The sequence below is a fragment of the Actinomyces provencensis genome (assembly GCF_900155435.1).
Classification (GTDB): Bacteria; Actinomycetota; Actinomycetes; order Actinomycetales; family Actinomycetaceae; genus Pauljensenia; species Pauljensenia provencensis.
This window is the reverse complement of the sequence record NZ_LT700212.1, coordinates 455296-570638: the sequence shown is the minus strand read 5'-3', so window position 1 is coordinate 570638 and position 115343 is coordinate 455296. Positions and strand designations below refer to the sequence as shown.

At 70.1% G+C, this 115343-nt stretch carries 98 protein-coding genes, 1 tRNA gene, 2 pseudogenes and 2 riboswitches (2 of these 103 only partly in view); of the genes and pseudogenes, 66 read left to right on the top strand and 35 right to left on the bottom strand.

Features of this window, described 5'->3' with window-relative positions; translation table 11 throughout:
• Nucleotides 1-401: the end of a YhgE/Pip domain-containing protein gene (locus BQ9890_RS02450; protein ID WP_078062181.1), read on the top strand. 2542 nt of this gene lie to the left of the window's left edge; the window shows 401 of its 2943 coding nt (coding positions 2543-2943); its start codon lies beyond the left edge, outside the window; its stop codon occupies nt 399-401.
• Nucleotides 402-484: 83 nt separating this feature from the next.
• On the opposite strand, the gene BQ9890_RS02445 is transcribed toward BQ9890_RS02450, so the two are convergent.
• Both BQ9890_RS02445 and BQ9890_RS02440 read right to left on the bottom strand, forming a co-directional pair.
• Nucleotides 485-1159, bottom strand: a complete 675-nt coding sequence (locus BQ9890_RS02445; protein WP_075889089.1) for a response regulator — start codon at nt 1157-1159, stop codon at nt 485-487.
• A gap of 40 nt (nt 1160-1199) precedes the next feature.
• Complete coding sequence (locus BQ9890_RS02440) at nt 1200-2456, bottom strand: sensor histidine kinase (RefSeq protein ID WP_075889087.1); 1257 nt, start codon at nt 2454-2456, stop codon at nt 1200-1202.
• 166 nt (nt 2457-2622) lie between these two features.
• Here BQ9890_RS02440 and BQ9890_RS02435 point away from each other — a divergent pair, with 166 nt between their 5' ends.
• From BQ9890_RS02435 to BQ9890_RS02415, 5 genes are all read left to right on the top strand, one after another.
• Entirely contained in the window at nt 2623-3738 is a 1116-nt protein-coding gene (locus BQ9890_RS02435) for a CPBP family intramembrane glutamic endopeptidase (protein ID WP_143226210.1), read from the top strand.
• Between the two features lie 239 nt (nt 3739-3977).
• Complete coding sequence (locus BQ9890_RS02430; protein WP_075889085.1) at nt 3978-6317, top strand: 6-phosphofructokinase; 2340 nt, start codon at nt 3978-3980, stop codon at nt 6315-6317.
• A gap of 70 nt (nt 6318-6387) precedes the next feature.
• Entirely contained in the window at nt 6388-8082 is a 1695-nt protein-coding gene (gene pgi, locus BQ9890_RS02425; protein WP_075889083.1) for a glucose-6-phosphate isomerase, read from the top strand.
• Between the two features lie 920 nt (nt 8083-9002).
• The gene (locus tag BQ9890_RS02420) at nt 9003-9632 is read left to right on the top strand and encodes a hypothetical protein (RefSeq protein ID WP_075889081.1); all 630 of its coding nucleotides are present in this window, start codon (nt 9003-9005) and stop codon (nt 9630-9632) included.
• A gap of 134 nt (nt 9633-9766) precedes the next feature.
• Nucleotides 9767-11071: an O-acetylhomoserine aminocarboxypropyltransferase/cysteine synthase family protein gene (locus BQ9890_RS02415; protein WP_075889079.1), complete on the top strand. Its 1305-nt coding sequence runs from the start codon at nt 9767-9769 to the stop codon at nt 11069-11071.
• 272 nt (nt 11072-11343) lie between these two features.
• On the opposite strand, the gene BQ9890_RS02410 is transcribed toward BQ9890_RS02415, so the two are convergent.
• Nucleotides 11344-12618 carry a PPK2 family polyphosphate kinase gene (locus BQ9890_RS02410; protein WP_230297783.1) on the bottom strand — a complete coding sequence of 425 codons (1275 nt, stop codon included), beginning with the start codon at nt 12616-12618 and terminating at the stop codon, nt 11344-11346.
• 275 nt (nt 12619-12893) lie between these two features.
• Between BQ9890_RS02410 and BQ9890_RS02405 the strand changes: the two genes are divergently transcribed.
• The 8 genes from BQ9890_RS02405 to BQ9890_RS02370 all read left to right on the top strand — a co-directional run bounded on the left by BQ9890_RS02405 (nt 12894) and on the right by BQ9890_RS02370 (nt 21338).
• On the top strand, nt 12894-13883 hold the full coding sequence (locus tag BQ9890_RS02405) for a malate dehydrogenase (RefSeq protein ID WP_075889077.1): 990 nt from the start codon (nt 12894-12896) through the stop codon (nt 13881-13883).
• 207 nt (nt 13884-14090) lie between these two features.
• On the top strand, nt 14091-14957 hold the full coding sequence (gene purU, locus BQ9890_RS02400; protein WP_075889075.1) for a formyltetrahydrofolate deformylase: 867 nt from the start codon (nt 14091-14093) through the stop codon (nt 14955-14957).
• A 183-nt stretch (nt 14958-15140) separates the two neighbouring features.
• Complete coding sequence (locus tag BQ9890_RS02395) at nt 15141-15635, top strand: FAD synthase family protein (protein WP_075889073.1); 495 nt, start codon at nt 15141-15143, stop codon at nt 15633-15635.
• A complete protein-coding gene (locus tag BQ9890_RS02390) occupies nt 15632-16534 on the top strand; it encodes a CDP-alcohol phosphatidyltransferase family protein (protein WP_075889071.1) in 903 nt (300 codons plus the stop codon). The genes BQ9890_RS02395 and BQ9890_RS02390 overlap by 4 nt, the downstream gene beginning before the upstream one ends.
• A complete protein-coding gene (locus tag BQ9890_RS02385) occupies nt 16527-17453 on the top strand; it encodes a glycosyltransferase family 2 protein (protein WP_075889069.1) in 927 nt (308 codons plus the stop codon). Before BQ9890_RS02390 ends, BQ9890_RS02385 begins: the two co-directional genes overlap by 8 nt.
• Entirely contained in the window at nt 17450-18700 is a 1251-nt protein-coding gene (locus tag BQ9890_RS02380) for a GumC domain-containing protein (RefSeq protein WP_075889067.1), read from the top strand. The genes BQ9890_RS02385 and BQ9890_RS02380 overlap by 4 nt, the downstream gene beginning before the upstream one ends.
• Nucleotides 18697-19956 carry a glycosyltransferase family 2 protein gene (locus tag BQ9890_RS02375; RefSeq protein WP_075889065.1) on the top strand — a complete coding sequence of 420 codons (1260 nt, stop codon included), beginning with the start codon at nt 18697-18699 and terminating at the stop codon, nt 19954-19956. Before BQ9890_RS02380 ends, BQ9890_RS02375 begins: the two co-directional genes overlap by 4 nt.
• Entirely contained in the window at nt 19953-21338 is a 1386-nt protein-coding gene (locus BQ9890_RS02370) for an O-antigen ligase family protein (protein WP_075889063.1), read from the top strand. Before BQ9890_RS02375 ends, BQ9890_RS02370 begins: the two co-directional genes overlap by 4 nt.
• Here BQ9890_RS02370 and BQ9890_RS02365 read toward each other — a convergent pair.
• A complete protein-coding gene (locus BQ9890_RS02365) occupies nt 21259-21912 on the bottom strand; it encodes a lipase chaperone (RefSeq protein ID WP_075889061.1) in 654 nt (217 codons plus the stop codon). The genes BQ9890_RS02370 and BQ9890_RS02365 overlap by 80 nt on opposite strands.
• A 66-nt stretch (nt 21913-21978) precedes the next feature.
• Between BQ9890_RS02365 and BQ9890_RS02360 the strand changes: the two genes are divergently transcribed.
• From BQ9890_RS02360 to BQ9890_RS02350, 3 genes are all read left to right on the top strand, one after another.
• Nucleotides 21979-23475 (top strand): oligosaccharide flippase family protein, encoded by a 1497-nt coding sequence (locus BQ9890_RS02360; protein WP_230297782.1) that lies wholly within the window; start codon nt 21979-21981, stop codon nt 23473-23475.
• 136 nt (nt 23476-23611) lie between these two features.
• The gene (locus BQ9890_RS02355) at nt 23612-27079 is read left to right on the top strand and encodes a fibrinogen-like YCDxxxxGGGW domain-containing protein (protein WP_075889057.1); all 3468 of its coding nucleotides are present in this window, start codon (nt 23612-23614) and stop codon (nt 27077-27079) included.
• 6 nt (nt 27080-27085) lie between these two features.
• Nucleotides 27086-27868: a WecB/TagA/CpsF family glycosyltransferase gene (locus BQ9890_RS02350; RefSeq protein ID WP_075889055.1), complete on the top strand. Its 783-nt coding sequence runs from the start codon at nt 27086-27088 to the stop codon at nt 27866-27868.
• Nucleotides 27869-28064: 196 nt separating this feature from the next.
• Here the strand turns inward: BQ9890_RS02350 and BQ9890_RS02345 are convergent, their stop codons facing one another.
• Nucleotides 28065-29528, bottom strand: a complete 1464-nt coding sequence (locus BQ9890_RS02345) for a sugar transferase (protein WP_075889053.1) — start codon at nt 29526-29528, stop codon at nt 28065-28067.
• Nucleotides 29529-29840: 312 nt separating this feature from the next.
• Nucleotides 29841-29925: riboswitch (ZMP/ZTP riboswitch) on the top strand.
• Nucleotides 29926-29968: 43 nt separating this feature from the next.
• On the opposite strand from BQ9890_RS02345, the gene glyA reads away from it, so the two are divergent.
• Together glyA and BQ9890_RS02335 are read left to right on the top strand one after the other, a co-directional pair.
• The gene (gene glyA, locus BQ9890_RS02340) at nt 29969-31261 is read left to right on the top strand and encodes a serine hydroxymethyltransferase (RefSeq protein WP_075889051.1); all 1293 of its coding nucleotides are present in this window, start codon (nt 29969-29971) and stop codon (nt 31259-31261) included.
• Nucleotides 31258-32151 (top strand): bifunctional methylenetetrahydrofolate dehydrogenase/methenyltetrahydrofolate cyclohydrolase, encoded by an 894-nt coding sequence (locus BQ9890_RS02335; RefSeq protein WP_075889049.1) that lies wholly within the window; start codon nt 31258-31260, stop codon nt 32149-32151. The genes glyA and BQ9890_RS02335 overlap by 4 nt, the downstream gene beginning before the upstream one ends.
• A 260-nt stretch (nt 32152-32411) precedes the next feature.
• Here the strand turns inward: BQ9890_RS02335 and BQ9890_RS02330 are convergent, their stop codons facing one another.
• Both BQ9890_RS02330 and BQ9890_RS02325 read right to left on the bottom strand, forming a co-directional pair.
• A complete protein-coding gene (locus BQ9890_RS02330) occupies nt 32412-32840 on the bottom strand; it encodes a DUF2992 family protein (RefSeq protein WP_075889047.1) in 429 nt (142 codons plus the stop codon).
• Nucleotides 32841-33135: 295 nt separating this feature from the next.
• On the bottom strand, nt 33136-34266 hold the full coding sequence (locus BQ9890_RS02325) for a cation diffusion facilitator family transporter (RefSeq protein WP_078062178.1): 1131 nt from the start codon (nt 34264-34266) through the stop codon (nt 33136-33138).
• Nucleotides 34267-34427: 161 nt separating this feature from the next.
• Here BQ9890_RS02325 and BQ9890_RS02320 point away from each other — a divergent pair, with 161 nt between their 5' ends.
• Nucleotides 34428-35264: an exodeoxyribonuclease III gene (locus BQ9890_RS02320; protein WP_075889045.1), complete on the top strand. Its 837-nt coding sequence runs from the start codon at nt 34428-34430 to the stop codon at nt 35262-35264.
• Here the strand turns inward: BQ9890_RS02320 and BQ9890_RS02315 are convergent.
• From BQ9890_RS02315 to BQ9890_RS02305, 3 genes are all read right to left on the bottom strand, one after another.
• Nucleotides 35252-36151 (bottom strand): alpha/beta fold hydrolase, encoded by a 900-nt coding sequence (locus BQ9890_RS02315; protein WP_075889043.1) that lies wholly within the window; start codon nt 36149-36151, stop codon nt 35252-35254. The genes BQ9890_RS02320 and BQ9890_RS02315 overlap by 13 nt on opposite strands.
• Nucleotides 36152-36220: 69 nt before the next feature.
• A complete protein-coding gene (locus tag BQ9890_RS02310) occupies nt 36221-37351 on the bottom strand; it encodes a YihY/virulence factor BrkB family protein (protein WP_075889041.1) in 1131 nt (376 codons plus the stop codon).
• A gap of 55 nt (nt 37352-37406) precedes the next feature.
• On the bottom strand, nt 37407-37949 hold the full coding sequence (locus tag BQ9890_RS02305; RefSeq protein ID WP_075889038.1) for a 2'-5' RNA ligase family protein: 543 nt from the start codon (nt 37947-37949) through the stop codon (nt 37407-37409).
• A gap of 372 nt (nt 37950-38321) precedes the next feature.
• On the opposite strand from BQ9890_RS02305, the gene galK reads away from it, so the two are divergent.
• The 9 genes from galK (at nt 38322) to eno (ending at nt 49528) form a co-directional block, all read left to right on the top strand.
• Nucleotides 38322-39554 carry a galactokinase gene (gene galK, locus BQ9890_RS02300; protein WP_075889036.1) on the top strand — a complete coding sequence of 411 codons (1233 nt, stop codon included), beginning with the start codon at nt 38322-38324 and terminating at the stop codon, nt 39552-39554.
• Between the two features lie 243 nt (nt 39555-39797).
• A riboswitch (Fluoride riboswitch) is annotated at nt 39798-39871 on the top strand.
• 42 nt (nt 39872-39913) lie between these two features.
• Nucleotides 39914-40462 carry a universal stress protein gene (locus tag BQ9890_RS02295; protein WP_075889034.1) on the top strand — a complete coding sequence of 183 codons (549 nt, stop codon included), beginning with the start codon at nt 39914-39916 and terminating at the stop codon, nt 40460-40462.
• On the top strand, nt 40462-40956 hold the full coding sequence (locus BQ9890_RS02290) for a fluoride efflux transporter FluC (RefSeq protein WP_075889032.1): 495 nt from the start codon (nt 40462-40464) through the stop codon (nt 40954-40956). The genes BQ9890_RS02295 and BQ9890_RS02290 overlap by 1 nt, the downstream gene beginning before the upstream one ends.
• A complete protein-coding gene (locus BQ9890_RS02285) occupies nt 40953-41327 on the top strand; it encodes a fluoride efflux transporter FluC (RefSeq protein ID WP_075889030.1) in 375 nt (124 codons plus the stop codon). Before BQ9890_RS02290 ends, BQ9890_RS02285 begins: the two co-directional genes overlap by 4 nt.
• 567 nt (nt 41328-41894) lie before the next feature.
• Nucleotides 41895-42746: an SGNH/GDSL hydrolase family protein gene (locus BQ9890_RS02280; RefSeq protein WP_075889028.1), complete on the top strand. Its 852-nt coding sequence runs from the start codon at nt 41895-41897 to the stop codon at nt 42744-42746.
• Nucleotides 42743-43354, top strand: a complete 612-nt coding sequence (gene pth, locus BQ9890_RS02275; RefSeq protein WP_075889026.1) for an aminoacyl-tRNA hydrolase — start codon at nt 42743-42745, stop codon at nt 43352-43354. The genes BQ9890_RS02280 and pth overlap by 4 nt, the downstream gene beginning before the upstream one ends.
• Before the next feature lie 90 nt (nt 43355-43444).
• Nucleotides 43445-47245 (top strand): transcription-repair coupling factor, encoded by a 3801-nt coding sequence (gene mfd, locus BQ9890_RS16085; protein WP_230297781.1) that lies wholly within the window; start codon nt 43445-43447, stop codon nt 47243-47245.
• 209 nt (nt 47246-47454) lie between these two features.
• Nucleotides 47455-48027: a hypothetical protein gene (locus BQ9890_RS02265; RefSeq protein ID WP_075889024.1), complete on the top strand. Its 573-nt coding sequence runs from the start codon at nt 47455-47457 to the stop codon at nt 48025-48027.
• A 220-nt stretch (nt 48028-48247) separates the two neighbouring features.
• The gene (gene eno, locus BQ9890_RS02260) at nt 48248-49528 is read left to right on the top strand and encodes a phosphopyruvate hydratase (RefSeq protein WP_078062515.1); all 1281 of its coding nucleotides are present in this window, start codon (nt 48248-48250) and stop codon (nt 49526-49528) included.
• A 68-nt stretch (nt 49529-49596) separates the two neighbouring features.
• On the opposite strand, the gene BQ9890_RS15595 is transcribed toward eno, so the two are convergent.
• Nucleotides 49597-49761: a hypothetical protein gene (locus tag BQ9890_RS15595; RefSeq protein ID WP_154671896.1), complete on the bottom strand. Its 165-nt coding sequence runs from the start codon at nt 49759-49761 to the stop codon at nt 49597-49599.
• Nucleotides 49762-49810: 49 nt separating this feature from the next.
• On the opposite strand from BQ9890_RS15595, the gene BQ9890_RS02255 reads away from it, so the two are divergent.
• The 7 genes from BQ9890_RS02255 (at nt 49811) to BQ9890_RS02225 (ending at nt 55064) form a co-directional block, all read left to right on the top strand.
• Nucleotides 49811-50626 carry an FtsB family cell division protein gene (locus BQ9890_RS02255; RefSeq protein ID WP_078062514.1) on the top strand — a complete coding sequence of 272 codons (816 nt, stop codon included), beginning with the start codon at nt 49811-49813 and terminating at the stop codon, nt 50624-50626.
• 9 nt (nt 50627-50635) lie between these two features.
• On the top strand, nt 50636-51142 hold the full coding sequence (locus BQ9890_RS02250; RefSeq protein WP_075889018.1) for a DUF501 domain-containing protein: 507 nt from the start codon (nt 50636-50638) through the stop codon (nt 51140-51142).
• A gap of 70 nt (nt 51143-51212) precedes the next feature.
• Nucleotides 51213-52178 (top strand): Ppx/GppA phosphatase family protein, encoded by a 966-nt coding sequence (locus tag BQ9890_RS02245; RefSeq protein WP_075889016.1) that lies wholly within the window; start codon nt 51213-51215, stop codon nt 52176-52178.
• A gap of 74 nt (nt 52179-52252) precedes the next feature.
• Nucleotides 52253-52329 (top strand) — tRNA-Leu (locus BQ9890_RS02240).
• A 75-nt stretch (nt 52330-52404) separates the two neighbouring features.
• A complete protein-coding gene (locus BQ9890_RS02235; protein WP_075889014.1) occupies nt 52405-53385 on the top strand; it encodes an arsenic resistance protein in 981 nt (326 codons plus the stop codon).
• Between the two features lie 256 nt (nt 53386-53641).
• A complete protein-coding gene (locus BQ9890_RS02230) occupies nt 53642-54565 on the top strand; it encodes a Bax inhibitor-1/YccA family protein (RefSeq protein WP_075889012.1) in 924 nt (307 codons plus the stop codon).
• A 100-nt stretch (nt 54566-54665) separates the two neighbouring features.
• Nucleotides 54666-55064 (top strand): FKBP-type peptidyl-prolyl cis-trans isomerase, encoded by a 399-nt coding sequence (locus tag BQ9890_RS02225; protein WP_075889010.1) that lies wholly within the window; start codon nt 54666-54668, stop codon nt 55062-55064.
• Between the two features lie 301 nt (nt 55065-55365).
• Here the strand turns inward: BQ9890_RS02225 and msrA are convergent, their stop codons facing one another.
• Nucleotides 55366-55995: a peptide-methionine (S)-S-oxide reductase MsrA gene (msrA, locus tag BQ9890_RS02220; RefSeq protein WP_075889008.1), complete on the bottom strand. Its 630-nt coding sequence runs from the start codon at nt 55993-55995 to the stop codon at nt 55366-55368.
• 152 nt (nt 55996-56147) lie between these two features.
• On the opposite strand from msrA, the gene BQ9890_RS02215 reads away from it, so the two are divergent.
• On the top strand, nt 56148-57620 hold the full coding sequence (locus BQ9890_RS02215) for an AI-2E family transporter (protein WP_075889006.1): 1473 nt from the start codon (nt 56148-56150) through the stop codon (nt 57618-57620).
• Between the two features lie 240 nt (nt 57621-57860).
• Here BQ9890_RS02215 and greA read toward each other — a convergent pair whose 3' ends face one another.
• Both greA and trhA read right to left on the bottom strand, forming a co-directional pair.
• Nucleotides 57861-58340, bottom strand: a complete 480-nt coding sequence (gene greA / locus BQ9890_RS02210; RefSeq protein ID WP_075889004.1) for a transcription elongation factor GreA — start codon at nt 58338-58340, stop codon at nt 57861-57863.
• Between the two features lie 270 nt (nt 58341-58610).
• Nucleotides 58611-59291 (bottom strand): PAQR family membrane homeostasis protein TrhA, encoded by a 681-nt coding sequence (gene trhA / locus BQ9890_RS02205; RefSeq protein WP_075889002.1) that lies wholly within the window; start codon nt 59289-59291, stop codon nt 58611-58613.
• A gap of 319 nt (nt 59292-59610) precedes the next feature.
• Here trhA and BQ9890_RS02200 point away from each other — a divergent pair, with 319 nt between their 5' ends.
• Nucleotides 59611-60372, top strand: a complete 762-nt coding sequence (locus BQ9890_RS02200) for an isoprenyl transferase (protein WP_075889000.1) — start codon at nt 59611-59613, stop codon at nt 60370-60372.
• 105 nt (nt 60373-60477) lie between these two features.
• Here BQ9890_RS02200 and BQ9890_RS02195 read toward each other — a convergent pair whose 3' ends face one another.
• The 3 genes from BQ9890_RS02195 to xseA all read right to left on the bottom strand — a co-directional run bounded on the left by BQ9890_RS02195 (nt 60478) and on the right by xseA (nt 63087).
• A complete protein-coding gene (locus tag BQ9890_RS02195; RefSeq protein ID WP_075888998.1) occupies nt 60478-61422 on the bottom strand; it encodes a PfkB family carbohydrate kinase in 945 nt (314 codons plus the stop codon).
• Nucleotides 61423-61577: 155 nt separating this feature from the next.
• Nucleotides 61578-61826, bottom strand: coding sequence for an exodeoxyribonuclease VII small subunit (locus tag BQ9890_RS02190; RefSeq protein ID WP_075888996.1), 249 nt, complete (start codon nt 61824-61826; stop codon nt 61578-61580).
• Nucleotides 61819-63087: an exodeoxyribonuclease VII large subunit gene (gene xseA, locus BQ9890_RS02185; protein ID WP_230297780.1), complete on the bottom strand. Its 1269-nt coding sequence runs from the start codon at nt 63085-63087 to the stop codon at nt 61819-61821. Before xseA ends, BQ9890_RS02190 begins: the two co-directional genes overlap by 8 nt.
• A gap of 601 nt (nt 63088-63688) precedes the next feature.
• On the opposite strand from xseA, the gene BQ9890_RS02180 reads away from it, so the two are divergent.
• The 8 genes from BQ9890_RS02180 to BQ9890_RS15110 all read left to right on the top strand — a co-directional run bounded on the left by BQ9890_RS02180 (nt 63689) and on the right by BQ9890_RS15110 (nt 73092).
• Nucleotides 63689-64759, top strand: coding sequence for a 4-hydroxy-3-methylbut-2-enyl diphosphate reductase (locus BQ9890_RS02180; RefSeq protein ID WP_075888994.1), 1071 nt, complete (start codon nt 63689-63691; stop codon nt 64757-64759).
• A 419-nt stretch (nt 64760-65178) separates the two neighbouring features.
• The gene (locus tag BQ9890_RS02175) at nt 65179-66681 is read left to right on the top strand and encodes an alpha/beta hydrolase (RefSeq protein ID WP_075888992.1); all 1503 of its coding nucleotides are present in this window, start codon (nt 65179-65181) and stop codon (nt 66679-66681) included.
• 109 nt (nt 66682-66790) lie between these two features.
• Nucleotides 66791-67873 carry a redox-regulated ATPase YchF gene (gene ychF / locus BQ9890_RS02170; RefSeq protein WP_075888990.1) on the top strand — a complete coding sequence of 361 codons (1083 nt, stop codon included), beginning with the start codon at nt 66791-66793 and terminating at the stop codon, nt 67871-67873.
• Nucleotides 67874-67984: 111 nt separating this feature from the next.
• Nucleotides 67985-68359, top strand: coding sequence for an iron chaperone (locus BQ9890_RS02165; RefSeq protein ID WP_075888988.1), 375 nt, complete (start codon nt 67985-67987; stop codon nt 68357-68359).
• A 637-nt stretch (nt 68360-68996) separates the two neighbouring features.
• Nucleotides 68997-70250, top strand: a complete 1254-nt coding sequence (locus tag BQ9890_RS02160; RefSeq protein ID WP_075888986.1) for an ATP-binding protein — start codon at nt 68997-68999, stop codon at nt 70248-70250.
• A 128-nt stretch (nt 70251-70378) separates the two neighbouring features.
• Nucleotides 70379-71047 carry a mismatch-specific DNA-glycosylase gene (locus BQ9890_RS02155; RefSeq protein WP_075888984.1) on the top strand — a complete coding sequence of 223 codons (669 nt, stop codon included), beginning with the start codon at nt 70379-70381 and terminating at the stop codon, nt 71045-71047.
• A gap of 105 nt (nt 71048-71152) precedes the next feature.
• A complete protein-coding gene (locus tag BQ9890_RS15115) occupies nt 71153-72031 on the top strand; it encodes a hypothetical protein (protein ID WP_143226208.1) in 879 nt (292 codons plus the stop codon).
• The gene (locus BQ9890_RS15110; protein WP_075888980.1) at nt 72028-73092 is read left to right on the top strand and encodes a hypothetical protein; all 1065 of its coding nucleotides are present in this window, start codon (nt 72028-72030) and stop codon (nt 73090-73092) included. The genes BQ9890_RS15115 and BQ9890_RS15110 overlap by 4 nt, the downstream gene beginning before the upstream one ends.
• A 96-nt stretch (nt 73093-73188) precedes the next feature.
• Here BQ9890_RS15110 and BQ9890_RS02140 read toward each other — a convergent pair whose 3' ends face one another.
• From BQ9890_RS02140 to BQ9890_RS16080, 3 genes and pseudogenes are all read right to left on the bottom strand, one after another.
• Nucleotides 73189-73818, bottom strand: coding sequence for an HAD family hydrolase (locus BQ9890_RS02140; RefSeq protein WP_230297779.1), 630 nt, complete (start codon nt 73816-73818; stop codon nt 73189-73191).
• Nucleotides 73819-74071: 253 nt separating this feature from the next.
• Nucleotides 74072-74764 (bottom strand): annotated as a pseudogene (locus BQ9890_RS16795) (Na+/H+ antiporter NhaA); the annotation flags it as partial.
• Nucleotides 74715-75170, bottom strand: a complete 456-nt coding sequence (locus BQ9890_RS16080) for a Na+/H+ antiporter NhaA (RefSeq protein ID WP_230297778.1) — start codon at nt 75168-75170, stop codon at nt 74715-74717. The pseudogene BQ9890_RS16795 and the gene BQ9890_RS16080, both read right to left, overlap by 50 nt.
• 205 nt (nt 75171-75375) lie before the next feature.
• Between BQ9890_RS16080 and BQ9890_RS02130 the strand changes: the two genes are divergently transcribed.
• A complete protein-coding gene (locus BQ9890_RS02130) occupies nt 75376-76230 on the top strand; it encodes a GNAT family N-acetyltransferase (RefSeq protein ID WP_075888978.1) in 855 nt (284 codons plus the stop codon).
• Here BQ9890_RS02130 and BQ9890_RS02125 read toward each other — a convergent pair.
• Complete coding sequence (locus BQ9890_RS02125; RefSeq protein ID WP_075888976.1) at nt 76209-76802, bottom strand: short chain dehydrogenase; 594 nt, start codon at nt 76800-76802, stop codon at nt 76209-76211. The genes BQ9890_RS02130 and BQ9890_RS02125 overlap by 22 nt on opposite strands.
• A gap of 176 nt (nt 76803-76978) precedes the next feature.
• Nucleotides 76979-77545 (bottom strand): O-acetyl-ADP-ribose deacetylase, encoded by a 567-nt coding sequence (locus BQ9890_RS02120; RefSeq protein ID WP_075888974.1) that lies wholly within the window; start codon nt 77543-77545, stop codon nt 76979-76981.
• Nucleotides 77546-77656: 111 nt separating this feature from the next.
• Here BQ9890_RS02120 and BQ9890_RS02115 point away from each other — a divergent pair, with 111 nt between their 5' ends.
• The gene (locus BQ9890_RS02115) at nt 77657-78565 is read left to right on the top strand and encodes a siderophore-interacting protein (RefSeq protein WP_078062175.1); all 909 of its coding nucleotides are present in this window, start codon (nt 77657-77659) and stop codon (nt 78563-78565) included.
• A 29-nt stretch (nt 78566-78594) separates the two neighbouring features.
• Here BQ9890_RS02115 and BQ9890_RS02110 read toward each other — a convergent pair whose 3' ends face one another.
• On the bottom strand, nt 78595-79434 hold the full coding sequence (locus tag BQ9890_RS02110) for a D-hexose-6-phosphate mutarotase (RefSeq protein ID WP_075888972.1): 840 nt from the start codon (nt 79432-79434) through the stop codon (nt 78595-78597).
• Between the two features lie 491 nt (nt 79435-79925).
• Between BQ9890_RS02110 and BQ9890_RS02105 the strand changes: the two genes are divergently transcribed.
• From BQ9890_RS02105 to BQ9890_RS02090, 4 genes are all read left to right on the top strand, one after another.
• Nucleotides 79926-80909, top strand: a complete 984-nt coding sequence (locus BQ9890_RS02105; protein WP_075888970.1) for an ABC transporter permease — start codon at nt 79926-79928, stop codon at nt 80907-80909.
• A 70-nt stretch (nt 80910-80979) separates the two neighbouring features.
• On the top strand, nt 80980-81876 hold the full coding sequence (locus tag BQ9890_RS02100; RefSeq protein WP_230297983.1) for an ABC transporter permease: 897 nt from the start codon (nt 80980-80982) through the stop codon (nt 81874-81876).
• A gap of 85 nt (nt 81877-81961) precedes the next feature.
• Nucleotides 81962-84169: an ABC transporter ATP-binding protein gene (locus BQ9890_RS02095; RefSeq protein WP_078062174.1), complete on the top strand. Its 2208-nt coding sequence runs from the start codon at nt 81962-81964 to the stop codon at nt 84167-84169.
• A gap of 201 nt (nt 84170-84370) precedes the next feature.
• On the top strand, nt 84371-86089 hold the full coding sequence (locus BQ9890_RS02090) for an ABC transporter family substrate-binding protein (RefSeq protein WP_075888968.1): 1719 nt from the start codon (nt 84371-84373) through the stop codon (nt 86087-86089).
• 880 nt (nt 86090-86969) lie between these two features.
• Here BQ9890_RS02090 and BQ9890_RS02085 read toward each other — a convergent pair.
• Nucleotides 86970-87629: a PH domain-containing protein gene (locus BQ9890_RS02085; protein ID WP_075888966.1), complete on the bottom strand. Its 660-nt coding sequence runs from the start codon at nt 87627-87629 to the stop codon at nt 86970-86972.
• Nucleotides 87630-88189: 560 nt separating this feature from the next.
• Between BQ9890_RS02085 and typA the strand changes: the two genes are divergently transcribed.
• Entirely contained in the window at nt 88190-90109 is a 1920-nt protein-coding gene (gene typA, locus BQ9890_RS02080) for a translational GTPase TypA (RefSeq protein WP_075888964.1), read from the top strand.
• A gap of 520 nt (nt 90110-90629) precedes the next feature.
• On the opposite strand, the gene BQ9890_RS02075 is transcribed toward typA, so the two are convergent.
• Together BQ9890_RS02075 and BQ9890_RS16075 are read right to left on the bottom strand one after the other, a co-directional pair.
• Nucleotides 90630-91733: an IS110 family RNA-guided transposase gene (locus tag BQ9890_RS02075; protein WP_075888962.1), complete on the bottom strand. Its 1104-nt coding sequence runs from the start codon at nt 91731-91733 to the stop codon at nt 90630-90632.
• Between the two features lie 177 nt (nt 91734-91910).
• On the bottom strand, nt 91911-92303 hold the full coding sequence (locus BQ9890_RS16075) for a putative acetyltransferase (RefSeq protein ID WP_230297777.1): 393 nt from the start codon (nt 92301-92303) through the stop codon (nt 91911-91913).
• A gap of 132 nt (nt 92304-92435) precedes the next feature.
• Between BQ9890_RS16075 and fdxA the strand changes: the two genes are divergently transcribed.
• The 5 genes and pseudogenes from fdxA (at nt 92436) to BQ9890_RS02045 (ending at nt 97627) form a co-directional block, all read left to right on the top strand.
• A complete protein-coding gene (gene fdxA / locus BQ9890_RS02065; protein WP_043536021.1) occupies nt 92436-92780 on the top strand; it encodes a ferredoxin in 345 nt (114 codons plus the stop codon).
• Between the two features lie 189 nt (nt 92781-92969).
• A complete protein-coding gene (gene dapC / locus BQ9890_RS02060) occupies nt 92970-94115 on the top strand; it encodes a succinyldiaminopimelate transaminase (protein ID WP_075888960.1) in 1146 nt (381 codons plus the stop codon).
• An 88-nt stretch (nt 94116-94203) separates the two neighbouring features.
• Nucleotides 94204-94938, top strand: a pseudogene (locus tag BQ9890_RS02055) (citrate/2-methylcitrate synthase); the annotation flags it as partial.
• A gap of 51 nt (nt 94939-94989) precedes the next feature.
• The gene (gene dapC, locus BQ9890_RS02050; RefSeq protein ID WP_075888960.1) at nt 94990-96135 is read left to right on the top strand and encodes a succinyldiaminopimelate transaminase; all 1146 of its coding nucleotides are present in this window, start codon (nt 94990-94992) and stop codon (nt 96133-96135) included.
• Nucleotides 96136-96223: 88 nt separating this feature from the next.
• On the top strand, nt 96224-97627 hold the full coding sequence (locus BQ9890_RS02045) for a citrate synthase (protein WP_078062173.1): 1404 nt from the start codon (nt 96224-96226) through the stop codon (nt 97625-97627).
• A 245-nt stretch (nt 97628-97872) separates the two neighbouring features.
• Here the strand turns inward: BQ9890_RS02045 and dapD are convergent, their stop codons facing one another.
• From dapD to BQ9890_RS02025, 4 genes are all read right to left on the bottom strand, one after another.
• Nucleotides 97873-98856 carry a 2,3,4,5-tetrahydropyridine-2,6-dicarboxylate N-succinyltransferase gene (gene dapD, locus BQ9890_RS02040; protein WP_075888958.1) on the bottom strand — a complete coding sequence of 328 codons (984 nt, stop codon included), beginning with the start codon at nt 98854-98856 and terminating at the stop codon, nt 97873-97875.
• 88 nt (nt 98857-98944) lie between these two features.
• Nucleotides 98945-99997, bottom strand: coding sequence for a Fic family protein (locus BQ9890_RS02035; RefSeq protein ID WP_075888956.1), 1053 nt, complete (start codon nt 99995-99997; stop codon nt 98945-98947).
• Nucleotides 99998-100210: 213 nt separating this feature from the next.
• The gene (locus tag BQ9890_RS02030; RefSeq protein WP_075888954.1) at nt 100211-101071 is read right to left on the bottom strand and encodes a Maf family protein; all 861 of its coding nucleotides are present in this window, start codon (nt 101069-101071) and stop codon (nt 100211-100213) included.
• The gene (locus BQ9890_RS02025) at nt 101068-102753 is read right to left on the bottom strand and encodes a DUF885 domain-containing protein (protein ID WP_075888952.1); all 1686 of its coding nucleotides are present in this window, start codon (nt 102751-102753) and stop codon (nt 101068-101070) included. Before BQ9890_RS02025 ends, BQ9890_RS02030 begins: the two co-directional genes overlap by 4 nt.
• Before the next feature lie 131 nt (nt 102754-102884).
• Between BQ9890_RS02025 and BQ9890_RS02020 the strand changes: the two genes are divergently transcribed.
• The 4 genes from BQ9890_RS02020 (at nt 102885) to BQ9890_RS02005 (ending at nt 107970) form a co-directional block, all read left to right on the top strand.
• Nucleotides 102885-104045: an SLC13 family permease gene (locus BQ9890_RS02020; RefSeq protein WP_075888950.1), complete on the top strand. Its 1161-nt coding sequence runs from the start codon at nt 102885-102887 to the stop codon at nt 104043-104045.
• A gap of 683 nt (nt 104046-104728) precedes the next feature.
• Nucleotides 104729-105721 carry an adenylate/guanylate cyclase domain-containing protein gene (locus BQ9890_RS02015; protein ID WP_230297776.1) on the top strand — a complete coding sequence of 331 codons (993 nt, stop codon included), beginning with the start codon at nt 104729-104731 and terminating at the stop codon, nt 105719-105721.
• A 126-nt stretch (nt 105722-105847) separates the two neighbouring features.
• On the top strand, nt 105848-106528 hold the full coding sequence (locus tag BQ9890_RS02010; RefSeq protein WP_075888948.1) for a response regulator transcription factor: 681 nt from the start codon (nt 105848-105850) through the stop codon (nt 106526-106528).
• Nucleotides 106529-106644: 116 nt separating this feature from the next.
• Nucleotides 106645-107970, top strand: coding sequence for an ATP-binding protein (locus tag BQ9890_RS02005; protein WP_075888946.1), 1326 nt, complete (start codon nt 106645-106647; stop codon nt 107968-107970).
• Nucleotides 107971-108029: 59 nt separating this feature from the next.
• On the opposite strand, the gene BQ9890_RS02000 is transcribed toward BQ9890_RS02005, so the two are convergent.
• On the bottom strand, nt 108030-108356 hold the full coding sequence (locus BQ9890_RS02000; protein WP_075888944.1) for a GtrA family protein: 327 nt from the start codon (nt 108354-108356) through the stop codon (nt 108030-108032).
• A 67-nt stretch (nt 108357-108423) separates the two neighbouring features.
• Between BQ9890_RS02000 and BQ9890_RS01995 the strand changes: the two genes are divergently transcribed.
• Nucleotides 108424-109497: an IS630 family transposase gene (locus BQ9890_RS01995; protein ID WP_078062127.1), complete on the top strand. Its 1074-nt coding sequence runs from the start codon at nt 108424-108426 to the stop codon at nt 109495-109497.
• Here BQ9890_RS01995 and BQ9890_RS15590 read toward each other — a convergent pair.
• Complete coding sequence (locus BQ9890_RS15590) at nt 109494-109655, bottom strand: GtrA domain-containing protein (protein WP_154671895.1); 162 nt, start codon at nt 109653-109655, stop codon at nt 109494-109496. The genes BQ9890_RS01995 and BQ9890_RS15590 overlap by 4 nt on opposite strands.
• Before the next feature lie 117 nt (nt 109656-109772).
• Here BQ9890_RS15590 and BQ9890_RS01990 point away from each other — a divergent pair, with 117 nt between their 5' ends.
• Entirely contained in the window at nt 109773-110933 is a 1161-nt protein-coding gene (locus BQ9890_RS01990; protein WP_075888942.1) for a 5-(carboxyamino)imidazole ribonucleotide synthase, read from the top strand.
• Between the two features lie 7 nt (nt 110934-110940).
• Here the strand turns inward: BQ9890_RS01990 and BQ9890_RS01985 are convergent, their stop codons facing one another.
• On the bottom strand, nt 110941-111306 hold the full coding sequence (locus tag BQ9890_RS01985; RefSeq protein WP_075888940.1) for a hypothetical protein: 366 nt from the start codon (nt 111304-111306) through the stop codon (nt 110941-110943).
• 443 nt (nt 111307-111749) lie between these two features.
• On the opposite strand from BQ9890_RS01985, the gene purE reads away from it, so the two are divergent.
• Nucleotides 111750-112349 carry a 5-(carboxyamino)imidazole ribonucleotide mutase gene (gene purE / locus BQ9890_RS01980; protein WP_075888938.1) on the top strand — a complete coding sequence of 200 codons (600 nt, stop codon included), beginning with the start codon at nt 111750-111752 and terminating at the stop codon, nt 112347-112349.
• A gap of 179 nt (nt 112350-112528) precedes the next feature.
• Nucleotides 112529-113521 (top strand): UDP-glucose 4-epimerase GalE, encoded by a 993-nt coding sequence (galE, locus tag BQ9890_RS01975; protein WP_075888936.1) that lies wholly within the window; start codon nt 112529-112531, stop codon nt 113519-113521.
• 66 nt (nt 113522-113587) lie between these two features.
• On the opposite strand, the gene BQ9890_RS14660 is transcribed toward galE, so the two are convergent.
• Complete coding sequence (locus BQ9890_RS14660; protein WP_075888934.1) at nt 113588-114469, bottom strand: LCP family protein; 882 nt, start codon at nt 114467-114469, stop codon at nt 113588-113590.
• 623 nt (nt 114470-115092) lie between these two features.
• Nucleotides 115093-115343: the final stretch of an LCP family protein gene (locus tag BQ9890_RS01965; RefSeq protein ID WP_075888932.1), read on the bottom strand. It continues 1099 nt past the right edge of the window; the window shows 251 of its 1350 coding nt (coding positions 1100-1350); the start codon falls outside the window, past its right edge; the stop codon is at nt 115093-115095.

Here is a 115343-nt window from a genome sequence, read left to right as displayed (position 1 = left end):
CCATCGTGTTCCTGTGCCTGCAGATCACCTCCATGGGAGCGACCTTCCCGATCGAGACGGCGCCGAAGTTCTTCCAGTGGATCCACCCGTGGCTGCCCATGTCCTACACGCAGCTCGCCTTCCGCGAGATGCTCGCGGGAGCAGGTGCCACCCACGCCGTGCGCAACTGCCTGCTGGTGCTGGCCCTGTACTTCGCGCTCGCGGTGGTCCTGACCTTCGTCGCTGCGCACCTGCGCTCCGGGGCCCGGCCCCTCCCGAGTGACAACGCCCTGCTGGGTGACTCACTGGCCGCAGCGGCCGAGGCGGACCGGGCGAGTGCCCGTGTGCGCGCCCAGATGGCACGCGAGGACCCGGGAGCAGCGGGGACGGGGGAGTCGGGTCCGACCCCGGCCTCCGCCTGAGGAGGACGAGGGCGTCCCGGGCGTGCCGTGACCTCCCCGGGCGCGGCGCCCCGGGGTGCCGCGGACATGTCCGGCAGGTTCGCTCACACCATCTCGGGGGGCCGCAGGTCAGCGCGGTCAGCGGTGACGGCGATCGCCGTGCGGTTGTCGACCCCGAGCTTGGTCTGGATCGAGGCGAGATGGGCCTTGACCGTCCCCTCGGAGATGAACAGGGCGGCAGCGACCTCCGCATTGGTGCGACCGAGGACGAGCTGGGCCGCCACGTCGCGCTCACGTGGGGACAGGGTGGCGACCAGTTCCCGTGCCCTGCGACGGAGCCCGGCGGAGACGTCGAGGCGGCGCTGGTCGAGCAGGCGGCGAGTGGATCGCGGTGAGAGGACTGCGTCGCCGGAGACCGCCGCACGTACCGCCTGGAGGATCTCCTCGGGGGCGGAGGACTTCAGGAGGAAGCCGGAGGCGCCGGCATCGAGGGCACGCACGACCGCGTCGTCGACGTCCCACGTGGTCAGGGCGACCACTTCGGGTGGGCGCGGGAGCGCCCGGATCCGGGTCGTGGCCGTGATGCCGTCGACGGAGGGCAGGCGCAGGTCCATGAGGACCACATCGGGGTGGTGGAGGCGGGCGGCCTCGACGGCTGCGCCGCCGTCCGTGGCCTCCGCGACGATCTCGACATCATCTGCGCCCTCCACCAGCCAGGACAGGGCCTGGCGGACCAAGGGGTCGTCGTCGACCAGGAGCACGCGGATGGGAGGTGTCACGCAGGAAGTCTAGAGGAGTGGGGCAGCGACCCGGCCCACCTCAGGGCCCGCGCCAGGGCAGGTCGACATGGACGTGGAACACGGTCCCGTCCCCGTCGACGCCGTGGAGCAGCGTGCCACCGAGCAACTCGACGCGTTCGGACAGACCGACGAGTCCCCTCAGCGGTCCCTGCACGGCGGTACCCGCCGTGGGCGGCATCGGGTTGGTCGCGTCGATGCTGATGCCGCCCGAGGGTGAACCCGCCACCGAGAGTGTGACCATCTGTCCCGGTGCGTGCTTGCGGGCGTTGGTGAGGATCTCCTGGATGATGCGGTGGACTGCCCTGGACAAGGTGGGATCGGCGTGGTCCGCGTCCTCGATGAAGATCGACGAGGCCACCACCTGGCCGGCCCGGACCGCCTCCTCGACCACCTGGGGGAGTCGCGACAGCGGAAGGGGTGGTGGTTCCGTGCCGAGGGGCTCGCGCAGGAGGTCGAGGAGGGAATGGAGGTCCTCCACGGCGGAGGCTGCCGATTCCCGGACGAGATGTGCGGACTGCTGCACCCTCGGGTCCCCGGTGTCCGAGGCCTTCGCGGCCCCCTCCAGGACCCCGGCGTGCAGGGCGATGATGGACAGCCGGTGGCCCATGACGTCGTGGACCTCCCGGGCGATGCGCTCGCGCTCGGCGCTGCGGGCGACCTCGTCGCCCAGGCGCGAGCTGATCCGGTGCTCCGCCTGGGCGCGATGGCTCGCCGCGTGGGAGAGCCTCATCGTGCGTACCAGCAGGCCCGAGCCCAGGCTGACGCCGATGCCGAGGGCAGCCAGCAGCGCGACCGCAGCGGCGGAGACCGGAGTGGTCACCTCTGGGGGGGTGTCGGCGGGAGCGAAGATGGTCCTGGTCAGTGAGGCGGAGTTGGGCGATGCCAGGGCGTCACGGATGACCACGATGCTCGACGTGAGGGCGGTGAGCCCGGCGGTCCACCACACAGCTGGCCCACGGCGTCTGCCGACCAGAGCCGCGAGCGCGACGAAGGCCAGGGTGTTGCCGATGGGCAGCACCAGGGGGACGAGGGCGGCACCGACGGCCAGGGCGAAGGGGTGGGTCCTGCGCCAGAAGAGCAGCACACATGCCCCCAGGACCACGGGCATTGCCACGAGGACGACGAGGACCGCCCACCCGGCCGAGCTGGAGGCTGCGTGACCTGCGGGGGAGAACGCCATGGAGACGAGGCTGCCGAGGCAGACGAGGAGTGCGTAGAGGAGTGAGCGCCACACCGGTGGCGCGTCCCCGTCGCCCACGACCTCACTTCTCCACATGTCCTGAATCGTAGGAGGTCCCGCCCTCGTCCCGGGGCAGCCGGACGGCCATGGGTCCGTGCCCGCCCCCCAGCTGATCGGAGGGGGTGGTACTGGCCGTGCGGCCGATGCGGAGGAGGCACCCGCACGGATGGGATGGGGGCATCCCTGAGACGAGGAGGACACCATGACCCATCCACTCAACCCGAACGATCCCGGTAGTGCCACCACACCGCCGGGCGCACCCGTGCCCCCGCAGGCCCCCACGCCCGCCGGAGCACCGATTCCCCAGGGGGCGCCGCCCTCGTCGGGCGCGGGGAGGACGCGCAACACCCTCGGTCTCGTGGCATTGGTGGTCGCGGTGCTCGGTACGGTCTTCGCCCTCGTCCACGGCGCGATGATCGTCGGCTGGATCCTGCTGCCCATCGCCTTCGTCCTGTCCGTCGTCGCCCTCGTGCAGCACGGCAGGTCCAAGGGGACGGCGGTGGCGGCACTCGTCGTGAGCATCGTCGGCACCGTCGTCGGGGTCGTGGCATTCATGGGAGCCGTCGGTGACGCGGTGGATGATGCGTTCAACACGCCCGTCTCGGGGGCGGCCCGATCGGAGGACACGGCCAGCCAGTCAGCTGCCGCACCGCAGGAGAGCACCGGGGCCGATGACTCCCCGCAGGCTGCCACGCCGCAGCCGTTCAACGCGAGCGGGCTCCTCGGGGGCAATGCCACCCCCAACTTCCCCGACGGTGAGGCAGGGAAGGTCTCGGTCGTGCAGGTCGGCTCCATGCTCAAGGACAAGGGCATACTGCTCTTCGCCTTCCGCAACAACACGGACGCTGCGATCTCCCACGTCGACTGGAGTGCGACCGCCCGCAGCGGCGGCTCGATCGTCGGCTCGGGTTCCAGCCAGGGCACCACACCCTCACAGGTCCGACCCGGCGAGGTCGGCCTCGCATACATCTTCTTCGACAGTGCGGCCACGATCCCCGACGATGCGGACTACGACTTCCAGGTCTCCACCTCCCCTGCCGACACGAGCTTCTTCAACACGGCAGACCTCGAGGTCACGGAGGCGAACGGGAGCAACGACGCGATCGTCGGGGGAGCGACCAATGCAACCGACGCGAATGCGACGGGCCCGTTCAGTGTGGACGTCTACTGCTTCGATGGTGACAACCTGATCGACCAGGCGACTGGCTTCAGCGCCCAGGACTCGGCTGCGCCCGGGGACGCGGTCTCCTTCTCGGTCGCACTCTACGGGCAGCAGTGCTCGACCTTCGCCCTGGGGGTGAGTGGCTACTTCCAGTAGGCAGCGGTCGATCTCCTGGCGGAGAGGCGCACGGGCTTCGCGACGCGGGTACCCGCACGGGTCCCGCGTCGCCCCCGTCGCACAGGTGCCCACGGCGTGACGCGTACGACAGACCTGAGGTGGTGTCCAGATCCCTCGCCCATCCGTGCAGGTGGCGGTGGACCTCTGTCCAGGAATCGGGTGGGTGGCGAGGGGCACAATAGACTGGGAGCAGGACCTCGACCACCCGGGAGACATCGATGCCGAACGCAACACCACAGGGAACTGCGGGGAGCCCCGCCCGCGTCCATGACGGGGAGGGCGTGCGTATCGGCGTCCTCACCTCCGGAGGCGACGCCCAGGGGATGAACGCCGCGGTGCGGGCCGTGGTGCGCACCGCGCTCGTCCACGGGGCCCGCCCCTTCGCCATCCTCGAGGGGTGGGCAGGAGCGGTCTCGGGCGGTGACGCGGTGCGCGAGATGAGCTGGTCCGACGCCTCGGGGATCCTCGCCGAGGGCGGGACCATCATCGGCACGGCCCGCTGCCCGGAGTTCCGGGACTACTCCGGTCGCCACGCGGCTGCGGCCCACCTCCTCGAGCACGGCATCGACCGTCTCGTCGTCATCGGCGGGGACGGGTCGCTCTCGGGCACCGAGGAGTTCCGTGGCGAGTGGGCCCAGCACGTCAGTGAACTCGTCAGCGAGGGTGCCATCACCCAGGAAGCGGCCGATGCGCACCCGGCGCTGCTGGTCGTGGGGCTGGTCGGCTCCATCGACAACGACCTGGTCGGTACCGACATGACGATCGGCGCGGACACGGCACTGCACCGCATCGTGGACGCGATGGACCAGATCTCCTCCACTGCGGCATCCCACCAGCGCACTTTCATCATCGAGGTCATGGGCCGCCACTGCGGCTACCTCCCCCTCATGGGTGCGGTCGCCGGAGGCGCCGACTACGTCTTCACACCGGAGAACCCCGCTGGTCCCGGCTGGGAGGACGACCTCTGCGAGAAGCTGCGCCTGGGTCGCGCAGCCGGGCGCAGGGACTCCATCGTGATCGTGGCCGAGGGCGCGGCGGACCGCGAGGGCAACCACCTCGACTCCCAGCAGATCGCGGACGCCATCAAGGACCGCACGGGTGAGGACCCGCGCATCACGATCCTCGGACACGTCCAACGCGGCGGATCCCCCTCCGCCTACGACCGGTGGATGTCGACCCTGCTCGGGTATGCCGCCGTTCAGGAGATCCTCGCGGCGACCCCCGAGGGCGAGCCGTCCATCCTGGGCGTCCGCCACAACCGGGTGACCCGCATCCCCCTCATGAAGGCCGTGCACGACACGCGGGCGGTGAAGAGCTTCGTGGCCTCGGGTGACTACGCGAGTGCACAGGCTGCCCGGGGAGCCAGCTTCACCCAGATGGTCTCCATCAACGAGATCCTCTCCGCCCCGCCCCAGCAGTCCGGCGAGGGCGGCGACGTCGAGGAGGGGGAACCGACGACGTCCCCCCGGGTCGCCATCCTCCACGCGGGCGGTCTCGCGCCGGGGATGAACACCGCGGCGCGCACGGCGGTGCGTCTGGGCATCGCCCGGGGATGGACCATGCTCGGTGTGGACGGCTCCTGGTCGGGCCTCATCGAGGACAAGGTCTCGACGTTGTCCTGGGCGGATGTCGAGGGATGGGCCTTCCACGGAGGGGCGGAGCTGGGCACCCGCCGTCCGGTTCCCGCCGTCGAGCAGTTCTACGCGATCGGACGCGCCATCGAGCGCAACTCCATCGACGCGCTCCTCGTCATCGGCGGCCTCAATGCCTACCTCGCCGTGCACGACATGGCCAAGGAACGTGACCGGTACCCGGCCTTCCGCATCCCCACGGTGCTCGTGCCGGCCTCCATCGACAACAACCTGCCCGGTTCCGAACTCTCCATCGGTGCGGACACCGCCCTGAACAACGCCGTGTGGGCACTGGACCGCATCAAGGAGTCCGCTGCTGCCTCCAAGCGCTGCTTCGTCGCAGAGGTCATGGGGCGGCGCTGCGGGTACCTGACCCTCATGTCGGGCATTGCCTCGGGGGCCGAGTACGCCTACCTGAACGAGGAGCCCTACACCCTGACCAAGGTCGACCAGGACGCGCGGCGGCTGCGGGCCTCCTTCGAGGCGGGCAGGCGCCTGTTCCTGGTGCTCATCAACGAGGAGGCCTCCCCGTACTACGACCGGGACTTCCTGGCCACGACCTTCGAGGCGGAGGGACAGGGACTCTTCGACGTGCGCAGCGCGGTGCTGGGCCACCTCCAGCAGGGAGGGGCGCCCTCGCCCTTCGACCGCCTGCTGGCCACCCGCCTGGTGCACTCCGCACTGGAGGTACTCGCGGACCAGTTCCGTGAGGGCTCCGACGACGCGGTCTACATCGGCACCGCCTCCAACACCACCGCCGCCCGGCCGGTGGAGCGCATGGAGGACGACCTCGACAAGATCAACCGCCGTCCCAGGGAACAGTGGTGGATGGACCTGCGCCCCGTCCTGGAGACCGTCTCCCTGCAGACCTCCGGCGGCATTCCCTCCCCGGTCCCGATCCTGGACTCGGTGGACAGCACCGACTGAACCCACCTCGTCCCCGCCCTCGTCCCCACGACGTCCCGCACCCACGGGCACCCCATCCACAGGAGCAGACATGAGCGACATCCCCACCCCCGTCGACCCGACGACCACCCCCGCCTGGCAGACGCTGGACCTGCGCGCCGACACCTTCGCACCGGACCTGCGTGCGTGGTTCGCGGCGGATCCGCACCGGGCCGCGCGCTGGACGCGCACCGTGGGTGACCTGCACGTGGATCTCTCCAAGAACCTCGTCGACGACACCGTGCTGGACGAGCTCCTCGCCCTGGCCGACCAGACCGGCGTGCTGGCCCACCGTGACCGCATGCTGCGCGGCGAACACATCAACGTCACCGAGGACCGGGCGGTGCTGCACACGGCGTTGCGCAGGCCCGAGGGCGAGCACCTGGAGGTCGACGGCCAGGAGGTCGTCGAGGACGTCCACGAGGTCCTCGCACGTGTCTACGACTTCGCCGACCGCGTGCGCTCCGGTGAGTGGACCGGGGTCACCGGGAAGCCCGTCGAGACCGTCGTCAACATCGGCATCGGCGGGTCCGACCTGGGCCCCGTCATGGCCTACGAGGCCCTCAAGCCCTACGTCAAGCAAGGACTGACCTGCCGCTTCATCTCCAACATCGACCCCACGGACGTCGGCGAGAAGACGAAGGACCTCGATCCGGAGACCACCCTCGTCATCGTCGCCTCCAAGACGTTCACCACGCTGGAGACCATCACCAACGCGCGTGTGGTGCGCGAGTGGTTCCTCTCGACCCTGCGCTCGCGGGGCATCCTCCACGAGGGCGACGCCGCGGCCGACGCCCTGGCGGTGTCCAAGCACTTCGTGGCCGTCTCCACCGCCCTGGACAAGGTGGCGGACTTCGGGATCGACCCCGACAACGCCTTCGGGTTCTGGAACTGGGTGGGTGGTCGCTACTCGGTCGACTCCGCCGTGGGGACGTCCCTGGCCGTGGCGATCGGACCGGACCGCTTCGAGGAGTTCCTCGAGGGCTTCCACGCCGTCGACGAGCACTTCGCCACGGCGAGCCCGCGCGACAACGTGCCCCTGCTCATGGGACTCCTCAATGTCTGGTACTCGAACTTCCTGGGTTCCGACACCCACGCCGTGCTGCCCTACTCCCAGTACCTGCACCGCTTCCCCGCCTACCTCCAGCAACTGACGATGGAGTCCAACGGGAAGTCGGTGCGGTGGGACGGCTCGGCGGTCGACTACGACACCGGCGAGGTCTTCTGGGGGGAGCCGGGCACGAACGGGCAGCACGCCTTCTACCAGCTCATCCACCAGGGGACGCGGATCGTGCCTGCCGACTTCATCGCCTTCGCCGAGCCGACCTGGGCGCTGCGCGACGGGGACGCCGACATGCACGAGCTGTTCCTGTCGAATTTCTTCGCCCAGACCAAGGCGCTGGCCTTCGGCAAGACGGCCGAGGAGGTGCGCGCCGAGGGCACGCCCGAGGCGATCGTGCCGGCACGGGTCTTCACCGGCAACCGTCCGACGACCTCGATCATGGCTCCGGCCCTCACGCCGTCGGTGCTGGGTCAGCTCATCGCGCTGTACGAGCACATCACCTTCGTCCAGGGTGCGGTGTGGGGGATCAACTCCTTCGACCAGTGGGGTGTCGAGCTGGGCAAGGCCCTGGCCCGTGGCCTCATGCCCGCCATCACGGGGGACACCGATGTGCTGGCGGAGCAGGACTCCTCCACCAGGGCCCTCATCGGCTACTACCACGCACACCGCTCCGTCCGCGACTGACCCCACCCCCGCCGAAGTCCGCTCTGTTCGGGGCTCGAAGTCCGCTCTGTTCGGGGCGTGAGGTCCGCTCTGCTCGGTGCCCGGGGTCGGCCCTGCTCCGGCCCCGTGGGCCGGGTTCACGCCGTGGAGTCGGGTGTGCCGTGTGCGGAGAGTCGTGAGTGAGAGGCCGTGGGTGAGGTCATCCGGCGGTGGCGCATCCGTGGTCGACCCCAGCGGCGTGTGGGGTCCTCGCGGCGCCTTGCTCCAACCGACGGGGCCCACGGTCCCACGTACGTGCCCGTGCCCGGTGGACCGTCAGCACACTGTTTTGTCCTGTCCTGTCCTGTCCGGGCAGGTCAGGGGTCAGTGAGTTTCCAATGAGCCGGCGCGTGGACGCCGCTGTCCTCCGCCGCGTCGGTCCCTATAGCTTGTCGGCATGGGATCCCGATGTCGAATGTGCAGCTGCTGAGCTGCTGAGCTGCTGAGCTGCTGAGCTGTCCCCGGTGTGGGGGGCGACGAGGGCGTCCACTGTTCGCGGGCCCGTGGGCCGGAGGACCCGGTCCGACGCCCCTGGACCCGGCCGTCCCCGGTCCGGCTCGAACGCAGGTCCGAGCACAGCTGTGACGGCCCCAGGGTCCGCCCCGACCCCAGAGCACTCCCGCGGTCACGGCCGATCCGCACGGTGTTCAGCTCCCGCTCCGGTCGGTTCACACGGTGTGATCCGCACGGGTCCTCCGTTCCCCGGTCCCGCCCTCGTCCCCGCAGCACCGCGACGGCAGGACCCGACCGCACCACGACTGTCCCCGCCCCAATCCAGTCGGGCTCGCCGGTCCGCCACCCATGGACCGCACGCCCGACCCGGGAGCCGCGAGACGTCGGCGGCCACGTCCCCGCGTCACTGTCGACCACCCCCACCAGATCCGTACCACGAGGAGACACCCATGGCCCGCATCCGCCCGCTGACAGCGCACGAACTCGACCCCGTCCAGGCCGAGGACTACGAGGAACTCGTCAGGCGCAACCATGTCACCCACATGCAGCGCACCCTGATCAGGGACCGCGCCACCTACCGCGCCTACGACGCCTGGCACCTGTCCTGGGACCGGCTCGTCCAGGTGGTGGGGGAGCGCGCCGCCACCGTCTTCGCCCACGCCATCTCCGAGACGAACGAGTGCCAGCTCTGCTCGCTGTACTTCGTCTCCGACCTCCGCGCGCTCGGAGTCGATCCCCATGACTATGTGCCCACGGAGGAGGAGAAGGTCCTCACGGAGCTCGGGCAGGCCATCGTGCGCGACCCGAACGCAGTGCCCGCCGAGCTCTTCGACCGGCTGCTCGCACGTCACAGCAGTGACGAGGTGGTGGTCATCGTCGGCTTCGCCGGCCAGATGATCGCCACCAACACCTTCAACTCCGTCCTCCAGGTGGACCTGGACGGTCGGCTGCTGCCGTTGCGGGATGCCGCCATCCTGTCCGCGCGGGCGGCGAGCGGCCCCGGGGCGTGGACGCCCGACGATCCGGGCGTGCCGGAGCCCGGACCTAGCGGCCCACACTCCGGTGCCGGGGCGAGCTGATCCAGTCCCGCTCCGTTCCCCCGACCTTCCGTCCCCCGACCCCTCGTCCTCCGTCCCCTGCACCCCACGCCTCGACCCACGTCCCCCTGCCCCAGCCCCCGCCTTCCCGGCACCCACCACCAGGAGAACCTGACATGAGCAATGACCTCGGATTCGGCACGCGCAGCATCCACGCCGGCTACACCCCGGCCGACCACAACTGGTCGGTCGTCCCACCCATCTACCAGACGGCAGCCTTCGACCTCGGCGACACCGACCGGGCGAGGCGCCTGTGGACGGGTGAGGAGGCTGCGGGGATCTACACCCGCGTCGGAAACCCGACAGTGGGTGTCCTGGAGGAGCGGATCGCCGCCCTGGAGGGTGGGAGTGCGGCGATCGGGCTGGCCTCGGGAATGTCCGCGATCTCCTACGTCGCACTCCTCCTGGGCGAGGGTGGGGGCACCATCATCTCCGGGTCCTCCCTCTACGGGGCGGCCCAGGAGGCGCTCAAGGACTTCCTGCCGAGGTTCGGGGTGAACACCCGCTTCGTGGCGGACCGCAACGATCCTGCTGCCTACGAGGCACTCATCGACGACGACACCCGCGCGGTCTTCATCGAGTCCATCTCCAACCCCAACGCCGAGCTCTACGACATCGATGCCATCGCCGAGGTCGCCCACCGCCACGGCGTCCCCGTCGTCGTCGACAACACGGTCGCCACGCCCTACCTGCTGCGTCCCTTCGAGCACGGTGCCGACATCGTCGTGTACTCGGCGACGAAGGGTCTCTCGGGCCACGGCAACGTGATCGCGGGCCTGGTCGTGGAGAACGGGACGTTCCAGTTCGGCCCGGAGCGTTTCGCCAACCTGCACGAGAAGTCCTGGAAGATCCGCGACATCCACGACCGTCCACGCACGGTGCTCGAGGCCGCTCCCACGGCGCCCATCACGACGGCCCTGCGTGCCTTCCACCTGGAGTTCATCGGCGCCAAGCTGGCGCCCTCAGAGGCCTACCTGGCTCTGCTCGGCCTGGCGACCATCAAGGAACGCCTCGATGTCCAGGTCCGCAACGCCCAGGCCCTGGCGGAGCATCTCCAGGGCCACGACCACGTCGAATGGGTGCGTTACCCGGGCCTGGCCTCCAGCGAGTTCCACGACCTCGCGCTCCGGGACTTCCCCCATGGCGCCGGGGGCATCCTCTCCTTCGGCTTCGGCGGGGACCACGACCAGCTGAGGACCTTCATCAGCGCCCTGGAGGTCTTCTCCTACCACGTCAACATCGGTGACGTGCGCAGCCTCATCGTGAACTCACCCAGGACCACGCACGCGGAGCTCGCCCCCGAGGTGCACGAGCTGGCGGGCATCCCACCCAACCTGGTGCGCATCTCGGCGGGACTTGAGGACACGCAGGACCTCGTCGATGACCTCGACCGGGCCTTCGCAGCCACCTTCGGCCACTGACGGGTCCCGCAGCGGGCACTCCCGGCGCGCCCGGGGGCGCCGGGGGTGGACAGGTCGGGGCGCGGACGAGGGCGGGCCCGCTCGGCTGTGTCGCGGTCGGGCGTCGGCCCCGACGAGGGCGGATCCGCGCCCTCCCCGGTCGGCATGGAACACGGGCCGGTGGGAACCGGTGCACGGCGCCGCGAAGCTGCACGGACTTCGCACCGAATCAGAGCGGACTTCGAGCCCCGAACTGAGCGGACTTCGAGCCCGGAACTGAGCGGACTTCGGGCTCAGGGGGTGGGGGCGTCGCCCGCCTCGTGGTCCCGCGCCGTGAGGTTCCGGGTCGCATCCAGGCGCGAGGCCGCGTTGAGCTCGTCCACCGCGAGGGAGACGGCCTCGTCAGCGGTGATCCACTCCTCCTGCACGGCCTCCTTCTCCCGGGCCCACTTGCGCAGGGAGCCGGGCGTCAGGGTCGTGTCCAGCCGGGTCCGTGCCGCCTCCACGTCGAATGTCGCGGAAGGCCAGGTGGGGTCGATCTCGGCCAGGGTACGGGTGAGGATCTCGGTGACGGCCAGACGGGAGTACCACTTGCGGTCGGCGGGGACGACGTACCAGGGAGCGATCTCGGTGGACGTGCGCGAGAGGACCTCCGCATAGGCTGCCTGGAAGTGTGCCCAGTCGTCACGGGTGTCCAGGTCGTTGGTGGAGAACTTCCAGTGCTTGTCCGAGCGGTCCAGACGCTCCCTCAGGCGCAGCCCCTGCTCCTCGTAGGAGACCATCAGGCACACCTTGACGATGCGTGTGCCGGCCCGGGTGGCCGCGACCTCCATCTCGTAGATGTCGTGGTAGCGACGGTTGAGTTCATCCGTGTCGACCACCCAGGACTCTCCGTGCTCGTCGCGACGCCCGGTCAATGACTGGGCGGTGGGCACCAGGAGGTCCTCGTAGTGGGAGCGGTCGAAGACCCCGATGTGCCCGGGGCGGGGCAGACGGGGACGGATCCTCCACAGGAAGTCGTGCTGGCGCTCCTCCTCGGTCGGTGCCTTGAACGCGGCGATCTCGACGCCCTGCGGGTCGACCTGTCCGACGACGTGGCGCACGATGCCGCCCTTGCCGGAGGTGTCCAGTCCCTGCAGGACCAGCAGCACGCTGTCCTGGGAACCTCCACGGGAGGAGGCGTAGAGACGCTCCTGGAGTTGGGAGAGGAACTCCGAGCGCGTGTCCGTCCACTTCTCCGCGGCCCGACGACCCCGGTCCCACCCCGGTGTGGAGTCCCGGGCGAGGTCCGCGAGGTCGAACTGGGGACCGACCCGCAGGAGCTCACGCGGATCGGAGGTCCACCCACCGGTCACGCCGTTGCCGGCGGAGGCGGCCCCCTTCCCGGACTTCGCCTTCTTGGACTTCGTCTTCCCCTTCTTCATGCTCCCCTTCTTCCCGGCCTCGACGGACAGCGCGTTCTCGCGTGCCGCGCGAGCCTCGGTGCCGGCCCTGCGCGCACGCTCGATGGCCGCTCTGCGGGCCTTCTCCTCCGCGGCGGCCTGCTTGCGCCGCTTCTTCTCGCCCATGTCACACCCTGTCCGCACCGCTGTCGGCGCCGCTCTCGTCAGTGGTCCTGCCTCCCGCCCGCCGGCGCCCTGTGGTGCGGCGGGCCGGAACTGCTCCCAACGGTAGTTCTATTGCGCAGGTCACGTCGGAGGAGTGCCCGGTCTGGGACTGCTGGCACTGTCTGTGGCCCCGACCACCGCCTACTCTGGAGGAGTCGTGTCCGGCGGATGGGCCGTCGGACGAGGAAGCGGCGCAGCCCATGCGTCGCAGGAACACCACACAAGGAGTTGCTCACATGGCAGATCCCCGTATCGTCACCGTCACCGGTGCCGCCGGCAACATCGGGTACGCCCTCCTCTTCCGCATCGCATCGGGCCAGCTCTTCGGCCCCGACGTCCCCGTCAAGCTGAACCTGCTGGAGATCCCCCAGGCCGTCAAGGCCGCGGAGGGCACCGCGATGGAGCTCGACGACTGCGCGTTCCCGCTGCTGGCCGGGGTCGACATCTACGACGATGCCACCAAGGCCTTCGAGGGAACCAACGTCGCCTACCTGGTCGGGGCCCGCCCCCGTTCCAAGGGCATGGAGCGCGCGGACCTCTTGGAGGCCAACGCCGGGATCTTCGGACCCCAGGGTGCCGCCATCAACGAGGGCGCAGCCGATGACGTGCGCGTCCTGGTGGTCGGCAACCCGGCCAACACCAACGCGGTCATCGCCCAGAACGCCGCCCCCGACGTCCCGGCCACCCGCTTCACCTCGATGATGCGCCTGGACCACAACCGCGCACTGTCCCAGCTGGCGCACAAGACCGGTTCCCACGTCGCCGACATCAAGGAGATCGTCGTGTGGGGCAACCACTCCGCCGACCAGTACCCCGATGTCTCCTACGCGACCGTCGCCGGCAAGCCCGCCGTGGACCTGGTCGACGAGAAGTGGCTGGCCGAGGAGTTCCGTCCGACCGTCGCCAAGCGTGGTGCGGCCATCATCGCCGCCCGTGGCGCCTCCTCCGCGGCCTCCGCCGCCAACGCCGCCATCGACCACGTGCACACGTGGATCTTCGGCACGCCCGAGGACGAGTTCGTCACCGCCGGCGTCTACTCCGACGGCACCCACTACGGCGTGCCCGCGGGCCTGTCCTTCGGCTTCCCCGTCAAGGCACAGGGCGGCGAGTACGTGGTCGTCGACGGCCTGGAGATCTCCGAGGGCACCCGCGCCGGGATCGACCACAACATCAAGGCGCTCCAGGAGGAGTACGAGGCCGTCAAGGAACTCGGCTTCATCAAGTGAGCCAGGGGCGCGGCCCCGTGGCATGAGCCGCGGGCGCGCATCGGCGGTCGTGATGCCGTGACGCCCCGCCACGGGGCGGACGAGGGCGGCACCGCCGGACCGGGGCCGGTCGGGGAGCGATCCCCGACCGGCCCCTCCTTCGTCCTCCCGGTCCCGACGCCCGGACCCGTGACACCGCGGGCCTCCCCGCGCGGCTAGCCTGTGGCCATGGCGAACCCCACCACGACCTCCACCAAACTGGTCGTCACACTGTCCTGTCCCGACCAACCCGGCATCGTGCACGCGGTGTCCGGGGTGATGACGGGCATCGACGGGAACATCATCCAGTCCCAGCAGTTCGGGGACCCCGACTCGGGCCTGTTCTTCATGAGGGTCGAGGTGGACTCACCCGTCGGTCGCGCCCCCGTCGAGGAGGGCATCGAAGAGGTCGCCGAGCACTTCGGCGCGACCTGGCACGTGGACGAGCTGGGTCGACCCCTGCGGACCGTCATCATGGTCTCGCGTGAGGGTCACTGCCTGACCGACCTGCTCTACCGCCAGCGCAGCCAGGGCCTGCCCATCGAGGTCGTCGCCGTTGTCGGCAACCATCCCGACCTGGCGCCCGTCGCCCAGTTCTACGGGGTGCCCTTCCTGCTGATCCCCGTCACCAAGGAGTCGAAGGCACGCGCCGAGGAGGAACTCCTGGACCTGGTGCGGGCGGAGAACGTCGAACTCCTGATCCTCGCCCGCTACATGCAGATCGTCTCCGAGCAGGTCTGCGAACGCATGTCGGGCCGCATCATCAACATCCACCACTCCTTCCTCCCCAGCTTCAAGGGCGCGCGCCCCTACGCACAGGCGCACAGCCGCGGCGTCAAGCTCATCGGCGCGACCGCCCACTACGTCACCCCCGACCTGGACGAGGGTCCGATCATCGAGCAGGACGTCACCCGCGTCACCCACGCGGACACGACCACCGACATGGTGGCCCTGGGTCAGGACGTCGAGCGGCGGGTGCTGGCGCAGGCCGTGCGCTGGCACTCCGAGCACCGCGTGCTCCTGGACGGGTCGCGGACCGTCGTCTTCTCGCGCTGAACTCCGCCCGCACGGCACTGCCCCTCCGGCCCCCGCACCCAGCACCGACCACCTCCAGGACCTCCCCACCGTCCCGGACGGGACCACCCGATGCAGGTCTCCCATGGCCCAGATGTTTCAAGTCCTGTAGTATCCGGTTCACCGGGAAGGACCAAGGTCCCGGGAGGGCGGATCGGAGGCGGAATGGACGTGGACACGGCTGCCGTGGGGTATGTCCCCGGCGGATTCGACATGTTGCACATCGGGCACCTCAACATCCTCAGGGCCGCACGCCGACGGTGTGGCCGCCTGGTGGTGGGGGTGGCGACGGACGAGGCCCTGCTCCGCATGAAGGGCAGGCTCCCGGTCATCCCCCAGCCCGAGCGCATGGAACTCATCGCGAGTCTGAGGTTCGTCGACGACGTCGTCACGGACTCCTCCCAGGACAAGCGCATCGCCTGGCACAGGCATCCCTTCGACGTCCTCTTCAAGGGCGATGACTGGAAGGGGACCCCCAAGGGCGACCGGCTCGAAGCCGAACTCGCGGAGGTCGGGGCGCGGGTCGACTACCTCCCCTACACGCCCTCCACCTCCTCCTCATTGCTGCGCAGCTTCCTCTCGCGCGCGGTCCCTCCCGACGAGGGCGTCGCCGCCCCGGCCGGTGTCGGGGTCGTGCGCGCGGGGGAGCTGGGACGATGAGGACGCGTCGGGGATCCGCTGCACCCGGCGCCCGGAGCGCACTCGACGCCGCGCAGAAACCGGGCGCGGGCGTCCCCGCCTACACGCGTTGGGTCAACCGGCGCGGTGCGCGCCTCGTGGCCGCCCTCGGTGCCACCAGGGGGTGGACACCCAACGCCGTGACGGGGATGTCAGCACTCGCCTCCGCCGTGGGGATGGTGCTGCTGGTCGCGGTCCCCCCCTCCCCCCTGCTCGGCGTCGGTGTCGCAGTGGCGCTGGCCACGGGATACCTGCTCGACTCCGCCGATGGCCAGCTGGCGCGACTGAGTGGGCAGTCCTCGAAAGCGGGGGAGTGGGTGGACCACGTCGTCGACGGTTTCCGCTCGCCTGCAATTCACCTCTGCGTCGCGGTGGCGGTGGTCCTGCACGTTCCCGATGCCCGGTGGCTGGCACCCGTGGCCCTGGTGTACGCACTGGTGACCAGCGGCCAGTTCCTCAGCCAGATCCTCGCCGAGGCCATGCTCAGGGGAGCCGGGGCCGCCCAGAGACGTGGTGGCGACCTGCGGTCCTGGGTACTGCTGCCCACTGATCCCGGTGTCCTGTGCTGGTCGTTCCTCCTGTGGGGGACGGGGGCGCCCTTCGCCGTCACCTACTCCTGCCTGGCGGCTGTGGCCGTGGTCCATGCCGCGTTCTCACTGCGCCGACGCCATCGTGACCTCCTCGCGATCGACGCATCCGCGTCCACGTCCGAGGCCGTGGCGGGGCCCGCGGCCACAGGTGCGGGAAGTCCTGGTGCGACGGAGCCGACAGCTCCGTCCCCGTCCTCCACGACTGCTGCCGACACGGGAACGGACCACGGCGCACGGCTGCTCGCCGTCCCGCCCCCGTCGGCGCCGCAGGGGGGTGACGGCCGTGCCTGACCTCAGCGTGGTGATGCCGGCGCGCAATGCCGCCGCGGACGTGGCCCACGCCGTCTCCTCCACACTGCGCGCCCTGCCCCGGGACGCGGAACTGGTCGTCCTGGACGACGGGTCCAGCGACACCACGTCCCAGGAGGTCCTCAAGGGGGCGGGAGGCGCGGATGCCCCCGATCCGCGTCTGCGTCTGCTGCGCCGCCCCCCGTCAGGTGGGATCACCCCGGCACTGACCACACTGCTGGCGGCGACCGACAGTCGCCTCGTGGCGCGCATGGACGCCGACGACGTGTGCCTGCCCTGGCGTTTCCGCACGACCCTGCGCCGGCTCGACCGTGGATGCGACCTGGTCTTCAGCCAGGTCGTGAACATCGTGGGACGCCGACCCGTTCCTGAGGTCCCCGTCGGGATCCCACCGAGGGCCTTCCCCCTGCACCTGCTGCTCACGAACCCCGTCTCCCACCCCACCGCCATTGCCCGGCGCGAGCTGATCGACCGGGTGGGAGGCTATCGGGCCGTCCCCGCAGAGGACTACGACCTGTGGCTGCGGTGCGCGACGGCGGGTGCCCGGATCCGCAGGGTCGGTGTGTGGGGACTCCTCTACAGGATCCACCCCGGCCAGATCACCGCCTCGGAGCAGTGGCGTCGCTCCTCCTGGGAGGACAGCCTCCAGGCGGAGGCCTTCGCGGACCTGTCGGAGGAGCTGGTGGGGGTGCGGTTGCCCCGGCTCGTGTCCCTCTCCCTCCTGCCCGGTCCGGCACGCGAGGAGGGACTGGAACGCTTCCGCGCCTCCGTGCTCCCCGCCATCGAGGCGCTCGGGGGGGTGCAGGCACGATTCCTCCGACGTCGACTGGATGCCCGGAGCGCCTGGGTCCGCTCCTGCCCGGTGCCGGCGACCGGGGCACAGCCGGGGGAGGGGACATGAGCGCGGCGGACGTCTTCCCCGAACCGACGGGGACCAGGACCCTCCTGCGCATCGTCCGGACGCGTCGCGTGTGGGTCCTCGTCGGCACCCTGGTCGGTGTGGTCGCTGCCGTCGGGATGCTCGTCCTCGTCCCCAGGACGGCCACGGTCAGTGCCCTGGTGAACATCACCGCCGTCACCACGGACCCCGCTCCCCAGGACCGCTCCGCCTCCAACCTGGTCGACATGTCCACCGAGGTGCAGATCGCCCGCTCCTCCCTGACCGCCTCACGTGCGGCGGAGATGCTCGGCCCGGGATGGATGGCCGCCGACCTGCGCGAGGGGACCGAGGTAACGGGTGATGCGGAGGGGACGATCGTGCGGATCTCCGTCTCCTCCACCAGCGAGGCGGAGGCACGGCGGGCTGCGGACGCCCTCGCCCGGGCCTACCTGGAGGTACGCACCTCCCTGGTCCGCGAGCGTGTGGAAGCGGTCGCGGAGTCCATCGACACCGAGCTCTCCGCACTGAGGGACCAACTCCGCGACGCCCTCGTCGAGGCGCAGTCGGCGACGGAGGGCAGCACGGAGCGCGCCGCAGCCCAGGCGCAGGAGGACACCCTGCGCACACGCATCCAGACCCTGTCGACCCGGCGTGCCTCCCTCTACGACATCACCTCCGATGCCGGGCAGGTCCTCACCCCGGCCGCCGACGCGACCGCCTGGTGGGCACCCTCGCGGAGCACGTTCCTCCTCGGTGGGGCGGCGGCAGGAGTGGTGCTCGGACTGGCGCTCGCCCTGCTTCGCCAGGGACTCGCGCGCCATCCCGCTGGTCCCGAGGAACTCTCCGAGGTCCTCGGCGTCCCCGTCTGGTCCCGCGATGCCGCGGGCGCGGGCGAGGGCACGGGTACGGAGGCGTGGGCGAGTGCCGCGCAGCTGGCCGCCTTCGCCTCCGAGGGCGCGGGTCCCTGCGGCCTGATGCTGGAGGGCTCCTCCCCGGATGCGGCCGATGTCGAGGGCGCCTTCGCTGCCACCCGTCGCCAGTCCGGGTCCGGGGGTCCCCGCGGTCCGCGCATGGCGGGGGTCGAGGTCATCGACCTCGACGCCACCCGGGCCGACGTCCTGCGGGCACTGTCGGGAGTCCATGTCGTGGTCCTCGCGCTGTCTCCGCGCTGGCGGACCCGGGACCTGCGCCGCCTGGTCGACGAAGTCGCTGCCACCGGTCGTGAGCTCGTGGGGGCAGTCGTGGTGGAAGAGGGGCGGAGACGATGAGACGGATCGCCGGCCAGCCCGCAGACCTCGCCGATGTGGACCCACTCCGTGCCATGGTCGCCGAGCTGGACCTCGCCAGTGGGGACCTGCGGATCGTCTCAGGTGGCCCCGGGGACCCACGCGCCCTCGTCCTCGTGCGCCGGGGGAGACGGGTGGTCGACCTGGTGGAGGTCGTGGGAGCCCACGACCTGCCCGCGCGCCTGCCCGGTACCTCCGTCGCCGACACCCCCGAGAGGGGGTGGCGCTCGGGGAGCGGTGCCGCCCTCTCCGCCAGCATCGTCATCTGCACCGTCGGTTCGAACCCGCTCCTGAGTGCAGCCGTCCGGGCGGCGCTGGCCCAGGAGCACGACGACTTCGAGGTGCTCGTCGTGGACAACGCCCCCGGCCGGGGCGGGACCCGACGGCTCCTGGAGGGCATCGAGGACCCGCGTGTGCGCATCGTCGAGGAGCCGCTCCCGGGACTGTCCCACGCCCGCAACAGGGGAGTGCTCCACGCGCGGGGACAGGTCATCGCCTTCACCGACGACGACGCGGTCACGGATGCGGGCTGGCTCCCGGAGATGCTCGACGTCCTGGCCTCCGACCCGGGAGGCGAGGTCGGTGGTGTCACGGGGATCGCCCTCCCGGCAGAACTGCGCCACCGCTCCCAGCGCTTCTTCGAGTCGCGGGGTGGCTTCCCCAAGGACCTGCGCCCGCTGGTGTGGTCGCTCGGGCACGTCTCCCCGCGCATCTCCGCGTTCGGGGAACGGGGCGAGGGCGGGCCCCTGCACCCACTGACCACGGCGCGGGTCGGGGCGGGCGTCTCGATGGCCTTCCGCCGTGAGGTGCTGGAGCTGGTCGGCCCCTTCGACCCGGCCCTGGGAGCGGGGACACCGACCCTGGGTGGGGAGGACATGGACATCTTCGCCCGGGTGCTGCGTGCCGGCCGGGCCATCGTCCACACCCCCGACGCCGTGCTCTTCCACAGTCATCGTCCGACCCTGGGCGAACTCCACCGCCAGATCCACGGCAACGGCACCGGCAGTGCTGCGCTCCTGGTGAAGACCCTGCTGGAGGACCCCCGGCGCGGCGTGGACGTCCTCGCCAGGGTACCGGCCGTCCTGCGACGCGCGGCGCCTGGCTCGGAGAGGGTGCGCGGCAGGGACGCCGACGTCCCGACCTCGCTGAGTGTGACCGAGCTGACCGGTCTCCTCACGGGCCCCCTGCTCTACCTCCGCTCGCGCCTGGCGGCCCGGGGTGCCGGGGAGGGGTCGTGACCACCCGGCCCCTCCTGGCCCGGGACGGGGGAAGGGGTGCACCCGCGGGCGGGACGAGGGCGGGAGGGGCAGTCGGGTCCGTCGACGGGACGCCGGTCGAGCACCTGCCCGCGTGGCCGCTCGTCGCCCCCTTCGCCGCCTACCTGCTGTGGTGGGTGCTGGGTGTGGGGGACATGGTCTGGATCCTCGCCGGCGGTGCTGCCGTCGTGCTCCTGGTCGGTGTGCGAGGGCTGCGCCTGCCACCGGGAATGCTCGTGTGGCTCTTCTTCCTCGCCTGGGTGCTCGTCTCCCTGGTGATGATCGACTCCACGGGTCGACTCATCGGTGCCGTCTACCGACTCCTCCTCTACGCAGCCGCGACTGCCCTGGGCATCTACGCCTACACGGCACGGTCGGCGCTCCCCCTGGTGAGGATCACGGGTGCGATGACCTGGTTCCTGGGGGGGATGACCGTCGGTGGGATCCTCGCGATGGTGCTCCCGGAGCTGGTCATCCGCACGCCCATGGCGTGGGTCGTCCCCCGGGGTCTGGCCGCGAACGACCTGGTCGGTGAGATGGTCGTGCGCCGGACCTCCCAGTGGAAGGCCGATGCGTGGGAGCCCCAGGCGGTGCGACCGGCCGCGCCCTTCCTGTACACGAACACGTGGGGCAACGTGTACTCCCTGGTCCTGCCCCTGGTCCTCCTCCACCTCTCCCTCGTGTGGCGCACGCGCTGGCGCTGGCCCACAGCCCTGGTCGCGGCGGCGTCGGTGGTACCGGCCGTGTCCACCCTCAACCGCGGCATGTTCATCGGTCTGGGCGTGGTGGGACTGTGGTGTGCGTTCCAGGCCCTGAGACGGGGTGCGGTGCTCCCGGTCCTGGCGGCAGGAGTGGCGCTGGTGGTCGCCGTGGGCGCATGGGCCGCCTCTCCCGCGGGACGTGCCTTCACCAACCGTGTGGAGACGACGGAGTCGACCACGGACCGGGCCGAGCTCTACCGGATGACCGTCGAGGGCGCTGCGACCTCGCCGCTGTTCGGGTTCGGGGCCCCGAGGCCCGCCCCCCAGCCCTGGCTGCCCTCGTTGGGGACCCAGGGACAGTTCTGGACCGTCCTCTTCTCACACGGTTTCATCGGGATCGCCCTGTTCATGGGGTACTTCCTGGTCCTGACGCCCATGGTGGTCAAGCGCATCGACACGGCCGGCGCGGTCCTGGGGGGCATCGTCCTGGCCACCCTGGTGGAGACGAGCTACTACGGGATGATGACCGGCATCATGGTCAGCGTCGTCGCGGCCTGCCTGCTCATGCGTCCCGACACGGTCGTCAGCACCCGGGCGGGTCCGCGAACTCCTGTTCCGCCAGCTTCCACGTCCCGTTCTCCAGGGCGAGGCGGAGAACGTTGAGCGTGCGCTGGGGTGCGTCAGGACTGCGCATGTCGGTCCCGGTGTCGTCGAGCACGCTGACACGTGAGGAGTCCACGCACACCTGCATCCTCACCCAGGTCCCGTCGGGGTCGGAGTCGAGGATCTCCGGGTCCTCCAGACTCGGCGCCCCGGACTGTGTCCACTCCTGGGACTCCCACTCCTGGCGCTGGTTCTCGAAGGCCTCCAGTGCGGCCCCCGTGAGCACCTGTGTCATGTCCGTCGCCTCCGCCGGGTCCACGAGGGCGGCGCCGACGGCCCCGAGTGCGTGTTCGGCGACCTCCTCGGCGTCCTGGGCGGCCAGCGGACCGGGCGCGTCGGTGCCACTGGGGGCAGGGGTCGGGGTCGACGCGGAGCCGGTGGGCGAAGGAGCGGGCCGTGCCGCACCCGACTGCGCCGCGGCGGACGGGGACGGGGAACCGCTGGCAGGGCCGTCGGCGTCGGAGGAGGAGGCGCGCTGGGAGAACGCCCAGTACGCGAGTGCTGCCAGGACGAGGACGGCCACCGCCAGGAGCGCGAGCAGTCGTCTCGGGGGGGACGTTCCTTCCTCGGACATCTCTCCTCCACGGGGGCGATGGTGTTGTGTGCGTCACACTACAGCACGCATCTCCGGGAGTCAGCGGTGAGCGCCCGGGAGGACGGACGTGCGGAGCTCGCCAGGGGAGGCGCCCTCAGTCTGGCGGGGTCGGCCTTCAGTGCCCTCATGGGCTTCCTGCTCACCGTCGTGGTCTCCCGGACCCTCGGGAGCAGCGGGGCGGGCGTGGTGCTCCAGGCCACGGGTGTCTTCTCGATGGTGATGGCTGTCGCGAAGCTCGGCCTCGACTCCACCGCCATCTACCTCCTCCCGCGTCTGCGCATCGATGCCCCCGGGCGCATCCGTCCCTCCCTGCTCTTCATGGCGCTGCTGGCGCTGGTGGCGGGCACCCTGCTCGGGTTGGTGGTGGCGGTCGGCGCCCCACTGCTCTGGTCGGGAACGGACGGCGAGGTCGCGGCCGCGGTGCGCACGGTCGCGGTCTTCATCCCGGCTGCGGCGCTCACGCTGGTGGCGACCTCTGCCCTGCGCACCCTGGGAGGGGTGCGCGAGTACGTCCTCGTCAACAATGTCGCACTGCCCGGGCTGCGCCCGCCCCTGGCCGCCGTCGCGGCAGTGGCGACGGGCTCGGCAGTGGTGGTGGCCCTGTCGTGGGCCCTGCCGTGGGTGCTCGGACTCCTGGTGTGCGTCGTCCTCCTGACGCGTCGGGTCTCCACGGTCGTCCCGGGCGGGGGCGATCGCGGCCTGGCCCGGGCCGACGAGAGACGGCGCATCGTCTCCTTCGCGGTGCCCCGGACACTGTCTGCCGGTCTGGAACAGGCACTGACCTGGATCGACGTGGTCATCGTCGGATGGATCGCCGGAGCGGGGGCCGCGGGGATCTACGGGGGGGCGAGCAGGTTCGTCCAGGCCGGGCTCCTCGTGGATGCCGCACTGCGTGTGGTCGTGTCACCACGCTTCTCGCAGCTCCTCCACACCGGGCAGTCTGAGCGCCTCCGCGACCTCCACACGACGGCGACCGTCTGGCTGGTCTTCTTCGCCACGCCCCTGCTCGTGGTCCTGGGTTCCTTCGCCCCGGTCGTGCTCCGACTCCTGGGGCCGGAGTTCGTCAGCGGGTGGCCCGTGCTCGCGATCCTGTGTGCGGGGGCGGCGGTCACCTTCCTGGCGGGCAATGTGCACTCCCTCCTCCTCATGGGTGGTCGGAGCGGGTGGGCGGCGGTGAACAAGGCCGTCGTCCTCACCCTCAACGTCGGGGGGAACCTCCTCCTGCTCCCCCGGTACGGCATCCTCGCGGCGGCCGTGGTGTGGGCGGTGTGCATGCTCGTGGACGCCGCCCTCGCCCTGGTCCAGGTGCGCGTGATCCTCGGGGTGCGCCCCCGCCTGGGTGCGGCCCTGGGCGTCCTGGGCATCGTGCTGGTCGCGGTCGGGGTGCCCTGCGGGGTCTCGCTGGGACTCCTGGGTCAGACGACCACCGGCCTGGTGGTCGCGACGCTCGCGGCTGCCGTGGTGCTCATGGTGGTCATGCGTGTCTTCCGACGCGCGCTGAGGTTGGACGGCCTCGCGGAGGTCCTGCGTCGTCGCAGGTGAGACCGGTCCTTGCGCGGGCGCAAGGGACGTTCGGCCCATCTCTGTTGACGAGTTGCGTGTTCCCTGTCACACTTCATTCAAACTTTCAATGGTCCAAATCTTGAAATAGATCACTACCTGTGACGGAGACACGACGATGCGGCGTCCTCATTCGGTACTCGGTGTCCTGGTGGCGGCTTTCGCCGTGGCCCTCACGGGAGTGCTCCTCCCGGCTTCCCCTGCCCGGTCGGTGACCGTGCGCGACGGTCTCAGTGAGGCGACGGCAGCGGCCTCCTGCTGGGAGATCAAGCAGGCGGATCCCTCCAGTGCGGACGGCGCCTACTGGTTGCTCACCCCCACGATGGATGCACCCGGCCGGTTCTTCTGCGACCAGACGACCGACGGGGGCGGATGGGTCCTCATCGGTCGCGGCAGGGAGACCTGGGACCGCTACCCGCAGGGGCTGGGCACCGCCAGCGACCTGTTGACCAGGAACCGCACACCCTCCGCCTTCCCCGCCGTCCAGTTGTCGGTGCCGACCATCGACGGACTGATCGGTGGGGGGAACGTGCGCGACCTGGAGGACGGTTTCCGTGTCGTGCGTGCCCGGAACGCCCAGGGGACCCAGTGGCAGCGCTTCGACGTCCGTCCCTCGAAGATGACGGGGTGGACCTGGGCACTGGGGGCGGCGTACCCGGTCGCGGCCTACAGGATCGACAACGGGACGTGGCGAACCGGGGGCAACCTCTCGTCCAGCTTCGGCGCGGACACCTCCTGGAACCGCATGGACACGACGATGACCTCCGGGAGGTCCTACCGCATCGGCTTCGGGTACGGTTCCTCCGCTGCGGGAGGGAGCACGGACTCCTCCTCCTTCCTCTGGTCGAACACCGGCCAGGGGCCCCTCCCCTTCGCCGAGGTCTACCTCCGCCCGAAGCTGTCCTCCGACGACCCGGCCTTCACGGGCATCCCGGACACCGGCACGGAGCAGAAGGCCCAGCGTGCGGTCGTGTCGAGCTTCGCATCGGCGACCTCGTGGGGACTGGGGGGCAACCTCAACGGGCGCACCGCGGAGGGAAACTCACAGGCCCAGGCATTCGCGCAGATCGGGGGTGTCGTCTACGTCGGCGGCAACTTCACGAACGTGCGTCGGGGTGCGCAGGCCAGTGGCTCGGACGTCATCCAGCAGGGAGCCCTCGCGGCCTTCAACGCCACCACGGGCGAGCCCGTGACGAGTTTCAGGCCCGCCTTCAACGACCAGGTGAAGGCTCTCCTCGCACTCCCCGACGGGACCTTGCTGGCCGGGGGTGACTTCACGAGCGCCAACGGGCAACCCCGCTCCGGGACCGTTCGGCTCGACGCCACCACCGGGCAGACCATCCAGTCCTGGGATCTCCAGATCGAGAACCGCATCTCCAACGGTGTGGTCCGTGTCCACAGCCTGGCGCTCACCCAGGGACACGTGTACCTGGGCGGTGCCTTCACCCATCTGAACGGCAAGGGTGTCACCAGCGTCTACGCCCGTGCAGCGGGCCGGGTCGCCCTGGACGGTACGCCTGACCGCTCGTGGAACCCGGAGTTCAACGGAACGGTCGTCGACGTCGACACGAGCGCGGACGGGGCGCGCTTCTACGCGGCCGGCTACTTCACGAAGTCCGTCCAGAACGATGCCATGAAGGCGACCGCGCTGACGACGCAGGCCGGAGCGGGGCTCTACGCCCCCTGGCTCTTCGTCGGGAGTGCGGGCGAGCGCTCGAACTACCAGCAGGCGATCGCGGACTCCGGGGAGCTCGTCTTCGTCGGCGGGTCCGAGCACTCCATGTTCGGCTTCGACAGGAACAGCTTCCAGCGAGTCTCCGGCTCCATCACCATGGGGATCGGCGGCGACCTCCAGGCCATCGCGACCAATGGCGACGTCGCCTACGGCGGCTGCCACTGCGGGGAGTACGTCTACCAGGACGCCTACACCTGGTCCAACGTGGGATCCGGGTGGAGTGAGGTCGACAAGATCCAGTGGATCGGCGCGTGGGACGCCCGCACCGGGAAGCAGCTGGAGGAGTTCACGGCCTTCCGCCTGGAGTCACCGGGCGCGGGTGCGTGGTCCCTGTTCCTCGCCCAGGACGGTGCCCTGTGGGCGGGAGGGGACTTCACGGGTTCCCGCACAGCCGCCACGAGGACCCAGTGGAACGGCGGCTGGGTACGTTTCCCGGCCCGCGACACGACTCCTCCGTCCACGCCCACGAACCTGCGCACCACCGCCTCGGGGAGCAGCGAGGTGACGCTGGCGTGGGGAGGCAGCGAGGGCGCGACGACGTACCAGGTGCTGCGTGACGACCGCACCGTGGCGACGACCACCTCCACGACGGTGACGGTCCCGCGCGGGGGGGACGGACGCTTCTTCGTCCGGGCCGTCGACGCGGAGGGCAACCGGTCCGCCTCCACCGCCGTCCACGTGCCACCCGATCCGGGTGACGTCGACCCCTCCAACCCCGTCCTCATCGAACGGGACTCGACCTGGTCGTATTCCTACGCCCAGGCGACCCCGGGAGCAGGGTGGACGGGCACAGGCTTCGACTCCTCCTCCTGGGACAGCGGTACGGCACCGATCGGCTACGGCGCGACAGGCCTGGGGACGGTACTGGCACCTCCCGCCGAGCGGCCCATCACGACCTACTTCCGTCACGGCTTCACCATCACCGATCCCTCGCAGGTGGACCACCTCACCCTCAGGTTCATCGCCGATGACGGAGTGGTCGTGCACGTCAACGGGCAGGAGGTCGGTCGCGCCCGGATGTCGCCCGGGGCCGTGGACTCGGAGACACGGGCGAATGCCGCGGTGTCGACGACCGCAGCCAACGCTGCTCCGGTCGAGGTCCAGGTCCCGGCCTCCGTGCTCGTCGCGGGTGAGAACGTCGTGGCCGCGGAGACACACCTCAACTACCGCACGACTCCGAACATGTCCTTCTGGGCGAGCCTGGAGTCGGTCCCGGCGGGACCGGGCTCCGGTGGCGACCCCGACCCGGGCGGTGACCCCGACCCGGGTGGCGACCCGGACCCCGGTGGCGACCCCGATCCGGGTGGCGACCCGGACCCCGGTGGCGACCCGGAGCCGGGCGAACCCCTCGAGGTCGTCGCCCCCGGCGACGAGTGGTCCTACCGCAACGACACCGCGGCACCGGACGTGTCCTGGAAGGACTCCGCGGACGTGGCCTCGTGGCTGACGGGCCCGGCGCCGCTGGGGTGGGGGCACGCGGGGGTCGTGACCTCACTCGACAAGCCGGCGGCGGAGCGTTCACAGACGATCTACTTCGTCCGCGACGTCGACCTCGGGGACATCTCGGACACCTCGCGGCTGAGCATCACCACACGGGCGGACGACGGGGTGATCGTCCACGTCAACGGCCAGGAAGTGGCCCGCACCCGGATCTCCGAGGGCACCGTCTCCCACACGACCTGGGCCAATGCCGCCGTCAACACGGCGACGGCCATCGCCACCCCCGTGGAGGTCGAGGTCCCGGGCAGCGTGCTCCGTGACGGTGTCAACCGCATCGCCGTGGAGACCCATCTGAACTACCGAGCCACGCCCAGTGTCACCTTCGACCTCGGCGCGATCCTTGAGAGGTGAGGAACCATGTCAGTGAACACGTCGGGGCCGGTGTCGGCACCCGGTGCGCACGGGGACGGACGTGACGAGGACGGGATCCTCGTCCGGTTCGCCCGGGAGATGTCCCATCCGGGTGTGGTGGTGACCTGGCTGAACCACTGGTCGATCCAGCACGCGGACTGGGAGGCCATGGGTCACATGCACCTGGTCGGGGTCGACGGCACCCTCCTGCAACTGGTGCTCCGACGCCACGGGCACATCGTGGGCCGCACGTCCGCGGACCTGGTGCTCCCGGTGCTCCTCTCGCGGGTGCTCCCGCCCCGGGCACGTGTGGTCCTGCTCGGCGCGGCTCCAGGTGTCGCCCGACAGGCAGCAGAGAGGCTCGCCCCCCGGGAGGTCCTGGCCCTGGACGGCTTCGAGGAGCTCTCCTCGGTGAGGGAGGATCCCTCGGTCCTGGTCGACTTCGACCCCGCCCTGGTCGTCGTGGGGCTGGGAGCCGGACTGCAGGAGGAGGTCGCAGCCGAGGTGCATGCGGTCCTGCCCCGTGCGACGGTGTGCACCGCCGGGGGATGGATCGACCAGTTCGCCCGCTCCGAGCAGTACTTCCCCGACTGGATCCACAGCCTGCGCCTCGGGTGGGCCTGGCGGATCGCCCATGAACCACGGCGCCTCCTGGGCCGCTACACCACCGACGCACTCGCGCTGGTGGGACGCACACGTGGTCTGGTCCAGCGTAAGGTGGCGCTGGGCGGGACATTCACGGAGCTGGGGTTCGACCGACGCGCCGCCCTCGCGGGTGGCGCCACATGACGTCCTGACCCGCCCGTCAGGACAGGCACCGCCTCCGGGTCTCCCGAAGGCGGTGCCGTGTGTGCGGTGCGAGCAGTCCCCCCGCAACCGGGGTGCCAGTGCTGCTCCCGCCGGGCCCGGGCACCCGTGGATCCCGTGCACCCGCCCGCACGCACGCCGTCCCCGGCCGGGAGAGGCCGGGGACGGGGGCTGTCGCTCAGTACGCTCCGTCCTTGGAGACGACGGCACGGAAGGTGCGCAGCAGGATCAGGAGGTCACGGCTCATCGTCCAGTTCTCCACGTAGTAGAGGTCGAGGCGCACGGTGTCCTCCCAGGAGAGGTTCGACCGTCCGCTCGTCTGCCAGAGACCCGTGATCCCCGGCCGGACGTGGAACCTGCGGTGGACCATGTCCTCGTACCCGGCGACCTCGCGGAGCAGCGGCGGCCGGGGACCCACGAGGCTCATGTGGCCCAACCAGACGTTGAAGAGCTGCGGGAGTTCGTCGAGGCTGAAGCGCCGCAGCACGTGTCCCGGGCGTGTGATCCGGGGGTCGTCACGCATCTTGAACATGACGGTGTTGCCGGCGTCCCGGGCCTGTTCCCGCTGCAGGGCGGCGAGGACGGCCTCCGCGTCGGGAACCATGGTGCGGAACTTGAACATCGGGAAGCGCCGGCCGTTGAGCCCCACCCGCTCCTGCCGGAAGACGACGGGTCCGCCGTCGCCGGACTTCACCACGACGGCAATCGCGATCCACACGGGGATGAGCAGGAGGATCCCCACGCTGGAGGCCAGGATGTCGAAGGTGCGCTTCAACGCGTACTTCGCCCCCGAGAAGGCGGGCGTGGCCACGTGGATCAGGGCGAGGTCGTCACCTGCGCTCAGCGCCATCCGTTCCCCACTCACTCCGCTGAGGGGTGGCACCACCACCAGGCGCATCCCGTGTGCGTCCAGGTCCCAGCGCAGGTCCCGCAACCATCCGGCGTCCACGCCGGCCTGTGTCATGGGGACGAGGAGGGTGTCGGCGTCGAGCTCGCGCATCGCGCGGATCACCGATGTGGTGTCGGAGGTCGACAGCGGGGACGGCCCGGAGTCGGGGCCGGCGGGCGCCGCGAGGGTGCCGACGAGGGCGAGACCGAGCTCGGGATGACGACGGATCTGCGTCCCGAGGAGCTCCGCCTGTGCACCTCCTGACAGGGTGACGGCCCTGCGGACCAGGTGCCCCGTGGCGCGCGCCCGTACCAGCACGCCATGGCAGACGACGCGACCCAGGAGGATCAACGCGAGGCCGACGGGAGGGACGACCAGGAAGATTCCGCGGTCCAGGGGGATGCGGAGGAGCAGGCTGATCATCGCGAGAGTGCCCAGGAAGAGGGCCGTCGCCCGTGCCGCGGTGTCGGCCTGGCGGGCCAGGGGACCCAGTGCCGCTTCCCCGTAGGTGCGCAGGAACAGCAGACTGAGGAGCCACAGGGCGATGATCCCCACCGACAAGAGCCCCTCCCCGGGAGGAGGCACGACGTCGATCGAGTGGGAGGCGTCGAAGCCGATGGCACCGACTGGAATGAGGTGTCCGATCCCGACCGCAGCCATGATTGCTGCGAGGTCGGCGAGTGAGACGAGAAGTATGAAGCGCGGCGTGGTCGGTCGCACGAGGTGACGCATGGTGGCGGGCAGTGAGCTCACTCGCTGGGCGCGCAGGATAGATGACATCCATGTCTCCGTCTCTATGCTGGTGTGTGACACATCCCGTGGATGTTTCATGATTTGCAACAAGGTTTGAAGTATACCCTGCCACGGTTTTCCGCGACACGCCCACGGATGCGGTGAACTGGGCGATTCTGCATGACCTCGTTGACATGCTGGCAGGGTGGCGGGCGGTGTCCAGCACGGGCTCGGGGTCCGATTTTGGGCGCAGGTCCCCGCCCTCATCCCCTGCACCCCAGCCCGCCCGAGGTGCGGGACACCCGGGACGGGGGAGTCCCGGCTGCGCTACTGTGACGGTGTCGTGACTGGCGAACAGGTGGGTGACCACCGGGGAGCGATCGATCGGATGCTGGGGCCGCCCGCCTGGGCCCCAGGATCAGCAGGGTGCCACTCCCTGCCGAACCTGATCTGGAGAACCCATGAGTGATTCCCTCAATGACCTGTCCCTGGCCGAGCTCGACCCGGAGATCCAGGCCGTCCTCGACAACGAGCTCGACCGCCAGCGCAACACGCTGGAGATGATCGCCTCGGAGAACTTCGTCCCCCGGGCCGTCCTGGAGGCGCAGGGCTCCGTCCTGACGAACAAGTACGCCGAGGGTTACCCCGGGCGTCGCTACTACGGTGGCTGCGAGTTCGTCGACGTCGCCGAGTCCCTGGCGATCGAGCGCGCCAAGGCCGTCTTCGGTGCCGACTACGTCAACGTTCAGCCCCACTCGGGCGCACAGGCCAACGCCGCGACGCTGATGGCACTGGCCGATGTCGGTGACACCGTGCTGGGCCTGTCCCTGGCACACGGGGGCCACCTCACCCACGGCATGCGGATCAACTTCTCCGGCAAGAACTACCACGCCACCGCCTACGGGGTGGACCGCGAGACCCAGCGCATCGAACCCGAGCAGGTCCGCGAGGTCGCGCTGCGCGAGCGCCCCAAGGTCCTCATCGCCGGATGGTCCGCCTACCCCCGCCACCTCGACTTCCAGGCCTTCCGCGACATCGCCGACGAGGTCGGGGCCGCGCTGTGGGTCGACATGGCCCATTTCGCCGGGCTCGTCGCCGCGGGACTGCACCCCAGCCCCCTGCCCTACGCCGATGTCGTGACCACCACCGTCCACAAGACCCTGGGTGGCCCGCGCTCCGGGATGATCCTCTCCACCCGCGGTGAGCAGTGGGGCAAGAAGCTCAACTCAGCGGTCTTCCCCGGCCAGCAGGGCGGGCCGCTCATGCACGTCGTGGCCGCCAAGGCGATCGCCATGAAGGTCGCCCAGACCCCCGAGTTCCGTGACCGTCAGGTCCGCACCCTCGAAGGTGCCCAGGCGCTGGCCGACCGTCTCGGCGCGCCCGACGCCGCAGCAGCCGGCATCAAGCTGGTCACCGGGGGGACCGACGTCCACCTGGTGCTCGTCGACCTCGTCGACTCCGCCCTGGACGGCAAGCAGGCCGAGGACCTCCTCCATGAGGTCGGCATCACCGTCAACCGCAACGCCGTCCCCTTCGACCCCCGCCCGCCGGCCGTCACCTCCGGACTGCGCATCGGTACCCCCGCGCTGGCCACCCGCGGCTTCGACGCCCAGGACTTCGGGGAGGTCGCCGACATCATCGCCACGGCCCTGGTCCAGGGTGCGACCGGGGCGAGCGTCGACGTCGACGGGTTGCGCGCCCGCGTGCGCACCCTCACCGACGCCCACCCGCTCTACGCCGGACTCCAACAGTGAGGGCTCCCTGGGAGGGGCCCGCGCGCGTCCTGGACGGGAAGGCGACGGCGGCCGCCATCAAGGACGAGCTGCGCGAACGGGTGGGGGCGCTCCGTGCCCGGGGCGTCGTCCCCGGTCTCGGCACCGTCCTGGTGGGTGAGGACCCCGGGTCCGTGACGTACGTGGCGGGCAAGCACCGTGACTGCGCGGAGGTCGGCATCGAGTCCATCCGGGTGGACCTGCCCGCGACGGCCACCCAGGCCGACGTCGAGGCCGCGGTCGACCGCCTCAACGCGGACCCCGCCTGCACCGGGTACATCGTCCAGCTGCCGCTGCCACGCGGCATCGACACGAACGCGGTGCTCGAGCGCATTGATCCCGCCAAGGACGCCGACGGTCTGCACCCGATGAACCTCGGGCGCCTGGTCCTGCGGGGCTCCGGTCCGATCGACTCGCCCCTGCCCTGCACGCCGCGCGCGGTCATCGAGCTCATCACGCGTCACGGCATCGACCTGGCCGGGGCCGATGTGTGCGTGGTGGGACGCGGGGTGACGGTGGGTCGTTCCATCGGCCTGCTTCTCACCCGCAAGGAGGTCAATGCGACCGTGACCCTGTGCCACACGGGCACCCGCGACCTGGCCGACAAGGCCCGCCGCGCGGATGTCGTCGTCGCCGCCACCGGTGCCGCGGGCCTGGTGACGCCCGACATGGTGCGTCCGGGTGCCGTGGTGCTGGACGTGGGCGTCTCACGCGTCGTCGACGAGGGCGGGCGTGCCCGTCTGCACGGCGACGTCGCCGACGGGGTCGACGGGGTCGCCTCCTGGCTGTCCCCGAACCCTGGGGGAGTGGGTCCCATGACCCGCGCCCTGCTCCTGATGAATGTCGTGGAGGCCGCCGAGCGGCTGGTCTGAGTCATGGGGGTGTGCCGGGTCCGGACGGACCCGGCACACCCTCCCTCGGTTTCGGGACACCGTTCCCGGCCCCGTCCCGGGTCCACCCCGGCGTCCTGTCGACGTAGTGGGGTCTCGACGTCCGGACAGGTCGGATCCGGGTCGTTCCGGGTACCGAGACCCCACGTCGTTGCCGTGGGGGTGGGAAGCCGGGCGATCCAGTTCCCGACGGACACAGTTGCCGACGGACGCAGGGCCTGACGGGACCGGGCCCGGGGCCATCAGTGTCCGCGATGATGCGCGCGCTGGCGCAGCTTGCGTGCCTCCCGACGGTGTTCCCCCTTCTCGTTCCGGGACTCCCGCTTGTCCCGGCGATGTCGGGCGCCCCGCTCGGACAGGGACTGTTTGAGGGACTCCCGTGCCGCTGTGGCGGGCCCTGCGCGGCGCGCCTTGCGCGCGGCCTCCCGGGCCCCACGTTTGGGGTTGGCAGCGGGGGTCGTCCGGACCCGGGAACCTGCCGCTGCAGGAGCAGCGGCCCTCGCGGCGTCGATGAGTTCTCCACCGGGGGCCAGGAACCAGGCGTGGAGCTCGGGATCGGTGGGGACGGCGCCGAACACGTGGCGCGCTGCGCGCACGGTGCCGCCCTCGTGGATCTCGAGGACACCGACGCACAGGCTGCCGTCGTGGAACAGTGTGAATGTGGTGGACATGCTGGGTCTCCTTCAGGCACGGATTCATGCCTGACGACCTCAGGACTCCACCTCGGTGGTGGTGACGGGAGCGCCGCGGTCCGGGGAGATGGGCTCCTCCTCGCGGTCGCACCGCCCGGACTTCCGGCCGGGCCGTGCGTTCGGGGCGTCAGCGCACACATGTTACGCCTGACCGGGAGCCGTGCGCGGGAGTCCGGTCCCACAGGGCCCTCGGACTTCCCGGGGAGCCCGGGCGGTCCGGCTCCGGACAGGTCCTGTTGCGATCCCGGACCCGTCCCGGGGCCGGGCACCGGCGTCAGTGCCGCAGCACCTCGTGGTCGCGGTGCGCGGGGCTGTCGAGCTGGAAGGTCGAGTGCCCGACCTCGACGGGGAAGTGGCTGGCGACGCACTCCTGGAGGGCGTGGACGATGTCGCGGCGACGTGCGCCCGTGGTCCCGTCCGGCACCGTGACGTGCGCGGTCAGCTGGACCACTCCGGTGGCGATGGTGGAGGCGTGGAGGTCGTGGACGTCCTCGACGTCGGGGACCCGGAGCATGTGGGCGCGGACCTCGGCGAGGTCGAGTGCGTCGGGTGTCTCCTCCATGAGGATCCTCACCGAGCGCCGGAGCAGGAGGACTGCGCGCGGCGCCATGACGGCGGCGATGAGCAGGGAGGCAACGGCGTCCGCGCGCTCCCAGCCGGTCCCGAGTGTGACCAGGGCCGCCACGATGACGGCCACCGAACCGAGGGCGTCGGTGCTGACCTCCAGGAAGGCCGCCCGCATGTTGAGCGACTCGCCCCTGCCGCCCGAGAGGATCAGCAGGGAGATGACATTGGCGACCAGGCCGATGGCACCGACCACCAGCATCGGGCCAGCATCCACCGGTGTCGGCTCGAGGAGGCGCTGAATGCCCTCCCAGGCGATGAAGAGGCAGATGATGGCGAGCATCCCGGCCTGGAGGGCGGCGGCGACCACCTCGGAGCGCGCCCAACCCCAGGTGTGGCGGTCGTCGCGTGGGCGCGTCATCAGGTGGGCGGCGACGAGGGCGACCACGAGTCCCGAGGAGTCCACGAACATGTGACCCGCGTCCGCCGCCAGTGCCAGGGATCCCGTGAGCACCGCACCGACGAACTCGGCGACCAGGACGGTGACGGTGACCCCCAGTGCCCAGGCGAGTCGCGACCGTGAGGTGGAGGCGTGGGAATGGGAATGGTCGTGACCGGACCGGTGGTGGTCGTGGACGCTCGTGCCAGCGGTGCCAGCAGCGGCACCGTCGGGAGTGGCCGTGGCCCCGGCGGAGCTTGCCCCCGCATCGGCGTGACCCACGTCGTCCTGCGAGATCCCGGAGTCCGGGGCGGCCGCTGTCGGAGTGGGGGCCCCGTCATCCTCCGCGGGCAGGTCACCGCAGCAGCTGTCGGGGTGGGCCGCCTGCTCACCGGTGGTCATGAGACTCCTTCCCAATACCCTGCGGGGGTATCGTGTCCGGTCCACGATAGCCCGGCCTCCCGCCCTCGTCGACCCCCCGCGGACCCCGCGCGGTGCCACGACGGGGACGTGCGCGCCGGTTCCATCGCCCACCTGCGGGCGCCCCCGGGCACAATGGGGGCATGACGACGATCTCCACGGTGAACCTGAACGGGATCCGGGCTGCCGCACGGCGGGGCCTGGGCGAATGGCTCGAGCGCGAGGACCCCGATGTCCTCCTCATGCAGGAGGTGCGTGCCGACGAGGGCACGACGCGGGCGCTCCTCGGCGACGCCTGGGACGTGGCTGTCGTGCCCTCGCGGATCAAGGGCCGCGCCGGGGTGGCCGTGGCGGTGCGCCGGGACGCCGGGGAGGTCGCGGACGTGCGCAGCGGCATCTCGACGTGGCGCGGTCAGCTCGACGACGCCGAGGTGGACTCCGACTCGGGTCGCTGGTTGGAGGCCGACCTCGACCTCGACACGCCCTTGACCGTGGTCTCCGCCTACTTCCACTCCGGCGAGGTCGGCACCCCGCGCCAAAACGCGAAGATGGCCCACCTGCCGCGCATCGGGACCCGCATGGCCCAGCTGCTCGCGGACGCCGAGGAGCCCGGCGGGCGCCAGGCCCTGGTGGCAGGGGACTTCAACGTCGTGCGCTCGCGGGCCGACATCAAGAACTGGACGCCCAACCACAACAAGCGTGCGGGTGTCCTCGACGAGGAGATCGCCTACCTGCAGTCCTGGGTGGGGGAGGGGTGGCACGACGTCACCCGCGACCTCGCCGGTGAGGTGCAGGGCCCCTACACCTGGTGGTCGTGGCGGGGGAAGGCCTTCGACAACGACGCGGGCTGGCGCATCGACTACCAGTACGCCACACCGGAGCTGGCGCGCCGGGCCACGGGGTTCCGCATCGACCGCGCGGGCAGCTACGACGCCCGTTTCTCCGACCATGCGCCGCTGAGCATCGACTACGACCTCTGAGGGCCCCCGCCGACGGCGCCGGGACCCGTGCTCTCGGTGGCGCCGGTGGCGTCCTCGGCGGTGCCGTTCCACCCGGCCTCCGCCCCCACCCGCTCCAGCCAGTCCCGGACGAGGGCGGCCACGAGCTCCGGACGCTCGATCTGCGCGTTGTGACCGGCCGTGTCGAGGACGGCGAAGGTGGCGTGAGGGTAGTGGTCGAGCAGGGCGAACTGGTCGAGATACCCCACGCTCGCGTCCTGCCGACCGGTGATGATGAGGGTCGGGACCTCGAGTGCCGGACCGTCCTCGGGGGACGCGGGCAGCTCGTAGGCGGCGGCGATGCGCGCCTGCGCGTCGGGGTCTCCACCCGCCAGTCCGGGTGCGATGTCGCGGAGGAAACGGGCGTGGGTGGGCTGGTCGCGGACGACGGCCAGCTCACCGAAGGCCTCAGCCGCTGCAGGCTCGGCATTGCGCAGTCCGTCCCAGAAGACGTCGTCGCTGCGGCGCACCTCGTGGCGGGGGATGTGGCGGTCCCGGGCGAGGACCTCCGTTCCGATGGGGCACACGAGGGCGAGCCCGAGGACCTGTCCCGCCCTGCGCCGGGCCAGTGCCCGGGCGATGTAGCCCCCGAAGGACTCACCGACCAGGGCGAAGGGTGTCTCTCCGATGACGTCCTCGACGTAGGTGTCCACGGCGTCCAGCACGTCCTGGGAGGATGAGCTCCCCACCCCCGGACTGGCCCCCATGCCAGGCAGGTCCGGGTAGAGACGGAGCAGGTCGACGTGGTGCGGGAGCACAGTCTCCAGGAAGCCGGACATGAGCCGGTGGTCGACACCGGCGCCGTGGAGGGCGAGCAGGGGACGGCCCTGGCCGTGGCGTTCGTCGTGGAGTCCCGGACGTGTAGTCATGCGCGGGACCCTACCCCTGCCGTCCCGGGTCCGGCCCCTTCCCCGCGTCGCGTCCCCGCAACCGGAGCGTCACCGTTCCGTGGCGGACTGCGTCCTGACCGGGGGCAGCGGCTCCGGTTGGACCTCGCCGGTGATCGCATTGTGCGGCCAGTCCAGTGTCCGGGGTGCGCTGAGCGTCACGTAGTTGGGCCGCTCGTGGTAGTGGACGGAGCGTGGGTCGGACACTGCCACCGGAGTGGGCGGGTTCGCCATCCAGGCGCTGCTGAGCAGGATCACACGCACCTGGAGGTTGATCCACAGGACGAGGGTGATCAGGGAAGTGGCCGTGGTGAGCAGGGGCCCCGACACGGATCCCACGGCGGAGGTGCCCAGGTAGCGCAGGACCTCCGAGGCGACGACGAACAGCGCGGCCCCGCTCACCAGGTCCCCCCGGACCACCCTGATGCCCGACACGACGCGGACCACCAGGACGATCACACCGGCGTTGACGAGCATCGACACCACGTAGGTGGCACCCATCAGCAGGACCTCGCCGATCCCCGGGCGCAGGCCGAGGGTCCGGAAGGTCCAGTCGCCGAAGACGTTGACCGCGATCCCCAGACCGGCCCCCGCCACGAGCGAGAACGCCAGGCCGAGGGCGCCCGCGACATTGCGTGCCGTGGCCACGACGATGTTCTCCGGCACTGCGACCAGACCGAACATGGCGCGGATCGAGGTGCCCAACGAGCCGACCGCCGAGATCGCCGACCAGGCCATGACCAGGAAGGCGACCACGGAGGTCACCGACCACACCCCGGACGTGGTCAACGACTCGGGATCCACCAGCCCGGAGCTCTCGGGTGTCGTCAGGAGTCCCGGGAAGACCGTGTTGACGGCGTCGACCACTGCGGACCGCATCTGGGCGTCCGAACCGAGCAGGGACATGAAGACCGTCCACCCGACGGTGAGCGCTGCGGTGAGGGAGAGCAGGACGGTCAGGGCCATCCCCGAACAGAGGAGACCACCGTTGCGTGCACCGTAGCGTGCCAGCATCCGCGCGGGCCGGGTGCGCTTCCACCACAGTGCCAGGGCCTGGATCCTGGGGAGCATGCCCGGCACGGAGAGGGACTGCCGCAGGCCGGGGACGTCGACCGGTGCCAGGACGGGGTGCGCCGTCGGTGCGGGTCCGGTCCCCGTGGGATCCGAGGGTGTGCGAGCCATTTCCCCAACATAGCGCGAGGGCGCGGAACCGGCCCGTCGCAGGCGCGGGCAGCGGTCAGGACACCTCGAAGTCGAAGAGGGCCATCGAGGAGTACATGCCCGTGGGATCCAAGCGGTCCAGCCTGAAACCCTGGACCATCCAGGAGGCCTCGAACCCGGCGGCGACGTCCAGGGCCAGGTCCATGGCGGGGTCCTCCACGTCCTGGGCGAGGGTGACGTGCGGGTGGTACGGGAAGCGCAGAGGTTGGTCGAGGGGACCTGTCCGGATGTCGTCGGCCAGCATGCGGCACTGGTCGTCGCCCTCGTCGACCCGCAGGAAGGCGACCTGGGAGGCCGGGCGGAAGGAGCCCACCCCCCGCAGGGTGATGCGGAAGGGCTGGTGCCGTTGGGCCACGGAGCGGAGGTGACGGATCACCTCCGTGCGGCGTGAGCTCGGGACGGGGATCGGGGGGAGCAGGGTGACGTGGGCGGGGACGAGGGAACCCTGGAGGTCGCCCAGTCCCAGGCGCAACTCGGTCAGTTGGGTGACCCAGGGTTCGGGGATCGCGATGACCACCCCCAGCCAGTCCTGGCCGGGAGACCGCTGGGGAAGGAACATGGGCCACCTGTGGGACGTCGGACGGGGACGGCCCCCTGCGGGAGCTCCCTCACGCCCGCGGGAACCCCCCAATAGTAGTGGCCCGGAGGGGTGGGCGGAGACGCAGGAGCAGTCGGCGTCCCGGAGTCGGCGCCCGGCCCGTGCGTGGCGGCGGCCGCGTTGACGGTGCGCGTGCGGTCCCGGATGTGCGCCGGTCGTTCGGCGTTTCGCCGAGGTCGTCTGCTCTAGGATTGTGGAGGCTCCGCACCGATGCAGGGACGGGGCTGCGCATCACGCATCAGTGGACCGGGGACGCACAGGCGCGCCGTACTGGTGTCCGGTGCCAAGGGGGTAGGTCCCCGTGGCAATCGACGAACGACAGAAGGACGTGTGATGACAGTGGCAGCCGAGTACCGCGACGCCTGGAGTGCCGAGTTCGGCACCGACCGCGTGGGTTCCCTCATGCGCGAGATCCTGGGTGAGGAGCCCGACGGTGTCTGGAGCGCACCCGGTCGGGCGAACCTCATCGGGGAGCACACCGACTACAACGGTGGCCTCGCCCTGCCCATCGCCCTGCCCCACCGGGCCTTCGCGGCGTTGCGCGTGCGTCCGGACCGTGTGCTGCGCCTGACCTCGGGCCAGGAGCGCGACGTCGTGGAGATCGACCTCGACCACCCCCGCCCCGCCGACGGGCCCGAGCGCATCCACGGCTGGACCTCCTACGTGGCGGGTGTGCTGTGGGCGCTGGAGTCGCGCGGGTACGGGCCCCTGCCCGGACTCGACGTGGTCGTGGACTCCGCGGTGCCCCTGGGCTCCGGGCTGTCCTCCTCCGCGGCGTTGGAGTGCTGCGTGGCCGTCGGGTTCGACGAGGTCGCCCACCTCGGGCTGGGTGGGGACGAGGAGGGGCGCATCGTCCTCCAGGGCGCGGCCATCGAGGCGGAGAACCGCTACGCGGGCGCCAACACCGGGGGGATGGACCAGGCGGCCTCCCTGCGGGCACGCGCCGGGCACGCCCTGCTCCTGGACTGCCGGACACAGGGGATCCGGCAGATCCCCTTCGACCTGGCGGCATCGGGACTGGAACTGCTCGTCGTCAACACGCGGGCCAAGCACTCCAACAATGACGGTCAGTACGCCCAGCGCAGGGCGGACTGCGAGGAGGCTGCGCGGATCCTCGGGGTGGACATGTTGGTCGAGGTGGCACCCCAGGACCTCGACGCAGCGCTCGCACGCCTCCCCGAGGAGAGGCTGCGCGAGCGTGTGCGCCATGTGGTCACGGAGATCGACCGCACGCGGCGCACAGCGGATCTCCTGGAGGGTCAGGAGCTCTCACGAGAGGTCTTCGAGCAGGTCGGACACCTGTTCAACGCCTCCCACAACTCCCTGCGTGACGACTACGAGGTGACCTGCCCCGAGCTGGACGTGGTGGTGGACACCGCCCGTGGGCTCGGTGCCCTCGGCGCACGCATGACCGGGGGCGGTTTCGGAGGATCCGCGATCGCCCTGGTGGACGCGGAGCGCGTCGGGGAGCTCGCGGACGGCATCGCCGCAGCGTTCGACGACCACGGGTTCCGCTCCCCGGAGTTCCTGGTGGCACTGCCCTCGGACCCGGCCCACCGCGCCTGACCCTCCCCCCCCTGGCGAAGTCCGCTCAGTTCTGACCTCGAAGTCCGCTCTGTTCTCCCACTGAGGTCCGCTCTGTTCTGACCTCGAAGTCCGCTCTGGTTGGGGCTCGAGGTCCGCCCTCGTTGCCGCGCGCAGTGTGCGTCGCACTCCCCACCCCGGGCGTGCCGGGTGCCTTGCGTCCACGGGGGCGACGCGGGCAGGTCCGCCTCTCGCCTGCACACTCCGGTCCAACCGCCGCGCTACGATCGGCGCGGCGATGGATCCCGCCTGGGCGTGAGCCCGAACCGCCCGGAACGGCTGATGGTTCCTGTCCGCGCAGGAGTGGTGGGCAGGTCGCGCCCACCGGGAAGGAGTCCGGGATGGTTCCGCATGAGGTTCCACAGCCCAGTGTCGAGCGCATGGTGCCCTTCGGGGGGCGTCCCCTGGTCGTCGGCATCGTCCCCGGCCAGGAACCCCTGGTCCTGGCCACCGCAGCATCGCTGGCGCAGTCCCTGGGGGGCGCACCACTCCAGCTCGCCTACTCGGACGTGACCAGGTATGTCGTCGAGGAGTTCGAGGACGGCTCGGTCCGTCACGCCCCGATGAGTCCCGACGCCATGGACGGGGACTGGACGGGGCTTCGCGACGAGTTGGAGCTGCAGGCCGGGCGCGTCCTGCAGGACCTGAAGCTCCCCTGGACCTTCCACTACCTCGCCGGTCGACCCGACCGTGCCCTCACCCACCTCGCCCGGGCAGTGGATGCCTGTCTCATCGTGGTCGGCGCGCGACGCAAGGGGGTGGGCGCCCAACTGCGTGAGATCGTCACGGGTTCGGTCGGCACACACCTGGCGCACCACCAGCACCGACCCGTCCTGACGGTCCCGCTCGACGTCGTGGACTGGAAGGACCTGGACGCACCGTGGAAGTGATGAGAGCTGAGGGCGGGCACCGCAGGTCCGGTACCGCGCCCTGGGCCGCCCTCGTGGCCGTGGGCGGTGCCCTGGGAACCCTGCTGCGAGCGGCACTCGAGGCAACCCATCCCGCTGCCCCGGGCGGCTTCCCGTGGACGACGTTCCTCATCAACGTGGTCGGGGCGTTCCTCCTGGGGGCCCTGCAGGAGTCCCTCGCCCTGTCGGGCCCCGATGGCGGGTGGCGCAAAGCGGTGAGGATCGGCGTCGGGACGGGCGTCATCGGAGGTTTCACCACCTACTCGACCTTCATCCTCGAGGGCGACCGCCTCCTCACCGGGCCGGGGACGGACACTGCGACGGGCATCGTCTACGTGCTGGGCAGCGTGGTCGCAGGTCTGCTCTCCGCGCTCCTCGGCGTCCACGCGGCGGGTGTCGCGATGAGGTCGCGAGGTGGCGCACGCTCGGCTCCCGCCCGGCGACCGACACAGGAACGGGAGGGGAGGCTTCCATGAGCCCTGCCATGTGGGTCGGGGTCGCCGTCATGGGCGGCCTGGGCGCATGCCTGCGCTTCCTCGTCGACTCCTGGGTCACCGCCAGGAACGCGTCCACGATTCCCCTGGGCACCGTGGTCGTCAACATCAGTGCCTGTTTCCTCATCGGCCTGCTCACCGGTGTCTCCACGCATGTCCCCGCGGTGGCCCAGCTGGCTCCGCTGCTGGGGACGGGGTTCCTCGGCGGCTACTCGACGTTCAGCACGGCCAGTGTGGAGGGTGCCCGCCTGATCCGCTCCGGGCGGTTGGTGGCGGGATGTGTCCACGCGGGTGGCATGCTGCTCCTCAGCCTGGCTGCCGGCCTGCTGGGGATCGTCCTGGGGGGTCTCTGATCCCGGCGCAGCCACGGTGCCGGGTCCACAGCGCCTCTTCACTCCTCTCTGCGGGCTCGGTCGCCTCGGACACCGAGGACCGGGTCACCTGCCCGTGCTCCGGAGGCGTGACGGCTGTGGGGCCCGCCCCCGACCGGGGCACCCGTGCCGCCGACGGTCCGGGTCACGGTGGTGGCGGACGATGACGGTCCCTGTGCGGCGCGTGCCCCCCCGGAGCGCCGACCTGCCCACGGGAGGTCATCGGACTCCGCGACGGTGATCCCACAGCCGAGAACGGCAGGTGGGTCATCCGCGCTGTGCAGATCGACGAGGGCGGGTCCCCCACCTGCCCGGGCCACACGTCGACGTCTCCGACCGCGGGGTCCACGCCGCCGTGGACCCCGACACCCGGGAGCGGGAAAGCGGACTTCGAGGGTGGAACAGAGCGGACTTCGTGGGCAGAACAGAGCGGACTTCGCCGATGGGGGGAGGGATGGTGATCACCGACCTGTGGGGTCGGGGACGTCGCATCCGGCGCGCCCGGGGCACTACTGTGGTCAGGTCCGCAGACAGGCACAGGAGGGAAGCATGGGTGTGAGGAAGCAGGCCCTCGGGGTTGCTGGAGGAGCAGGGCTGTTCACCGGCGGCGTCGCGATCGGGCGGTTGCTGCGTCTGGACAACCAGCGCGGAGACTACCGGCGCGCCTGGGAGGACCATGACCTGGCGACACTGGCCTGGCTCGACGAGCTCACGGCTGCGGATACCCCCCAGGACGAGCGTCCCTACACGATCGTCTCCCTCGGTGACTCCGCCACCCAGGGCATCGGAGCCTCACGGGTCCAGGAGAGCTATGTCGCCCGTCTGGCCTCGGCCGTCCAGGAGACCCTCGGTCGCGAGGTCGCCCTGCTGAACCTGTCCATGTCCGGGGCCACCACGGAGTCCGTGGTGCTCACCCAGCTCCCCCAGCTGCTCGGTCTGGACCTGCCCGGTCGCGGCATCGTCCCCGACCTGTTCACCCTCAACATCGGCGGCAACGACGTGATGGTCGCCGACATGTCGGAGGAGGCCTTCACCGAGCACGTGGAGGAGATCACCGCTGCCCTGCCCGCGGGCTCGCTGGTGGGCAACATCTCCTCCTTCGGCATCCTGCGCACCGAGACCCGTGCCGCCGACATGTCACGGATCCTGGGTGAGGTCGCCGCAGCCCACGGGCACCACGTCGTGGACCTGCGCGCGCTGAGCCAGGAGTTCTCCGTCGCCAAGTACACCTTCGGGTACCACGCGGCCGACCTGTTCCACCCCAACTCCGCCGCCTACTCCGATTGGGCCCAACGTTTCGCGGACCAGTGGACCGAGGCCAACGGACTGCCCCCGGTGCTCGTCTCCGAGGCCCCCGAGTGGCAGATGCGCTCGATCAGGGTGGGACAATCGGGGTCATGACCTCTGAGCACGGACCCTGGCTGGTCGTCGGCCTGGGCAACCCCGGGCCGGAGTACGCCCACACCCGCCACAACGTCGGCCACCTGACCGTCGACGTGCTCGCGGCACGCAGCTCCGCCCGCCTCACCGCACACCGCACCGGGACGCACGTGGCCGAGGTGCGTCTGGGCACCCTGCCCGGCGGCGCGCCCGGGCCGCGCGTGGTCCTGGCCACGTCGGACTCCTACATGAACACCTCCGGTGGGCCGGTCGGCCGCCTCGCCCGCTTCCTCGGTATCGGTGCCGACCACCTCCTGGTCCTCCACGACGACCTGGACCTGCCCGCCCACGAACTGCGCCTCAAGAGGGGCGGTGGGGAGGCCGGGCACAACGGCCTGAAGTCCGTCTCGCAGGTGTTGGGCACACGCGACTACTCCCGCCTGCGCATCGGCATCGGACGCCCACCGGGCCACCAGGACCCCGCCGCCTACGTCCTGGCCCCCATCACCCTGCGGGAGCGCCCCGAGTGGGACGTCACCTTCGAGCTCGCCGCCGACGTGGTCGAGGACGTGGTGCTGCGCGGCTTCACCGAGGCCCAGCAGACCCTCCACTCCCACCACGCGGAGTGATCCGCCGCCCCGGTCCCACCGGGCCCACACCCGGCCCCACCGGGCCCGCACCCACACCCGCACCCATCCCCATCCGGAAGGTCTGACACCGTGAAGCTCGACGGACTCCTGGGACTCGTCTCGCGTGACCCTGCGGTCGACGCGGTGACCGCCTCCATGGCTGCACGGGCCTCCGGGACCCTGGTCGCCCCGGCCGGCGTGCGACCTCCCGTCATCTCCCTGGCTGCCGACAAGCGGGGCATGTCCACGCTGGTCGTGGTGACCGCCTCGGGGCGCGACGCCGAGTCCATGGCCAATGCCCTGCGTGCCTGGACCGACGGCGTGGAGGTCTTCCCCGCCTGGGAGACCCTGCCCCACGAGAGGCTCTCCCCCCAGGCCGACACCATGGCACGACGGGTCGCCGTGCTGCGGCGCCTGGCCCATCCCGTGGCGGACGACCCCCACGCGGGTCCCATCCGCATCCTGGTGGTCCCCGTGCGCGCCCTGCTCCAACCGGTCATCCGCGGCCTGGGGGACCTGGAACCCGTGCGGGTCCGTGTCGGGGACGTCGTGGACCTGCCCGACCTCACCCAGCGCCTGGCCGACCTGGGCTACGAGCGTGTCGACATGGTCGAGGCGCGCGGCCAGATGTCTGTGCGCGGCGGCATCCTCGACGTGTTCCCGCCCCAGGAGGCCCACCCCGTCCGCCTGGAGCTGTGGGGGGACGAGGTCGACGAGGTGCGCTGGTTCTCCGTCTCCGACCAGCGCACCCTGGGTGAGGCCGCCGACGGACTGTGGGCCATCGCCTGTCGGGAACTCCTGCTCACCGCCACCGTGCGTTCCCGCGCCCGCGAGGCCGCCCACACCCTGCCCGGGGCGTCGGAGATCCTCGAACTCGCCTCGGAGGGCATCCCGAGCCCCGGCATCGAGTCACTGGCCCCGGTGCTCGTGGACGGCATGGACCGACTGGTCGACCTGGTGGCCGAGGACTCCGTGTTCGTCATGTCCGAGCCGGAGCGCATCCGGGCGCGCGCCGAGGACCTCGTGGCCACCACCGAGGAGTTCCTCCGCGCCGCCTGGTCCGCCGCAGCCGGTGGCGGGAAGGTGCCCGTCCAGGCGGGCACCGCCTCCTTCCTGCCCCTGGACGACGTCTGGGGCAGTGGGGCACGCAGGGGCTGGTGGCAGTTCACCACCCTGCCTCCCGCAGAACTCGCCGAGGCGCTCGCGGGCAGCGGGGACGAGGGCGACGCAGCCGTGCCGGCGCCGGGCCCGGCGGGCGGCGCGGGCACGGAGGGCACCTCCGACGAGGACGGCCCCGATCTGGACGCGACCGATCCGGTGGACACCGACACCGACACCGACCGGACCGATACCGACCGGGGCAACACGGCCCCGCCCTCGTCGATCGGGACGGGACGGCCCGCCGCACTGTCGGGGACCGCCCTGCCCGGCGGACTCCTGGCCCACGAACCCCGGGCGCTGGTCGTCTCCCCGTCCCTGGCCGTCGTCGGCGCCCGCGAGGTGAGGCCCTACCGTGGCGACTTCGCGCGCGCGGCGGAGGACCTGGGGAACCTGGTGCGTGCCGGCTGGCACCTGGTGATCACCACCGAGGGACCCGGACCCGGGCGGCGCATCGCCAGCATCCTCGCCGAGGCGGGGGTCGCGGCCCGCGTCGTCGACGACGTCGCCCACGAGCCGGATCCGGCCGTCGTCCACGTGACCACGGCCTCCGCCGGGGTCGGCTTCGTCATGGCAGGACAGCGTCTGGCGGTGCTCACCGAGGCCGACCTGACGGGCCGTGCCGGTGCCACCACCCGTGACATGCGGCGCATGCCGTCCAGGCGGCGCAAGGGCGTGGACCCCCTGACCCTGCACCCCGGGGACTTCGTCGTCCACGAGCAGCACGGCGTGGGGCGCTTCCTCGAGCTCGTCTCGCGCAGGGTCGGGCGCGGGGACGCTGCGGTGACACGGGACTACCTGCTCATCGAGTACGCGCCCTCGAAGAAGGGCCAACCCGGGGACCGGCTGTTCGTCCCCACCGACTCCCTGGACCAGGTCACCAAGTACACCGGCTCCGACCAGCCCTCCCTGTCACGCATGGGCGGGGCGGACTGGGCGAAGACCAAGCAGCGCGCCCGCAAGGCGGTCAAGGAGATCGCCAAGGAGCTGATCCGCCTCTACGCCGCGCGCCAGGCCACCCAGGGGCATGCCTTCTCCCCGGACACGCCCTGGCAGCGCGAGCTCGAGGACGCCTTCCCCTACGTGGAGACCCCCGACCAGCTCGTGACCATCGACGAGGTCAAGGCCGACATGGAGAAGCCCGTCCCCATGGACCGCCTCCTCACCGGTGACGTCGGCTACGGCAAGACGGAGATCGCGGTGCGTGCCGCCTTCAAGGCGGTCCAGGACGGGAAGCAGGTGGCCGTCCTCGTGCCGACGACCCTGCTGGTCCACCAGCACTACGAGACGTTCACCGAGCGTTACGCCGGTTTCCCCGTGGACGTGGCGACCCTGTCGCGCTTCTCCACCCACAAGGAGGCCGAGGAGGTCCGCCAGGGCCTGGCCTCGGGCAAGATCGACGTCGTCATCGGCACCCACTCCCTGCTGACGGGGACCGTGCGCTTCAAGGACCTGGGCCTGGTGGTCATCGACGAGGAGCAGCGTTTCGGCGTCGAGCACAAGGAGACCCTCAAGGCACTGCGCACCGACGTCGACGTGCTGTCGATGTCGGCCACGCCCATCCCGCGCACCCTGGAGATGGCGGTGTCGGGGATCCGTGAGATGTCGATCCTGCAGACACCACCCGAGGAACGCCAACCTGTCCTCACCTTCGTCGGGGCCTTCACCGATGCCCAGGTCAGTGCCGCCATCCGGCGTGAGCTGCTGCGCGACGGGCAGGTGTTCTACGTCCACAACCGCGTGGAGTCCATCAACTCCGTGGCCGCCCACGTCCAGGAGCTGGTGCCGGAGGCGCGCGTGCGCGTCGGCCACGGGAAGCTGGGGGAGCACGAGCTGGAGAACGTCATCGTGGACTTCTGGAACCACGAGTTCGACGTCCTCGTCTGCACGACCATCGTGGAGACGGGGCTCGACATCTCCAACGCCAACACCCTCATCGTCGATCGGGCCGACGTCTTCGGGCTCTCCCAGCTCCACCAGCTGCGCGGTCGCGTGGGACGCGGTCGCGAGCGGGCCTACGCCTACTTCTTCTACCCCGGGGACCGCACCCTCACCGAGACCGCCCACGAGCGCCTGCGCACCATCGCCCAGAACACGGACCTGGGGGCGGGGCTCGCCGTGGCGCAGAAGGACCTGGAGATCCGGGGCGCCGGCAACCTGCTGGGTGGCGCCCAGTCGGGGCAGGTCGAGGGCGTGGGCTTCGACATGTACGTGCGCATGGTGGCCGACGCCGTGGCCGAGTACCGCGGTGAGCGCCCGGCGGAGAAGGCGGACATCCACCTGGAGCTCTCGGTGGATGCCCACATCCCCGAGGACTACGTCACGGGGGAGCGCCTGCGACTGGAGGTCTACGCCAAGATCGCGGCCGTCACCACGCCCGAGCAGGAGGCCGACGTGCGCGAGGAGCTCGCCGACCGCTACGGTCCGATCCCGCGCGAGGTCGAACTGCTCTTCTCCCTGGCACGTCTGCGCGAGACCGTGCGCCGGGCGGGGATCGCGGAGATCGCCACGCAGGGCCGCTACCTGCGCATCGGCCCGGTGGAGCTGGCTGACTCCCAGGTGATCCGACTCAAGCGGCTCCACCCGGGTTCCGTCATCAAGGCGGCCGTGCGCCAGGTGCTGGTCCCGGTGCCCCAGACCGCCCGCGTGGGCGGGGTGCCGCTGACCGACGAGGCGCTGCTGGAGTGGGTCGAGACCCTCGTGACCAAGGTGCTGGTGCCGTTCTCGAAGTGAGACGGACCCGGTCGACGAGGGCGGCGCCCTCGCAGGGGTGCGGGGCCCGGCGTGCGGCGCGGGTCCGGGCGGCGCGCGGGTCCTTGCGGTGCGGGGATCCGGTCGGCCAGGTCCCGGGTGTCCGCACGTTGCTGTCGGTCGGGTGCCGTGCCCGCCCTGTCGTAGACTTGGGAGGCGGTCCGAGGGGACCGCACCGAGGGAGGTCGCACGTGTTCCACACTCGCAAGGGGAGGGTCCTCGCCGGACTGTCCTCACTCGCGCTGGTCGCCGGTCTCGGCGCATGCTCCGCCCAGCCGGGCGTCGCCCTGCAGGTGGGGGACACCACCTACACCGAGGCGGACGTCACGCAGTCGATCGACCAGTTCGACGCGATGTTCGGGCAGGAGCCGGGTCGCTCCGAGTTCGTCTCGGCCCTGGCCAGTGCCCACCACATCCAGGAGATGGGTGCCGACCACGGGATCGTCGTCGACGACGCCACCGTGGAGTCCCAGATCAAGGCCGCCGAGGAACAGCAGTCGATCACCACTGTGCCCGACGACCTCAACCACGCCCTCGTGGACCTGCTGAGGATGCAGATCACGGTCTCGGACCTGCAGTCCGCGGTGTCCGACACCTCCCAGTTGACCCAGGAGCTGGCGGAGAAGCAGGCCAGCGCCGATGTGCGGCTGAACCCGCGCTACGGGACGCTCGACCAGGACAACCAGATCGTCTCCTCGACGTTCGGCGATGTCGTGGGTTCCGGAACGGCGTCGGGATCCGACTCCTCCCAGAGCGGGAACTGACCGATCGGTCCTGCCACCATGACTCCCGGATGTGACCGATACCTCGCCGGAGGATCGGGCCGTGGCCCCCGAATGGGGACCATCGTCGCTCACCCGACGCGTGCGGGGCACCAGTGTGACGCCCCCGTGCGTCCACCCGTTCCAGGGGGTGCCCAACGGCGGCGCCCCGTACTACCGTTGACTGCGACAGCAGTCACGCAACCACATGAAGGAGAATGACGTGGCAAGGATTGAGGCAATCGGGGCTCGCGAGATCCTCGACTCCCGGGGCAACCCGACCGTCGAGGTCGAGGTCCTGCTCGAGGACGGCACCGTTTCGCGCGCATCCGTTCCCTCCGGAGCATCGACCGGCGCCTTCGAGGCCGTCGAGCGTCGTGACGGCGACAAGAGCCGCTACCAGGGCAAGGGCGTCCAGGACGCCGTGGAGGCCGTGACCGAGGTCATCGCCCCCGAGCTCATCGACGAGGATGCCACCGAGCAGCGTCACATCGACGAGGCCATGATCGACCTCGACGGCACCGACAACAAGGGCAAGCTGGGCGCCAACGCGATCCTGGGCGTGTCCCTGGCCGTCGCCAAGGCCGCCGCGGAGTCCGCCGGGCTCCCGCTCTACCGCTACCTGGGTGGCCCGAACGCACACGTGCTGCCGGTCCCGATGATGAACATCCTCAACGGTGGGTCCCACGCGGACTCCAACGTCGACATCCAGGAGTTCATGATCGCCCCCATCGGCGCACCGACCTTCCAGGAGGCACTGCGCTGGGGTGCGGAGACGTACCACACGCTGAAGTCCGTGCTCAAGGAGCGTGGGCTCTCCACCGGTCTGGGTGACGAGGGCGGCTTCGCGCCGAACCTGGCCTCCAACGCCGAGGCACTCGACCTCATCGTCGACGCCATCGAGAAGGCCGGCTACAAGCCCGGGCAGGACATCGCCCTGGCCCTGGATGTCGCCTCCTCGGAGTTCTTCAAGGACGGCCTGTACCAGTTCGAGGGCGAGGGTCGCTCCACGGACTACATGGTCTCCTACTACGAGAAGCTCATCTCGGACTACCCGCTGGTCTCCATCGAGGACCCGCTGTCCGAGGACGAGTGGGACGCGTGGAAGTCCCTGACCTCCGAGATCGGCTCCCGCGTGCAGCTGGTCGGCGACGACCTGTTCGTCACCAACCCGGCCCGCCTGCACAAGGGCATCGAGCTGGGCGTCGCGAACGCCCTGCTGGTCAAGGTGAACCAGATCGGTTCGCTGACCGAGACCCTCGACGCCGTCGAGGAGGCCACCCGCAACGGCTACCGCACGATGACCTCCCACCGCTCCGGCGAGACCGAGGACACGACGATCGCCGACCTGGCCGTGGCCACCAACGCCGGACAGATCAAGACCGGCGCCCCGGCCCGTTCCGAGCGCGTCGCCAAGTACAACCAGCTGCTGCGCATCGAGGAGGAGCTGGGCGACGCCGCTGTCTACGCCGGCCGCTCGTCCTTCCCCCGTGCCTCGTTCTGAGCCGCACCCCGCACTGAGCCGCACCCCCCTCCCCGCGAAGTCCGCTCCGTCGGGGGCACGAGGTCCGCTCAGTTGACGGCATGAAGTCCGTCCTCCTCCGGGAGGGCGGACTTCTGCGTGTCGGGGTGCGGCTGGTCGGGCCCGGACCCGGGGATGGTCGACGAGGGCGTCGCCGGGACGGCGGAGGCGTGCCTGTCGAGCGCGGTGTGGGCTCGCCGTTGTGCTGAGGACATGCCGCACGTCCTGTGGCGACAGACCCTGCGGGCGCGGCACCATGGGAGCATGCCTGACTCCCGATCCGTCCGACCTGCGCGGCCCAAGCCTCCCCGCCATCCCCACGCAGCGGGCACCGGCGCGCGCTCGGGCTCCTCCCGGGACCCGCAACGCACGAATGCCTCCGGGGACCGCAGGCGGGCCGCAGCCGCAGGGACCGGGGAAGCCCACGCGTCCGCATCCGACCCGGGTGCGCACGACGAGCCAACGCAGGTTGCCGACCCCGCTGCCATCTCCTCCCCTGTGAGTGGCTCCAGGTCGAATGCCCCGGAGCCCGGGCGTCCCGATCCGGCGGCGAAGCGGCGTCGCCCTCGTACGACCACGACGGCGAGCGCTCGCGCCACCGCCGCGCGACGACCCACCGACGGACGCCGTGGGTCCTCCTCTGCGGGCGAGCGGACGCCCCGGGAACGTCGCCCGCACTCCACCTTCAGCTTCGGCGGCCTGACGGTCTCGGTCCGTCTGCTCGGCATCGCCGTGGTCGGTGCGGTCCTGGCGGGCATGCTGGTGCCCTCCCTGTTCCAGTGGTGGCGCCAGGAACAGGACCTGCGCGACATCACGGCCCGGGTCGCCGCCGCCGAGCAGGACAACGCCGACATGCAGCACCAACTGGACCTGTGGAACGACCCCGACTACATCGCCTCCCAGGCGCGTTCCCGCCTCGGCTACGTGCTGCCCGGGGAGACCCAGTATGCTGTCGTGGACCCCGGAGCGGACCACGCGGACACCTCGCAGATCGACGCCGCCGAACCCCAGGGTCCAGCCCGTCCGTGGGTCCAGGTGCTGACCGCCTCGCTCACGGAGGCCGACGTCCCGAGGGAGTGACCCCACACCATGGCCCATGTGATCGACCCCGCCACCCCGACCGACATCGAGACCCTCCGCGGGCAACTCGGCCGCGTCCCCCGCGGTGTCGTCGGCATCGGTGCGCGCTGCGTGTGCGGACGCCCGACGGTGGTCGTCACCGCTCCGCGCCTGGAGGACGGCACCCCCTTCCCGACGACCTTCTACCTGACCTGCCCTCCTGCCGTGCGTGGGTGCTCGACGCTGGAGGCCGAGCACGTCATGGAGGACCTCAACACGTGGCTCCGGGAGGACGAGGGCGTCGCGGACGCCTACCGGGCGGCGCACGAGGACTACCTGGCACGGCGGCGCGAACTCGGGGAGGCGCCCGAGATCGAACGCGTCTCCGCGGGTGGCATGCCGACACGCGTGAAGTGCCTCCACGCCCTGCTCGGTCATGCCCTGGCGGCGGGCCCCGGCGTGAACCCGGTGGGGGACAGGACCCTCGCACTGCTCACGGCGCGCGGGTTGTGGGACGCGCAGCGCTGCTCCTGCTGACGGGCACCGGCGCCGGCGCCGGGGACGAGGTGCCCAGGGGTGCAGGGGCTCGGTGTGGGAGGATGTTCCGGTGACCCGTGTAGCTGCCATTGACTGTGGGACCAACTCCATCCGACTGCTCGTCGCTGATGCCGACTGGGAGGAGGGGCCCTCGGGGACGCGCGTCCCGCGCCTGCACGACCTCACCCGACAGATGCGCATCGTGCGCCTGGGACAGGGTGTGGACCGCACCGGCGTCCTGGATCCCGCGGCCATCGAGCGCACCCTCGAGGCGACCCGGGAGTACGCGGAGATGATCGACCGTCTGGGTGCCGACTCCATCCGTTTCGTCTCGACGTCCGCCACACGCGACGCCTCCAACCGCGAGGAGTTCGTCGAGGGGGTGCGTCGCGTGCTCGGTGTGGCCCCCGAGGTGGTGCCCGGTACGGAGGAGGCGGCCCTGTCCTTCAGGGGGGCCGTCAGCGGCGTCGACCCTGCCGCCCCGCGGCCACTGCTGGTGGTGGACATCGGAGGCGGTTCGACCGAGCTGGTGCTGGGCAGTGCCACCGTCGAACAGTCGGTCTCGATCGACATGGGCTCCGTGCGCGTGACCGAGAAGTTCCTCCAGGCCGGGGTGGACCGCCACTCGGAGGCGGCTGCGGTGTCCTGGATCGATGCCCAGCTCGACGCCGCCTCGGACCGGGTCGACCTGAGCCGGGTGGGGACCCTGGTGGGTGTGGCCGGAACGGTCACCACGATCACCGCCCAGGCGCTGGGTCTGACCAGCTACCAGCCCGAACGCATCGACGGCGCCGACCTGACGCTGGAGGAGATCGACGCGGCCGTGCGCTTCATGGTCGAGGAGCCCGTTCCCGTCAAGGCGGCCCTCGGCTTCATGCCGCAGGGACGTGAGGACGTCATCGCGGCCGGTGCGCTGATCTGGAGCCGTGTCGTCGCCCGCGTCGTGGAGCGCGCCGCGACCCGTGGGCACACCATCGACCACGTGCTCACCTCGGAGCATGACATCCTGGACGGGATCGCCCTGTCTCAGGTGTGAGTGGACAGGAGTCGCCCTCGTCCGCCCCCGGGGGCGCGTCCCGATGAGCCCCCTCGTCGACGAGGGCGGCCCCAGCCCCCATAGCCCAATCGGCAGAGGCAGCCGACTTAAAATCGGCTCAGTCCGGGTTCGAGTCCCGGTGGGGGCACCACGGGAGGGGACGGTTCCGGTCCGGGCGGTCGGGTGACATTCCGTAGGGGCACCGCACGTCTGGGAGGACCTGGACATGGCAGGAGTGGTGGCGTGGTGGGAGCGGCACCAGGTGCCCCTTCACATCGCCGCCCTCGTCCTGGGTGCCGTGGTCGGTCTGTCGTTCCCTGCGATCGCACACCCGGCGGAGATCGCCATCAACCCCGTCCTCGGTCTGCTGCTCTACGCGACGTTCCTGGGGGTGCCGTTCGCCCGGATCGGCCAGGCGTTCCGGGACTGGAGGTTCCTCGTCACGGTCCTCGCGCTGAACTTCCTGGTCGTGCCCGTCGTGGTCCGTCTCCTGACCGTGATCATCGCCCACGACCGCGCGCTGTTCATCGGGGCACTGTTCGTCCTCCTCTCGCCCTGCGTGGACTACGTCATCGTGTTCACCGGGATCGCGGGCGGCGCGAGGGATCGGCTGCTGGCGGCTGCACCGATGCTGATGCTCACCCAGATGCTCCTGCTGCCGGTCTACCTCTGGGTCTTCGTCGGCCCCAGTTTCGCCGCGAGTGTCGACCTCGCCCCGTTCGCCGAGGCGTTCCTGGTACTCATCGTGGTGCCACTGGTGGCTGCCGGGATCACCCAGTTCGCGGCGGCACGCACGCTCTGGGGGGTCCTGCTCCGCGACCGTGTCCTGGCGGCCATGGTGCCGCTGATGATGCTCACCCTCGCCGTCGTCGTCACCTCCCAGATCGCCCGGGTCGGGGCCAGCATCGGGTCGCTGCTGGCAGTCGTCCCGGTCTACGTGTTGTTCGCAGTGGTGATGGTCCCCATCGGTGTGGCCGCGGGCCGGATGGCGGGACTGGACCCCCGCAGTCGCCGGGCGATCGTCTTCAGTGGGGTGACCCGCAACTCGTTGGTGGTCCTCCCCCTCGCCCTCGCACTTCCCCCGGCGTTCGACCTCGCCCCACTCGTCGTCGTCACACAGACGCTGGTCGAGCTGGTCGTCATGGTGGTCCTGGTGCGACTCGTCCCGCGGCTGGTTCCCCTCCGGGACGCCGGGACCGTCGGGTGAGCCGGTGGGTCGGTGGGCCGGTGACCCGGTGGCCCCGGAGTGGCGAGCACCTTGAGGTTCTGCTCCTGTGAGGATTGCGTGCTGTGGGCCGAGGTACGCCTCCGGTCGCCCTCGTGCGTGGGGAACGACGAGGGCGACCCCCGCCCGCTGTCCCGAGGAGGAGTGCGCCGAGGGCGGAATCGATGAACAGCGCTGGCGCAGGAGACGAGGACATGACAGATTTGACGTGACTGACCAGCTACCCCACGGAGGAGACATGGCCAACCCGGTGTTCAACCGCCTCGAGTCGGAGTGGAAGGAGACCACCCCGGCGGGCTACCCGACGATGCCCGGCTACCAGCCCGGCTCCGCCGACACGGCGGACTCGACGCGGTTCCCCTACGCGGCAGCCGGAGCAGCCCAGGCTTCCCAGCGGCAGGTGCCCACCTACGACCAGCACGCGCTGGACGAGGCCGAGCGCGCCTATGCGGGGGCGTCGGCAGACGCCGTGGACCGCGGGCGCATGACCTACGACGACGTCATCATGAAGACGGGCCTGCTCTTCGGCGTCCTGCTGGTCGGGGCGGTCCTCGCCTGGATGGCGACCGTGGCCAACCCCGGTCTCGGAGTGCTGCTCATGGGTGCCGGCATGTTGGTGGGCTTCGTGCTCGCCATGGTCAACATCTTCTCCAAAACGATCCGCCCGGCTCTGATCATGGCCTACGCGGCGGCGCAGGGGCTGGCCATGGGTGGGCTCTCGGCCATCATGGAGGCCCAGTACGACGGCATCGTCGGCCAGGCAGTGCTGGCGACCGCCGCGGTCTTTGCCGTCACGCTGGCGCTCTTCGCCTCCGGGAGGGTCCGCAACTCCCCGAAGCTCGCGCGCTTCACGCTCATCGCCCTGATCGGCATCCTCGTCTACCGCGTCCTCAACTGGATCCTGGTTCTCACAGGTGTCTTCTCGACGGCGGGTGGCATGAACGACGCGACCTTCATGGGCTTCCAGCTCGGCACGGTCGTCGGCGTGGTTGCGGTCCTCATCGGTGCTGCCTGCCTGATCCAGGACTTCGACCAGGCCAAGGTGGGTGTCGAGATGGGGGCTCCGGCGAAGTTCGCCTGGTCCTGCGCGTTCGGCCTCATGGTCACCGTGGTGTGGATGTACGTGGAGATCCTGCAGCTGCTCGGCCGTATGAGGAACTGACCTGCCGCTCCCTCCCCTCGCGGGGCACGACTCCCCGCGCGTCCGGGCCAGGCCCCGGACAACACTGATTCCAACGACCCACCACCGTCCAGGAGAAGACATGGAGAACATCACCGTCACCGGAGACTTCGGCCGCAAGCCCACTCTCGATTTCTCGGGGGCCGAGCCCTCCGAGGACCTGCTCGTGGAGGTCCTCCACGAGGGCGACGGCCAGGAGGTCGAGCCCGGGGACCAGATCCAGTGCCACTACCTGGGTCAGGTGTGGAACGGGGGCGTCTTCGACAACTCCTACGACCGTGGTCAGGCGCTGGCCTTCCAGATCGGCGTCGGCATGGTGATCCGCGGCTGGGACGACGGACTGGTGGGGCAGAAGGTGGGTTCCCGAGTGCTGCTCTCGATCCCCTCCGAGTACGGCTACGGGGACCGCGGGGTGCCCCAGGCCGGCATCGGCGGCGGAGACACCCTGGTCTTCGTCACCGACATCCTCGGGGTGCACTGAGCCCTCGGGGTGCACCACCGGAGCTGCGCTCCGGGACAGCAACTCCCGCGACGTCCGCCGTGCCGGTGGGCCATTCCTGGCCTGCCTGCACGGCGGACGTCCGCGTACACGGGTGGTGACGGTTCCCGACGGTGGGAATCATCGGAAGAGGTCTGACCTGAGCGGACTTCGACCCTCCAACAGGGCGGACTTCGACCCTGGAACGGAGCGGACCTCGAGCCTGGAACAGAGCGGACTTCGACCCTGGAACGGAGCGGACCTCGACCCTCGAACAGAGCGGACTTCGCCGAAGGGGGGAGGGTCAGGCGGGGGTGCGGGGCGGGAGGACCGGGCAGGCGATGCCCGTGCGTGCGTGGCACTGGTAGCCGTTGGGATGCTTCCACAGGTAACCCTGGTGGTGGTCCTCGGCCTGCCAGAAGGGACCGGCCAGCTCGGCGGGCCCGACCTCGGTGGTGATGGGACCGAAACCTCGGGCGGCGATCTCCTCCGCGTAGGCGTCCCGGGTGGCCAGTGCGGTCCCGAGCTGCTCCGGGGTGGTCGTCCAGATGGCACTGCGGTACTGGCTGCCCACGTCATTGCCCTGCCGGTCGCCCTGGGTCGGGTCGTGGATCTCGAAGAACGTCGAGATGATGCGTGCGGCGTCCGTGACGCCGGTGTCGTAGACGACGCGAACGGTCTCGGCATGTCCGGTCGTGCCGGTGCAGACCTGCTCGTAGGTCGGGTGGGGCGTGGTCCCGCCCATGTAGCCCGTGGCCGTGGCCACCACGCCCTCGGTCTCCCAGAAGACCTTCTCCACCCCCCAGAAGCACCCTGCTGCCAGGAAGACCACCTCGTGTCCCTCGTCGGCAGGGAGGTCCAGAGGGGTCCCCAGCACGACATGGACGCCCGGCCGGGGCGCATGGGGGTGGATGACGTCGTGGAACGTGAACATGGTGGTCCTCCCGATTCGTCGACTGACCCCATTGCAGCACGGTCGGGGCACAGGCGCATTCCGGGTCCCCGCCGGCCTGGACCACGGTCGTGTGAGGTCCGACCGGAGGCACGCATGTACCCTGACCGGAGGCCGATCGGAAGGACTGCTTGATGAATCCACGGGTGCCCCACGCTGGCCGGGGCCGCTTCGGCGAACTCTTCGACCGTCTCTCAGCTTCCCGGAGTGAGGACCACGACGACTTCCGCGCGGAGGAGGCCGTCCGTTTCCTGGACCAGAGCCCCATGCGGGCCCAGGCCGATGCGGCCTCGCTCGTCTCCTGGCCCCTGCGTGTGGCCTCGGCATGGTCCTGGCGGATCCTCATGGTCGTGGCGGCCGCGGCTGTCGCGTGCTGGGGTGCCATGCAGTTGTCCGTCGTGGTCCTGCCGGTGGCGATCGCCCTGCTCCTCACGGTGCTCCTGGAGCCATTGGTCGCCTTCCTCGTGCGTCGTGTCCACCTCTCCCGCACGGTGGCCGCCGCCGTCGGTCTGCTCATCGCCCTGGCAGTCGTGGTGGGGCTGGTCTCCCAGGCCGCGGCCTCACTGTTCCGTCAGTTCCCCGATCTGCTGGCGAAGGCGACCGATGGCCTGGAGAAGGCCTTCGACTGGCTGAAGACGGGCCCGCTGGCCCTGGACACCTCCGCCGTGGACCAGGCCCTGGACGGTCTGCAGGACGAGATCACCAAGTTCCTCCAGTCGAACTCCTCGCTGTTGGCCTCCGGGGCCCTCAGCGTGACGTCCTCACTCATCTCGATCGTCACCGGCTCCCTGATCATGCTCTTCTGCCTCTTCTTCTTCCTCAAGGAGGGGCGCCGCATTTGGCTGTGGGTGGTGCGGCTCATGCCGGCCCCGGCGCGCGGCCCCGCCCACGAGTCCGCGATCCGTGGCTGGGTGACACTGGGCGGCTACGTGCGCACCCAGATCAAGGTTGCGGCCATCGACGCGGCAGGCATCGGTCTGGGGGCCTTCGCCCTCGGTGTCCCCATGGCACTCCCGATCACGATCCTGGTGTTCTTCGGCTCCTTCATCCCGATCGTCGGCGCATTCGTGTCGGGTTCGGTGGCCGTGCTCGTCGCCCTCGTGGACCAGGGGCCGACCAAGGGCATCATCATGCTGGTCATCATCCTGGCGGTGCAGCAGCTCGAGGGCAATGTGCTCCAGCCGTGGCTGATGTCCAACGCCGTCTCCCTGCACCCGGTGGCCGTGCTGCTGGTGGTCGCGGGAGCTGGTTCGGTGGCCGGCATCGTCGGTGCGGTCTTCGGTGTGCCGATCGCGGCGTTCCTCAACGCCACGTTCCTCTACCTGCACGGATATGACGGAATCCCGGGGTTGGCCACCAAGGCCGATCGCCCCGGCGGGCCTCCGGGAATGCTCGACTCCATGGTCGCCGCCTCCTACACGACGCCTGCCGGTCCCGAGAAGCAGGTGGGCAGGGACGAGGGCGGTCCCGGAGCCGAAGGAGCACAGGGGCGCGCACCGACAGGCACGGACGCGGAGCGCGGCCGTCCGGAGCCCGTGCTGGGCACGCCGGACGTCCCACCACCGGGGGCGGGTGAGGTGGAGTCCGAGCCCGAGGGGAAGGACTGAGGCAGATCCGAGGGGGTCCACGAGGCCTCGACGGGGGCGGTCGTGGCGCGCGTCAGGATCCGGCGCCACGCGGACGGACCCACGTCATCGCGTGGGGAGCCGGGCACACCCCGGGGGCATGCACCGTCGACGGGGACGCGGTCGGGGGGTGGTGCCGTGTGGCACCACCCCCCGACTCCGGCCCAGCGCCGTGCTCCAAGTTGGTCCGGAGCTCCTCCGGTGGTCCGGAGGGTGTGTCGCTCAGGCCCCGTAGGGCACGCAGTCGAGGATCTCGACCTCGATCGTGCGACCGTTGGGCGCGACGTAGCTGATCGTGTCGCCGATCTTGGCACCGTTGACGGCGGCTCCCAGCGGCGCGCCCGTGGAGAACACCTGCACTCCCAGGTCCCCTCCCGCATCACGGGATCCGAGCAGGAACTTCTGCTCCCTGCCGGCCACGAGAGCCGTGACGACCATGCCGGGTTCGACCACGCCGTCATTGGCCGGGGTCTCACCGACCTCGGAGTTCTTGAGCAGGTCCTCCAGGGCGAGGATGCGGGTCTCGTTCATCGACTGTTCATTGCGAGCGGCGTGGTACCCGCCGTTCTCACGCAGGTCGCCCTCCTGGCGCGCAGCATCGATGAGGTGCGCGATCTCGGGGCGGCGCTTCGTGGTGCGTTCCTCCAGCTCGGCCGAGAGCGTGTCGTACTGCGCCTGGGTCAGCCACTTGGTTTCCGCCATGTGAACCTCCAAAAAAGTGACCGGCACCGAGGCGGTGCCGGCGTGATGATGTCGGGCCAGTCTACCAAGACTGTGCGGGAAGGGCCCGGAGTCGGACAAGTTGCCCCGGTCGCCCGGCACGTGGAGCCCGCACACGCGTCGTGGCGCATGGGGGTCCCGCACCCGCGCCGTGCCCCCTCGTGGTCCTGCGGTACCGCCGGCCGTCACGGACCACGGGGTGGTCCGAGGTGTGCGTCCGGCGGCATCGAGGGGTCTGCCCCCGGGGGGACTTCAGCCGAGCACTGCCAGGAAGACGGCCACGCAGTGGCACGCCCAGGCGAGCACGGTGCAGAGGTGGAAGATCTCGTGGAACCCGAACCAGGTGGGGGAGGGGTCGGGCTTCTTGCGTGCATAGACGACGGCACCGGCCGTGTAGAGCACGCCGCCCGCGATCACCAGCCAGACGACGGCCGGACCACCAGCTGCCCACAGTTCGGGCAGGAACCAGACGGCCACCCATCCGAGCACCACGTAGACCAGGGTCGAGAGCCACCGGGGGGCGGTGGGCCAGAAGATGTTGAGCAGGATCCCCGCGACGGCCCCGGACCAGATGATGAGCAGCAGGTTGCGCTGGTCGGGTTCCCCCAGCAGGGACACGGCCAGCGGGGTGTAGGTGCCGGCGATGAGCAGGAAGATGTTGCAGTGGTCGAAGCGGCGCCACATGTGCTCCCACCGGGGGGCCCAGTAGAAGCGGTGGTAGACCGCGGAGACCCCGAAGAGCACGAGGGAGGAGGCCATGTAGACCGCGGACGCCCACTTGGTGGCCTCCGTGGGGGCCAGGGCGAGCAGCACGACGGAGGCGGCCAGGGACAACGGGGCGGCCACGAGGTGGAGCCATCCGCGCAGGCGCGGCTTGATGGCCACTACCTGGTCGGGGACCCAGCTCGTGGGCTTCAGGGACGCGATCCTCATGGGTGACCTTCCTGGTCGGAACTGCTCCTTACGTTACCGTAGGTTACTCCTGCGTATCCTGGTGTCAAGGTCCCCCGGCCTGCTGCCCGCGTGCCCGTGCGGCTGTGTCGCCAGCGGCCGCAGGAGCAGCGGGGCCACACCCCGCGTCCGATCCCGGGTCATCCGTGTCGGACGTGCGACCCACGCGGGGCCGTCTCGCGGTCGCCCTCGTGCCGTGACGGTCACAGCTGCCCGCCCGGGCGACTAATCTGGGGGCCGAGGCCCTGTGCAGCCCTGTCGGGGCCGGTGGCCGACCAGAGGTGCGATGGGGAGGACTTGGATGGCTCACTGGAACCTCCTCTACGACCTGTACGAGAGGCGTGTGCGTTCCGAGCTGCCCGCCGGGGCCATCCCCAGGCACGTCGGCGTGATCCTGGACGGCAACAGGCGGTGGGCACGCTCCATCGGCACGACCGCCTCCCACGGACACCGCGCGGGGGCGGGCAAGATCGCCGAGTTCCTCGGCTGGGCGGACGAGGTCGGGGTCGGGATCGTCACCCTGTGGATGCTCTCCACGGACAACCTGGACCGCGACGACGCGGAGCTGGACGAGCTCTTCGCGATCATCGTGGCGGCGGTGCGCTCCCTGGCCGATGAGGGGCGGTGGCACCTGCGCATCGTCGGGGACCTCTCCCTGCTGCCCGAGGACGTGACCGAGGACCTGCGCCGGGCCGAGCAGGACACCTCGGCGGTGGAGGGCGTCGTCGTCAACATCGCCGTGGGCTACGGCGGGCGCCACGAGATCGCCGACGCCGTGCGTTCCCTGTTGCGCGAGGCCTGCGAGGAGGGCCGGACACTGGACGAGGTCGCCCAGAGCCTCACGGACGCCGACATCACCGACCACCTCTACACCAAGGGGCAGCCGGATCCGGACCTGGTGATCCGCACCTCGGGGGAGCAACGTCTCTCCGGGTTCATGATCTGGCAGTCGGTGCACACGGAGTTCTACTTCTGCGAGGCGTACTGGCCCGATTTCCGTCGCGTGGACTTCCTGCGCGCCCTGCGCAGCTATGCCCAGCGTGAGCGCCGCATGGGGCGCTGAGCGCTCCCGCACAACGTGGGGCACCGTGCGCCCCGGACGTGGAACTGCCCGGCACCGGCGTGATCTCCCCGCCGGTACCGGGCAGCACCCGAGCCCGTGGAGCGCTCAGATGATCCCGGCCACCTCCGAGAGCCACGGCGGGTTGGCCCCGGCGCGTGAGACCGTGATGTCGGAGATGTGGGAGGCGCGGTCCAGGATCGCCCCGACCTTCGCCTCGTCCAGCGTGCGCAGCGCCGGGCGCGACATGGCCCCGACCAGGCCGAGTGACCACAGGGCGTCGATGATGCCACCCATGAAGGAGTCCCCCGCTCCCACGGAGTCGATGACCTTCACGTCCGCGGGGACGGCCGCCCGCCGGATCCCGGTGGAGGTGTGGACCAGACCACCCTCCTTGCCACGCGTGACGATGACCATGGCGGGTCCCATCGTCAGCCAGTCGCCCATGACGTCCTCGACGGCCCGACCGCCGGTCAGCCAGTCGATGTCCTCGTCGGAGACCTTGACGACGTCGGAGACGGCGACGAACTTGTTGACGATCTCCAGGGACTTCTCGGGGTCACCCATGATGGCGGGTCGGGCATTGGGGTCGTAGGTGATGATCGCGTGCTGGCGGGCGGCCACGAGCGCATCGAGCACGACGGGGCCACCGGGTTCGATGACGGCGGCGATGGAGCCGGCGTGGACGACGCGCGCCGTCTTGGCGACCCTCATGGGTGCCTTCGGTGCCCACTCCAGGTCGAAGGTGTAGCTGGCCTTGCCGTCCTCGTCGAGGGTGGCAGTGGCGGTGGGGGTGTGGGTGGCGCCGTAGGACTCGGGAGTGATCAGGACGTGGGAGGCACCGAAGTGCTCGGCGAGGGCCTGCCCGCGCGGATCGTCGGCGATCCACGTCTGCAGGGCGACGTTGCGTCCGAGCCGGCCCAGGGTCATGGCGACGTTGGCCGGGGAGCCCCCGGGGATCTCCGTGGCGGCGGCGGGGTTGCCGGCGGGGGTGACGATGTCCATGAGGGCCTCGCCGATGGCGAGGACATGGGGGTCGGTGGCGAGGTCCATGGGTGTCTTCCTGTTCGATGCGTTGATCGGTACTGCCCGGAGGCCACCTCGGCGCGGCCCTCCTGTGACCCAAGACTAGCCTCCGGACACGCCCCGGGATGGGGCATCGGACCCATGCGTGACCACCCCCGCACCTGCGCCGACAGGCGGACGGTCTACTCCGAGGGGGTCTGCGAGGGCGACTCCACCCGCTGGGCCCGGTCGAGCCTCGCCTGGGCGTCCTCCAGGATGGAGCGACACCGGGCCGCCAGCGCCTCGCCGCGCTCCCACAGACCGAGTGTGGCCTCCAGGGGGGCACGTCCGCCTTCGAGCCGGGCGACGATGTCGACCAGTTCGTCACGTGCCTGCTCGTAGCCGAGTGAGGCGGGATCGGGGAGGTTCTGGCTGGTGTCCTGGTCATTCATGCGTGGTCTCCTGGTTCGGGGTGGGTGTCGGGGCTGTCGGTCCCGGGGCGGTCGGGCGGTCCCCGTCGACGAGGGCGTCCCCGTCGCGCGTGGCACCCGGACCTGATGTGGTCCTCTCCTCCCCGGGGGTCGCCCCGATCACCTGGGCGACGAGGCGGCCGTGGGCGAGGATGCCCTCGAGCAGGTCACCCTTGCGCACGTCGGTGGCGGAACGGACCAACGCACCGGAGGGAGTGCGCAGCATCGCGTAGCCACGCTCGAGGGTGGCCTGGGGGGAGATCGCCGTCAGGGTCGCCTGGGCTCGCGCGAGGTCGGTGCGCTCCTCGCCCAGTCGACGTGCCAGGGACTGGCCGAGGCGCATGGCCAGGGAGTCCACCACGGCGAGGTGCTGGTCGATGACGGCGGTCGGGCGCTGTAGGACGGGGCGCCCTTCCAGCAGGGCCAGGTGGGAGCGCTCCGTCATGAGCCGGTTGCCGACGGCGGCCCGCATGCGGGACACCGCGTGCGCCAGCCCCTCCAGTTCCCGGGCCCGGTCGGGCACGATGCGGCGCGCCGCATCGGTGGGGGTCGAGGCGCGGTAGTCGGCGACGAGGTCGAGCAGGGGGGCGTCGCCCTCGTGCCCGATGGCGGAGACGAGCGGGGTGCGCACGGCGGCCGCGGCACGCACGAGCACCTCCTCGGAGAAGGGGAGGAGGTCCTCCACGGATCCGCCGCCGCGCGCGACGACGATGACGTCGACCTCGGGCAGGGAGTCCAGGTCCAACATCGCGGCGCTGACCTCCCGCACCGCGTACTGGCCCTGGACCGCGACCTCGCGGACCTCGAAGCGGATGCCGGGCCAACGGGCGGAGGCGTTGACGATGACGTCGTCCTTGGCCTTCGCGTTGCGCCCGCACACCAGGCCCACGACGCGGGGCAGGAAGGGGAGGGGGACCTTGCGGTCGGAGGAGAAGAGCCCTTCGGCGTCCAGGGTGCGTCGCAGCTGCTCGATGCGGGCGAGCAGGTCGCCGAGCCCCTGGAGGTGGACCTCGGCGGCACGCAGGTTCAGGGTGCCGCGCCGCTCCCAGAAGACGGGCTTGACCCGGGTGACCACGCGGGCGCCCTCGTCGAAGCCGGGGCCGGCGTGGTCGAGCACGTCGGGGAAGGCCGAGACCGTCATGGAGGTGTCGGTCTCCACGTCGCGGAGCACGAAGAAGGCCATGCGGGTGCCGGGGCGGGGCTTGTACTCCACGACCTGGCCCTCCACCCACAGGGGGGACATCCGGTCGACGTAGATCTTGATGTTCTCCGTCAGCCGGCGCAGCGGCCAGGGGTTGTCCCGGGTCGTCTCGGCGGCCCGGGCGGCCGGTGCGGGGGTGGCCCGGCCCTGCGCCGGGTCCGGGCCGCCGAGACGNCCACAGGGGGGACATCCGGTCGACGTAGATCTTGATGTTCTCCGTCAGCCGGCGCAGCGGCCAGGGGTTGTCCCGGGTCGTCTCGGCGGCCCGGGCGGCCGGTGCGGGGGTGGCCCGGCCCTGCGCCGGGTCCGGGCGCTGGTCGGGGGTCAGGGGTGCGGGCACCCCCTCAGGATGCCATCCCTGGGCGGGGGCGTCATCCCGGGGTGGGGCCGTGGAAACCGTCCACACGCCGGTGGGAGGCCGTCAGCCCGGCGAGCACTCGTGGCGCACCGTGACCGGGGCCTCCCACATGTGACCCGTACGGATGCGGACAGCTCGTGCCGGACGCGGCCCGGAACGCCGTGCCGGCCCGCCGCGACGAGGTGGTGACCACGGACACGGACGTCGTGGTGCCGGGAGCCGCGCGCAGCACCTACGTGGCCTGCCCCACGCGCCCGGACGCCGCCACCCGGATAGATTGGTCGCATGACGACCCAGACCCAGCCCGCCACCGGCGCATCGGCGGACACCACTCCGGAGACGCCGACCCCGACGGGCGGAACCGTGCTCCTGGCAGCCCCACGTGGTTACTGCGCAGGTGTCGACCGCGCTGTCGACGTCGTGGAGAAGACACTCGACCTGTACGGTCCGCCGGTCTACGTGCGCAAGGAGATCGTCCACAACAAGTACGTCGTGGAGACCCTGACCCGACGTGGCGCGGTCTTCGTGCAGGACACCGACGAGGTGCCCGAGGGCGCGCGTGTGGTGTTCTCCGCCCACGGGGTGTCCCCGCAGGTGCGTGCCGCGGCAGACGCCCGCCACCTCGCCACCATTGACGCCACCTGCCCGCTGGTCACGAAGGTCCACCGCGAGGCCGTCCGCTTCGCCAAGGACGACTACGACATCATCCTGGTCGGTCACGAGGGCCACGAGGAGGTCGAGGGGACCTTCGGGGAGGCACCCAGCCACATCCAGGTCGTCGGATCCCCCGACGAGGTCGCGAACGTGGTCGTGCGCGACCCCTCCCGTGTCGTGTGGATCTCCCAGACCACGCTGTCCGTGGACGAGACGCGCGAGACGGTGGACCGTCTGCGGGAGCGGTTCCCCCAGCTCATCGACCCGCCCTCGGACGACATCTGCTACGCGACACAGAACCGCCAGGTCTCGGTGAAGACGATCGCCCCACGCGTCGACGTGATGATCGTGGTGGGTTCCGCCAACTCCTCGAACTCGGTGCGCCTGGTGGAGGTCGCCCTGGAGGAGGGGGCGGGCTCCGCCCACCGCATCGACAAGGCCGATGAGTTGGATCCGGCCTGGTTCCGGGGTGCCTCCACCGTCGGTCTCACCTCGGGGGCATCGGTGCCGGAGATCCTCGTGCGTGACGTCATCGACTGGTTGGGGGAGCACGGCTTCCCCACGGTGGAGGAGGTCCGCACCGAGACCGAGACGATCACCTTCGCCCTTCCCCGCAACCTGCGCTCCGAACTCACTGCCGGAGGACTGGCCGATCCGCGTCCCCACGCCCCGCGTCGCGTGAGCTCCGACCACACCAGCTGAGCCCCGGGCACGTGGCGGAGTCACTGCGCGGCGGGACTCCCGCTGCTCGGATGTCCGCGGGGTGGGGCTTCTGCGGGTCGGACACCCGTGGGTCGGGCGTCCGCCTGGGGATCGCCCAGGTGTCGGCACCTCCCCAGGGCCCATCGTGCGCAGTGACCACCACCGGTGCCCGTGGCGCCCAGTGCACAGTGCCCGGTGCCCAGTGCCCGGGCGAGTGTCTGGGTGGGCGCCCTCGTGTCGCAGCGGGTGGTCCGGAAGGGCAGGGGCGCTCCGGTGGGGCCGTGCCCGTCACCGTGTCTCGGGGGCGGGTGCGTGGGGGAGCTCGCACCTGCGCGGCGGAGAGGGCGGCATACCCTGTCAGTGCGGTGGGGAATCGAGAATCGGGAATGTGCGGGGATGGCGGGTCCGGAGGTGCGTGAATGAACCTGGTGTCGATGCACTTGGTGTGGGCGTGTGCGGCACTGACTGTGCTGGCGTGCGTGGGAAGCGCCGTGTTGGTGGGCAGGCAGAGGGGGAGGCTGCACCGAGGCGCTGCGGTGGTCTCCGTGCTGGTGGCCGCCACGCTGCTCCTGGGGACCCTGGCGGGGTCCGCGAATGTTCGCATGGGATGGTTCAAGTCCGCTGGCGATGTGTGGCGCGCAGTGTCGGGAGGCGATGACTCCCAGTCGGCGGTGGTGCCGCTGCCAGCTCCCGAGAGCTCAGCTCCGACGGCCGCGGCGGGCAGTGGGGCAGGCGAGGATGTCCCCCTCCCGTCCTCTCTCGCAGCGCATCCCGGGGACCCCGCCTGGACCACCACCTTCTCCCGCGTGGAGGACGAAGGCGTGTGGCGTGCCCAGGTGTCCGGGCCCGCTTCGGGCCTCCAGCGTTCGGTGACGGTGTGGACGCCGCCCGGGTACTCCCCGACCTCGAGCACGACCTATGACGTGGTCGTCTTCCTGCACGGGTTCCCGGGATCCGACACCGGTGTCGTGAAGGCCATGGGTGTGGAGGAGACCTTCACGAAGATGTCGCAGAGCGGCGAGATGCCCCCGGCGATCTTCGTGGTCGCGGACCTCTCCATGAGCGGCGCGCAGCCCAACTGCGTCGACATCAAGGGGCAGCCTGCGGTGGAGACCTTCCTCACGCAGGACCTCGTCCAGTCGATCCGCACGAACTTCCCCAACACCTCCGGCATGCGCAGCGGATGGTTGCTCTCGGGCATCTCGGCTGGTGCCTACTGCGCCCCGGTGCTCTATCTGCGTCACCAGGACCAGTTCTGGGGTGCGGTCGGCATGTCGGGATATGACGATCCCGAGCTCGGGTCGTTGTCGGTGGCAGAGGAGTCCGTGCGGAGGTCCTACACGATCTCCCGCATGCTCCAGGATCGTAACCGCACGCCTGCGCGCCTGTGGCTGGCGGGCACCACCAATGACCCGGATTCGACGGCCATGTTGGACAAGGTCAGCCAGGCTGCGGGAGCCGAGGACGACATCGTCACCTACGTCGACGCCACGGGGGGACATTCGTGGACGACGTGGGCCCAGCAGTTCCCCCTGGGGCTGGCCTGGTGGTCCCAGGGCGGATCAACCGGCAAGACGGTGGCAGGCCCCCTCCAGTCCGGCGCGGGCCGGTCCGGGGACGACGCCCCTGGTCAGTCCAACTCCTTCCTCTCCGGTGTCGCCCACGCCTTCGCCATCGACGGGTGGGGGACGCAGGTGGGCAGCGTCCTCCTGGCTCTCGGGCTCCTGGCGGGGTTGGTCCTGGCGGGGCCGCGCACGGTGTGGCTGGGGCGGATGCGGCCCCTCGGCTTCCTCCTCCGCCTCATGGGGGTGGTGCTGGTGAGCGCCGCCGTGTGCGTGAGTGTGATGGTGCTGGCCAATGGGCCCCAGGGGTTCTTCTCCTCGTGGACGGATCTGGTCGAGAACTGGGGCATGTTCTTCTGAGTGTGGCGGGGTGGGGGCGCCCTCGTCGGCATTGACGAGGGCGGCTGCCGCGCCCGCGCTGTGGGAGCGGAGGAGCGGAGCCGGGGGTGGGCCCGCCTACAATGGCCGGGTGTCTCTCACCATCGGAATCGCCGGGCTGCCCAATGTCGGCAAGTCGACCCTGTTCAACGCTCTGACGCGGGCCACGGTGCTCGCCGCGAACTACCCCTTCGCCACGATCGAGCCCAACGTGGGCATCGTGCCCCTGCCGGACCCCCGGCTCGACGTGCTGGCGAAGATGTTCGACTCCGAGAGGGTCGTGCCCGCCACCGTCTCCTTCGTGGACATCGCAGGCATCGTGCGCGGAGCCTCCGAGGGTGAGGGCCTGGGCAACCAGTTCCTGGCCAACATCCGCGAGGCCGACGCCATGTGCCAGGTGACCCGTGCCTTCCAGGACCCCGATGTGGTCCACGTGGACGGCAAGGTGGATCCCGCCAGCGACATCGAGACCATCACCACCGAGCTGGCACTGGCCGACATCCAGACCCTGGAGAAGCAGATCCCGCGCCTGGAGAAAGAGGTGCGCGGGAAGAAGACCGAGGTCGTCGTCCTGGAGACCGCGCGTGCCGCGCTGGCCCTCCTGGAGCAGGGCAAGGTCCTCTCCGGACCGGAGGGCGCGAAGCTGGACCAGGACGCGCTGCGTTCCTTCCAGCTCATGACGTCGAAGCCCTTCATCTACGTCTTCAACATGGACGAGGCGGGGATGGCGGACGAGGCCCTGCAGGCGCAGCTGCGTGAGCTCGTGGCGCCGGCCGAGGCGATCTTCCTGGACGCGGAGTTCGAGGCGGAGCTGGTGGAGCTGGATCCCGAGGACGCCCAGGAGATGCTCGAGGACTCGGGTCAGAGCGAGTCGGGCATGGACAAGCTGGCGCGCGTGGGCTTCTCGACCCTGGGCCTGCAGACCTTCCTCACGGCCGGGCCGAAGGAGTCGCGCGCCTGGACCATCCACCGCGGCGACACCGCACCCGAGGCCGCCGGCGTCATCCACACCGACTTCCAGAAGGGCTTCATCAAGGCCGAGATCGTCAGCTACGACGACCTGGTCGAGTACGGGTCCATGGCGGAGGCCCGCGCCCACGGACGCGTGCGCATGGAGGGCAAGGACTACGTGATGCAGGACGGGGACATCGTGGAGTTCCGCTTCAACGTCTGAGCCAGCGGGTCGTGTATGGGATTCTGGTTCGGGAGCCCGGGCTCCCCAGCTGACGTGGGCGGGAGCCCACGGAACCGGGTACGTCCGGGGGATCCTCCGTAGGATTGCGCCATGACGACCCCCATCGATGACTACCTCGCGGGTCTTGGCGAGGCGGACCGGGAAGCGCTCGAGCAGCTGCGTTCCACGATCCTCGTGGTGATCCCGGGAGCCACCGAACGTCTCGCCTACAACCTGCCGGCCTTCAGGGTCGCAGGAAAGGTGTTGGCGAGATTCGCCGCCTACAAGGACCACCTCAGCTACTTCCCGCACTCGGGAACGGTGCTCGCCGGAATCGAGCCCGGTCTCCTGGAAGGTCTCGACCACGCCTCGAAGGGGACGCTCCGTTTCGGGGTCGACACCCCGTTGGCCCCGGAACTGGTGGAAGCACTGATCCGGGCGAAAGCTCGGGAAGTCGGCCTCGACCTGGCTCCCTCGACGAGCTGAGCTCCCGGTCCACACAGCACCTGGGGTGCCTCACGAGAACAACCTCATCCCGCGCCGGCGAACAGGGGGATGTCACTTCTCTCGGTCGAGCCGTTCGCTGTGACCATCGGGATGGCGGCGAGCGGCTCGGCGTGGATGCCTCCGCGGAGGTGGGAACCACCGGTGATGGGACCGATGCGGGGTTCTCCGGGTGCCTCCAACACACAACTTGCACGAGCCACCCAGACTGCGGTCGGTCGCCTCGGACATCAACGCAGGTCAGCCACTAGTCCTCCATTCGTCACGGTCACACTCATCGGAGATGTGTGTTGGGATTCCTCTTCCGTGCCTCCGGCGGACGTGCAGGGGCTGCCACCTCGCACTCGCCCTTGTCAGGGGTGCGACACGCGCGGGCGCCCATCTCCTGGTCGGTATGCCGGTCGGATCCGGTGTGGCGGTGCACTCGACCTGGTCCCGAGCGTGACCGGCGTCGGTGCTGTCGATCGGGCCCGCCGAGAGCTTCGATGGCAGCCGATGGAGAACCTCCGGTTGGCAGTGTCGGGCTGTTGCCGGAAGGTTGCGCGGACGATCGCCACAAGGTAGCGCAGCATGGAGCCAAACGGTAGTGCAGAACGTTGCCAAACGGTAGGCTGGTGGAATGGAGTACATGTCCCGGACGCTGGACCTCGAGCTGGATGACCTTCTCCGAGGTGCTCCTGCCATCGCGATCGACGGCCCCAAGGGTGTGGGCAAGACCGGCACCGCAGCTCGTCGGGCGAGGCAGGTGTGGCTCCTGGACGATCCAGCCCAGCGCGAGCGCCTCCGCGCAGACTTCTCCTTGGACACCATCGCCCTGAACGGGCCCGTCCTCTTCGACGAGTGGCAGCAGCTGCCGCAGGTGTGGGACTCCGTTCGGCGTGCTGTGGACCGTGGTGCCGCCCCGGGACGGTTCCTCCTGACAGGTTCGGCCACACCCATTGACGCATCGGGCACGCACAGCGGCGCGGGGCGCATCCTGTCACTCAGGATGCGCCCGATGGGGTTGCACGAGCGTGGCATGACGCGTCCGACGGTCTCGCTCGGAGCGCTCCTCGACGGCGTTGGCGCAGACCTCGGCGGGACGACGGACCTCACTGTCCCGGACTACGTCCAGGCGATCATGGACAGCGGCTTTCCCGGCGCGCTCGGACTGTCGCAACGAATGCGTCGGAGCTTCCTGGACTCCTACCTCTCCCGCGTCATCGACCGTGACCTTCCGGACCTGGGATATGAAGTCCGTCGCCCTGAGACGCTGCGGCGATGGCTGGCTGCCTATGCTGCGGCATCGTCGCAGACCACGGCCTATTCGCGCCTCCTGGACGCTGCAACGGGAGGAGACGGTGCACAACCTGCCAAGACGACGACCATCGTCTACCGTGACCACCTCAGTCGACTGCGGTTGCTCGACCCCGTCCCTGGATGGATGCCGGCGAACAGCCCATTCACGACGTTGCGGCAGGCACCCAAGCACCAGCTCGCTGATCCCGCGCTGGCGGTGAGGCTCCTGCGACTGACCGAGCCCGGCCTGATGGCGCCTGGGGGCGCGGGGGTGCTCGGGCACCTCTTCGAGTCCCTGGTGACGCTCGGGGTGCGCGTGATGGCACAGGCCGCGGACGCCACGGTGAGCCACCTGCGGACCAAGGCGGGAGGACACGAAGTGGATCTCATCGTCGAATCCGCCGACGGCGGAGTGCTCGGTATCGAAGTCAAGCTGGCTCCCGTCATCGAGGCCGCCGACGTACGCCATCTGCTCTGGTTGCGAGATCGGATGCCGGAGAAGGTGGTCGACCTGCTCGTCGTCACCACGGGTCAGGCCGCATACCGGCGGCGGGACGGGGTCGCGGTGGTTCCCCTCGCTCTGCTTGGTCCCTGATCCTCACTCCCACCCCGCCCTCTTGCACACCTCGGGGAGCGCAGCCGTCGCGATCCGCCCATCCGGCACTCCACCAGCAGGGTGGTCCCCGCAGCGACCGTCTGGCCGACCGACTAGTGTCGGCCGCGATGAGTGATGACCAGCCCACACGGGTGCCCCCACGACCTCGACGTCCCTCCCCGTGCGGTGGGCGCCGCCCGAGCCGCGCCGACCTCGCCCGTTTCGCCACGGATGACCCCGATGCGATCGACGACGTCCTGCCGGCTCCCGGCATCCCCCTGCGACTGCTGATCGTGGGCATCAACCCCGGCCTGTGGACCGCCGCGGTCAACGCACCCTTCGCCCGACCCGGCAACCGCTTCTGGCCCTCCCTGTTCCGGGCGGGCCTGACCGACGATCTGGTTGACGCCTCGGCCGGACTCAGTGACGAGGACGAGCAACAGCTGCTCAGACGGGGGATCGGTCTGACGAACCTGGTCGGTCGGGCCACCGTGCGTGCTGACGAGCTGAGCCGCGGGGAACTCCGGGCCGGTGGTCAGAGGCTGGTCGATCGACTCCCGGAGCTCGGACCGAAGATGGTGGCCATCGCCGGCATCACGGCGTTCCGTGCGGCCTTCGGAGTGGCGAAGGCGAAGCTCGGTCGGCAGGAACCAGCGACGATCGCGGGTTGGCCCGACTCGGTCGGCCTGTGGGTGGTGCCCCAGCCCAGTGGGCTCAACGCGCACGAGAACATCGACTCCCTGGCGGCCCGGTGGCGCGAGGTGTGGGGCGACTGCGGGCCTGCCGACACGCCCTGAGTCCACGCTCGACTGTGGGCCCGTGGAAGAGGTCATGCGCACGGTGGGTTCGGGAGAGTGGGAAGGGCCACGAGGGCGTGGAGGAGCGGGACGACCACCGCACCGGTGTCTGACCCCGTGGCGTTCCGGTTGGAGATCGTCTCCGACTGGCAGAATCACCGCATGGACCCCTACGGAGTTCCCTCCCGCAGCCCCGTACCGCCCACCGGGTGGGACCTCGCGCCGCTCCGGGTCGACGCGGCCAGTCCACAGGTCGGCGCCGCCGAGGCGCGGCTCCGGACCGAGGAACCGCTGGTGTGCGACCTCCTCACCCGTGGCCTTCCACAGCTGCCCGCGAAGCCGCTGCGCTCCGTGGTGACGGTCGGGGACATCGGTGGCGCGGGTGTGGCACTCCTCCTCGGTGTCCTGGCACTGGGCAGTACCGCGATGGGAGGCAGCCCCAGGGCAGCGGTGGTCGGTGGCCTGCTGGTGCTCGCGGCGGTCTTCCTCGTCGTGCGGGCGCTCCGGGAACGCTCGCGCGCAGCTGCGATGGAAGGCAGTGGGCCGGGGTCCCCCCTGGAGCGGGTGGCCCTGTACGAGCAGCTCCGTGGCCTGGCTGCGGCCAACGGTCTGGCCTGGCAGCCGGTCGCGGAACCCCGCCATGCGGGAGGCCTCCTCATGCAACCGGGCTCCCAGACCCTGTGCGTGACGGGCGGTGTGAGGGGCGCCAGCACCTTCGAGATCGGCCTCCTCACCGGAGGCGCCGCCGGGCACGCGCCCCACCTCTACGCGGTCGCGACCGCAGCGCCCCGGAGCACCCTCCCGCAACCCACGCCCCCGGACGCCCTCGCGCGCTCCCTGCCCGCGCCCGCACGGACCGAGGTGGTCGGGAACCAGGCGGCCGTCCTCCTCGATGTGCCCGCAGATCCCACCCAACTCCAGTCGGCTGTCCCGCTCCTGGCGCAGTGGATCGACGCCGTCACCCAGGGAGGAGCACTCCGATGACCTGGCCGACCCCGCCCGGCACTTCCGGCACGGTCTTCGCACCACTGGGCACGGTCCCCTCCCCGCAGCGCCTGCGCGCGGTGGCCGAGGACCTGCGGGTCTCCCATCCCGCCGTGCACGCCGCCCTCACACTGGACGCCCCGCGACGGGTGGGCAGCACGGTCGTCCTCGACGACCTCCCCCGGAACCGGAACCCGACCACGATGGGCATCGTCTGCACGGCACTGGGAGCCGGGTTCATCTGGGTGGGGATCGTCAGCGGCGGATCCAGCCCGGTGGCCTGGCTGCTGGGCGTGGTGTTCCTGCTGATCGGGCTCACCTTCGTCGGGATCCTCGTCCTCGGGCTCCTCCGGGTCCGCACGCACGACCAGGGTGCGAAGGCGGCGGAGCTGGCCGGTTTCGCCCTCGTCGACCAGATGTCGGGACTCGCCGCTGCCAACGGGTGGACCTTCGAGGTGTCCCGGACACCGCCGCGCCCGAGTGCCGCCCTGCCGGTGCCCGGGACGACCCTGTACTGCTGCGTGCAGGGGCCCGGTGCCGGACGACCCGGTCCGGCCTTCGTGCTCGGCGGTGCGACCGTGTCCAGCGTCGACCACTCCGGCCTCGCCGGCGTCCCCGGAGGCAGCCGCGCGACCGTCGTGAGCAGCGTCCGCCGCACACTCCTGATGGTCCACGTGCCCGAGATCTCCGGGCGGGTGCTCCTGGACTCCCTGGACAACAACGGGGGAGTGGGGCACAGCAACCTCACCACGCCACCGCCCGGCCACCGGGAGATCCTCGTGCCCCGTCACGCCAACAGGTTCCGCCTCCACGCCGATCCCGCGTCGCAGGAGGTGGCGCGCCAGTTGGTCACCCCCGAGCTCCTCGACCTCCTCGTCGGACTGGGTGGAGGGTTCGACCTGGAGCTGGCCGACAGTGACGTCGTCGTCACCTGCGACCGCGCCCTGACCTCCACCAGCGCCCCCGACGTCGTACCGCGCCTCATGGCCGTGCGCGACTTCCTCGCCGCAGGACCGCGACACACCACCGCGCAGGACTTCGCACCACCTGCCGGGGGCTGAGGCGTGGAGAGGCCGGAGGCCCACCGCTTCTGACGGATACGGAACCCGGGCACATCCACCACAGGGTCACGGTGGCTGGGCCGGACCGGGCTGCGTTCAGCCGATGAGGGGAAGCAGCTCGCGCAGGTCGGTGATGACGCGCGGGCGCGTCCCCCGCAGGTCGGGCAGCGTCGTCCCGGCCTCCACGAGCAATGCTGCGGGGAGGTCGGCTGCCTCGGCAGCCTCGACGTCGATGACACGGTCCCCCACGGCCAGCACCTCCGTCGCGAGGAGGTCATGGCGACGCAGGAGAACGAGGTTCATCTCGGGACTCGGTTTGCGCGCCCACCCGTCAGAGGTGCTGACCAGGTCGTCGACCTCGACGTGCAGGGCTGCCAACAGGGCTTCGGCACTGGTCCGGTCCCGGTGGGTGGCCACCAGGTTCAACCCGCCTGCGCGGTGGACGGCCGCCATGAGCTCGCGCGCGCCGTCCATCAGGGGCGCGGGGCGGGTGTGCCAGCGCTGCTTGAGGTCCGAGTACGCCCGGTGGAACGACACCGGATCGACCTCGTAGCGGGTGGAGAGGATGTCGATCGCATGGGCGATGGAACGGGTCCGCAGTTCGCGGACCTCGGCGAGGTGCGAGGACGTGACGCCTCCCGGCCACACCACACCCGCCAGGGCCCGGTCCACCTCGGGATAGGTGTCCACCAGGGTCCCACCCATGTCCCAGATCACAGTATGCACGCGGGTAGTCTCCCAGATCAGCGGGGGCTCCGGGGTGGGTCGAGGGTCCCCTGCCCCGTGCCCGCCCCCTGCGGGCGCTCCCTGCGAGCCGCCAGCCGCAGCGCGCCACCACCGAGGAGGGCCAAGACCAGGGAGCCGGAGAGGATGGCGATCTTGGCCCCCGCCGTGTGGGTGCCGTCGGGGAAGGAGAGCCCGCAATCAGCAGGGACACCGTGAACCCGATCCCCGTGAGCAGGCCGACGGGCACCAGGTCGCGCAGTCCGAGCCCACCCGGAATCCGCAGGGGCGTCAGCCGTGTGACGAGGGCGGTCGTCCCCATCACGCCGATGAACTTGCCCAGGACCAGACCGAGGAGGACCGCGAGGAAGACCGGTTGCCCCACGACTCCCAGGGGTCCCGCGCCCTGCGTGTCGTCGAGCAGTGGCACCCCGGCGGCGAAGAATGCGAACACCGGCAGGACGAACCCCGCGGAGACGGGGGCGAGAGCTCTGCCCAGCACGTCGGAGCGGGACTCCTGACCTCCGCGGAGGGCGACCACGGGGACGGAGAGTCCCAGCAGGACACCTGCGATCGTGGAATGGATGCCCGAGGCGTGCATCGTGGCCCAGGTCAGTACCGCCAGAGGGACCAGCAGGGTCGGATGCAGCCTGCGGGCTCGCACCAGGAGCGCCAAGACCGCGACACAGGTCAGGGAGCAGGTCAGGGCCAGCCAGTCGAGCCCCGCCGTGTAGAAGACGGCGATGACGATGATCGCCAGGAGGTCGTCGACGACGGCCAGGGTGAGCAGGAAGGTGCGCAGGGCACCCGGGAGACCCCTCCCGAACAGGGCGAGGACCCCCAGTGCGAAGGCGATGTCCGTGGCGGTGGGGATCGCCCACCCGTGGAGTGCACCGGGTTCACCCAGGACCCACACGGTCAGGCAGAAGATCACGGCGGGCACCGCCATGCCACCGACTGCCGCAAGGACGGGGACCGCGGCCGCGCGGAGGTCGCCCGGTCCACTGGGAGAGCTGTCCGTTGGACGTGACGGGGACCGCGGCCGCGCGGAGGTCGCGCAGGGCACCGACGACGAACTCCTGCTTCAGTTCGATCCCCACGACGAAGAAGAACACCGCCAGCAGGCCGTCGGAGGCCCAGGTTGACAGGGGCAGGGAGAGACCGAGCGACGCAGGCCCGAGGACGGTCGTGGAGATCGCCGAGTAGCTGGCGCGCCACGGTGAGTTCGCCCAGAGGAGGGCCAGTGCTGCGGCCGCCAGCAACAACCCACCGCCGGTGGTCTCGCGGGCGAGCCAGGCACACAGGCGCGTGGGCGACGTCGGGTGGGGCAGGACTGCTGCGGGTGGGGTGGTCATGGTCCTCCTGGTCCTCCCCGTCGAACGCGCGCCGACGGGATCGCCGACCAGACTTCCCGGCACACCTGCGAGCACCCTACATCCGCTCCTCCCGGGGGTCCGGACCCCCCGCGTGGTCCCACGCCGGTGTGGCGGGTCACGGCGCAGCGCCGGCCGCCCCAGACTGGTGGGCGGGAGCAGTGGGCGTGGGAGGGGAGGGCAGGTCATGGGCAGTCACGGGCAGTCCGGAGGACAGGTGGACCGGACCGAGCTCCTCGCCGCCTACGATGCGCAGTTGCGCACCACCTCCGAGATGATCGGGGCCACCGACGTCGCCGGGCTGGGGCCGCTGTGGATGGGCACATTCCCCGGCGGCAGGGGTTTCGTCTCCTACCGGGACCTCGACGGTGCGGACCCACGCGGGATCCACAGCCTGGTGGTGGGCGCCCTCGACCACTTCCGGGAGACCTCCCGAGTCACCGAGGTCGAGTGGAAGACACGCTCCCACGACTCGGCGGACGGGCTGCGGGAGGCCCTGCTCGAGGAGGGCTTCGACGAGGGCGACCCGGAGTCCGTCATGGTCGGTGAGGCGGCCTCCCTGGTGGTCGACGTCGACCTCCCGGAGGGGGTCTCCCTGAGGCGCGTGACCACAGGACCCGACATCCGTGCCGCCGCGGACGTGCTGGAGGTCGTCTTCGGGGACGACTCGTGGGCGGGGATGGTGCCCGAGCTGGGCGCGCGCATCACCGGCGGGGACCCTGACGTGGAGCTGTGGGTGGCCGAGATCGGAGACGACATCATCGGTTCCGGACGCCTGGAGTGCATCCCCGACACACAGTTCGCGGGGATCTGGGGTGGTGGGATGCTGCCGGGATGGCGGGGGCGTGGCATCTACCGGGCACTGACCGCCCAGCGGGCCCGCTCCGCGCTGGCGCGGGGCCGTCGGTGGATCCACTCCGACTCCACGCCCATGTCGCGGCCGATCCTGGAGCGCTCGGGCATGGTGCGGGTCACCGGCACGACACCGTGGACCTGGCTGTCGCCCGCCGCAGCAGGGCGTCAGTCCAGCTCGAAGACCTGACCCGTGTCCACACCCTCCACAGACCTGCGGAATGCCATCCCGACGACGTGTGGCTCCACGGGCACGAAGCCGGGGAAGGAGTCGAAGAACTCCGGTGCGCTGGCCAGGACGGTGGGACTGACGGCGTTGATCCGGATGCCGCGCGGCATCTCCGGGGCGGCCGCCATGACGAAGGACTCGAGCGCGCCGTTGGCCATGGAGGCCGCGGATCCAGCTGCGATGGCGTGGCGCGCGAGCACGCCCGAGGTCAGCGTGAAGGAGCCGCCGTCGCGCACGTGGGCGGTGCCGATGCGCACCACGTCGATCTGGCCGAGGACCTTCCCCGTGAAGGCCGAGGTGTAGTCCTCACGGGTGAGTTCTCCCAGGGGGCCGAAGGGCACTGATCCGGCTGCGACGACCACGGCGTCGAACTGGCCGGTGGCGTCGAAGAGCTCACGGATGGACTGCTGGGACGTGATGTCCACACCCGGTTCCGTCGAGCGACCCACCACCACGACCTCGTGGTCGACCCCGAGGACCTCGCGCGCCGCGGAGCCGACGTACCCACTGCCACCGATCAGGAGAATTCTCATCCTGTGTCCCCCTCGTCCGTCCCGAGTCGCGTCCTGGCTCCATCCCACCAGTTCATGGGGGCTCGCGCCAGTGCGGGGTCGGGGCAGCAGGGGAGCGCGCGGCGCAGGACGCCCGGGCCGACCGCAGGGACCGCGGGCCACTGACCTGGGGGAGTGAGTCGTGGGTGCGGGACCGGTCAGGTGATCCCGGCGAGCTCCCGGGTGAAGGAGGCCCGGACGTCCTCGTTGAAGGCCACGAACTCGACGAGCTCGATGTCGGGCCACCTGTCCGTCAGGTCGAGCTGCCCGCAGGACGCGCCTGCCGGTCCCGAGGGTCCCTCCAGCAGGGCGCGCCGCGCCGCGCTCGCGGACTCCTCCGGCGACCAGCCGTAGACCCCGGCGCCGATGGCGGGGAAGGCCACGGATCGGGCTCCGATCCGTTGCGCCAACTGCAGGGACTCGGAGTAGCAGCTCCGGAGCACCTCCGGATCGTCCTGACCGGCATGGCGGTTCGGGCCCACCGTGTGGATCACCCACTGGGCCGGGAGGTCGAACGCCGGCGTCGCCACCGCCTGACCCGGGGGCAGCCCCTCGGGCAGGACCGTGGCGCGCAGGTGCCGACATGCCACCAGGAGCTGGGGCCCGGCAGCCCTGTGGATCGCGCCGTCCACCCCGCCACCTCCCAGGAGGGTGGAGTTCGCGGCATTGGCGATGGCGTCGACGTGGCGCCGCGTGATGTCGCCCGTGATCACCTCGATGCGCATGCCATCGATGCTAGGTGCAGGCGTCCCGTCGGAACAGTGGCGAACGTCCCCGCGCCACCCAGGAAGGTTTGCCTTACCTTGGATGTGTACCCGTCCGGACCAGGAGGCCTCATGGACACCGCGTCGACGCCCGCAGCTGCGGGTGGTCCCACACACAGCATCGGAACCGAGTCGGGACCCCGGCCTGTCGGGAAGCGGGTCCCGAAGGGCGCCACCGTCGTCTCCGTCAGGAAACTCAGCGGGGACATGGTCCGCCTCCACGCCCGGGTCCAGGAGCCCGAGTTGCTCCCTGAACTTGGGTTCTCGGACTCCTACGTCAAGGTGCTGCTCACACCGGCCGCTGCCGGATACACGTGGCCCTTCGATCCCGAGGAGATCAGGGTAACGCGCCCTCGTGAGCAGTGGCCCCTGACCCGTACCTACACCATCCGCGCCTACGATCCCGCCACCGCTCTCATGACCCTCGATCTCGTGGTCCACGAGGGCGGGGGCGCCGCCCAGCCCTGGATCCACTCCCTGCACCCCGACGAGGTGTTCGGCTTCCTGGGCCCCGGGGGCAAGTGGCGTCCCGACCCGGGTCTGGAGCACTTCCTCCTCATCGGGGACTCCTCGGCGCTGCCGGCCATCGCCGCCGCCATGGAGGTCCTGCCCCGGGGAGCACGTGCCGAGGTGTTCCTGGAGGTCGCGGGGGAGGGCTCCGAGGTCCGTCTCCCCGAGGTCGAGGGCGTGGAGGTCACCTGGGTCCACACCGGCACCAGCCTGCCCGGATCACGCCTGGTCCAGGCCGTCACGCGCGCGCGCCCGGAGGTCGAGGACACGGGTGTGTTCCTGCACGGCAATGCGGAGATGGTGCGCGACCTGCGTCGGCACCTGCTGGGGGAGCGGGGCCTGGAGCGGTCCGCGCTGTCGGCCTCGGGTTACTGGCGCCACGGGTGCACCGATGAGCAGTGGCGCGCCCAGAAGAGGGAGTTCAACGAGGAGATGGACCGGGAGCTGGTCCGGCAGGCACCCATGGCCTGAGCTGTGGGGGCGTCGGGTGCCGCGCTCGGTCAGGCCATGGGGTCGACGTGGACGACGAGGACGAGGGAGTGCTCCTCGCCGGGCTCCAGGGTGACGGCGTCCTCGCCGACGTTCGCTGCCTCCACACACACGAAGTCCTGCCAGTCGTTCGCTCCGACGTCGGGCAGGGCGGCAGCACCGGCGACCCACGGGTTCCACACGACGGTGTCGGCGGATCCGTCCTTGTCGATGGTGATGTCGCGTCGACGGCGCGGGTCGTGGAGGACGACGGTGGAGTCCGACCGGTAGATCCGGTCCGTCTCGCCCACGAAGGTGACCTCACCGACCTGACTGCGTCGTTGACCGCCACGGACCTTGTCCAGGTAGTCCGCGCCCTCCAGCCCGTCCAGGGTCACGTCCTTGACGTCGCCGACCGCGAAGTAGGTGTGCAGGGCCTCCTCGAAGCTGTAGGAGTGGTCGCCGGTGTTGGTGATGGTGAGGCTGACGACGAGGTCATCCGTGATGGCCACCCTCAGGAGCGCCCGGAGGGAATGGGGGAAGGTGCCCGGATCGTCGGCGGGATCGTGCTCGAGGAGGAAGGACGCCTGGGGCTCGTGGCCCGAGCCCAGACCGAGAGGCGTCCACACGGATGTGCGGGCGAAGCCGTGGGAGGGTGTGAGGTCCCGTGAGCGGCCGCGTCCGAACCAGGGCAGGCACACGGGGATGCCTCCACGCACGGGGACGGAACCGTCCAGGAGGGCCGAGGGTGACGTCCACAGGACGGGGGACTCCCCGCTCGGGGCCCACTCGAGCACCTGGGCGCCGAAGGGGAGCACCTGGGCACTTCCACCGGGTCCGTCCAGGAGAATGCGGTCGTCGAGGATCGTCATGGGTCAAGGCTAGACGCACCTGCCCCGCCCCGGGATGCCCCAAAGTGTGACCGGGATCCCATCGGCGCCCCATGTGCGGGCACCGTCGGGGCCCGGAACCTCCCTGCCTCGCACGCGGAGCTCGTTCCCGCACACGGAAACCATCCTCGGTCGGGCAGGACGGTGCGTGGACCGGGACAGGGGCACCTCCTCGGGGGCGATGGCGAAGGATGGGGCACCGCCCTCGTCGACGAGGAGAAGGGGGAGAGGGGCAGGGCACGGATGTCTCACTCGCCACGAAGGGGCCGGTAGATTTCATCCCAGTGACCCCAGTGCCGTAAGGTCAAGAAACGGTATTCTGACCGCGTCGTCGGGAACTTGGTGAACCGAGGTCGGGTCTGGCACCCGCTCCGGGAGATCGGTCCCCGGTGATGACACCGAACACCGGGGCTTCCCGAACACCTCATCGGTGGGCGAGGGGCCCGGGCGTTCCCTCTGAAAGTAAGATCCCGATGTACCGATACCTGTTCCGGCGCCTGTTGAACTACGTGGTGCTGCTCTTCATCGCGGTGACGATCGCATACTTCCTGGCCGGTTCGTCCATGGAGCCGAAGGCCACCTTCGACTGGACGAACCCGAACCTCAACAAGGCCGCCGTCATCGCCCAGCTCACCGACTACAACCTGAACACCGATGTGCCGCTCCTGGAGCGCTACAAGATCTGGTTCACGGGTGTCTTCACCAGCTGGGACTGGGGGATGACGCCCAAGGGTGAGGCCGTCAACACGATCCTGGCGACACGCATCTGGGTGTCGGTCCGGCTGATCTCGATCGCCTCCTTCGTCGGCATCCTCGGCGGCGTGGCACTGGGTGCCTGGACGGCGACCCGTCAGTACAAGGCGTCGGACCGTTTCGTCTCGATCGTCTCCCTGATCATCATCTCGACCCCGACCATCGTGATCGCGACGGTCCTGCAGATCCTGGCCACGCGGTTCAACCAGTCGACGGGACTCAACTGGTTCGAGTTCATCGGTGAGACCGGACGCATGGGGACCTACCCCGGTGCAGAGCTGGTGGACAGGCTCCAGCACCTGCTGTTGCCCACCATCTCCATGTCCCTGGGCGGTATCGCCACCTACTCGCGCTACCAGCGCAACCTCATGCTCGACACCCTCGGCGCGGACTACGTGCGCACGGCGCGCGCCAAGGGTCTGACCAAGGGGAAGGCCATGCGGCGTCACGCACTGCGCACGGCACTGGTGCCGATGGCCACCTACTTCGCCTTCGTCATCGCCGGGCTCTTCACGGGTGCCGCCATCACCGAGCAGGTCTACAGCTGGCACGGCATGGGCATCTACTCCGTCACGTCCATCACCGGGCAGGACATCAACGGCACGGTCGCTGTGGTCGCATTCTCCGCGGCCTGCACCTTCTTCGGGTTGATGCTCTCCGACGTATTCACCGTCGCGGTCGACCCGCGCGTGCGTGTGAGCTGAGAGGGAGGACCACATCATGGCGGACACCCACACACCCAGTACCGGCGTCAATGTCGCCGCAACTGACCCAATGGCACCCCACGACCCGGCCGTCGCGCCCCAGCGACTCAACCGGCGCCAACTCGTCTCACGCAGGTTCCTGCGCAACCGCTCCGCCGTGGTCGGCCTGGTCGGTTTCGTCCTGGTGGTCCTCTTCGCGCTCTTCGGGAACGTGATCGGCAAGTGGGACTACACGCAGGTCGACTCCCACGCCTTCCTGCAGGCACCCTCGGCCGAACACTGGTTCGGGACCTCCCAGAACGGGCGCGACATCTACGCCATGACGGTGGAGGGCCTGCGCAAGTCCCTGGTCATCGGGCTGGCCGTCGCGGCCATCCAGACCGTGGTCGCAGCCCTGGTCGGCTCGGCCGCCGCCTACTTCGGCAAGGTCGTCGACAAGGCGATCCTGTGGGTCATCGACCTCATGCTGGTGATCCCCTCCTTCCTGCTCATCGCCATCATCACCCAGCGTTTCAGCGGGTCCAGGGGATCCACGGCGATGTTCATCTTCCTGCTGTCGGCCTTCGGATGGATGCTGACGGCGCGCGTGATCCGCTCCATGACGCTGTCGGTGATCAGCCTCGACTACGTGCGGGCCGCGAAGTACATGTCGGTCCCGTCGTGGACGATCATCGTCCGCCACATCATCCCCAACGTCTCCTCCTACCTGATCATCGATGCGACGCTCGGCGTGGTCGCCGCGGTCATGTCGGAGACCGTGCTGTCCTACTTCGGTTTCGGTGTGCAGTCCCCGGAGACATCACTGGGCACGCTGCTGGCCGCCGGCCAGACGATGGCGACCTCCTTCCCCTGGGCCTTCCTGGCGCCCGCCACGGTCCTGACCCTCATGCTGGTCTTCATCAACTTCATGGGTGACGGACTGCGCGACGCGCTGGATCCCTCCTCCAACTCGGGAGGCCGGGCATGAACCACCTCCCCATGACCAATCCCGGCGGCCCCGCCCTCGTGCACCACATGGCTGCCAAGCCCGCGTCGACCACAGGAGGCGACCGGTGAGCGCCGATCCCACGACCACCGCATCCACCACTCCCGCCCCGTCACGGGGGCGCCACCAGCGTGACGACTCGGACCTGCCCACCCGCACACCCGGTGTGCCGGTCCTGGAGGTCGAGGACCTCCAGGTCACCTTCCCGTCCGAGGACGGCGACGTGCATGCGGTGCGAGGCGTCTCCTTCACACTCGGTGCAGGTGAGGTGCTCGGCATCGTCGGCGAGTCGGGGTCGGGCAAGTCCGTGACCTCCATGTCGGTGATGGGACTGCTGGACGACTCCGCGAAGGTGGAGGGATCCGTCAAGCTGCACGGCGTGGAACTGCTGGGGCGCTCCGACGGGTACATGTCCCGGATCCGTGGCCGCAAGGTGGCGATGGTGTTCCAGGACCCGCTCTCCGCACTGACCCCCGTCTACACGATCGGTGACCAGCTGGTGGAGGCACTGCGCGTCCACACCAGGTACTCCGACCAGGAGGCGAGTTCGCGCGCGATCGAGCTGCTGCGCAAGGTCGGCATCCCCAATCCGGAGGTCCGTTTCAAGTCCTTCCCGCACGAGTTCTCCGGTGGCATGCGCCAACGCGCAATGATCGCGATGGCCATCGCCAACGACCCGGACCTCATCATCTGCGACGAGCCGACGACCGCCCTGGACGTCACCATCCAGGCCCAGATCCTGGAGCTGCTCAAGACCGCCCAGGAGGAGACGGGCGCCGCCGTCATCATGATCACCCACGACCTCGGCGTCGTGGCGGGCCTGGCCGACAAGGTCGCCGTCATGTATGCCGGGCGCGTGGTGGAACGTGGCAGCGTCGAGGACATCTTCTACGGCTCCCGCATGCCCTACACCATCGGTCTGCTCGGTGCGCTCCCCCGACCCGACCAGACCTCCGAGGACGCCCTCGCCACCCTGGAGGGCAACCCGCCCTCCATGCTGGCCCTCCCCACCGGCTGCCCCTTCGCCCCGCGCTGTCCGATGGCGGTGGACGCCTGCCGGGCTGCCGAGCCCGCCCTGGTGCCCACCGACTCCTACCACGACACGAGTGAGAACCCCACCGAGGTCACCGACGTGGAGGAACCCCACTTCGCCGCATGTGTGCGATCCGGGGACATCGCGCGCGAACACCTGAGTTTCGCGGACATGTACCCGATCCCCGCCCACATCGACCGGATGGTGGGGCGCAGGAACCGCGAGGACCGCGAGGTCGTCCTCTCCGTCGAGGACCTCGTGAAGACGTTCCCTCTGACCAAGGGCGCGGTGTTCAAGCGCCGCGTGGGCACCGTCCACGCCGTCGACGGCATCTCCTTCGAGATCCGGGCCGGGGAGACCCTGGGGCTTGTGGGGGAGTCCGGATCGGGCAAGACCACCACCCTGCTGGAGATCCTCGAGCTCAAGGCCCCCGAGAACGGTCGCGTTGTCGTCCTGGGCAGGGACACCGGTTCCATGAGCCGACGCGACCGGGTGGAGACCCGTCGTGACCTGCAGGTCGTCTTCCAGGACCCGATGGCCTCCCTGGACCCGCGCATGCCGATCTTCGACATCATCGCCGAGCCCCTCAAGTACAACGGCTACTCGAGGAAGCAGGTCGACGAGCGCGTGCGTGAGCTCATCGAGCTGGTCGGTCTGGAGGCGGCCCACCTCAACCGCTACCCCCGCCACTTCTCCGGTGGCCAGCGCCAGCGCGTCGGCATCGCCCGCGCCCTGGCCCTGGAGCCCAAGCTGCTGGTGCTCGACGAACCGGTCTCCGCGCTGGACGTCTCGATCCAGGCAGGCGTCATCAACCTGCTCGATGAACTCAAGACGAAGCTGGGACTGTCCTACCTGTTCGTGGCCCACGACCTGTCCGTCATCCGCCACATCGCGGACCGGGTGGCGGTCATGTACCTGGGCAAGTTGGTCGAGATCGGTGACGTGGAGGAGGTCTTCGACCACCCCAGCCACCCCTACACCCAGGCACTGCTCTCCGCGATCCCCATCCCGGATCCGGCCAAGGAGCGTGCGCGCAGGCGCATCCTCCTCCAGGGTGATCTCCCCTCCCCGGCGAACCCGCCCTCGGGGTGCCGCTTCCGCACACGCTGCCCGAAGTTCCTCACCCTGAGTCCGGCGGAGCAGCAGAAGTGCATCGACGAGGACCCGGAGCTGAAGGTGCGCTCGGACCAGGCAGCCAACCTGGTGGCCTGCCACTATGCCGAGTCACTGCACGTCTTCTGATCTTCTCGGACGGGAACTGCGGCCCCGGTGACCCACGTCACGGTTCGGTGACGGCTTGTTGCGATTCGGTCGCGAAGAGTCGGCGGTACCGGATCGGGTGGCGAAACGGGTGACTGCTTGACCTATCCTTGAACAACGGGTCCGCCTGAGGCCATCGGCCGAGGCACGGATCCACCGAACCAATCCCATGGAGGTATCACAATGCGGCACACTTCTCGTGCCCTTGCAGCCGTCGGCGCCGTTGCGGCGCTGGCGCTCACCGGCTGTGCCGGCGGATCCAGCCAGTCCGGGCAGTCCGGTCAGTCGGGTTCCGCATCGGAACTGGCACTGTCCGATCTCAACATCCAGCCGCGCGATGCCCTGCAGCAGGGAGGCGACCTGCGGCTGACGATCACGTCGATGCCGACCAACTGGAACTACCTCCAGCAGGAGGGCACCTCGGTCGACCTGAACCGCATCAACGGCTTCATCGAGCCTGCGAACCTGATCTACAACGCGGACGGCACCTACGAGCCGAACCCCGAGTACATCGAGAAGATCGATGCGCAGGATCCCACCGACGGCAAGGGCCAGGTCATCACGCTGACTCTCAACCCCGATTCCAAGTGGAACTCCGGGCGCGCGATCGACTGGGAGGACTACCAGTCCAACTGGAAGGCCTGCAACGGCGAGGACGCGGACTTCTACTGCGGCTCCACCGACGGCTGGAACCAGATCGCCTCCATCGAGAAGGGTGACGAGGACAACCAGGTGGTCATCACCTTCAAGTCCTCCTACCCGGACTGGTCGGGCGTCATCTCCGGTGTCTTCCCCAAGGAGTCCATGAAGGACGCCAAGACCTTCAACGAGGGCTGGAAGGACTACAACAACGACTGGGGTGCTGGTCCCTACATCATCGATTCCGTCGACACGGCCCAGCAGGTCGTGAAGCTGGTCCCGAACCCCGACTGGTGGGGCGACAAGCCCATGCTGGACACCGTGAGCTTCCGCGCCATGGACGCGGCCGCTGCGGCTTCCGCCTTCGCGAACTCCGAGGTCGATGAGCTCAACGGCATCATCAACGGCGACCAGTACCAGCAGGCCAGCACCCGTTCTGACGCTGAGATCCGCCGCGCCGGTGGTCTGCAGTGGCGTCACTTCACCGTGAACTCCGAGTCCGGTGTCCTCCAGGACGTCAAGGTCCGTCAGGCCATCAACAAGGGCATCGACCGCGAGTCCATCGCCAACTCCGACCTGGCCGGGATCCCCGACCTGGTCCCCTCCGAGCTGATGATGGGCAACCACTTCTTCATGCCCGGCCAGGACGGCTACCAGGACAACTCCGGCGACTACGCCTACAACCCCGAGACGGCCGGTTCCGACCTGGACGCCCTGGGCTGGACGCTCAACGAGACCTCCGGGTACCGGGAGAAGGACGGCAAGACGCTGGAGTTCGACTACGCCATGATGCCTGACGTCCCCACCTCCAAGAACGAGGGTGAGCTGCTCCAGGCGCAGATGAAGGAGATCGGCGTCAAGGTCAACATCAACAATGTCGACTCCGATGCCTTCTTCTCCGACACCGTCCCGGGCGGCAAGTTCGGCGTGACCACGTTCACCTGGCAGGGCACGCCCTACCCGATGGCGAACGTCGGCCAGATCTACGGCTGCGACAACTCCCTGGCCCAGAACGGTGGCATGAACTACTCCCGCTACTGCGACGAGACCGTCAAGGAGCTCATCCCCCAGATCGACACCGAGCCCGACCACGACAAGCGCGTGGAGCTCACCAACCAGGCCGACAAGGCGATCTGGGACGCCGTCATGACGATCCCGATCTACCGTCGCCTCGAAATGACCGCTGTCCCGTCGAACCTCGCCAACTACGGCGCCTTCGGCATGCAGACGGTCCGCGCGGAGGACATCGGCTTCACCAAGTGAGCCACGTCCTCTGATGTGATCTCGCATCAGGCAGGGGCCCCGGGGAGCTAGCTCCCCGGGGCCCCTCCCTTTCTCCCCCGCGAAGTCCGCTCTGTTCGGACCATGAGGTCCGCTCTGCTCGGACCATGAGGTCCGCTCTGTTCGGACCATGAGGTCCGCTCTGTTCTGACGGCGAAGTCCGCTCTTCCCCGCCCTGCCCTGATGGAGTTGAGGCATTGAGTCGCGTGCCTCGTCCGACCCGCGAGGCAGGCCTTCTCCGCGTGTTCAGGTGCGACCTCGGCGAGTCCTTCCATCGGTGGCCGTCAGCGGGATGCCGGGTCACACACCCGGTTGGTGGTGAGGTACCGGGTCCACCATGAGACCCACGGGCATACCCCGGTGTCTGACCCTGGATCGTGGATCCTGGAGCTGGCCGTGGATCTCGTGGCGGCGTTGCCCCGCGTTTTCAGTGACCCGTGCCAGTTCGGTGGGCACGTCAGACTGAATCTCAGTGCGCTGGCGCGCGCACGTTCGACGCTCGCCGAGCGATCCTCGGCGTCCTCGCAGGTCACGGCGGTTGGCGATGAAGGCGGGTGTTCCCGGGCTCCGGTGGCTCCACCAGATTCAGTGATGGGTGCCGGTCCTGCGGGCACAGGTCCCTGAATCTCAGTGCGCTGGCGCGCGCACGTTCGACGCTCGCCGAGCGATCCTCGGCGTCCTCGCAGGTCACGGGGGTTGGCGATGAAGGCGGGTGTTCCCGGGCTCCGGTGGCTCTTCCAGATTCAGTGATGGGTGCCGGTCCCGCGGGCACAGGTCCCTGAATCTCAGCGCGCGCACGAGACACGTCCGGGTCCCGGGTCGGTGTGCGTTCCAGTCGTCCCCGTCCGGTCCCCGTCCCCGCTCAGGAGAAGGACAGCACCGCGAGCACGAACACCGCGCCCACGACCAGGGCCGGCAGCGGCGTCCACTTCACCCGGACCTCCGGGGGGAACCCGGCATCCAGGCGATCGGGGATCGGAGAGGCCGCCAGCAGCTCGGAGACCTTCTCCTGCTGGGCGGTGGACAGGCGCGGACGCTGTTCGGGATGAAGGGCGAGCTCACGCTCCTCCAGCACCAGCCGGGCCGCGCCCTCGGGCTGCGCGTCGACCTCGTGGTGCACGGTCTCCGTGTCGTCCAGGTCCGGCAGGTCCGGAGCGGCGTTGCGCCTGCGTGACGCCGAGAAGCCGCCGCGCTCAGGAGGAGCTGCACTGACGAACTCATGTCCGTCGGCCACGAGGCGCAGTCCGAGCCGGGTGCGCGCATCCTCGAGGTGACCCCACGGGATCCACACCTCCCGGAAGTGGTTGCGCACCACGACACCGGCGGGCGCGGTGACCAGTCGCGGCCACCACCACAACCATGCGCAGAGCGCCACGACGGCCAGCGGTAGGGGCAGGCCGACGAGGGCGGACCTCCAGCCCTCCTGGACCAGCACCGTGATCTCGAGGAGCAGGGCCAGTCCGGCCACGACCAGGGTGCCGATGCGTCCCCAGCGGGAGCGGAAGGTGATGGTGCGCTTCATCGGAGCAAGTGTAGGTGGCGATCACTGGCGACGGGGTGTGGGTTGGACGCCCGGGATGCGGGTCGTGGGCGCCTCCGGCGGTCGAGCCCACCGGTGGTTGGTGTGTGGACTGTGGGTGCCTCCGGCGGTCGAATCCACAGGTGGCTGGCCTGGGGGTTCGGGAGCAGCGACGGCGTGTGCGTCGGACGCCCTCGTGGGCGCGTGGTGGTCGCTCCCAGCTCCCGAGCCCACACACGGATCAGCCGACACCCACCGACGCCGTGCTCCAGGTCGTGCCCGTCCGAGCGCGCCCGCCCTCGTCAATGCGGGAGGGGATGCGCCACGACACGGCGCCTCCCGGACCCCGGACGGCCGCGACGGGGGCTGCCCGGACCTCGGCGTGTCAGATCTCGCACGCCCCCCACTGTCAGTCCCACCCCGGGAACGGATACGCTTGTGCCCTGAATGTGCGCGCGTCCCGCCCACGGCCCGACGCCGCCGCCCGCCACCTCCTGGTGGATGGTCGCCCCCCGAGTGATCACCCGCGGTGCGCGGGCCCGCCCAATCCCGAGGAGTCCTTCATGTCGGTGCGCCCTGATCTGCGCAATGTTGCCATCGTCGCCCATGTCGACCATGGCAAGACGACGCTGGTGGACGCCATGCTGTGGCAGTCCGGTGCCTTCTCCGAGCGTGACACGGTCGAGAAGACCGGCGAGCGTGTCATGGACTCCGGCGATCTGGAGCGTGAGAAGGGCATCACCATCCTCGCCAAGAACACTGCGGTCCACTACCGCGGTCCCTCCGCCCAGAAGCTGGGCCTGGAGGGTGGCGTGGTGATCAACGTCATCGACACCCCCGGGCACGCTGACTTCGGTGGCGAGGTGGAGCGCGGCCTGTCCATGGTCGACGGCGTGGTCCTGATGGTCGACGCCTCCGAGGGGCCCCTGCCCCAGACCCGTTTCGTGCTCCGCAAGGCCCTGCAGGCCAAGCTGCCCGTCGTGGTCGTCGTCAACAAGGTCGACCGCCCCGACTCCCGCATCGAGGAGGTCGTCTCCGAGACCACCGACCTGCTGCTCTCCCTGGGCGAGGACCTCATGAACGAGGGCGTCGAGACCGACGTCGACTCGCTCCTCGACGTCCCGATCATCTATGCCTCCGCGAAGGCCGGGAAGTCCTCCCTGACGAACCCCGGCAACGGGAACCTCCCGACCGAGGACCTGGAGCCGCTCTTCGAGACGATCCTCAAGCGGATCCCCGGACCCTCCTACGAGGAGGGCGCGCCGCTGCAGGCACACGTCACGAACCTCGACGCCTCCCCGTTCCTCGGACGCCTCGCGCTGCTGCGGATCCACAACGGGACACTCCGCAAGGGTGAGAACGTGGGCCTGGCCCGCCATGACGGCACGATCAAGCCCGTGCGCGTCACCGAGCTGCTGCGCACCGAGGGCCTGGAGCGTGTCCCCACCGACTCGGCTGACCCGGGCGACATCGTCGCAGCGGCCGGCATCGAGGACATCACCATCGGTGAGTCCCTGGTGGACCTCGACGACCCGCGTCCCCTGCCCCTCATCACCGTGGACGACCCGGCGATCTCCCTGACCATCGGCATCAACACCTCGCCCATGGCGGGTCGCGTCAAGGGTGCGAAGGTCACGGCCCGCCAGGTCAAGGACCGCCTCGACCGCGAACTGATAGGCAACGTCTCCATCCGTGTGCTGGCCACCGAGCGTCCCGACGCCTGGGAGGTCCAGGGCCGCGGCGAGCTGGCACTGGCCATCCTCGTCGAGCAGATGCGCCGCGAGGGCTTCGAGCTGACCGTCGGCAAGCCGCAGGTGGTCACCAAGGAGATCGACGGCAAGACCTGCGAGCCGATGGAGCGCATGACCATCGACATCCCCGAGGAGCACCTCGGCGCGATCACGCAGCTCATGGCCCAGCGCAAGGGCCGCATGGAGTCCATGGCGAACCACGGATCGGGTTGGATCCGCCTGGAGTTCATCGTGCCCGCCCGCGGACTCATCGGGTTCCGCACCCGGTTCCTCACCGAGACGCGCGGCACCGGTATCGCCTCCTCCATCGCCGAGGGCTACGAGCCGTGGTTGGGCACCATCGAGCAGCGCCTCACCGGCTCGCTGGTCTCCGACCGCGCCGGTCAGGCCACCCCCTACGCGATGATCAACCTGCAGGAGCGTGGCACGTTCATCGTCGAGCCCGGCTCGGAGGTCTACGAGGGCCAGGTCGTGGGCGAGAACCCGCGCGGCGAGGACATGGACGTCAACATCACGCGTGAGAAGAAGCAGACGAACACCCGCTCGGCCACGGCCGACGTGTACGAGTCGCTGACGCCCTCACGCAAGCTGACCCTGGAGGAGTCCCTGGAGTTCGCCGCCAATGACGAGTGCGTCGAGGTGACGCCCGAGTCCGTGCGCGTGCGCAAGGTGACCCTGGACTCCCAGGAGCGCTTCAAGATCGCCGCCCGCGAGCGTCGCATGCAGCGCTGACACCGCACTTCAGGCCCGCCTCACGCCGAGGTCCGCTCAGTTCTCGGTGTGAGGTCCGCTCAGTTCCGTCATCGAAGTCCGCTCCCGTCCCGGTTCAGTTCATGTGAGCCGTGGACGAGGGCGGACTTCGTCTGCAGAGCAGAGCGGACTTCGAGTGCACGACGGAGCGGACCTCGAGGTCCGAACAGTGCGGACTTCGAGGGTGGAACAGAGCGGACTGATATGGGGGTGTGTGCTGTCAAGTGGGCATGGTGAGGCGCCGCCCGGCACTGGTTGTGGGGCGGCGCCTCGGTCGTCGGGGTGGGGCCTTGTGGGGGTGGGGTGTGTCCGTTGGTGGACGGTGTGGTCACTCTGATATTCGCGGGTTGGTGCCGCATGACGGTGTTCCGGCGGAAGAGGGGTTCACTGCGGTCTTCGAGACGGGCGTGCCCGGGTGGGTGCCCATGTCCGCATCGGTGGTTTCCCTCTCCGACACACTGCCCCACTCCCTCAGGGGCCGGCCTCGACGAGACTGTGGGGCTCAGGCGTCCATGGTGACCAGCACCTGACACCATCCGGCCAGTTCACGCGCGATGGCGCAGTTGGCGACCGTGGGAGTCTTCTTGCGGGCCTTGAATCCCAGCCATCGCTTGTGGAGTCGACGGTTGCCGCGCCCGGCGTGGTCTGCGACTGCTCGGGGGGCCTTGTCCCAGCGTGCCTGCAAGGTGGCAGATGGATGGTAGGTGGGCAGGTGGTGCCAGGCGGCCTCCACCAGGAGCCTGCGCGCATGCGCGTTCCCGGTGCGGGTGAGGCCGCCTTGGTGGCGGGTGGACCCCGAGGAGTGCTCACTGGGGACCAACCCCAGGTAGGAGCCGATGCTGGTGGGGGTGAAACGCTGCCAGTCACCCACCTCCACAGCCAGGCCCACCGCTGTGAGGGTGGAGATGCCGCGCAGGCAGGACAGTCGCTTCACCGCTCCAGCGAAGGAGGACTCCTCAGCCAGGCGGGCGATGCCCTCATCGAGGCGCCCCCTCCTGGCCTCCAGAGCACAGACCGTCTCCCAGGACTCATCAAAGGTCTGCAAGGTCGCCCACCCCGCCCCAGCCAGTCCCTCCCGGCGGATCGTGCCCAGCCACGCCCGGTGAGCCACACCCCACGTGGTCTTGCCCTCATAGAGGAAACCCCGACGCAGGAGCAGCTTGGAGAGACGATGACGAGCGGCCATGAGTTCACGGCGCACGTCATCACGAGCACGCACCAGGTCCCGGGCGGACTCCTCCTCCACGGTGGGGACACGCACTCCCACCACTTGGCCCGCCGCGAGCATCTGGGCCAGGTGGAGGGCATCACGACGGTCCGTCTTGATGCGGTCTCCACTGGCACGCAACAGTTTCGAGGGGGCCGCCACCACACACTCAATGCCCTCCCCCTCCAGGGTCCGTGCCAGGTGGAAACCGGTCGGCCCGGCCTCATAGGCCACCCGCACCCCCCGGGCGTCACCCACACGCGCAATGAAGTCGAGGACCTCCCCGTCCCCACCCCCCAACGCAGCCTCCCGGATCACACCCGAGAGGGGATCAATCGCTGCTGCTCGAACACTGCGAGCGTGAACATCCAACCCAATACACGTAGCATCTGACAACACCTGGGGCCTCCCCTGAATCGCATGTCGGCACCCCCACCCACGGGCGAGGGCGATCCACGAAACCGTGGCACTGCACCCCAACCAGGGCACTGAACCACGTTGCACAGGGAAGGCCCCAGGCCACAAGACCCAACCTCAGACCACCCCCACCCCCATATCGTCTTCGCGGGAGAGGGGTCAGCGGACGGGCGGTGGGACCCTCTTTCCGGTGACCATGGTCGAGGCCTCGACACGGATGTCGCCGCGCCGGGTGCGCACCGTGACGTGATCGGCGGCGACCTCCAGCAGATCGCCCAGGGCGTCGTGGAGCCCGTCGGCCAGCCGGTAGCGCACGACCACGCGGGTGCCCGGCTCCCAGGAGAGCCACGGGAGTGGCGGCAGCGCCCGGGGGAGATGGACGTCCCCGTCCGCTGGCGCGCCGAAGTTCCCGGAGTCATCCGGGTCCACCGAGGTCCCGGTCACCTCCACACCCCCAACCCCACCGGACCCTGCACCTTCCGGGGTGCTGCCGGTGTTCAACTCCTCACGCCCGTGTGCATGAGGACCTCCTGCTGTCGTGGGCGTCGCCATGTGGGCGATAATAGGTGCAGTTGATCCCGCGCCGTGCATGCTCCGACGCGGGATGCCACCGCCCGGCAGGGCGGACCGGCGCCAGCACCGGCAGCCACCGGTGCGCATGCACCGACTGACAGGAGGAGACCCATGACCTACGTCATCGCGCAGCCCTGCGTGGACGTCAAGGACCGCGCATGCGTCGACGAGTGCCCCGTGGACTGCATCTACGAGGGCAAGCGATCGCTGTACATCCACCCCGAGGAGTGCGTGGACTGCGGGGCGTGCGAGCCGGTGTGCCCCACCGAGGCCATCTTCTACGAGGACGACGTCCCCTCGGAGTGGTCCGACTACTACCGCGCCAATGTGGAGTTCTTCAAGGACCTGGGCTCTCCCGGTGGTGCCCAGCGCGCCGGCGTCCAGGACTTCGACGACCCGATGATCGCCGCCCTGCCGCCCCAGAACCAGGAGTACCTGGACTCCATCGGCGGCTGACGCCGAGCCGCCCGGATCGGCCCCGGCCCTCTACCCCGCACGGTCAGATCCGTGGGGAGGGGGTCGCCCTCGTCCGTGGCGGCACCGCCCCGATCCACGGCGGCAGTGCCCAGCCCTGCCCCGCCCCGCTCCTGTTCCGGTGGCACGCCGCCGTCGGACATCCCTGACACCTGACCCCCAGGAGGGACCGTGGCTGACCTGCCGCGCACGCTCGGACTGCCGGACTTCCCGTGGGACCTGTTGGTCCCCGCCAAACGACTCGCGTCGTCCCACGAGGACGGCATCTGCGATCTCTCGGTGGGCACCCCCGTGGACCCGACCCCGGAGTTCATCCGCGCGGCACTCGCCGAGGCCTCCGACGCCCCGGGCTACCCGACGGTGATCGGCACCGAGGAGGTGCGCCGGGCGATCCTCCGGTGGAGCGCCTCGCGCGGGATGGTCGACGTGGGCATGGACGGCGTCATCCCGACGATCGGCTCCAAGGAGGCCGTCGCCTGGCTGCCGACCCTCCTGGGCGTGCGCCCCGGCGACACCGTGCTGGTCCCCGAGGTCGCCTATCCCACCTACGACGTCGGTGCGCGTCTGGCGGGCGGCACCCCGGTGCCCGTGGACCCCACCCGCCCCGACACCTGGCCCGATGCCACGCTGGTGTGGCTGAACTCCCCGGGCAACCCCGACGGCCACGTCCTCACCCGCGGACAGCTGCGCACCGCACTCGCCTGGGCGCGCGAGCACGGAGCCGTCCTGGCCTCCGACGAGTGCTATGCGGCCCTCCCCTGGGAGGTGCCCTTCGTCGACGAGGGCGTCCCCAGCCTGCTCGACGAGGACGTCTGCGAGGGCGACCCACGCGGCATCCTCGTGCTCTACTCCCTGTCGAAGCAGTCCAACATGGCCGGCTACCGGGCGGCCCTGCTGCTGGGTGACCCCGACTTGGTCCGACCGGTCGTCCAGGTCCGCAAGCACTCGGGCATGATGGTCCCCGCCCCCGTCCAGCACGCGATGGCGGCCGCACTGGTCGACACCGAGCACGTGGACGCCCAGAGGCGCCGCTACCGACGCCGTCGCGAGCTGCTCCTGGCGGCGATCGCCGCAGCCGGTCTGGAGCAGGACCCGCAGTCGGTGGCGGGGCTGTACCTGTGGGTCCGCGATCCTGCTGCCACCGCCCCCGACTCCTGGGCGCTGGTCGACCGGTTCGCCCGACTCGGCATCCTGGTGGCCCCCGGCGACTTCTACGGGGAGGCAGGCCGCGGTCGCGTCCGCATCGCCCTGACGGCCACGGACGAACGCATCGGAACGGCCGCGGAACGCCTCTCCCTGGCGGCCCGAGAATCTTGAGCACGAGAGACCTGCCGGTACTACAGTTGGGACGAGAGTCCCACTCTCGAAGCGGAGAGTGAACCACCCACCAGGAGGTCGACACCCGATGAGCCCCAAGTCCACGACCAGCGCCGACGCGAAGGACTCCCCCTCCACGGACGAGGCAACCACATCCGCGACCTCCACGACCGGCGCATCCGGGACTGCCCCGGACGGACTGTTGGTCGTCGGGGACGCGAAGGTGGAGCTGCCCCGCGTCCGCGCCACCGTCGGGACCGACGGCGTGCGCATCGGCAAGGTCATGGCCCAGGCCGATGTCGTCACCCTGGACCCCGGCTACACGAACACCGGGTCCTGCGAGTCGGCGATCACGTACATCGACGGCGATGCCGGGATCCTGCGCTACCGGGGCTACCCCATCGACCAGTTGGCGAAGAACTCCAGCTTCCTGGAGGTTGCCTACCTGCTGATCTACGGGGAGCTGCCCGATGCCGCGACCCTGGAGAGCTTCATCCGCAGCATCCAGCGTCACCGCCTCCTCCACGAGGACTTCAAGGCCTTCTTCACGGCCTTCCCCCACAACGGTCACCCCATGGCGATCCTGCAGGCGGGCGTGGCCGGTCTGGCGACCTACTACGAGGACACGCTGGACCCTCGGGACCCGGACCAGCTCAACGAGGCCCTGGTGCTCCTCATCGCGAAACTGCCCACGATGATCAGCTACATCGCGAAGAGGGCCGCGGGTCTGCCACTGCTGTACCCGGACTCCCAGCGGGGCTTCACCGAGGACTTCATCCGCATGACCTTCGGCATGCCCTACCAGGCCTACGACATCGACCCGGCNGGCACGCCGCCGTCGGACATCCCTGACACCTGACCCCCAGGAGGGACCGTGGCTGACCTGCCGCGCACGCTCGGACTGCCGGACTTCCCGTGGGACCTGTTGGTCCCCGCCAAACGACTCGCGTCGTCCCACGAGGACGGCATCTGCGATCTCTCGGTGGGCACCCCCGTGGACCCGACCCCGGAGTTCATCCGCGCGGCACTCGCCGAGGCCTCCGACGCCCCGGGCTACCCGACGGTGATCGGCACCGAGGAGGTGCGCCGGGCGATCCTCCGGTGGAGCGCCTCGCGCGGGATGGTCGACGTGGGCATGGACGGCGTCATCCCGACGATCGGCTCCAAGGAGGCCGTCGCCTGGCTGCCGACCCTCCTGGGCGTGCGCCCCGGCGACACCGTGCTGGTCCCCGAGGTCGCCTATCCCACCTACGACGTCGGTGCGCGTCTGGCGGGCGGCACCCCGGTGCCCGTGGACCCCACCCGCCCCGACACCTGGCCCGATGCCACGCTGGTGTGGCTGAACTCCCCGGGCAACCCCGACGGCCACGTCCTCACCCGCGGACAGCTGCGCACCGCACTCGCCTGGGCGCGCGAGCACGGAGCCGTCCTGGCCTCCGACGAGTGCTATGCGGCCCTCCCCTGGGAGGTGCCCTTCGTCGACGAGGGCGTCCCCAGCCTGCTCGACGAGGACGTCTGCGAGGGCGACCCACGCGGCATCCTCGTGCTCTACTCCCTGTCGAAGCAGTCCAACATGGCCGGCTACCGGGCGGCCCTGCTGCTGGGTGACCCCGACTTGGTCCGACCGGTCGTCCAGGTCCGCAAGCACTCGGGCATGATGGTCCCCGCCCCCGTCCAGCACGCGATGGCGGCCGCACTGGTCGACACCGAGCACGTGGACGCCCAGAGGCGCCGCTACCGACGCCGTCGCGAGCTGCTCCTGGCGGCGATCGCCGCAGCCGGTCTGGAGCAGGACCCGCAGTCGGTGGCGGGGCTGTACCTGTGGGTCCGCGATCCTGCTGCCACCGCCCCCGACTCCTGGGCGCTGGTCGACCGGTTCGCCCGACTCGGCATCCTGGTGGCCCCCGGCGACTTCTACGGGGAGGCAGGCCGCGGTCGCGTCCGCATCGCCCTGACGGCCACGGACGAACGCATCGGAACGGCCGCGGAACGCCTCTCCCTGGCGGCCCGAGAATCTTGAGCACGAGAGACCTGCCGGTACTACAGTTGGGACGAGAGTCCCACTCTCGAAGCGGAGAGTGAACCACCCACCAGGAGGTCGACACCCGATGAGCCCCAAGTCCACGACCAGCGCCGACGCGAAGGACTCCCCCTCCACGGACGAGGCAACCACATCCGCGACCTCCACGACCGGCGCATCCGGGACTGCCCCGGACGGACTGTTGGTCGTCGGGGACGCGAAGGTGGAGCTGCCCCGCGTCCGCGCCACCGTCGGGACCGACGGCGTGCGCATCGGCAAGGTCATGGCCCAGGCCGATGTCGTCACCCTGGACCCCGGCTACACGAACACCGGGTCCTGCGAGTCGGCGATCACGTACATCGACGGCGATGCCGGGATCCTGCGCTACCGGGGCTACCCCATCGACCAGTTGGCGAAGAACTCCAGCTTCCTGGAGGTTGCCTACCTGCTGATCTACGGGGAGCTGCCCGATGCCGCGACCCTGGAGAGCTTCATCCGCAGCATCCAGCGTCACCGCCTCCTCCACGAGGACTTCAAGGCCTTCTTCACGGCCTTCCCCCACAACGGTCACCCCATGGCGATCCTGCAGGCGGGCGTGGCCGGTCTGGCGACCTACTACGAGGACACGCTGGACCCTCGGGACCCGGACCAGCTCAACGAGGCCCTGGTGCTCCTCATCGCGAAACTGCCCACGATGATCAGCTACATCGCGAAGAGGGCCGCGGGTCTGCCACTGCTGTACCCGGACTCCCAGCGGGGCTTCACCGAGGACTTCATCCGCATGACCTTCGGCATGCCCTACCAGGCCTACGACATCGACCCGGCGCTGGTGCGCGCCCTCGACATGCTGCTGATCCTGCACGCCGACCACGAGCAGAACTGCTCGACGTCCACGGTCCGCCTCGTCGGGTCCTCGCAGGCGAACCTCTATGCCTCGGTGGCGGCCGGGGTCGGTGCCCTGGCGGGCCCGCTCCACGGCGGTGCCAACGAGGCCGTGCTGCGGATGCTCCACGAGATCAACGACTCGGGTGCCTCGGTGCAGTCCTTCGTGGACCGGGTGAAGAACAAGGAGTCGGGTGCCCGCCTCATGGGCTTCGGGCACCGCGTCTACAAGAACTACGACCCGCGCGCAGCCATCGTCAAGGACACCGCCCACGACGTCCTGGACCGCCTGGGCAGGCGTGACAACCTCCTCGACATCGCGATGCAGCTGGAGGAGATCGCCCTCAACGACGACTACTTCAAGGAGCGCAAGCTCTACCCGAACGTCGACTTCTACACGGGCCTGATCTACTCGGCCATGGGCTTCCCGCCCAAGATGTTCACCCCGTTGTTCGCACTCGGGCGCCTGCCCGGCTGGATCGCGCAGTACCGCGAGATGACGCAGGACCCGGCCACGAAGATCGGGCGCCCGCGTCAGGTCTACATCGGCGAGGTCGAGCGCGACTACGTCCCGCTGCGCCAGCGCAACCCGCGATTCGCGGAGGGCTGAGGCGGGCCGGGGGACCTTCTGGGCCGCGTTGACCGCGTACGAGGGCGGCTCCGCTCGCGCCCGCAGAGCACGAGGGCGGACCTCGTCTGTCACATGGCGTGCGAGGAAGGCCCTCACCCGGCGATGCGTGTGCGAGGGCGACCGCTGGCTCACGAGTCTGAGCTGACTCGGACCACGCGGGAGGGGCGGGCACGTCGATGACGTGCCCGCCCCCTGTGTGTGGTGTGTGGGTGTTGGCCCCGGGGTCAGTTGGTGGCGTGGAGGGCGTCGTTGAGTTCGATGCCGTGCCCGCCACGGGCCAGGGCCTCGACCCGACCGGAGACGGAGTTGCGTCGGAAGAGCACATTGGAGGCACCCGCCAGGTCGCGCGCGGAGACGGTGCGCGGCTCGGCGAAGAGCCCGTTCTCACCGGGGACGACACCGCCGCCGGGGAGGACGGCGACCTTGGTGCCTGCGGTGAGGTAGAGGCCGGCCTCCACCACGCAGTCGTTGCCCAGGGGGATGCCGAGACCGGAGTTGGCCCCGAGCAGGCAACGCTCACCCAGTCGCACGCGCTGGCGTCCGCCACCGGAGAGGACACCCATGGTCGAGGCGCCGCCGCCCACGTCGGAGCCGTCCCCCACCACGACGCCCTGGGAAATGCGACCCTCCACCATGGAGCGTCCCAGTGTGCCGGCATTGAAGTTCACGAAGGCCGCGTGCATGACGGTCGTGCCCTCGGCGAGGTGGGCGCCCAGGCGAACCTTGGCACCGTCAGCGATGCGCACCCCGGTGGGGATCACGTAGTTCACCATCGGGGGGAACTTGTCGACGCCGATGACGGTGACCGGATGGCCCAGGTGGAGGCGCAGACGCATGCGCGTGTCCTCGAAGTCCTCCACGGCGCACGGTCCTGCCGAGGTCCACACGACATTGGGCAGGCGGGAGAAGATGCCGTCCAAGTTGACCGTGTTGGGCAGCACCAGCCGGTGGGAAAGCAGGTGGAGGCGCAGGTAGGCGTCCGCCGTGGACTGTGGTTGGTCCTCCAGATCGGCCTGGCAGGTCACCACTGAGGTGCGGATTGCGCGTGCGTGGTCCTGGCGCTCCAGTTGGGTGAGCTTCTCCAGGAGTTCAGCGTCCTTGCCCTGCGAGTACTCCCCGAGATGGGGGTCCGGGTACCAGACGTCGAGCGTCTGGCCGCTGGTCGTCACCGTCGCGAGGCCGATGCCCCAAGCCTTTGTCGTATCCATGAGAACACTTTATGACGGGGGTCGCGCCTCGGCCCGGCGGGTCCCACACAATGGGGTCCTCTGACGGCGGTGATGGGAGCCTGCCAGCTCATTCGAGCGGCGCGCGGCCTCGTGTCCTCCTGTCGTACTTCGACTCCCTGTACGCCGCCACGGCTTCTCGGCTGGAGCGGTAGCGGCCGTCAGGACCGATGACAGCCGCAAGACGCCCCCGGGCGGCGGCCTGCTTGAGGGCGACGAGACTGAACTCCTCGTCGGCGAGCGCCTCGAGAGGAACGAACTTCGCCGGTCCCGCGATCTTCGGTATCAGGTGATGCATGTTGTCGATCACGGAACGGCAGATGATCTCGGCCAGCGGACCGTCGTCGCCCTTGTCAGACTTGTCGAGGGCGCTGAGGTACTTCTGACGTTGCTCCTTCCTGATGATCGCAGGCGGCCATCTCAAGCGGATCAGGAGCAGGTTCAACAGGAGTCGGCCAGTCCTCCCATTGCCGTCGATGAATGGGTGAATGCGCTCAAAGCTGCTGTGGAGTGCTGCCAGGGCTTCGGGGACTGCGGCAACTGTGATCGCTCCCGTCCTGATTCCGCTGTGAAGGGCATTGGCCTCATCAACCCACGTGCTGATCTCTGCGGGCACGAGAGGATAGGTGGGTGGCCTCATCCCGCCGGAGAAGATCTGGATCTCGTGTTGACGCCAGCTGCCAGGCGACTCCGTAGGACTCGCATCCGGATGCGGCGAGACCTCCCACACCTTGCTCATGACCAAGGTGTGAATGCGTCGGATCTCTGACATGACCACCAGATCATCGTGCGCCCACTCCTCCGGCTGCACGGCCTGCTGGTAGACCCAGCGCGCTGCCTCGGCATAGCCGAGAACCTCCATGTAGTCCTTGAGTTCTTTCGAGCCGACAGCGCGGCCTTGCGTGAGGAGCTTCTCCACTTCGCTCTGCAGGAGCGTATTGCCCTCGACTGCGGTGGAGTGGTGTGCCTCCAAGTGCCAGAGATCATCCCACAACTGTCGTGCCTCGTAGGGCTTGGGTAGGCCACCGTAGTTGTCCAGCTCAGTAACGGCTGCGGCAAATCGCTCATACACGGCGTCCCGGCGCGGCCTCCCGCGCCCGGGTCTCGTGGCATCCTGTCCCATCGTCAAATCTCCCTGCTCAGGCGGGCAACAGTCAGAGACTACAAGTTTGTCGTCGCTCGAGGTCTGTTAATCAACAATGACAAGAGCGAGCTCCTGTGGCGGCGTGTCGGGCCAATGAACCTGACGTCAGTTCCCGTGCCCGTCCTTGGGTCGACCACGAACTGGCTGAGACGGAAGATGGGACCGCTCTCAGCCCGGCGCGCCCGCGGTTCCTCAACGCGCAGCAGCGGCCCGCCGGTGGTCCCACAGGTCCGGCCAGAACACCCCGACCTCGGTGAGCATCGAACGCAGCAGCGGCAGGGACAGTCCGACCACCGAGTGGTAGTCCCCCTCAATGCCGGTGACGAAGGGCCCGCCCAGGCCGTCGACGGTGAAGGATCCCGCGACCTTGAGGGGCTCACCGGAGTCCACGTAGGCGTCGATCTCCGCGTCCGACATCTCCCCGAAGTGGACGATCGTGGAGGCCGAGGCTCCGACCTCCCCGGTGAGTGACCACGGGCCGGTGCCAGCGCCAGCACCAGTGCCTGTGTCGGCGCCGCCCACCTCCCCCGTGCCCGCACGTTCCAGGACGACCGCGAAGTGGCCGGTCCACAGGACAGCCGAGCGGTTGCGCATCTCCCGGATGCGTTCGCGTGCGACTTCGGGGCGGTGTGGCTTGCCGAGCATCCGCCCGTCGAGCTCCAGCATGGAGTCGCAGCCCACGACCACCAGACGCTCGACGCGCGGTCCGGTGGATGCCCCGGTGGGGGAGGTGGCGGGAGCTACGAGCGCGCCGAGCGACGCCCCGAGAGGACGGGTCGGCTCGCTGTCTGCCTGCGTGGGCAGCTCGAGGCGCCCGTCCTCCAGTCCCTCCGCCACGGCCCGGCACTTGGCGGTGGCCAGGGCGAGCACCTCGTCGGCAGGGGTGGTGGTGCCACCGCTGAATGCCCGGCCACCCGGCAGGGCGGCCAGCACAGCGAGCTCGTCGACATGGGAGACGATGACCTCCGGCGTGATCCCGGCGGCGACCAGGGTGGCCCTGCGCGCCGGGGACTTCGAGGCCAGGACCAGGCGCGTGGCGACGCCCCGACTCACGACAGCACGGCCTCGCGCAGGGTGGCCATGGGCAGGCTGCCCAGCCTGAGCGCTTTGGAGTGGAAGGCCTTCGCCGTCGCCTCCTGGCCGTGCCCGGGGGCCCAGTCCAGGTAGTCAGCGCGCAGTTGCTCCCAGAGCCGCTGGCCGACCTTGTAGGACGGTGCCTGTCCGGGCCACCCCAGGTACCGGTTGAGCTCGAAGTCCAGGAACCCGTCGGCCATGGCGACGTTGTCCTTGAGGAAGGACCACGCGAAGTCGCGGTCCCACACCCCGCCACCCCCGGGGCGCTCCTTGCCCAGGTGCACGCCGATGTCCAGGGCGACCCGTGCCGCACGCAGCCGCATGGAGTCCAGCAGACCCATGCGGTTGGCGGGCTCGTCCTGGTAGCCGAGCTCGGCCATGAGACCCTCGGCGTAGAGCGCCCAGCCCTCGCCGTGCCCCGAGTTCCACGAGGCCAGGCGCCGGTAGAGGTTCAGGGTCCCCGACTCCGCAATGGCCTGGGAGATCTGCAGGTGGTGACCGGGGACGCCCTCGTGGAAGACGGTGGTGCGCTCCTGCCACGTGTGGAAGGTCGTCTCCCCCTCGGGCACCGCCCACCACATGCGGCCCGGGCGTGAGAAGTCCTGGGAGGGCCCCGTGTAGTAGATGCCGCCGTCCTGGGAGGGCGCGATCATGCATTCGATGCGCCGCGCGGGGGCGGGGATGTCGAACTGGGTGCCATCGAGATCGGCGATGGCGTGGTCCGCGATGCCCTGCATCCACTCGCGCAGTTCCCCGGTGCCGTGGAGCTGCAGGGGGGGTTCGTCATTGAGGCGGTCCAGTGCCTCGCGCACGCTGGTGCCCGCGCCGTAGAGCTCGGTTGCGATGGCACGCTGCTGGGCGTCGATCTCGGCGAGCTGGGAGAGACCCCACTCATAGGTCTCGTCCAGGCCGACGACGGCCCCGATGGAGGCACGCGAGAAACGAGCGTAGCGCTCGCGGCCGATGCCGTCGCGGGTGGGCGCAGCGTCCAGGAGCTCCGCTGCGAGCATGTCGGCCAGCTTCCCGTAGGCGGTGGCGGCCTCGGCGGCGCCCGCGCGCAGGTCGCGCTCCAGTGCGGCATCCCCGTTGACGAGGGCGACCCCCTCCTCCGCCAGTTCGGCGAAGTAGTTGCCACTGTCTGCCAGGCCGCGCGACTGCTCGATGCCGATCCCGATCTGGCGGCGCGCGGCGATGCGGCCGTGGGAGGCGGCCAGACGCAGGGACTCCTGGTAGCCGGACAGGGCGGCGGGCACAGCGTGCAGGCGGCGGGCGACCTGGCCCCAGTCCTGCGCGGACTCCTTCTCCATGAGGTCGAAGCTCATGCGGATGTCCTGGATGGGGGAGGCGATGTTGTTGACGCTGCCCAGCCACTCGTCCGCCTCCTCCAGGTCGATCTCGGCGCCGAGGCTCTCGGTGATCGCGGAGGCGGTGATGCGGTCGACGTCGTCGGCAGGCGCGATCCGCTGCGCGTCCGTGACGAGGGCGCGGGCGAGGTCGAGCATCTCCTCCTGGCCGGCGGGGGAGTAGTCGGGCAGCGTTCCGGGATCTCCCGGCAGCCCCCAGTCCGTCGCGGCCAGTGGGTTGAGGCGGGCGACGTCGCGGACGTAGGAGTCGGCTCGCGCGTCGAGGTCGGAGGGGGTGCGGGAGATCTGTTCAGTCACGGGACCAGCCTAGATGCGTGTGGGAGCGGATGTACCGACGGGCGAGGGGCTGCGCAGGCTTTGCCCGCACGGTGGTGCCCACACGGCCTTGCCCCGACGGCCCCCTGCTCCCGTGGGCCTAGTCTGGTGCGGTGCGCCTCGGTCTGCTGGGTCTCGTGCTCATCCTGCTGGGCGGTCTCGCATGGACGACGGGCCTCCTGCCCACTCCCGAACTCCTTGGACTCGGGGAACGGGTCTGGCCGGTCCTGCTCTTCGCCCTCGCCGTCACCGTGGTGGCCGAGCTGGCCTCCAATGCCGGTGTCTTCGTGCAGGTCGCCTCCCGCGTGGCTCTCCTGGCGCGCGGGCGCACCGTTGTCCTGTGGCTGTTGGTGGTGGGGCTGGCGATCCTGTCGACGGCCTTCCTCTCCCTCGACACGACAGCGGTCCTCCTCACGCCCGTGGTCGTCCTCCTTGCCGTGCAGGCACGGGTGCGACCCCGCCCCTTCGCACTGACCACCGTGTGGCTGGCGAACACGGCTTCGCTGTGGTTGCCGGTCTCCAACCTGACGAACCTCCTGGCCATGCACCGACTCGGGGAGGGGGGCGTGCGCGGTTTCGTCGAAGTCATGTGGGTGCCCGCCCTCGTCGCCACGGTGGTGCCGGTGGTGCTCCTCTTCCTCCTCTTCCGTGGTCAGGTCTCAGGGGAGTTCGCGCCGAAGCCGCCTCCCGTGGCACCCGACCCCCTGCTGTTCCGCATCTGTGGGGCAACCATTGCGCTGCTCCTGCCGATGCTGGTCCTCATGGGTGGGGAACCGTGGATCCCCGCATGTGTGGCTGCGGTGGTGATCGTCGGGGTCTTCGCCTGGAGGCGTCCCAGTGCGCTGCGGTGGGGCGTCCTCCCCGTGCCCCTGATGCTCTTCGCGTCGGGTCTGTTCCTGGTCGTCGAGACGGCACACTCCTTGGGAACCACCACACCGCTGGGCGTGCTTGCCGGCGAGGGCGAGGGCCCAGTCGCGCTGCTGCGTCTGTCAGCGGTGGGGGCGCTGGGTGCCAATGGTGTGAACAACCTCCCCGCCTACCTCGCGCTCGAACCCCTGGCGGACTCACCTCTGCGTCTGGCCGCACTGCTCATCGGTGTCAACGCCGGTCCTCTGGTCACTCCCTGGGGGTCACTCGCGACGCTGTTGTGGCACCAGCGTCTCCAGGCAATGGGTGCGTCGATCTCCTGGCGGGCATTCATGCTCCTGGGCGTCGTGGCGGCCCCTCTCACGGTCGGTCTCGGAGCCGCCGGTCTCTGGCTCGCATCTCGGTGAAGGGTGGTTGACACCAGATCAGGATTCTTGTGTCCCCGCCATGAACATTGCCGATGCTGTCCGCTTCCGGTTGCGGGGGGCACTACTGTTGACAGGTGACGATCGACACAATCCATGTGGAAGATCACGTGAGTGACCACATCATCGACGCACCAGGAGGTGTGTGCCCAGTGACTCCGACCGACCCGTCGGGCCCGGTCCGCGGGGGTGCGGGACTGCCCGTCGTACCGGCAGAGGAGTCGGCTCCGCCCTCGCCGGAGGTGCCGTCGGCAGTGCCACCGGCAGCCGGACGATGGGTGTGGGCCCGCGAAGCACTCAGGGAGCAGAGAGTGTCTTCGGCAGGCCGGGAGACGAAGCGCCTGCCCCGTCAGACAGGATCCGCGGGCATCGACCACGAGGGAGTCGAACCGGAGTCGTCCCACGGGGCGAGAGGTCCGGTGGCAGACGGGGCCGGGAGCTCGCATGTCCGGGGTGGACACACCGCTCAGGGGCCCGAGGCAGGTCCGGGGACGGATGTCCGGCAGCGGAACGGACAGGAACCTCCCACGGGTTCCGGGGCGATCGCACCGGACGGGCGACACCTCGAAGCAGAGCCGTACGAGGTGCCCGAGGGTGCCCACGGGCAGGAAGGCCCCCGGTCACCTGAGTCGCCTGACCGGAGCGCCATCTCCCCCGACATCGACGTGAGGGTCGCCGGCTACCAGGATCTCCTCCTGGGGGGGCGCCCCTGCCTGACGGCACGGGAGTTGGCGGAGCGCACCGGCACACCACTGGGCCGCGTCGACGAGTTCTGGCTGGCGATGGGCTTCCGCACCGTCGGTCCCGACGAGCCTGCCTTCACGGTGAGTGATCTGGATGCCTACGGAGCTTGGAGCACACTGATCGACTCCGGCGCGATCGACCTGGCAACGGGGCGCTCACTGCTGCGCGCCCAGTCCCACATCTCCGACCGGCTGGCACTGTGGCAGGTGGAGGCACTGGTCGAGGATGTGGCGCGCAGGCAGGACCTGGACGACACCCAGGCGCGCCGGCATGTGCTGGAGAGCATGGGCGACCGCGTCGACTTCCTCGAACACGCTCTCGTCTACTCGTGGCGGCGCCAACTCGAGTCGCTGATCACCAGGGTGGACCACGAGGTGACACAGCGCGGACCGGACTCCGGGAAGCGGCGGTTCCCATTGACCCGCTCGCTCGGCTTCGTCGACATGGTCTCCTACACCTCGTCCTCGACCATCCTCGGCGGCAAGCTGGTGGGGTTGATCGAGCGTTTCGAGGACGCCTCACGCACCGCTGTCACCGCTGCCGGAGGCAGAGTCGTGAAGATGATCGGGGACGCCGTCCTCTTCATCGCGGACGACCTGACGACCGGGCTGCGTGTGGTCACCTCCCTCATCGAGGCCCTGGGAGCCGACGACCAGATCCTGCCGGTGCGAGCCTCCTTCGTGCGTGGCGACGTCTTCTCCCGTTCGGGGGACGTCTTCGGGCCCCCGGTGAACCTCGCGTCTCGCCTTGTGGACATCGCGCCGGAGGGTCGCATCCTCACCGACGCCACCACTGCTGCGGCGATCGCCGGCGGCAAGGGCGGCTCCGGCTACCACCTGGAGGACTTCCCGAGCGCAGAACTGCGCGGGTTCGGCACGGTTTCGCCCTACCTCCTCGCTCGGGATCTCGACTGAGGATGTTCGGCCTGTCGAAGGAGTCTGGGTCGAAATGCCCACCGACCGGGTGTTTCACCGACTGAAGTACCCTTTACTAGGTCAAGGAATGTGAAAGAAAAGCCCTTCCGGGTCTACCATGAGCTCGTGACTACTGTTCTGCTCGTCGAAGACGATCCCGCGATCTCCGAACCGCTCGCCCGCGCTCTCGGCCGTGAGGGCTACGAGGTGAGGGCCAGTGGCACCGGCCGTGGCGCACTCAGCGAGTTGGAGGGAGCCGACCTGGTCGTCCTCGACCTCGGCCTGCCTGACATCGACGGTCTGGACGTTGCGCGCGAGATCCGCAACCAGGGCAAGACCATCCCCATCCTCATCCTCACCGCCCGCACCGACGAGGTCGACATGGTCGTCGGTCTGGACGCGGGCGCGGATGACTACGTGACGAAGCCCTTCCGGTTGGCGGAACTGCTGGCACGTGTGCGCGCCCTCCTGCGCCGCACGGGCACCGAGGCCGGCGAGGGGGACCTCGTCGCCCAGGACGTGCGCGTCGACGTGGCGGCCCACCGCGCGTTCGTCGGTGAGCGTGAACTGCAGCTCACCGCCAAGGAGTTCGACCTGCTGCGCGTCCTGGTGCGTGAGGCGGGCAATGTGGTCGAGCGCGACGCGCTCATGCGTGAGGTGTGGGGCTCCGATCCCTCGGGTTCCACCAAGACCCTGGACATGCACGTGTCATGGTTGCGGCGCAAGCTGGGTGACGACGCGGCGGACCCGCGCTACATCACGACCGTGCGCGGCATGGGATTCAGGTTCGAGACCGGCAAGGACTGACACCCCCCGTCCCCGTGGTGTCACCGCACCCGATCGGGTCGCCGGGGCAGGCGGTCAGCTCCCTGTGGGGGTCGTGACCGGATCGGTCGGGGCGGAGAAGCGGGAGGAGGTCGACAGTGCGCAGGCGAGCTGTCCAGATGATCCTGACGGCCGTCACCGTGGTCGCCCTGCTCATGGGCATCCCCGGCGCCGTCATGGGGTCGACCATGGTGTGGAACTCCGAGCAGCGAGCCCTCGACACCCGGGCACTCTCGCTCGCGCGAGCGGTCGACCGCAGGGTGGCGGAGGGCCAGGAAGTGCCCCACAGCCTCGTGGAGGCCTGGGCCATCCCGCTGTCCTCCGACCAGGTGGAGGCGTGGACCCGGGTCTCCCTGGACGGGGGGGATGCGATCGTCGTGGGTGATCGGATCGACGGCCCCGTCCTCACAGGGGTGGTCACGACCGCCCTGGGGACGACCGTGCGCATGGAGATCCCCGCAACCCAGGCCATGCGCAAGGCCGGGCTGGTCGTCGGCGCGTTCCTGGGAGGCATGGTCGCCTCACTGGTGGTGGGCTGGGCGATGGCGAACAGGCTCTCGCGGAGGTTGTCCGCGCCGCTCATCTACCTGGCCGCCCAGGCCGAGCAGATCGGGTCGGGTCAGGTGCGTGCCCGCGTCAAGCCCTCCGGCATCGAGGAGATCGACCTGGTCCAGGACGAACTGGCGCGGACGGGGGAGCGCATGGCCGGCAGGTTGGCCGCCGAGCGCCAGTTCGCCGCGGACGCCTCCCACCAGCTGCGCACCCCCCTCACGGCGCTGTCCATGCGTCTGGAGGAGATCGAGATGATCTCCACCCAGGAGGAGGTCCAGCAGGAGGCCCAGCGCAGCCTGGAGCAGGTCGAGCGTCTCACGGGAGTGGTCTCCGAACTGCTCGACCCCTCCGCCCGCTCGGGGGGCCTGACCGAGGCGATCCACGTCGTCGAGGTCTTCATCACCGAGCGCGAGGAGTGGGAGGAGCAGTTCGAGAAGGCGGGACGTGAGCTGGTCTTCACCGACGAGGCCGAGCAGCCCGTCCTGGCCGACGGTGCGAAGCTCGCCCAGGTCCTGGCGACCCTCATCGAGAATTCCTTGCGCTACGGCGCGGGCACCACGCGGGTCGTGGCCCGGCGCTCCACGAACAAGCGGGGCGTGATGATCGACGTCTCCGACGAGGGGGACGGGGTGGACGAGGACCTGGCCCCCGACATCTTCGAGTACGGCGTCTCCGGCCACGGGTCGACCGGCATCGGACTGGCACTGGCGCGCGACCTCATGCAGGGCATGGGCGGGCGTCTCGAGCTCACCCAGCAGCGCCCACCCGTGTTCACCGCCTCCCTGGCTGCGATCCCGACGTCCCTGGATCCCGACCGGGTCATGCCGGAGGGGCCCCTGGTCTCCATGGGACGCCGCTCCCGCCGCTTCTGACCGCGAAGTCCGCTCAGTTCGACCCTCGAAGTCCGCTCAGTTCTGACCGTGAAGTCCGCTCAGTTCGACCCTCGAAGTCCGTCCCCGCGCCCCCGTCGCCCGGTGAAGACGAAGGCCCGGTAGCCGAGGTAACGCAGGATGGTCCCGAGCACCAGGCCCACCACATTGGCGGAGATGTTGTCGGCCAGCACCGATGTGAACCCCAGCAGGTGGTGTGAGATCCACAGGCATGCCAGTGGCGGCAGCATTCCCGCGACATTGACGAGGACGAACCCACCCAGCTCGCGGGAGGGGCTGTCGGTGGCGCGCGCGGAGAAGGTCCAGTGGCGGTTCACCACCCAGGAGAAGAGCGTCGCGACGGCGACGGACGCGATCTTGGCCGCCATGACGTGGCGGCCCTAGTGTCGCGTGTCGTTAGTTCCTCAATGGTTGGGTGTTTGAGAGAATTTGGTCATGGCGAATTCTCCGGCTCCGGCGTTGGTGCTTCTCGATGGCGATCGGGATGAGTTGGCGTCGTGGACGCGTTCCACGACAATTCGTGCCGGTCTGGCGTTGAGGGCTCGGATCGTGTTGCTCGCTGCGGATGGTGTCGCGAACGCGCGGATCGCTACCGAGGTGGGAACAACGACGACCTCGGTGTGGAAGTGGCGGAACCGGTATGTCGATGCTGGGCTCGCGGGGCTGGCCGATGCGCCGCGTTCTGGCAGGCCGAAGCACGTCGATGACGAACGAATCATCACCGCGACGCTTCAGGCGCCGCCGAAGAAGTACGGGGTGACGCACTGGTCCTCGCGGCTGCTGGCGACTCATCTGAAGATCGGGAACGCGACGGTCGCGCGGGCGTGGCGGAAGTATGGCGTGCAGCCCTGGCGGTCTGAGACGTTCAAGTTCTCCACCGACCCTGAGTTGGCCGGCAAGGTCACCGATGTCGTCGGCCTGTACTTGGCGCCGCCGGAGAACGCGATCGTGTTGTGTGTGGACGAGAAGAGCCAGATCCAGGCGTTGGATCGCACCGCCCCGATGCTGCCGATGCGCATCGGTGACGCGGAGAAACGCACCCATGACTACAAGCGGCATGGCACGACGACCTTGTTCGCGGCGTTGGAGATCGCGACAGGACAGGTCACCGGTGCGGTCAAGCCCAAGCACCGCAGGCAGGAGTTCCTCGCATTCCTGCGCCAACTCGATCGGGCCTACCCAGACCAGGAACTTCACCTGGTGATGGACAACTACGCCACCCACAAGACCCCCGAGGTCAAGGCGTGGCTGGAGAAGCACCCGCGCTTCCACGTGCATTTCACCCCAACGTCAGGGTCGTGGCTGAACCTCGTCGAGGTCTGGTTCGGGATCATCGATCGCCAAGCCATCCGCCGCGGCATCTTCACCAGCGTGAAAGACCTCAACGCGAAGATCCGCCAATTCATCACCGGCTGGAACAACCGCAAACACGCCTTCGTCTGGACCAAGACCGCCGACGAGATCCTCAAGAAAGCGAACCGTCAACCAACTTCAGAAACACGACACTAGGTGGCGGCCCGCACGATGTTGAACACGGCGAGGTCCACCACCCAGTTCATCCCACCGACGAGGAGGAACCGGAGGATCTCCGTCACCCGGGCCCGACGGGCAGGTGACATGGTGCGCACGCCCGGAAGTCGGTCGAGCAGCGGGGGACGTGGATCCACCCGGGCATGGTATCCCGCACGACTGGGCGGTGTTCCACCCGGGGCCGGGGGCGGGGTGGGTTTCCGTGGGCTGGTCCCGCTGGGCCGGGGCGGCATCCTTCGCGGTAGGTTGGGCGCGTGTCGGACACCAGAGGAACCCAAGCACCCGTGGTCGCCGTCGTGGGCGGGGGCCAGCTGGCCAGGATGATGCAGGAGAGTGCCATTGCGCTGGGGGTGCACCTCAGGGCACTCGTGGAGGCGCGGGACGGTTCGACCGGACAGGTGGTCGTGGACTCGAGCGTCGGGGAGGCCTCCGACGCCCCGGCCGTGGTGGACCTGTGCCGGGGCGCCGACGTCCTCACCTTCGAACACGAGCACGTCCCCCAGTCGGTCCTGGCGTCCCTGCCCCCGGACCTGCCCGTCAACCCCCCGGCCTCCGCGCTGCTCTACGCCCAGGACAAGCTCGCCATGCGCGAACGGCTGTCCGCCCTCGGCATTCCCTGCCCCCGGTGGGCGCGACTCGACACCCCCGCAGACCTGCACCGCTTCGGCGACGAGGTCGGTTGGCCCGTCATCGTCAAGACCCCCGTGGGTGGTTACGACGGCCACGGCGTGCGCGTGGTCCGCACCGCCTCGGACGTCGACGACTGGTTCGCCCACGGTGGCCCCCTGCTGGCGGAGGAGAAGGTCCCCTTCACCGGCGAGCTCGCCGCCCTGCTCGCCCGCCGCCCCTCCGGCGAGGTCCGCTCCTGGCCCGTCGCACGCACCATCCAGCGCCACGGCGTCTGCGCCGAGGTCGAGGCCCCCGCCCCGGGGCTCGCCCCGGGCGTCGCCGAGGAGGCCCGCGTGATCGGGGAGACCATCGCACGCGAGCTCGGGGTCACCGGAGTTCTGGCCGTCGAGATGTTCCTCGTGGAGGGACCCGGGGACGAGGGCGGCCAACGCATCCTCGTCAACGAGTTGGCCATGCGGCCCCACAACTCCGGGCACTGGACCATCGACGGCGCCGTCACCAGCCAGTTCGAGCAGCACCTGCGCGCCGTCCTCGACCTCCCGCTGGGTGACCCGAGTCCCCGGGCCCCGTGGTCCGTGATGGTCAACCTGCTGGGCAGCGAGCTGCCCGACCCGGCCTTGGGGCTGGGTGGTGCATTTGCCGCCTCACCCGACGCGCGTGTGCACCTCTACGGCAAGTCGGTCCGGCCGGGACGCAAGCTCGGCCATGTCACCGTGTGCGGTGATGACCTGGCCGCCGCGCGCGCCCAGGCTGAGGCGGCGGTGACGGCACTCCGCGGGGAGTGAGCTGGCGTCACCGGTGGCGGTCGCGTGCGCACTCGGCTGAACACACCAAGGTCGCGCAGACGACGGCGCCTGTCACCACGCTCGTTCCGCCGTGCGCGAGAGCGGGCCTGAGAACGGAGGACGCACCTGAGGCAATGTCGGGTCCCACGATCAGCTCCGCGACCAGTGCTCCCACGAGGATGACGGCCGCAGTGGTCCCCGTGACGAGTCCGGTCCGGGGCCACGAAGCACCCAGGAATGCGCCCGTCGTCGCCGCCAGTGAACTGGCGAGCATGCCCGCGTAGAGCTCGAACCGACCGGTGCTGTAGAACCAGTTGTAGGACCCCAGGCTGGCCCATGTGTAGAGGAGCAGGCCCAGTGGGACGCCGACCACGACGGCGAGCGGCCAGGACGTCCGCCTCCGTGATGCGGTGCGTCCGGGATGCGGTGCGTCTGGCAGTGGTACGTGAAGTCTTCGTGGGCATCATGACCCCCTCATCTCCATTGGTGGCGGACCTCCGCCTGCCCTGCACCGGCTGTGGATGTCCGGGGGCAGGAGTCGACTGCACCGTTGCCATGTCCGTCGCTGTGTCAACTCAGACCATCGAGGGCTCCGTGGGCTGCGGGCACGTTTGCCCCGGTGGACTCCGGAGACTTCCGGAGTCCACCGGCAGGAGAAGTACAGGTGGCGATGCCAGCGTCGGTCGGGACGGGCGGCAGGGGGCGTGCCATTCGACAGCCATCTGGGGGACAATGACGAGGGGCCGGGAATCTTGACTGACCGGCCCGGTTGGCGACGGGCCCAGGCCCGGGGAGGAACCCGTGGAGGACACAGCGATGGACCACACAGCGACACCCCCGCCGGTGGGGGACTCCCCCCTCCTCACCCCGACCGGTGAGCGCCCCGTGGTCGGCGTGGTCATGGGGTCGGACTCCGACTGGCCGACCATGCGCCCCGCCGTCGAGGCCCTCGCCGAGTTCGGGATCGACGCGGAGGTCGGCGTCATCTCGGCCCACCGCATGCCCGAGGACATGGTCACCTACGGGCGCTCGGCATCCGCGCGCGGGCTGCGGGTCCTCATCGCGGGCGCCGGGGGAGCGGCCCACCTGCCCGGCATGCTCGCCGCACTGACGGAACTGCCCGTGGTGGGGGTTCCCGTGCCGCTCAAGCACTTCGACGGCGTCGACTCGTTGCTCTCCATCGTCCAGATGCCCGCCGGTGTGCCGGTGGCCACCGTCTCGGTGGGGGGCGCACGCAATGCGGGCCTGCTCGCCGTGCGCATCCTCGCCGCGGGTGCGGACGAGGGCGCCGCCGCCCTGCGCTCACGGATGCGTGGGTTCCAGGCCGACCTCAGGGGAATGGCGATGGACAAGGGCGCAGCACTGGCCCGACGGGTGGAGGACGCCTCGCGCGCGGGAGGAGAGCCCGGCGCCTGACGCTGCGCCCCGGGGTCGGGCCCGCAAGCTCCGGCGACGGTCCGGCGACTCCGTACGCCGCAGACCGGCTCCGTGTCCGCAGGTACCGGGTCCGTCCTGCGACCCCGTCCGTCCGGACCTCTCCCCGTCCCCACCGCGACGTGCCCCGACGCCCACCCGACGGGCTATAGACTGGGGCCATGAGCATTCTCGTGAGCGGAGGCGCCGGCTACATCGGCGCACATGTCGTCCGGGTCCTCCAGCAACGCGGTGAGAAGGTCGTCGTCGCCGACGACCTCTCCTACGGGAAGGCATCGCGCATCGGGGACGCGAAGCTGGTCCAGGTCGACGTGTCCTCGGACGGGGCACGGCAGGTCCTCTCGGACACGATGGTCGACGAGGACGTCGCCGCCGTCATCCACTTCGCGGCCCGCAAGCAGGTCGGCGAGTCGGTGGAACGTCCCGCCTGGTACTACCAGCAGAACATCGGCGGCCTGGCCAACATGCTGCTGGCCATGGAGGACGCGGGTGTCGACCAGATGATCTTCTCCTCCTCGGCGGCCGTCTACGGCATGCCCCCGGTCGACGTCGTGTCCGAGGACGTGGAGAAGCACCCGATCAACCCCTACGGGGAGACGAAGCTGATCGGTGAGTGGATGATGGCCGACTGCGAACGCGCCTGGGGCCTGAAGTGGATCGGGCTGCGCTACTTCAACGTCGCGGGCGCCGGGTGGACCGACCTGGCCGACCCGGCCGTCCTCAACCTGGTCCCGATGCTGCTGGACCGCCTGGCGCGGGGGGACTCCGTGAAGATCTTCGGCACGGACTACCCGACACCGGACGGGACCTGCATCCGCGACTACATCCACGTCCTGGACCTCGCCGAGGCCCACGTGCACGCCCTGGACAAGCTCACGGGCAGTGCGCCCGGGCACCACGTCTTCAACGTCGGGACCGGCATCGGCACCTCGGTCCGCCAGATCATCGACGGTCTGCGCCGGGTCTCCGGCTGGGACTTCCCCGTCGAGGAGTTGCCCCGGCGTGCAGGTGACCCACCGGAGCTCATCGGGGACCCCCACAGGATCGCCGTCGACCTGGACTGGAAGGCGAACCTCGGTGTCGAGGAGATCCTCGAGTCCGCGTGGGAGGCCTGGCAGGCGGGTCCGCGCCACATCGACACCCCCACCGCCTGAGGGCTCGTCCCGACACGGGCACCAGTGGCTCGGGGACACCTGTCCCCGGCGCAGACCGGTGCTCGGTCAGAAACTCTGCTCCATGTCCGCCGGAGTCAGTGTCCCCTCGCGGACCTTCTGGAAGAAGTCGGGTGCCGTCTGGTCCTCGAGCAGGACCACGGAGCCGGCGGCCGTCCCGTACCCGAGGGACTCGATCGGCGGGGCACCGGTCAGTGAGGCGCCTCCGGCACTGCGGAACGCCAGGACGAGACGGGCGATGTCGATGACGTCCGAGTCCTCATCGACCGTCAGGGCGCCGGAGCCCGCCCGTTCCAGGCGGAACGCGGAGACGGGGTTGAGCAGCACGGAAGGCGACATCGCCGTGGAGACCGTCTTCTCCACCACCTGGCGTTGGCGTTGGGCCCGTCCGATGTCACCCAGGGGATCCGAGTAGCGCATGCGGGAGAAGGCCAGAGCGGTCGTGCCGTCGGCCTCGTGGCACCCCGACTGCCACACCAGGCCCGAGTAGGCATCGTTGACGTCCATGTCGAGGCAGAGTTCGACACCTCCGATGGCATCGACGATGTTGCCGACACCGCCCATGCCGATCTCGACGAAGTGGTCGACGTGCAGACCGGTCAGGGTCTCGACCGTCTCGACCAGCAGGGGCGCGCCACCGAAGGAGTAGGAGGCATTCAGCTTGTTCCACCCGTAACCGGGGATGTCGACATAGGTGTCACGCGGCAGGGACGTCGCGGAGGCCTGGCCGTTGGGCGCGACGTTGACGAGCATGATCGAGTCGGCGCGCTGGCCCTCGGTCCCGTCCTGGACGGCACCGTCGGCGCGGGAGTCGGAACCGGCCAGCAGGTAGGTGGTCCCGGGAGTGCCGGTACCGGAGGAGAGGGCATCGGTCCGGCCCAGGTTCCGGTTGGCGTCCCAGAGGAGGAACGCCGGCCACGCCAGGACCACGAGCAGGAGCAGGACCAGGAGACGCGGCCACCGCCGGCGCCTCCGCCGCCGCGGTCGCGCATCCCGCGGCGGAGTGGGGACGCCCGGACGGGTCACGGGGGTGGCGGGGCGCCAACCACTGGCCGCCTGACGGGGCGGGGTGGACTGCGTGAAAGCGCGGGGGGCAGCGGCCGCCGGTGCGCGTGGCGATGACGAGTGGGCGGATGCGCCGTGGCGGTCCTGACCGGTGGGAGCAGCCCAGGTGCCCTGCGCGTTCCGCGCGGGCGGGATGGAGGGAGGCATGGCGCGAGGGCCACCGGTGCTGCGCGGGGACTGGGTGCTCCCCGCCCCGGGGGTGTCACCGTCCGTGGGCATGCCCCTGGGTGGGAACGAGGGCGGCTGCCCGGAACCCGGCTCCGGGGCCCCACCACGCCTGACCTGCCACTGGCGGGCCGCATCCGGATCAGCGGTGCGGTCGGGGACCGCTTGGTCGGAGAACCCGCGCCTGCTCACCGACTCGCGCCTGACCGCCGCGCCCTCCTCGGACGCCGTCGTCCCGGACTCGGGGCCAATCGTCCTTGCTCCGGACTCGTCGGGACGCTCCCTCGACTCACCCGGGCGGAACGAGGGCGGCTGGCCCACCATCAGGACACCGGAACCCACACATCAGCGGGATCCACCGCCCGACCGGAGGCCTTGTCGTCGGCCGGGGGGCACTGCTCCTCGACGACCGACGGCTCCGGGGACGCCCCCTGGTCGGGTGTGACCGTCTCGGCAGGTGCCGGTTCAGTGGTGGACTGGTCCTCGGAGCCGGTCGCGCCGCTCTGGGCAGTGCTCGGCTCAGGGACGGTCCTCTCCGCACCGGTGCCATCGGTGTAGGTGATGCCCACGGGCA

Coding starts and splice junctions, on each gene's coding strand:
- xseA (WP_230297780.1), bottom strand. CDS start 63,087: ATGTCCCCCCTGTGGGTGGAGGGCCAGGTCGTGGAGTACAAGCCCCGC.
- BQ9890_RS02310 (WP_075889041.1), bottom strand. CDS start 37,351: ATGGCTCGCACACCCTCGGATCCCACGGGGACCGGACCCGCACCGACG.
- BQ9890_RS02180 (WP_075888994.1), top strand. CDS start 63,689: ATGACGACCCAGACCCAGCCCGCCACCGGCGCATCGGCGGACACCACT.
- galE (WP_075888936.1), top strand. CDS start 112,529: ATGAGCATTCTCGTGAGCGGAGGCGCCGGCTACATCGGCGCACATGTC.
- BQ9890_RS02160 (WP_075888986.1), top strand. CDS start 68,997: ATGGAGTACATGTCCCGGACGCTGGACCTCGAGCTGGATGACCTTCTC.
- BQ9890_RS02235 (WP_075889014.1), top strand. CDS start 52,405: ATGGCAGGAGTGGTGGCGTGGTGGGAGCGGCACCAGGTGCCCCTTCAC.
- BQ9890_RS02175 (WP_075888992.1), top strand. CDS start 65,179: ATGAACCTGGTGTCGATGCACTTGGTGTGGGCGTGTGCGGCACTGACT.
- BQ9890_RS02000 (WP_075888944.1), bottom strand. CDS start 108,356: ATGGCGGCCAAGATCGCGTCCGTCGCCGTCGCGACGCTCTTCTCCTGG.
- BQ9890_RS02130 (WP_075888978.1), top strand. CDS start 75,376: ATGGGCAGTCACGGGCAGTCCGGAGGACAGGTGGACCGGACCGAGCTC.
- BQ9890_RS02155 (WP_075888984.1), top strand. CDS start 70,379: ATGAGTGATGACCAGCCCACACGGGTGCCCCCACGACCTCGACGTCCC.
- BQ9890_RS02395 (WP_075889073.1), top strand. CDS start 15,141: ATGGACGTGGACACGGCTGCCGTGGGGTATGTCCCCGGCGGATTCGAC.
- BQ9890_RS02200 (WP_075889000.1), top strand. CDS start 59,611: ATGGCTCACTGGAACCTCCTCTACGACCTGTACGAGAGGCGTGTGCGT.
- BQ9890_RS01995 (WP_078062127.1), top strand. CDS start 108,424: ATGGCGAATTCTCCGGCTCCGGCGTTGGTGCTTCTCGATGGCGATCGG.
- BQ9890_RS02125 (WP_075888976.1), bottom strand. CDS start 76,802: ATGAGAATTCTCCTGATCGGTGGCAGTGGGTACGTCGGCTCCGCGGCG.
- glyA (WP_075889051.1), top strand. CDS start 29,969: ATGAGTGATTCCCTCAATGACCTGTCCCTGGCCGAGCTCGACCCGGAG.
- BQ9890_RS02195 (WP_075888998.1), bottom strand. CDS start 61,422: ATGGACCTCGCCACCGACCCCCATGTCCTCGCCATCGGCGAGGCCCTC.
- BQ9890_RS02085 (WP_075888966.1), bottom strand. CDS start 87,629: ATGAAGCGCACCATCACCTTCCGCTCCCGCTGGGGACGCATCGGCACC.
- BQ9890_RS02320 (WP_075889045.1), top strand. CDS start 34,428: ATGACGACGATCTCCACGGTGAACCTGAACGGGATCCGGGCTGCCGCA.
- trhA (WP_075889002.1), bottom strand. CDS start 59,291: ATGAGGATCGCGTCCCTGAAGCCCACGAGCTGGGTCCCCGACCAGGTA.
- BQ9890_RS02035 (WP_075888956.1), bottom strand. CDS start 99,997: ATGGGACAGGATGCCACGAGACCCGGGCGCGGGAGGCCGCGCCGGGAC.
- BQ9890_RS02440 (WP_075889087.1), bottom strand. CDS start 2,456: ATGTGGAGAAGTGAGGTCGTGGGCGACGGGGACGCGCCACCGGTGTGG.
- BQ9890_RS02225 (WP_075889010.1), top strand. CDS start 54,666: ATGGAGAACATCACCGTCACCGGAGACTTCGGCCGCAAGCCCACTCTC.
- BQ9890_RS16075 (WP_230297777.1), bottom strand. CDS start 92,303: ATGGCGACGCCCACGACAGCAGGAGGTCCTCATGCACACGGGCGTGAG.
- BQ9890_RS16080 (WP_230297778.1), bottom strand. CDS start 75,170: ATGACCACCCCACCCGCAGCAGTCCTGCCCCACCCGACGTCGCCCACG.
- BQ9890_RS02390 (WP_075889071.1), top strand. CDS start 15,632: ATGAGGACGCGTCGGGGATCCGCTGCACCCGGCGCCCGGAGCGCACTC.
- BQ9890_RS02165 (WP_075888988.1), top strand. CDS start 67,985: ATGACGACCCCCATCGATGACTACCTCGCGGGTCTTGGCGAGGCGGAC.
- pth (WP_075889026.1), top strand. CDS start 42,743: ATGACCTCTGAGCACGGACCCTGGCTGGTCGTCGGCCTGGGCAACCCC.
- BQ9890_RS02355 (WP_075889057.1), top strand. CDS start 23,612: ATGCGGCGTCCTCATTCGGTACTCGGTGTCCTGGTGGCGGCTTTCGCC.
- greA (WP_075889004.1), bottom strand. CDS start 58,340: ATGGCGGAAACCAAGTGGCTGACCCAGGCGCAGTACGACACGCTCTCG.
- purE (WP_075888938.1), top strand. CDS start 111,750: ATGGACCACACAGCGACACCCCCGCCGGTGGGGGACTCCCCCCTCCTC.
- BQ9890_RS02255 (WP_078062514.1), top strand. CDS start 49,811: ATGCCTGACTCCCGATCCGTCCGACCTGCGCGGCCCAAGCCTCCCCGC.
- BQ9890_RS02290 (WP_075889032.1), top strand. CDS start 40,462: ATGAGAGCTGAGGGCGGGCACCGCAGGTCCGGTACCGCGCCCTGGGCC.
- BQ9890_RS02410 (WP_230297783.1), bottom strand. CDS start 12,618: ATGGGCGAGAAGAAGCGGCGCAAGCAGGCCGCCGCGGAGGAGAAGGCC.
- galK (WP_075889036.1), top strand. CDS start 38,322: ATGACAGTGGCAGCCGAGTACCGCGACGCCTGGAGTGCCGAGTTCGGC.
- BQ9890_RS02045 (WP_078062173.1), top strand. CDS start 96,224: ATGAGCCCCAAGTCCACGACCAGCGCCGACGCGAAGGACTCCCCCTCC.
- BQ9890_RS02350 (WP_075889055.1), top strand. CDS start 27,086: ATGTCAGTGAACACGTCGGGGCCGGTGTCGGCACCCGGTGCGCACGGG.
- pgi (WP_075889083.1), top strand. CDS start 6,388: ATGAGCGACATCCCCACCCCCGTCGACCCGACGACCACCCCCGCCTGG.
- BQ9890_RS02305 (WP_075889038.1), bottom strand. CDS start 37,949: ATGTTCCTTCCCCAGCGGTCTCCCGGCCAGGACTGGCTGGGGGTGGTC.
- fdxA (WP_043536021.1), top strand. CDS start 92,436: ATGACCTACGTCATCGCGCAGCCCTGCGTGGACGTCAAGGACCGCGCA.
- BQ9890_RS02435 (WP_143226210.1), top strand. CDS start 2,623: ATGACCCATCCACTCAACCCGAACGATCCCGGTAGTGCCACCACACCG.
- BQ9890_RS15595 (WP_154671896.1), bottom strand. CDS start 49,761: ATGTCCTCAGCACAACGGCGAGCCCACACCGCGCTCGACAGGCACGCC.
- BQ9890_RS02325 (WP_078062178.1), bottom strand. CDS start 34,266: ATGACCACCGGTGAGCAGGCGGCCCACCCCGACAGCTGCTGCGGTGAC.
- BQ9890_RS02120 (WP_075888974.1), bottom strand. CDS start 77,545: ATGCGCATCGAGGTGATCACGGGCGACATCACGCGGCGCCACGTCGAC.
- BQ9890_RS02115 (WP_078062175.1), top strand. CDS start 77,657: ATGGACACCGCGTCGACGCCCGCAGCTGCGGGTGGTCCCACACACAGC.
- BQ9890_RS02250 (WP_075889018.1), top strand. CDS start 50,636: ATGGCCCATGTGATCGACCCCGCCACCCCGACCGACATCGAGACCCTC.
- dapD (WP_075888958.1), bottom strand. CDS start 98,856: ATGGATACGACAAAGGCTTGGGGCATCGGCCTCGCGACGGTGACGACC.
- BQ9890_RS02430 (WP_075889085.1), top strand. CDS start 3,978: ATGCCGAACGCAACACCACAGGGAACTGCGGGGAGCCCCGCCCGCGTC.
- BQ9890_RS02405 (WP_075889077.1), top strand. CDS start 12,894: ATGGCAGATCCCCGTATCGTCACCGTCACCGGTGCCGCCGGCAACATC.
- msrA (WP_075889008.1), bottom strand. CDS start 55,995: ATGTTCACGTTCCACGACGTCATCCACCCCCATGCGCCCCGGCCGGGC.
- BQ9890_RS02215 (WP_075889006.1), top strand. CDS start 56,148: ATGAATCCACGGGTGCCCCACGCTGGCCGGGGCCGCTTCGGCGAACTC.
- BQ9890_RS02100 (WP_230297983.1), top strand. CDS start 80,980: ATGGCACCCCACGACCCGGCCGTCGCGCCCCAGCGACTCAACCGGCGC.
- BQ9890_RS02110 (WP_075888972.1), bottom strand. CDS start 79,434: ATGACGATCCTCGACGACCGCATTCTCCTGGACGGACCCGGTGGAAGT.
- BQ9890_RS02415 (WP_075889079.1), top strand. CDS start 9,767: ATGAGCAATGACCTCGGATTCGGCACGCGCAGCATCCACGCCGGCTAC.
- BQ9890_RS02285 (WP_075889030.1), top strand. CDS start 40,953: ATGAGCCCTGCCATGTGGGTCGGGGTCGCCGTCATGGGCGGCCTGGGC.
- BQ9890_RS02420 (WP_075889081.1), top strand. CDS start 9,003: ATGGCCCGCATCCGCCCGCTGACAGCGCACGAACTCGACCCCGTCCAG.
- typA (WP_075888964.1), top strand. CDS start 88,190: ATGTCGGTGCGCCCTGATCTGCGCAATGTTGCCATCGTCGCCCATGTC.
- BQ9890_RS02295 (WP_075889034.1), top strand. CDS start 39,914: ATGGTTCCGCATGAGGTTCCACAGCCCAGTGTCGAGCGCATGGTGCCC.
- BQ9890_RS02230 (WP_075889012.1), top strand. CDS start 53,642: ATGGCCAACCCGGTGTTCAACCGCCTCGAGTCGGAGTGGAAGGAGACC.
- BQ9890_RS15110 (WP_075888980.1), top strand. CDS start 72,028: ATGACCTGGCCGACCCCGCCCGGCACTTCCGGCACGGTCTTCGCACCA.
- BQ9890_RS02190 (WP_075888996.1), bottom strand. CDS start 61,826: ATGAATGACCAGGACACCAGCCAGAACCTCCCCGATCCCGCCTCACTC.
- BQ9890_RS02375 (WP_075889065.1), top strand. CDS start 18,697: ATGAGACGGATCGCCGGCCAGCCCGCAGACCTCGCCGATGTGGACCCA.
- BQ9890_RS02380 (WP_075889067.1), top strand. CDS start 17,450: ATGAGCGCGGCGGACGTCTTCCCCGAACCGACGGGGACCAGGACCCTC.
- BQ9890_RS02105 (WP_075888970.1), top strand. CDS start 79,926: ATGTACCGATACCTGTTCCGGCGCCTGTTGAACTACGTGGTGCTGCTC.
- purU (WP_075889075.1), top strand. CDS start 14,091: ATGGCGAACCCCACCACGACCTCCACCAAACTGGTCGTCACACTGTCC.
- BQ9890_RS02280 (WP_075889028.1), top strand. CDS start 41,895: ATGGGTGTGAGGAAGCAGGCCCTCGGGGTTGCTGGAGGAGCAGGGCTG.
- BQ9890_RS02315 (WP_075889043.1), bottom strand. CDS start 36,151: ATGACTACACGTCCGGGACTCCACGACGAACGCCACGGCCAGGGCCGT.
- BQ9890_RS02365 (WP_075889061.1), bottom strand. CDS start 21,912: ATGTCCGAGGAAGGAACGTCCCCCCCGAGACGACTGCTCGCGCTCCTG.
- BQ9890_RS02090 (WP_075888968.1), top strand. CDS start 84,371: ATGCGGCACACTTCTCGTGCCCTTGCAGCCGTCGGCGCCGTTGCGGCG.
- BQ9890_RS02330 (WP_075889047.1), bottom strand. CDS start 32,840: ATGTCCACCACATTCACACTGTTCCACGACGGCAGCCTGTGCGTCGGT.